Genomic DNA, 115,343 nt, shown 5'->3' with positions numbered 1-115,343 from the left:
AACCTAAAGAAAGTAATCTTTCTCGTCTAATATTATTCAGCTTTTCTGGGCTGATTTTTAATCCGAAGCATTTCTCTGAAGGCACTTTAAACAATTCCTCAGGCGGATCAACCTCAGGGACAAGCGGAACATTAGCCACTTTAATACGTTTATGAGCCAGATACTGTGATAATGGAGTCTTTGAAGTTCTCGAAACACCCACTAAGACGATATCAGCCTTTAATATTCCTCGTGGATCGCGACCATCATCATACTTAACTGCAAATTCAATTGCTTCCACCTTTTTAAAATAGTCCTCATCAAGCTTCCGAACTAAACCAGGTTCAAATAAAGGCTGTTTACCACAGATATCTTGTATTTGGTCAATTAAAGGTCCAATAATATCACATGCATAAATCCCTTCTGCCTTCGCTGTATCTCTCATATACTCGCGCATATCTGGCTTTACAAGTGTATAGGCAACCATCCCACCGTCTAATTTCACAAGTGAAATCACTTCATCAATATTGGATTTATCCTCTACATATGGAAACCTCTTGATTGTGACTTCTTGTCCATCAAATTGGCTTATCGCTGCTTTTGTTACGAGCTCTGCAGTTTCTCCTACAGAATCTGATACCACGTAGACGATTGGCATTTTCCCCAACTTCCTCATCTCCTACATCTTTTGTAATAGTGTAATGCGAATCGAGTAATTCCATTTTCGAAAGTGTTAATTTCCTTCTGCTAATGCTACAAACGCCTTTGTTAGATTTGTTTTGGTGATCCTACCAAGTACTTCGAAACCTCTTTCCGATTCCCTAACAACAGGCAATGCATCAATTTGCTTATCAATTAATTTATGTGCCACATCAATGAGTAGATCGTCTTTTCCGCACATGGTAACATTAGGCATCCTTGTCATGATGATATGCACCGGTAATGTGGTTAGTTCCTGCTTTCCAATACTTGCTCGAAGCAGATCTTTTCTAGACAATACGCCCGTGAGCAATGAAGATTGATCGACAACAAATAATGTTCCAACATCTTCGAGAAACATGGTACAGATCGCATCGTAAACAGAAACGTTTTCGTTCACTACTACCGGAATCGACTGATAATCCTTCACATACAGTTTCTTTAAGTTCTCCGTTAATAATTGAGTGCCTGATTTCCCTGTGTAAAAATAACCTACCCTTGGCCGTGCATCCAAATATCCAGCCATGGTTAGAATGGCTAGATCTGGTCGAAGTGTAGCTCTAGTTAGATTGAGTCGTTCTGCAATATGCTCTCCGGTAATCGGTCCATTTTCCTTCACAATTTGCAAAATATGCTCTTGCCGTTTATTTAGCTCGATTGTACTCACCACCTAATTGCCCTTTAGGCTCATATGTATGTCATACTTATATAAAATTATTATATACTATCTCTCATAAATGAAAAGACATAAGGATAAAAAGAGCCTTCACCATTCAGAAGGCCCTCTTTTATAAAGTCTATTTTGTTACAATTTCCTTCACATTCGCAAAGCTCATAATCAACTCTGCCAACTTTGACATTACTGCTAATCGGTTGTTTTTCAACGCTTGATCCTCAGCCATAACCATTGTATGGTCAAAGAAATCGTTGATTGCCTCTTGTAAAGAGGCAAGTTTGTCGAAAAACTCTTCCTCACTCACTTCATTTGATTCTAATTCCAATTTCACACTACGATATTGATTATATAGTGCTGTCTCATAATCGTTTTCAAACAGGGACTCATTGATTGCCACATTTTCCACTGCTTTATTAGAAATGGTTAGTACACGGCTAAGAGCTTCAACTGTCTCTTTAAATCCGCTCGCATCTTTTTTCGTTTGAAGAACAGATGCCTTTTTAACCAGTGCAGGTAAAGCTGTAATATTTTTTTCTAATACGGCATCAATAATGTCATAACGAATGCTTTGTTCCTGTAAATAATGCTTTAAGCGGAGCTTGAAGAAAGCAAGAAGCTCAACCAGTAACTCCTCTTCAGCTTTTTCTCCGATTCCCTTTTCTTTTATAGAACGAATAGATAGACGGAGAAGATCAGTTAATGAAACATTCCATTCTTTATTGATTAGAATTTGAACAATTCCTGAAGCTTGCCTTCTTAATGCATATGGATCCTGTGAACCACTTGGTATATTACCGATTGCAAAAAACGAGACAATCGTATCTAATTTCTCTGCTAAGGCGAGAAGGGCACCACTATTCGATTTAGGAGTTGAGTCTTCTGCGTTTCTTGGCATATAGTGTTCATTAATTGCAACTGCAACTGCTTCAGATTCTCCTTTTTGTCTAGCATACTTCTCACCCATGAACCCTTGAAGTTCCGGGAATTCATATACCATATGAGTGACTAAATCAAACTTACTGATCTCAGCAGCACGATCCACTGTCTTCTTATCTTCTTCGTTAAAGCTTAATAACTCTGCTAACTGATTTGTTATCGAACGAACCCGAGCAACCTTTTCAGAAAGAGTACCAATTTCCTCATGATAGACAATGGAAGCAAGCTTAGCTAGAGAATCAGAAATACTCGTTTTTTGATCTTCTCTATAGAAAAATGCTGCATCTGATAGTCTTGCTCTGAGTACCTTCTCATTTCCTTTAGCTACTGTCTCAAGATGCATATGATCCCCATTTCTCACTGTTACAAAGTATGGCAGTAGTGTACCGTCCTTTTTCTTAACAGGGAAATAGCGCTGATGCTCTTTCATGGATGTGATAAGTACTTCTTCTGGAAGCTCTAGAAATTCTTCCTCAAATCTACCAAATAAAGCTGTTGGATATTCCACTAGATTCGTTACTTCCTCTAATAGCTCCTCATCGACAGGAATTGTCCAGCCTTGCTCTTCCTCTAACTTAGAAATTTGTGAGAGGATTGCATTTTTTCTTTCTTCAGAATTAACCATTACAAATTCAGCTAAAAGCTTAGTTACATACTCTTCTGGTGTACCGATTTCTACTTCTTTTCCTAAGAAACGATGCCCGATTGTACGATTGCTCGTTGATACATTCGTGATTGCAAAAGGGATAGTCTCACTTCCATATATAGCCAGTAACCATTTGATCGGACGAATATATTTTAGTGTTTCATTTGCCCAACGCATATTCTTAGGGAATGTAAGTCCTGTAATAATATGTTCTATCTCAGGAAGTATTTCTTTTGTCGCTTGCCCTTTCGTAAACTTACGAACATGAGCGTACTCGACCCCATTAATTTCTTTAAAATAGATGTCCTCAACAGACATTCCTTGACCTTTAGTAAATCCTATAGCCGCTTTCGACCAATTGCCTTCGTGGTCAACAGCAATCTTTTTAGCAGGTCCTTTCGCCTCTTCCTCTACATCCTCTTGGCTAGTACTAACACCGTAAGCAATAACTGCTAGACGTCTTGGAGTAGAAAAATGAGTGATGGACTCAAACGAAATCTTTTTCTCTTTTAACCAGTTTTCAATTTTTGATGTTAACTGTTCAATTGACCCTGTCACAAACCGAGCCGGCATCTCCTCAAGCCCGATTTCTAGTAATAAATCTTGCTTATTCATGCGTATCTTCCCCCTTTTGCTGTAGAATCGGGAATCCTAACTTTTCTCTCTCTTCATAGAACGTTTTAGCTACCTTTCTTGCCAGGTTTCTACATCGCCCGATAAAACCAGTACGTTCAGTAACCGAAATAGCGCCTCTAGCATCTAGAAGATTGAATACATGAGAGCATTTTAAGACATAGTCATAAGCAGGATGAACAAGACCTTCGTTCATTTGACGGTGTGCTTCTTTTTCATAAATGTTAAACAGATTAAAAAGCATCTCAGGATCTGATGTTTCAAAAGTATATTTTGAGTGCTCATATTCAGGCTGTAAGAAAATATCACGAACGGTAAATCCGTTCGTCCACTCTAGGTCAAATACATTTTCCTTTTCTTGAATATACGAAGCAAGGCGCTCGATTCCATAAGTGATTTCAACTGAAACAGGCTTACACTCAAGTCCACCTACCTGTTGGAAATACGTAAATTGCGTGATTTCCATACCGTCTAACCATACTTCCCAACCAAGCCCTGCACAACCAAGCGATGGGTTTTCCCAATTATCCTCTACAAAACGAATATCGTGTTGAAGAGGATCGATTCCCAGCGCCTTCAACGAGTCAAGATAAAGTTCTTGAATATTGTCAGGAGAAGGCTTCATAATCACTTGGAATTGGTGATGTTGGTACAAGCGATTAGGATTTTCACCGTATCTTCCGTCGGCTGGTCGTCTGGACGGCTCCACATACGCTACATTCCAAGGTTCAGGTCCTATCGCGCGTAAGAACGTATAAGGGCTCATAGTTCCAGCACCCTTTTCCACATCGTAAGCTTGCATCAAAATACATCCTTGATCAGACCAATGCTTTTGCAAAGTTAAAATCATGTCTTGAATATTCATCGTACACCTCCAAAATTTATCGCATAAGAGATGATTTTTTTGGGCAAACAAAAAAACTCCCGTCTCCTATGCCTTTTTAAGCATAGGGACGAGAGTTACCCGCGGTTCCACCCTATTTGCCGACCATAATATATGTCAGCCACCTTAATCCGAAATTGCTCGGGAACGCCCTTCCTTAACACTCTATTCCTAGCTTTCACCGTCCTAGGATCGCTTCAAAGTAGAGAAAGTTAAGTACTCCTTTCCTTCAACGCAAATATTAAATTTAATTTGAATCTTAGCGGAAACAACGTCTGTTGTCAACTTTTAAAATCAATACTTCCTAGTTGACTAATCTGATTTAGGAATTTTTTCGTTTTTAAATGTAAACCAGAGTATTCATCATAATAAGCAGTAATAATCTTTTTTAACTCAGCCTTCGTTTCTTGCTTCACAGATATATTCCCTAACCTACTCATATCAATGAAATAAAATAAACGAAGTAGTTTTACTGTTGACTGAGAGATTTTATAGTGATGTGGATCCTTTTCCAAACAACGATGACAGATAAATCCGCCCTCTCGGATCGAAAATGAAAAATGACCGTCTGTACTTCCACAAACGGTACATTGATTAAGGATTGGATACAACCCTAATGTATTCAACATTTTCACTTCAAAAATATGAACAATAATTTCTGGGTCATAGCCTTCGTTAATATAATTTAGCGTTTGATATAGCATCTCAAATAAAAAAGGATTTGCCTTTTTTTCGTCAGTACTTTTATCTGTTAGATCAATAACGTAACTTGCATAAGCGGTAAGGAAGATATCCTCCTTAATAGAGCGCATCGAGGAAAGCATTTCTCCTTGCTGCAAACTCCCTAGACCGGTGCTTGTTTGCACTAAGAATTGACCGTATGTAAAAAGCTGAGTGATGGCAGCTAAGCGACTGTTTGGCTTTTTTGCACCGCGTGCCATCACCCCAATTTTCCCCCATTCACGTGTGAATAGAGTGACAATTTTATTTGTTTCACCATAATGATTTGTTCGAATGACGATGCCTTCACATTTTTGAAACATCTAGAACACCATCCTAGTACGAGACAAACCTAGAGATATGGAAATTCAACCTCTGCTAGCTCATCATCCTGATTCCCGGGTATGTCTTGATTCTCCTTCTCTAACTCCTTAAAGAGCAGATAAGTGTCAATGTTACCTGTTTGCGAAAATACTTTCCAGGTAAAATCCATCATCAAAAACCCCACCTTTCAAATAGTTGACTAGCAATAAATCCAAATCGTTACCATTATCATAGCCTTGTCTACCAAAAATAATGAGTCGAAAATATTGTTAATAAAAAAGGTGCATAAACTAGAAAGATGAATAATATTCTAAAAATGGTAAATCAATATTCGTCCTCACGGAACCCAAAATCTCTCAGTTGGGACATTTTGTTGCGCCAATCCTTCTGAACTTTAACCCATAATTCTAAAAACACTTTTGTTCCCAGTAAGTTCTCAATATCCTGCCTTGCTCGTTTACCAATTTCCTTTAACATGCTTCCTTGTTTACCAATCACAATTCCTTTTTGGGAATCACGTTCTACGATAATGGTTGCCATAACGTGTACAACATCTTTGTCTTCAATGCGTTCCATTTTTTCAATAACAACCGCTAATGAATGAGGAATTTCTTCCCTGGTTAAATGCAATGCCTTCTCACGTATTAGCTCTGACACAATAAATCTTTCTGGGTGATCTGTTACTTGGTCTGCTGGATAATACTGTGGTCCTTCAGGAATGTATTTCTTAATCACATCAAGCAAGACCTCTAAGTTATTTCCTTCAAGCGCAGAGATGGGAATGATTTCAGCAAAAGGATATTTTTCTTTATATGACACGATAATTTCCATAAGTTGGTCAGGGTGAACAAGATCAATTTTGTTAATCACGAGGAATACAGGTGTTTTAATTGATTGGAATTTATCTAAAATAAACTCTTCACCACGACCAAAACCTTCTTCCGCATTCACCATAAAAAGAACAATGTCGACTTCTTTTAATGTGTTTTGAGCAACCTTCATCATAAAGTCCCCAAGCTTATGCTTTGGCTTATGAATTCCAGGTGTATCAATAAATACTAATTGTGCATCATTTGTTGTTAGTACACCTTGTACTTTGTTTCTTGTCGTTTGTGGTTTATCACTCATAATAGCGATTTTTTGTCCGATTACACGATTGAGAAATGTTGATTTCCCAACATTTGGACGGCCGATAATAGATATAAAGCCTGATTTGTGTTCTTGGTTTTGATTATTACTCATTTAAATCCTCCGGTGAAAATGCTCCTGGTAGTAGTTCTGCCACGGTTAATTCTTGTGTATCTCCATTTAAATTCGTTAAAATAACCTTCATGTCTTTAGGACATAACTCTGAAATCACTTGACGACATGCTCCACATGGAGAGACAGGACCTTCTGTATCTGCAACCACGGCAAGCATCTCAAACTGACGATCTCCATGGGCATATGCACTGAAAAAAGCTGTTCTCTCCGCACAATTGGTCATGCTGAAAGCAGCATTTTCTACATTACACCCATGATATATTTTTCCATCAGTCGTTAAGAGGGCAGCTCCCACTTGGAACTTTGAATATGGTACATAAGCTTTTTCTCTTGCAATTTTCGCTTCTTTAATTAATGTTTCATTCTTGCTCAAATTAATACTTCCTTTCAAGGAGACTGCATACTCCTATTTTACCTCATTTTGTTCTGCATTTCATCGATTGTAGCAAAATTGTAATAAAGAAGATTGAATTTTCTAAATATTAATGAATTCCATCAATTTGTTTTCCTATTTTACTCTTTCTTGAATGCGATTTCAAATAAAAATGGAACCGAAAATAGGTTCGGTTCCCTATTACCATATTCTTGGTATGAAAATGATCAAACCAATGATAACACTCACAATGGAAAAGATAAAAACTGCTGCCGCTGCCATATCCTTTGCTTTTTTTGCCAGTGGATGATACTCCTCTGTCACTAAATCTACAAGGTTTTCGATACTCGAATTTATCAATTCTAAAGAAATTACTCCTCCGATTAATACGAGAAGAAACACCCATTCAACTCGAGAAACTTGTAGTAAAAGGCCAAGTAAGATAACTACCATTGTAAAGAGAAGATGAATTTTCATATTTCTCTCCTCTTTTACTGCCTTACTAAACCCGGATAGGGCATGCCGGAAAGAATATAGGACATTTCTCGTTTTATAGTTACTTTTATCGTTCGAGCCCATACTCATCCAATATACTCCGTTGAAGATCAAACATCTCCTTTTCCTCTTCTTCTGTCTCATGATCATAACCTAACAGATGTAGAAATCCATGGACAGCCAAAAATCCTAACTCACGCTCCACAGAATGCCCATAGTCTGTAGCCTGTTCACGGGCTTTATCAATCGAAATAATGATATCACCGAGTACTCTTGGCATGTTTGCACCGCTTATTTGGATTTCTCCCTCTCCGAGCTCCTCTAATGCGAAAGAAATGACATCTGTTGGCTTATCCTTCCCCCTGTATTCACGGTTAATATCCTGAATACGGTTATTATCAACAAATGTAACGGATAACTCACATGGTTCAGTAATTTGTAGTTTTTTTTGAGCTAAATTTAATAACCCTTCAATTTGTTCCACCGCTTTTTCCTTCATTGCACTCGTTTCATCTAAAAAATCGATGTCTAGTAAGTTCATGCTTGTTTCACCTTCTGTTTCGTAATCTCTGGATATTCAATTCGAGAATGAAAAATTCCCTTTAACGTTTCACATAGTGTGTTTGAGATAATTTCCATTTCCTTGAGTGTTAAGTCACATTCATTCAGCTGTCCATCCTGTAGTCGGTCGGCAATTATACTTTTAACTAAGCTTTCTATTTGTTCAGGGTTAGGATGCTGCATAGACCGAACCGCAGCCTCCACACTATCGGCAATTCCGATAATTGCAATTTCCTTATTTTGAGCCTTTGGTCCAGGATATCGATAGTCCTCTTCTCGCACCTCATTGCCATTTTGCTTTGCCTTATGGTAAAAGAACTTGAGTAAAGTAGTGCCATGATGTTGCTCTGCAATATCTACAATTTCTTTTGGCATTTTGTACTGTCTTAGTAGTTCAGCACCATCTATGGCATGCGCTACAATAATATTTTTGCTCGTTTGTGGCGGCAAGCGATCATGAGGATTTTCAATATTCATTTGATTCTCAATAAAAAATTGTGGTCTCTTGGTCTTCCCAATATCATGATAATAACACCCTACCCTGGCTAATAAGCCATTTGCACCGATTGCCTCACATGCTGACTCCGCTAGATTTGCAACCATTATGGAATGGTGGTAGGTTCCAGGAGCCTCCGTAAGTATTTTTCTAAGAAGAGGATGATTTGGATTTGATAATTCGATCAATCTCATCGTTGAAAGGATTCCAAAACCGGCCTCGAAAAATGGGAGGAGTCCGATGGTTAGAATCGCAGCAATAATTCCCGATGTAAAGGCACCACCAAAGTAAAACGTATATTCTTTTGCATTATAGTGACCGTTGTTAATAAATAACAACGCAAAAATAATAATGATATTTACCAAAGAAACAAACATACCCGCCTGAAGAATTTTCATCCTCTGATTTTGTTTACTAAGGAACATAATGCTTGCTAAGCCACTACAAATGATGTAGATTCCAATATTAACATTTAATGAGCTTGTAATGTTTTCACTAAACAAAATGGTTCCGCAAAGAGCTAGAATAATGGTTGTTAAAATCGCAAGTCGATCGTCGACCAAAATTTTTATTAACATTGCTGCCATGGCAGCAGGAAATAAATAACCTAAATCTGAAAACTCAAATTGTTGAAGAAGACTAATTCCTTTTAACATCACGATTGAAAGAATAAAGATAATACTAAACAAAAGCAAGTAATTTTGCTTCATATCTCCACTCACTTTGAGTTCATGGAAGTAATAGTATAGAGCAATTACCATGACCATAACAAGAAGTGCTAATCCGATAAAAGGCAGTGTTGATTGCTGATTGTCTGTAAGACCAACGAGCTCGAGCTGACGAAAGACTTCTCTACTAATCAGCTGATTTTCTTCAACAATTATTTGCCCTTGTAATATCTTTGCTGGCTCCACACTTTCCTTTGCCTGTTCTCTCAGCTCCTGAGTAGCCTCTAAATCAAAAAATTCATTTTGAACAACGGCATATCGTCCTAACTCAATTACGGCTGCTTTTAATTGACTGCTCATTGAAGTTAGTTTTAGTTCTTCCTCTACAAGCCTCTTACTATTTTCCACTTCATCTGCTGGGATTCTTCGATTCATAACCGTATTTATTGCGGTTATGGTTACATCCTTAGCAACGGATAACTCTTCCTTTGAAGATGAGACAAGTGCTAGCAAGACAGAATCGGAAATACTTCTTGTGACTTCCTCTGTTAGCTTGCCCTTCATCTTGTCGACTATTTCCTTGTCTGAAGGAGTACTTCCTGCATTCCCACCTTCTTGCCCCTGAGCAGTTCCTGTTGAAGCGTTTACTTGGTCTTGCAGTTCCTTCTTCACTTCCGATGCTGCATCGAAGATTGAGGTAATTAAATCGACACGATTCTCATTTGTTTCCTTTTTCATATAATAGACATCTTGAACACTGTCTTCAGCTTCTTCTCTCTTCTTTTCTGTACTCTCTTTATCAGAGATCGTTACTGGAGATCTTACGGTTTGATTCGCAATGGAAAACAAGCGTAAATCCATTTTTTCTGGCTTAACATTGGTAAACATGGAGGCATAAAGGATTAAGCCAAGGACGAGGAATAACAAGACCCGAAATATTCGTAGATCCAGTAGGCCTCTAATTTTCATCAACTGTTGTTGAATCTTTTCCACTATGACTCTCCTCCAATTCTTATCTTTAAACAAAATAAATGCCACATATGTAAAATGATAACAGTTTTTCAAGGAAGATGCATCTTTTTCAAAAATCACGAAAAAAAACCGTTCGATTTTGACTCGAACGGTTTACTCATTGGATTGCTTTTCGTACGCTTGAATGATTCGCCCTACTAGAGGGTGTCTAACCACATCACTTTGTTCTAAATGAATAATGGAAATTCCCTTTACTGACGTTAGGATGGACTCTGCGGTAATCAATCCCGATTTCACACCTTTCGGTAGGTCAATTTGTGTTTGATCACCGGTAATGACCATTTTAGAGCCGAATCCAAGTCGGGTTAAGAACATTTTCATCTGTGCCTGCGTTGTGTTTTGTGCTTCATCTAAAATCACAAAGGCATCATCTAAGGTTCTTCCCCTCATATAAGCTAGAGGAGCAATTTCTATCGTCCCTCGTTCGATCATACGCTGTGTATGTTCCGTTCCTAAGATATCATGAAGTGCATCATATAGTGGCCTTAAATACGGGTCAACCTTTTCTTTTAAGTCCCCTGGTAAAAATCCAAGACTTTCTCCCGCTTCGACTGCTGGTCTCGTTAAGATAATTCGTTTTACATTTCCATTTTTTAATGCATTCACAGCCATAACCACTGCTAAATACGTTTTTCCCGTACCAGCGGGACCAATGCCAAAAACGAGATCATGCTTCTTCATCGCCGTTAAATACTGCTGTTGACCTAGAGTTTTAACTCTTATTGACTTGCCTTTGGCATTTTTCGTAATTTCTTCTTCATATATGTCTTTAAAGTACTCTAATGTACCTTTTTTAGACATTTGAATGGCATACATGACGTCTCGCCCACTAATATTAATGCCTTTTCTAATAACGTAGACTAGATTGCTGATAATACTCGTCACCAATTCAACATTTTCAGGTGAACCAGATACACTAACTGTTTCCCCTCTAGTTACAATCGATACACCGAGTTCCTGCTCAATCATTTTAATATTTGCATCAGCATTACCTAATAGAGCGATGGCTTCATTTGGATTTTCGAGATTTACACTAATCGATTTTAGTTCTTCTGTCATTCCGAGTCTCCTTGAGTAATTGGTTGAGGTTCTGCGATATTTTCAATTACTTGAAAATGAACAATTAAGTTAACTTTACCATTCTTGACCAATTGGCGCAAAACTTTTTCCCCTTTTATTTTAGCATCTTCAGGAAGGAGACTTTTTATATCTTTTCTAGCCATTTCTCTTGCGACAGTATATGCTTGTTTTTCCGTATATACCCTTGTCTCATTTTCACTTTCACGAATCGTGGATTGTTGGTAAGAAATCGGCAAATTCCATTTTAGGAATTTGATTGGCTTTGTATTTTCCTCTGTAACCGATTGTTTATACTCGACCTTTCCAAACCCCCAAACAGGAATGTTGAATTTACCTATTGATATTGCATGTTTTCTTACTTCATTTCCTGTATACACTTGAAAATTCGTTGACAAAGGAAGTTCCACTTCTGTCCAATACCAAGTTTCACCTAATACCTCTCCCCTCGCAGGAACTAGTTGTTCCTCCCCTTCCCTTCCAATCGTCCCTGACACTAAAACCTTTCCTGGAGATACGACTTCATTGAGAGAAACCAGTGTTTTACCTTCTTCCACAAAATAGTCCACAACCGTTGCTTTCTTTTTAGCAACTAAATTTTGCGGGCCGTATTCCTGCTGTTTTTCAGGTTCATTTTTTTCAACTACTTGTAAGTGGTAGGTTGTCCCCTGTAACTCCACTCCAATCCATGTTAATTCATCCATACTGTCTGTAATCGACTTTTGAATCGCATCTGGGGTACCTAAGGACCACTGAAATTTCCCCTTTTTTACACCTATTTCATCAAGGGTTTTTCGAATCTTATATTCCGTTGCTGGGTCTGCTCCTTTAATTTCAATACCCCATACCATGTTGGAAAGCAAGGTAATGACCATTAAAAAAAGAACTGCACCAATAAAGAAACCAATATTTTTAATGGCTCTTTTCATTAGAAATGGAAGGCCTGTCCGGCGTTGGAACTCAATTTTACAGCCTGAGTTCCTAACAACCTTTCTAATTTTGTGGGCATCCTCCACTTTTATTTCAAAGCTCATGGCATTTACGCCATGACGCTTTACTCTCCAGATTGAAACCTGCTCTCTTGTTAGTGTGTTAATAAATCTTTCAAGGCCTTTTCCTGTCACCTTTACAGATACAATTCCCGAATAGTAGTAAATCCATTGGTTCTTCATATTCTGCCTCCTTACCTTTCAGACGAAATCATTAAAAACTCTTATTCTTCAAGATAAATAACTTGTTCAATTTTCCCTTCAAGTAGAATCTCCTCTGGAAGTATCGTCTTAATGACAAATGCCTTGCCCTTTATTAACAACTGCCCTTGCTTTAAAAGCAGTCTAAGCTCTTTCTCTGAGAAAGTGAGTAAGCCACGGTGGTTCTCAATATAGATGTGGATTTGACCAATCATAGTGATGCGGGGTAAATCCATCATGACATCTTGTGGAAGATCCATTGTTTGGGTCATCCAGTTTCTTACACGTTGCCCCCACCTTTTAGCCATAAAAAAAGAACCCCCTTTCATCTCATATTTATGAAATGAATGGGGGTTCTAGCACTACTTTTTAAGCATTCTGCCGTGTTTTAGTAGTGTGAATTCGTTCTTTTTCGATGATAACCCTGTTTTGCTTTAGGTGGGCCCAAAATTTCTGACCAAATAACAGCATCGCGTAATGTCTGCTTTGACACATGGAGGTCATGATCTGTTTTAACTGCCGCTTCCACTCTCGGCTGCTGATTTAACCTTCCCGTTGTTTGACGGTCCACCTTCTTGTTTGGAGTATACGTTTGTTCTCTATACGTGTTTTTCACTTCTTGCACCCGATTGGTGCTCAAGCTTTGTGTTTTTTCAGGCTCTTTCTTTTCTGTTTGTGGACGTTCAAACTTTTGTTGAAGTTCTCCAAAATCAAAGTCGATGAAAGGTTTTGATTTCTCTGATGTTTGTCCAGGGAGAAAGGGCTTTGGCTGCTTACGCTTTTGATGTTCGTCTTCCCCCGTGCCCTTCATCTGTTTGTAGAAGGAGGAAATAATCCCGATCAACACAACTAAGATAAAGGGATTTTCCAATAGAAATTGCAAAGATGGACACCTCCTTGCATTACGTCAGTAATCGCATTATTTTTTATCCGTATTTCCGTCTGGTTTACCAAAAGAATCTCTCATACTCGTGTCAGCCGCAATGTTTTGGATATTTAAATAATCCATCACACCAATTTTCCCAGAAGTTAACGCCTCTGACATGGCAAGTGGTACCTTTGCTTCCGCTTCTACAACCTTTGCTCTCATTTCCTCAACACGTGCCTTCATTTCCTGCTCCTGAGCGACTGCCATTGCTCTACGTTCTTCAGCTTTTGCTTGAGCGATCTTTTTATCTGCTTCTGCTTGTTCCGTTTGTAATTCAGCACCAATATTCTTTCCAATATCCACATCCGCAATATCAATCGACAGAATTTCAAAAGCAGTACCTGCATCTAATCCTTTTGACAAGACAGTTTGTGAAATCATATCTGGATTTTCTAACACTTTTTTATGATTATCAGAGGAACCAATTGTTGAAACAATCCCTTCCCCAACACGAGCAACAATCGTTTCTTCGCCAGCACCACCGACTAAACGGTCAATATTTGCACGCACGGTTATTCTCGCTTTTGCTTTTACCTCAATTCCATCCATGGCAACCCCAGCAATAAATGGAGTTTCAATTACCTTTGGATTGACACTCATCTGCACAGCCTCTAATACATCACGACCAGCTAAATCAATCGCAGCCGCACGCTCAAATGATAATTCAATATTCGCACGATGTGCAGCAATCAATGCGTTTACCACTCTATCTACGTTACCACCCGCTAAGTAATGGCTTTCAAGCTGATTGGTTGAAACATCCAAGCCTGCTTTATGTGCCTTAATTAATGGATTAATTACTCTACTTGGAATCACTCGACGTAATCTCATTCCAACTAGGGTAAAAATGCTTACTTTAACTCCTGCAGCAAGCGCTGAAATCCAGAGCATAACTGGTACAAACGTGAGCAAAACAGATAATAAAACAATTCCTAATACAACTAATACAAGAACAAATATCGTTCCAGATCCTAAAATCATTCTTCTTCCTCCTTAGACAATGGTTCAGTTATCTCTCTTACAACAATTCTAGCTCCTTCAGTTTTTACAATCTTTACTCTTTTATCTTTTCCAATAAAACTACCCTCACTAACCACATCTATGCGCTCATCATCTAAAACAATGGTGCCTGCTGGACGTAATGCTGTAAGCGTTATTCCCTCTTTCCCAACGATCTCCGGTCGATTCTTATTAGAAACATAACCGGCTTCGCTTTTGGTGGAGTCTGTTAGGATTATTTTTCTAAAAATTTTCATCTTTTTACCAAACACCTTTACCATTAAGATCGATGCTATAACGGAAATACTTAATGCGATGAGAATCGAGATTCCCATATGAACAACATTATCGGTGGCTAGAAACAAACTTGCTAATATGGCCGCTAGACCGAAAATACCTGCAATTCCACCAGGTAAAAACAGCTCCAACAATAAAAGTCCAATTCCGATAACAAATAGAATTAATGTTTCAAAACCAGCTAATCCTGCCACTAAATGTCCGTAGAAGAATAGTAGCAACGACGAAAGTCCCATAAATCCTGGGATTCCAAACCCTGGTGAGTATAACTCGAGGATTAATCCAAGACTGCCAATCGATAGCAAGATAGGAACAACAACAGGATGTGTGATAAACCTTGCGATTTTTTCTGCAAAGCTCTCTTCTACATCTATGAGCTTGGCGCCAGACAAATCAAGTGTTGAAAGTAAATCTTCTAGGCTAGTAACTGTCCCTTCTGAATATCCTACTTCCTCTGCCTGATCTGCTGTCAATGTTAACAACTTACCTGTTGGTGCCCCATACTCTGGTAAGTCTACTTCACGATCAGCCATCGCTAGTGCATAGATCGGATCCCGACCACTTTGTTCTGCGGCAGCTTTCATAGCACTTAACCAGTAAGATTGTGCCTTTTCATCAGCTGCATTTCCTGCTTGGTCAATGACAGCAGCCGAACCAATGGTTCCACTTGGCACCATATATATCTCATCCATATTGAGTGAAATATACGCTCCTGCAGAAAGCGCTTGATTGTCAACAAACGCAATGGTTTTTATATTTGTCGACGACAGTAATTGGCCTATTTTCCCTGCCGCATCTACAGCGCCTCCTGGTGTATTGATGGTAAAAATGATTGCCTTTGCATTTTCTTCTTCAGCCTCTTGTACAGCTCGCGATAAGAAGGCGTAAAGACCTTTTTCAACGGTTTCTTCCACAGGTACAACGTATACAGCTTCGCCTTGTGCTCCTCCTTTAAGCGGAAAGATCGACAATATGCCAACCATAAAAAAAGAAATGACCATGATCCATCGACAAAGCTTCACCCATTTCCCTCCTTCCTCACTTGACGCATAGTATGTATACGGATGATTCTACAAAAAGGTTTCAAAACTTAGTGAGTTTCTTTGTACAATGGTATATATGTAAAAAGACTGCAGAAGTCCTGCAGTCTTTAAAGCATGTTTATTATGAAAGGTGTTGTTGTACAAGTTTATTAACAAGTGATCCATCAGCTTTACCTTTTACTTTAGGCATTAATACTGCCATCACTTTTCCCATCTCAGCCTTTGTAGAAGCACCTGTTTCTAATATTGCCGATTTCACTATATCGGAAAGTTCCTCTTCCGTTAGCTGCTTTGGCATATATTCGACTATATACGATAATTCAGTACGTAGTTTCTCAACTAGGTCATCACGACCTGCTTTTTCAAATTCATGGAGGGAATCCTTGCGTTGCTTTACTTCGCGAGAAAGGACAGTTAACTCTTCGTCTCCGGATAATTCCTGGCCAGTTTTAATAGCTTCATTTTGCAACGAAGCTTTGACCATCCGAATAACGGAAAGTTTATCTTTTTCTTTGTTTTTCATCGCTTGCTTCATATCATTATTTAAACGCTCGAGAAGACTCATTTACACACCCTCTCTTACCACTTACGTTTTCTAGCAGCTTCAGACTTTTTCTTACGCTTAACGCTAGGCTTTTCGTAGAATTCGCGCTTTCTAGCTTCTTGTATAGTACCTGACTTAGATACAGTACGTTTGAAGCGACGAAGAGCATCTTCAAGCGATTCGTTTTTACGAACAACGGTTTTAGACATTCTCTTTCCCTCCCTCCGAACACAACACACTTACAACAAACAACATGGAAATTCCATGTACTTTGCAATTATAATATAACAGTGAAACAAGGTCAACTGTAATTCGACTAGCTATTGTCCATTTATGAATAAAACTTTAAAATATCGTATTTTCTTTCGGATACTTAGCATGTCCCACATCCTTTTGCAATAAAGATGTACAAGGAGGGAAAAGCATGGTAAGTGTTCTTTTATTTTGTATCTTTATTGCATTATTTATTTTTGGTATGACCATTTTACGAACAGGGTTATTTAATTTATCTGCCGATTCACTTAAAAAATGGCTTGTAAAATTAACCGATCGCACATGGAAGGGACTGTTAGCAGCCATTATCATAACAGGAGCTCTCCAAAGCAGCTCAGCTGTCATGGTCATGACGATCGGGTTGATTTCTGCTGGTTTGTTAACGTTTCGCCAATCAATTGGCATCATTCTTGGAACTAATATAGGCACAACCTTTACTACAGAATTTATTACATTTCAAATCGACTCTTTTCTCGTACCGATCGCTATTTTAGGTGCCTTACTTATTTTTATGAAACATAAAAATGCCAATGCCTTTGGTTTAATACTCTTGGGAATGGCAACGGTTTTTTCTGCGATGAGTGGCTTTAAATATTTAGCAAAGCCCTTATCTAGTTTACCGATTATACAACAATTAATTGTTGATATGAATGAAAGCAATTTACTTAGTGTTGGTGTGGGGGCTGTCATTACAGCACTTATTCACTCAAGCTCTGCTACAACAGGCATTATTATGGGGTTCCTATCAAGTCAGTTACTTACGATTGGCGCTGGTATAGCCGTCATGCTTGGGGCTAATATAGGAACGTGTGTAACTGGGTATGTGGCTAGTATAGGTGGGGGAAAAGAGGCTCGTCTATGTGCGTATTCACATATCTGGTTAAATGTAATCGGCGTGATTGCCTTTTTCCCTTTTATCGCCTATCTCGCAAGCATAGCAGATAGCCTAGCTAAAGAGCCCGATGTACAACTAGCTCATATTAGTGTCCTGTTTAACGTCATCTCTTCTCTACTTGTCCTTCCATTCGCCAGCCATTTTGCTACATTTGTTACGAAATTTCATGGTAAAAAATAAAAACATGCCGGGTGGCATGTTTTTATTTTTAATAGTCACTATTGGAAACTAAACCTTTCACAATAGCAATACCTGAGCTAGCTCCAATTCGAGTTGCACCAGCATCTATCATATTTTTTGCATCTTCTGCGCTTCTTACTCCACCTGAAGCTTTTACACCAATTGTAGGACCAACCGTCTTACGCATTAATGCAATATCATCAACCGTTGCTCCACCAGTTGAAAAGCCTGTAGATGTTTTGACAAAATCCGTACCTGCACTTACAGCTAGCTTACATGCACGCGCTTTTTCCTCTTCTGTTAAAAGAGATGTTTCAATAATCACCTTTGTTAATGCTTTACCTTTTGCAGCATTAACAACCGCTTGAATATCTTTTTCTACCAGTGAGTCATCTCCATTTTTTAGGGCACCGATGTTGATAACCATATCTACCTCAGTCGCACCATTTTCAATGGCGTTTGTTGTTTCAAAGGCTTTTGTCTCAGGTGTATTGGCTCCCAATGGAAAGCCGATAACCGTACAAACATCCACACCCGTTCCTTTTAATAACTCACTTGCATAAGCCACCCACGTTGGGTTCACACATACAGATGCAAATTGATATTCCTTTGCTTCAGCACATAATTGTTCAATTTGGTCTTTTGTTGCTTCAGCTTTTAGCAAAGTGTGATCAATCATTTTGGCGATTTCTTTCATCATATTCACTCCAATTAAAAAATTATATCGCTGCTTGTTCTGCTGTTCTAACAAACTCATCGAGCACACGGACAAACTGACCTTCATTGTAAGGGTAACCAGCTTTTGTAATTTTCACCTTTACAATTTGTCCAATCATGTCCTCTGTCCCTTTAAATATAACCTTTAAATAATTATCTGTATATCCTTCATACATTCCTTCACCATTTTTTGAACGTTCTTCAGGAATCACTTCGAGTACTTCCCCTTCAAATTGTGAAGCATACTCTTTCGCTAATTGATCAGATAATGAAATTAATCGGTGCACACGCTCATTCTTAACTTCTTCATCCACTTGATCATCCATTCTTGCAGCTGGTGTTCCCGTACGTTTTGAATAAGGGAATACATGCAGTTCGGAAAATTTATGATCCTTGATGAAATGATAAGTTTCCAGAAATTCTTCTTCTGATTCACCAGGGAATCCAACGATTACATCAGAAGTAACCGCAAGACCTGGTAGAGCTTCCTTCAATCGGTTTAAGCGCTCACCAAAGAATTCCATCGTATACTTACGGCGCATTCTTTTTAACACCGTGTTTGAACCAGATTGCAATGGAATATGAAGATGTCTTACAATTACTTTAGAGTCATTCATTACTTGAATAACTTCATCGGTAATTTGACTTGCTTCAATAGAAGAGATTCTTAGTCTCTCAAGCCCAATCACTTCTTTTTCTATATCTTTTAATAACATAGCAAGATTATAATCCTTCATATCTTCACCGTATCCACCTGTGTGAATACCCGTTAATACAATCTCCTTATACCCAGCATCAACGAGCTGCTGTGCTTGTCTGATCACTTCCTTTGGATCACGTGATCTCATTAGTCCACGAGCCCAAGGAATAATACAAAACGTACAGAAATTATTGCAGCCCTCTTGAATCTTTAAAGACGCACGAGTACGGTCCGTAAAGGCTGGAACATCTAATTCCTCGTAAACGCGATTTTTCATAATATTTCCAACCGCATTTATTGGTTGTCTTTCTTCCTTAAAGCGTTCGATATATTCAAGCATCTTCACACGGTCCTGGGTTCCAACAACAATATCTACACCAGGAATAGCCATAATTTCAGCCGGTGATGTTTGCGCATAACAGCCTGTCACACAAATAACCGCATCCGGATTTTTACGAATCGCACGTCTGATTACTTGGCGACTCTTTTTATCGCCTGTGTTTGTTACTGTACAAGTATTGATGACATAAACATCTGAAGTTGATTCATAGTCTACTCTCTCATATCCCTGTTCTTGAAATAGCTGCCATATGGCTTCTGTTTCGTAATGATTTACCTTACAACCTAATGTATGAAATGCAACTGATGGCATATTGTTCACCTCAATAGTTCAAATTGATAAGAAATAGCTGACAGCACGTATAAGGGTGCTGTCTCTGTACGTAAAATTCTTGGACCAAGCCCACATGGCTGGAACCCTTCTTGGGAAAGCAACTCAACTTCTGATTCTGTTAGTCCACCTTCAGGACCAAACACAATTAAGATACTTTCATCATTCTTCATCTCTTGAAGAGTGCGCGCGAGAGTCGAGCGCTCCCCTTGCTTTGCTTCTTCCTCATAAGCAATTAATTTATAGGCATAGTCTTTTGAAAGACTAATAAGTTTTGCTAAATTAAGAGGAGTTATCACAGTTGGCACGATCCGTCGATGCGACTGCTCTGCCGCCTCCTTTGCGATCCTTTGCCAACGGTCTACTTTTTTATCCGCCTTTTTTTCATCCCATTTCACTACCGATCTAGCGGTTGCTACTGGAACGAAAGAATAGGCACCTAATTCAGTGCCTTTTTGTATAATCCATTCAAGCTTGTCACCTTTAGGAAGACCACTTGCAATCGTCACCCGAACGGGAAGTTCAGAAGACACTACCTCCCATTGTACAACGTCTGCAACGACTTGTTCATCGGTAATTTCTGCAATTTGGCAAATAGCCCCTTCTCCTTTGGAAGTCGTACAAATGATTTGATCGTTAATTTTTAATCTCATCACTTTTACAATGTGCCTGAAATCGTCACCCTCTATGACAAACCGTCCTTCCGTTGTCTGATCAACAAAATATCGTTGCACACGCTACACCTTCTTTATACATGTATAAAAGGGGGATACCCCCCTTCACATTATTGCCTTTTCGCAATCATCGCAATCCAATCTTCCATTTGGATCGTCTCAATTATTTCAAACCCAGAGCCCTCTATAGCTGCCCTAACTTCATCTTTTTTCTGTAGAATGATACCTGAAGAAATAAAATAACCGTCTTTTTTAACAACTCTTGCTACATCATCAGTAAAGCGAACAATCACTTCAGCTAAAATATTTGCAACTACCACATCCGCCGATTGATCCACACCGTCAAGTAAATTATTTTGCATAACGGTTACAACTTCATGTGTTTTATTCAGCTTGCTATTAATCTTTGCTGATTTCACAGCCACTTCGTCTAAATCTAGAGCGAGGACTGAGCTTGCACCTAACATAGCTGATGCAATACTTAATACACCTGTTCCCGTTCCCACGTCGACAACATGGTCACCGTCTCTAACTGTTCTTTCTAATGCCTGTATACACATAACAGTTGTCGGATGCGTCCCTGTACCGAATGCCATTCCCGGATCCAATTCAATAATTAACTCATCACTTGAAACTGGAGTATATTCTTCCCACGTAGGTACAATGGTAAACCGTTCAGAAATTTTCACTGGATGATAATACTTCTTCCATGCAGTTGCCCATTCCTCTTCATTCACTTCACTGACCGTTACGGTATTTCTTCCAATATCAATATTATGAATGCTTAGGTTGTTAATGGATTCTTTAATTGCATCAACCGTTTCTCCCAAGAAGCTTGTAACCGGTAAATATGCTTTAACCATTACACCTTCATCCGGATAATCTTTAGGATTGAGTTGGTAGATTTCACCGAATTGGTCTTCCCTTTCTTTTACAAGCTCTAGTGGATCCTCAATTACCACGCCACTTGCGCCTGCCTCATGCAATATATTTGAAATCGGTTCTATTGCCTCATTTGTTGTATGAATGCAAAGTTCTGACCATTTCATCCTACCAACTCCTATTCCTTTTATTCGCCTTTAAATGCTCTCTTTACTTTTGAAAAAAAACCTTCTTCATGCTCACCTTGAGGTACACTTCCACTAACCTCTGCAAACTCATGCAGCAATTGCTTTTGCTTTTCAGTTAATTTCGTTGGTGTTAAGATTCGAATAATAATATGCTGATCACCCGTACCATAACCTCTTACGTTTGGAACTCCTTTTCCTTTCAAACGGAATTTGGTTCCTGTTTGCGTCCCAGCTGGCACTTTCAGTTTTACTTTTCCGTGTAATGTTGGTACTTCCACTTCATCACCTAGTGCGGCTTGGACAAAATTAATCGGCATTTCACAATAAATATCGTCTCCATCACGTTCAAAGAACTCATGTGAACGGACATGGAATACAACATATAAATCTCCCGCCGGTCCACCATTCACTCCTGGTTCACCTTGTCCAGAAACACGAAGCTGTTGACCATCATCAATACCTGCAGGAATTTTCACATGGATCTTACGACGCTTCTTCACTTTACCTGCTCCACCACATGTTGAACACTTGTCTTTAATCTGTTTTCCAGTTCCGCTACAGTAATGGCAGACTCGACGATTCACAATCCGACCAAATGGTGTGTTTTGCTCAACATTTAACTGACCAGTACCCTGACAGTGACTACATGTATCTGGCTTGGTACCTGGTTTTGCTCCAGATCCGTGACATGTTTCACAATTTTCTTCTCTCGGTATTTCTAAATCTGTTTCCTTGCCGAAAACCGCTTCCTCGAAAGAAAGGGTCATCGTATATTGAAGGTCTGCTCCTTGTCTTGGTGCATTGGGATCTCTTCTTCTTGATCCTCCTCCACCAAAAAACGTGCTGAATATGTCCTCAAAACCGCCAAAACCACCGAAGTCTCCTCCACCAAAACCTTGGTTAGGATCCGTGTGACCAAATTGATCATAGTGTGCTTTCTTTTGATCGTCACTTAAGACCTCATATGCTTCTTTTACTTCTTTGAACTTTTCATCCGCATCTGGTTCCTTATTAATGTCAGGATGGTACTTTTTCGATAGCTTACGGTACGCCTTTTTTATCTCATCCTTTGAAGCACTTTTACTTAGTCCAAGTACCTCATAGTAGTCCCTTTTACTCATGATTGCCCACTCCCCGAATCATTTCACATAAAGGTTATTTTAACATTACCTTTCAACCCAAATCAATGAAAAAGCCAAAGTCTTATGGATTTGACTTTGACTTTTTCTAAGCTAGTTAGCCTAAACTTATTTATCGTCTTTTACTTCTTCAAATTCTGCATCAACGACATTGTCATCCTTGCCACTTTCGCCTGCTTGGCCTCCAGCTCCCTGAGCTTGCTTAGCTGCTTCTTCATATAACTTTACTGTTAAGTTTTGAACGATTTCTTGAAGAGCATCCTTTTTCGCACGAATTTCTTCTAATTCGTTTTTCTCAATCGCAGCCTTCAGTGCATCCTTCGCTTCATTTGCTGAAGCTACTTCAGACGCGTCTACTTTTCCTTCAAGGTCTTTAAGAGTTTTTTCAGTTGTAAATACAAGCTGATCTGCTTCATTGCGAAGTTCTACTTCTTCTTTACGCTTTTTATCAGCATCTGCATTTTCTTCTGCTTCTCTAACCATTTTTTGAATTTCTTCATCAGATAGACCAGTTGAAGACTTAATCGTAATTGTCTGTTCCTTGTTTGTTCCTAAATCCTTCGCACGAACGTTTACGATACCATTCTTATCAATATCAAATGATACTTCAATTTGCGGAATACCACGTGGTGCTGGTGGAATGTCCGTTAATTGGAAACGACCTAGTGTTTTGTTATCAGCAGCCATTGGACGCTCCCCTTGAAGAACATGGATATCAACAGCTGTTTGGCTATCTGCCGCAGTTGAGAATACCTGTGACTTTGAAGTTGGAATCGTCGTATTGCGATCAATTAACTTCGTAAATACGCCACCCATTGTTTCAATACCAAGTGATAATGGTGTTACGTCAAGAAGAACAACATCTTTTACGTCACCAGAGATTACTCCACCTTGAATAGCCGCACCCATTGCAACTACTTCATCTGGATTCACGCCTTTATGTGGCTCTTTTCCTGTTTCACGCTTAATCGCTTCTTGTACCGCAGGAATACGAGTGGATCCACCAACTAGAATAACTTTATCAAGTTCTGAAGGTGTTAAACCAGCATCTCTTAAAGCTTGACGAGTCGGGCCCATTGTTCTTTCTACAAGGTTTGCAGATAACTCTTCAAATTTCGCTCTAGATAATGTCACTTCCAAGTGAAGTGGACCAGCTTCGCCAGCTGTAATAAACGGAAGAGAAATTTGCGTTGTCGTCACACCAGAAAGGTCCTTTTTCGCCTTTTCAGCCGCATCCTTTAAGCGTTGAAGGGCCATTTTATCTTTAGAAAGATCAATGCCATTTTCCTTTTTGAATTGCTCAACAAGATAATCGATAATCACTTGGTCAAAGTCATCTCCACCAAGACGATTATCACCTGCTGTTGACTTAACTTCAAAAACACCATCGCCTAATTCCAAAATAGACACGTCAAATGTTCCGCCCCCAAGGTCGTAAACAAGAATCGTTTGATCGTCGTCCATTTTGTCTAAACCATAAGCAAGTGCCGCCGCAGTTGGCTCGTTGATAATACGCTCTACTTCTAGACCTGCAATTTTCCCAGCATCTTTTGTCGCTTGACGCTCAGCATCATTAAAATAAGCTGGAACGGTAATTACAGCCTTTGTAACAGGCTCTCCAAGATAGTCTTCTGCGTACGCTTTAAGATGTTGAAGAATAATTGCAGACACTTCTTGTGGTGTATAATCCTTTCCTTCAATCGCTTCTTTATGGCTAGTACCCATATGACGCTTGATGGACATGATTGTATTTGGATTTGTAATTGCTTGACGCTTCGCTACTTCCCCAACTTGACGCTCACCATTTTTAAAAGCAACAACAGATGGTGTTGTGCGGTTTCCTTCTGCATTCGGAATGACCTTTGGCTCTCCACCTTCAAGTACAGACACACATGAGTTTGTTGTCCCTAAGTCAATACCAATGATTTTACTCATAAAAATAACCTCCCAAAATTCTATTATGTAGGGATTACTGATTCACCTTAACCATGGATGGTCGGATGACTTTATCCTTTAACTTGTACCCCTTTTGAAATTCCTCTACAACTACATTTGATTCAAAGTTAGAATCCTCTACTTGCATAACCGCTTGATGCATATGCGGGTCAAATGGATGACCTACAGCTTCAATCGCCTCAAGGCCTTCACCTTTTAATGCTTCAGTCAGACTGCGATAAACCATATCCATCCCCTGTAGCAACGATTTGGTTTGTTCATTTTCAGGTTCAACCTGAAGTGCTCTTTCAAAATTATCTAGAGCTGGTAATAAATTCGTAATCAAACTTTGAGCTCTATATTTTTGCGCCGCTTCAAGGTCAATTCTGGCCCGACGACGAGAGTTATCAAAATCAGCTTGCAAGCGTAAGTAACGATTTTCAGCGTCTTGAAGTTTTATTTCCAACTCTTGAATACGAGAGTCCTCAGGATTAGTTTCAACATTTTCCTCAGTTACCGCTTCAGCTTCAGCAAAAACTTCTTCAATGCCTTCTGAGCTTGCTTCTGTTTCAGTAGAAGATTGTAATTCTTCATTTAATGTACTTTTCTCTTTTGTCAAATTACTCACCTCCCTTAATATGGTCCTTCCTTATATATAAGTAGTGGGCGATGTTAAGGTAACAACCCTTAACATCATCACCACCGTTATTTATTTTGATACAGTTTTGTTAATACAGAAGTTAAATCTTGACTAATCATTTGTAATAAGCTGATCACTCGAGAGTATTCCATTCTAGTAGGTCCTAAAATAGCAATTGTCCCAAGCTGTTCCTCACCTACAGAATACGTAGCTGTAATTAAACTACAATTTTCCATTGCTGAATTGTTGTTTTCTTTCCCAATTTTCACGTGAATTCCAGTCGGATTTTTCCGAATCAAATCATACATACTTTTTTCATGTTCAATCATGTTTAAAAGGCTTTTTACCTTTTCGATATCATGAAATTCCGGTTGACTAAGAATGTTGGTTCTTCCTCCAAAAAACACCTTTTCATTGGATGGAATTTTTAATGTATCAGCGAATGCATGAAGCATTGAATCATAATTACGGATATGCTGTCTGAGTAAAGTAGCAACCTCTTTGTAGATCTTCTCATTTAAATCTTCAAGCGGCACACCTGTTAAACGCTCATTAAGGATGTTGACCATTTTCTCAATATCGCTTGCATCTAATCCCACAGGAAGATGAAACATTCGATTGTCTACATGTCCTTTATCAGTCACAATGATTGCAATAGCTGTTTCCTTATTAAGTGGAACAATTTGAATCTTTTTTAGCTTATTCTCTCTGACAGCTGGCCCAAGAACTATAGAAGTATAATTGGTCAGCTCAGATAATATTTTTGCAGATTTTTGTACGATTTTTTCAAGTTCATAAAGCCTTTCAGCAAAAATTGATTTAACCGATTGCATATCATGCTGATCAAGCTTCTTTGGGGCAAGAAGATGATCTACATAAAAACGATAGCCTTTCTCGGACGGAATTCTTCCTGAAGAAGTATGAGTCTTCTCAAGAAAGCCTAACTCCTCTAAATCAGCCATATCATTACGGATCGTTGCAGAACTGAAACTAATATCCTCTTTTTTCGACAAACTTCTAGATCCTATAGGCTGAGCAGAACGAATGAAATCATCAACAATCACCTGAAAAATTAATAACTGACGATCTGTTAACATGTTTCATCACCTCTGTTAGCACTCTCTTCTAACGAGTGCTAAATCTAATAATAAATTATCAAATGTTGGGGCTATATGTCAACATTTAGATCACGCCGATAAATGATTGAAACACTTCATTTCCTAAAAACCGCCCTTTTTTTGTTAAGGCAATTTTGTCATCCTGTAATATAATTAGATCACGACTTTGTAAGGAATCTATCTCCTCCTTAAATAAGGATAGCGGATCTACGCCAAATTTTTGAATGAAATGGTCAACGCTAATTCCCTCAATCTTCCTTAAACCGAGAAACATTTCTTCCTCCCACTTTTCATTGTTCTCCACTTTGTGAATATTATGAGAGGGTAGGGTGCCATTCCAGATGGGATCCATATATTTTTTTAAAGGACCATGGTTTGCAATCCTCTCTCCAGCCACATAACTATGAGAACCAGCACCAAACCCATAGTATTCCTCGTTATTCCAATATGTTAGATTATGTTTGCTTTCATACCCTGGAATTGCGAAGTTGGAAATTTCGTATTGCTGAAATCCCGCCAGCTGCATTTGCTCCATCAGTAACGAATACATTTCTGCTTCAGCATCTTCTCCTGGAACAGGTAGCTTCCCTTTTCTCATTTGGTTATAGAACACCGTTTTGGGTTCAATAATGAGGGAGTAGCCAGAGTAGTGTTGAATATCAAGGGAGAGTGCGGTTTGTAATGTTTCTTTAAAACCATCTAGCGTTTGATTCGGTAAGCTATAGATTAAATCTACACTAATATTTTCGAAACCGACTTTCTTTGCTTTTTCAATTGAGGTTAACACATCCTTGGCTCTATGTGTTCTCCCGATCGCCTTTAGCAACTGATTATCAAAGGTTTGCACACCAAAGCTTAATCGATTGACTCCACCCTCAAAAAGCACACGGAACTTTTCATCGGACAAGTCCCCAGGATTGGCTTCAAATGTAAACTCTGCACCCTGCTCTAATGGAAGATATTTCTTAATAGAAAACAATAATTGTTGTAATTGTTTTTCACTTAATGAAGTTGGAGTCCCACCTCCTACAAATATGGAATGTAGCGGTTCTGCAGGGTGCTTTTCTAGTGTTAATCGAATTTCCTCTTCAAGCGCGTCTAGGTATTCATCGACAGGCTGACCTTTTAAGAAAACCTTATTAAAATCACAATAGTGACAAATATGCTCACAGAACGGAATATGAATATATGCTGCTTTTACCATTTTCACACAACCTTAAAATATAACTTTTTTGCAATCAAAAAAGGTTAGATCACTTGATTTATCAAGCTTATCTAACCTTTCTTTTAAAATCAAATCATCTACTTCTTTGAGTTTGAGTCATCCATTTTCAAGACCGCCATGAATGCTTCTTGAGGTACCTCTACGGAACCTACCTGCTTCATTCGCTTTTTACCTTCTTTTTGCTTTTCAAGTAGCTTTCGCTTACGCGAGATATCTCCACCATAACATTTTGCTAATACGTTTTTACGCATTGCTTTAATGGTAGAACGCGCCACAATTTTTTGCCCAACCGCTGCTTGAATAGGAACCTCGAACTGTTGTCTTGGTATTAATTCCTTGAGCTTTTCAACTATGACCTTTCCACGTTCGTACGCGAAGTCTTTATGAACAATAAAGCTTAATGCATCAACCTTTTCAGCATTAAGAAGAATATCCATCTTAACAAGTTTTGATTCTTTGTAGCCAATTAACTCGTAATCAAATGACGCATAGCCTTTTGTACTTGACTTTAATTGATCAAAGAAATCATATACAATTTCCGATAGCGGAATCTCATATACAATGTTTACACGAGTCTCATCCATATATTGCATATCAATAAAGATTCCTCGTTTTTCCTGACAAAGTTCCATAATCGCACCAACATAGTCATTAGGAGCCATCATTGTAGCTTTTACGTATGGCTCTTCAACGCGTGCAATTTTTTGTGGATCTGGCATGTTTGAAGGATTATCAACTTTAATTTCCGTACCATCCGTCATAATCACATGATAAATAACGCTTGGTGCAGTTGTAATCAAGTCAATTTTGAACTCTCTTTCAATACGCTCTTGAATAATTTCCATATGGAGTAATCCTAGGAATCCACAACGGAAACCAAAACCGAGCGCCTGAGAAGTTTCTGGCTCAAATTGAAGTGCTGAATCATTTAGTTCTAACTTTTCTAATGCTTCTCGTAAATCATTGAACTTTGCACTATCAATTGGATATAAACCACAATATACCATTGGGTTTAAACGGCGGTAACCTGGAAGAGCTTCTGTCGCTCCATTTTTCACACTAGTAATCGTATCCCCCACTCGTGTATCCCCAACGTTTTTAATAGCTGCAGTTAAGAATCCAACATCACCAACAGTTAGTTCTGCACACGGAGTCGACTTTGGTGTAAATACTCCCACTTCTGTTACTTCGAATTCTTTTCCTGTTGCCATCATGCGGATTTTGTCGCCTACTTTTACCGTTCCATCAACAACACGAATATAAGCTACTACTCCACGGTAAGCATCATAGAGAGAGTCAAAAATGAGCGCTTTTAACGGTGCATCTGGATCGCCAGTTGGCGCTGGCACTTTTTCTACTACTTGCTCTAGTATGTCTTCGATTCCAATTCCGGCTTTCGCACTTGCTAAAACCGCCTCAGATGCATCTAGTCCAATTACTTCTTCAATCTCATTACGTACTCGTTCTGGATCTGCACTTGGTAAGTCAATTTTGTTGATTACAGGCACAATTTCAAGGTCATTATCAAGCGCTAAGTAAACATTTGCTAATGTTTGAGCTTCAATTCCCTGTGCCGCATCCACCACAAGAACAGCTCCTTCACAAGCTGCTAAGCTCCGTGATACTTCATAAGTGAAGTCGACGTGCCCAGGTGTATCGATTAAATGGAAAGTGTAAATCTCTCCATCCTTTGCTTGATATTTTAATTGCACAGAGTTTAATTTAATGGTGATTCCACGTTCTCTTTCAAGGTCCATTGAATCTAGTAGCTGGTCCTTCATTTCTCTAGCTGTTAACGCATTCGTTTTTTCAAGGATACGGTCAGCTAATGTGGATTTTCCATGGTCAATATGTGCAATAATAGAAAAATTCCTGATTTTTTCTTGTCTATTTAGTCTGTCTTGTCTGTTCATTCGGTTCACTCCTACTATACTTCGCACGTATACACTATTTTTGATTATAGCAGTAGGTAAAATAAGATTCAATAGAGAAAAGCGGAGGGAGCTAGCCATATAAAGAAAAAACAGCAATCCTGAGATTGCCGCATTTCTAGCTATTTCTAATCAGATCAATCGTAATATCTACTATACCCGTTACAATGTCTGCTAGTGTTTTGCCCAAGTCTGAGAAGAAGTTATAGGCTTCCATTTCTTCTAGCTGTTCTCTTTTTTTATTAATATCGTGACTATCTACATTATTTCCTAAAACCGATACTTGGACATTTTCTTCTTGTTCGTTAATAGTGAATGCACCTTTAAAATTAGGATCATCAAATCCCTTCATGTTTACGATCCCATTGTTTGCAATTTGCATTCCAAATAATACGGATAGAAACATGAGAGACATTAGCAATATGCTTTTAAACATAAACATTTTCATAACTATCACCTAAATTTACATTATTGCTCCTCAGAAGGAACGGTTACTGGGTAATTTACCTTTTCTGCTTCCCAGAAAATCTCGCTAAATACATCTGCAAATGCATCTGCTGAAAGATTAAGCTCGTCAAAGTTGTTATCCACTCCACCAAATTCTATTAATAGAGCATTTCCAGAAAGGTCCTGATTGAAACGGCCATTTGTACTAGCTCCGCTTTTTTGGATAATTCCTCTGCTTATACCAGGATATTTTTCCTCGAGCTTATAATGAATTTCTGTTGCGAGCTTAAGGTTCTTCTCATAATTTGGGTGTTCAGCTCCAACAACAAAAGCTAGCTTTGCATAGGACTTACCATTAATTACTTTTGTCGTATCTTCTTTTCTTTTAGAATCACGGTGAATATCTATTAAATACGAAAGATTTGAGTTACTAGCCATTGCCTCTTGAACCATCTGTCTTGATGCATCGTATGAGCGACCATATGTCCAGCCATTTGCATGCAATCGATCCGTGACATCTGTTTTATCTAAAATCGTCCCAACCCCATAACCTTCTAGTTTTTCTTGAAGTCGATCGCCAATTTTTGTCACATTGATTTCAGAGTGTTGTGCACTATTGGCATTGGTTACCCCTTCTAAATATGGGAGATATGATTCTCTTGTATGAGAGAAATAAATGTACGCCACCTTTTTATCCCCTGTCGTTAAAGAAGGTGGAGCGCTTGGTTTCGATTCATCCTCTTTTATGTCATCCACATTTTGCAAGCTTGCCTCATTTTCTTTCTTTAACGCTTCTTCTGCTGGTGCAGATTCAATTGGCATATTTGTATAGTTGGTTCCTTCCCCAGCAACAAGAATCTTTCCATCAAATAAGGAAAAACCCGGAAGTTCTCTACCTAGTAAGCTCCGCGGATCATCAAGATTCACATTGGTGGAGGCTTTAAACAAGACACTCGACATACTCGGAACTTCATCTCTTTCTACTAATCCACTCATAAAATAATGGTTTTCTCTAGCCATCAACTGAAAGAGTACATTTCCGCTCACATTCATAGTCGCTTTGTTCACACTCGATGACCTAAGCTGATATTGTGGGTTTAAAGAAGTTAATAGTCCGCTCACAGAAAAGAGTAGGAAAATCAACAACAAACACGATAAAATGAGCTTTAAAATGCTTGTCCCTTGAATAGTTACAACATAGGGGGTTTTTTGCAGTTTCATTATTCCACCTCTTAGCCTAGTCTAGTAAATGATATGTACTTACTAGAGAAGGTAGAACAATAAATTTTGCTGAACTCTATCTTGTATAGAAACCTGCATTATCTTGATTTACAGCATCATGCAAAGCAGCATTTAATCCATTTGCAATTAAATTAGACATATCTTCAATAAATACATCTACTTCCTTTGGCGTTACCATTAAGTTATGTCCAAGCGGGGACAAAACTTCATGAATCAATCTTCTTTTTTCATCTTCTTCTAAGGTGCCAATCATTCCAAGAAATGTATTTCGGTGATGTTCTTCAGGCATATCTTCGTCAGTCAATTTTTTCTTCTCACCAAACGTCATTCCTGCTGGCGCTAAAGCTCTAGAAGGGCGATTTCCTTCTTTTAGCTCCCTTCCAAAATGCTTTAAAATAAAATCGATCGTATCACTTGTAATGGAAACCGCGTCAACTACCGTTGGTACGCCCACTGCGATAACTGGTATTCCTAAGGTTTCTTCACTTAACTCCTTACGCTTATTTCCTACACCAGATCCTGGATGAATTCCTGTATTTGATATCTGAACTGTTGAATTGACCCTTTCAATGGATCGCGAAGCTAATGCGTCAATAGCTATAACAAAGTCAGGCTTCGTTTTTTCAACCACTCCCCTAATAATGTCACTTGTTTCTATGCCAGTTAAACCCATTACACCAGGAGCTAACGCACTCACTGGACGATAACCTTCGTCCACGCTCTCAGGACTTAATTGATATAAATGTCGCGTAACTAATAGATTTTCACACACTTGTGGTCCAAGGGCATCAGGAGTAACGTTCCAATTCCCTAAACCAACAACAAGACAGGAAGCATCTTTATTTATTCCTAGTCCACTTATAAAATGGGAGAATTCTCTCGCAAACGTTTCTTCAACCTTTTTTTGTAAATCTGTGTCCTGTTGTCTAATCCCTTGCACTTCGATGGTTAAATATTTTCCAGCTTTTTTATTTAACTCTTTCTCTCCTTCACTCGACACTTCTACTAACGAAAGCTTGATCCCGTTCTCCTCTTTTTCTTTAATAACCACACCGTTTATATTCGAGAGATCTTGTTCATCTGTAACATTTTTCCCCCTGCTTGCAATCACCATCTCCCTTGCCTCCACTGCCAAATCAGTGCGGATGGAATATCTACTTAAATCTATTGATTCTTTCATCATATGCCCCTCTCTTTCGTTAAATTAGATAAGAAACTAGCAACTATTATTTCCTTTTCTATATGAAACCATTCAAATCCATGGATATCGGCGAATATATTTCCATTGAAAAGTATTGCAATAGTATTCACCGAATGATAAAATGTGTTTTGTTCTTAATTTACGTAAATTAATGAATGGTGATAGTCGAGTATATAATCTCGATGCTTTGTAGGAGGTGAAAAGAATGCCAAATATTAAATCTGCAATCAAGCGCGTGAAAACAAGCGAAGAGCGTAATGCACGTAACACGATGGTGAAATCTGCAACACGTACGGCTGTTAAGAAAGTAGAATCAGCTATCGTAAACGGTGACGCTACTACTGCACAAGAGAGCTATGCTCTTGCTGCAAGTAAACTTGACAAAGCTGCAGCGAAGGGTCTTATCCATAAAAATGCTGCTGCTCGCAAAAAGTCTCGTTTAATGAAGAAATTAAACTCATTAAACTCTTAATTTTTGCTAATCATAGATAAAAAGCTAGATCCTTATCGGATCTAGCTTTTTTTGATTTAGGCTCTTTTCTTAAACTTTGTTGCTTTTTGGAACCTAATTTAAAAAATTGTGCTAAATTTCAGCAGAAAATAGCATGAATTTAATAAGAAAAGAGCTTGCAAACTAAATTCTTAAGCGCAAAATAGCTATTTCCACGTTAAAATCGGCTTTTAGATTTTAACAACAATCTTTGCGAAAACAGCCTTGATTTATGAACCAGAATGTAAATGAAATAAAAACATTTCAATTAGAAGCTCCTTGTTCATTCCACCTGTTTTCGCTTGATAATCAGCGTCCGCTAACATTTTCATAATTCTCGTTAGCTCTTCATCACTAAATTGCATGGCTTGGCCTGCAGCTAGTTTCACACGGAATGGATGTACTTTTAAATACCCTCCCATTTGCTGTTGACCGTATCCACGTCTTGCTAATTCCTTTACCTGGTAAATTAACCGGAACTGACCTGCAATAATCGCTAATATTTTTAGCGGTTCTTCATTTTGTCTTAACAAATCATAATAAATACGTAATGCCTCGTCTACTTTTCGGTGCACCACTTTATCAACGAGAGTAAAAATATTTTGTTCCAGTGAGCGTGACACGAGCTTTTCTACTGTTTCAGCATCAATTTGTTTTGTCTCATTGCAATATAAGCTAAGCTTGTCCACCTCTGAGGTTAATAAAAATAGATTAGTCCCCGCTAATGCAAGCATCCGCTCTACTGCCTCGTTGTCTATGATTGTACCATTCGCTTTTGCTCTTTGGACAATCCAATTCTTTAGTTCGTGTTCCCCAAGTTTCTTTGCTTCCGCCACAACAGCTGTTCTTTTTAATTCCTTTGTTAGCTTTTTTCGTTCATCCAGCTTTTCATAGGGCGCTACCATCACAACAATCGAATATGGGGACGGCTCCTTCATGTACTGTTCTAATCTTCCTAGCTGATGTTCCACTTTGTCCTTCGTTTTTTCAGCCGTTAAGAACCCTGGATTATTTAAAAATATCAGCCTTTTATCCCCTAAGAATGGAATGGTTTCGGCATCCTCTAATGCTACTTCAATCGGGATTTCATCTAAATCATAGGTGGATAGATTAAAATCACTTTCATCTTCACCCAATACATTTTGAATAAAAAGCTGCTTTGTTTCATTTACTAAAAACGATTCTGTTCCATACAAAACGTAAATTGGGGAAAATTCTTTCCTCTTAATTTGCTTCCATAAATCAAAAATCACTTTTCCTCGCTCCGTTCAGGAAAATAGGTTACTTAATTATCCTAATGAAGGATCAAGGATTTGACAAGCATTTTAAAGGGAATTGATCAATCTCCTGACCAATTCCCATCTATAGAAACGCTGAAAAAGGAGGCCTAGGATACTCCTTTTACAGCGATAACCCCAATTGTATACATTATTGTTACCGTACATCTAAAAAGTATTTGTGACAATCACTGACAAGCTAGGAAAAGAAACAAGAGGATCGGTAGATTTTTTTTATGAAATCGCTTATACTAAGATTGATTAGGAGGGGTAGTTGTGAACGAATTTGAGAAAAATGTGCAAAGTAAACGTAATGACGCTGTTGATTCTGGTGTAGGGTTCATCGTTTCCTTCGGTTTTTTTGCAACTTTATTTATCATTGCAACTGTCATTAAACTCGTAGGGGCATAAAGGGTTGCTACATATACGAAAAGCGGAAGCGCCTTGGTTAGCCCCGACAAGCATAAGACGAATCGTGTAAGAAGGCCTGCCTTCTGGAAAGATTTGGCTTATGACCTCGAGGGGCTAGGCGCTGGAGCTGGACAATTTTCAACATAAGGAGACTGCTGCTGCAGTCTCTTTTTTATGGGTTTGTTACATCATATGGGATATGTCTAGAAAAGGTTCCTGTCCCATTCTGAAAAGTGTAAGTAATTGCACCATCTGTGTCAGTACGGAAAATTTTTATATTTCTTTCCTTTAACCGATCCAAAACATCTTGATGTGGATGCCCAAATCGATTGTTCTTCCCAACAGATATTACCGCGACCTTCGGCTGATAGGCTTGAAGAAGAGTAGCAGATGTAGAGCTTTTACTACCATGATGTCCGATTTTTAATACATCCACCGGTAAGCTAGGATACTCACTCAATAGTCTTTCTTCTCCTTGTTCTCCTAAATCACCTGTAAACAACCAAAATAAACCTCCTAATTGAACATGAATAACCACTGAATTATCGTTTCGATCCTCTAGTTCAATAATGGGACTCACGATTTTAAAGGTCGATCCCTTTTCTTCCCAACTCATACCGTTCTTCACAAATATGATGCTTGTTTTCCTTTCTTTCGCTAGTTGAATCATTTCATTTTCCAAGCTAGAACGATTCGAAACATAAGGAAGGATTAATTCTTTCACTTTCATTGTTTCGAGAACAGACTTTGCTCCACCAATATGGTCCATATCACCATGCGTTAATATTAGTTTATCGATTGTGCTTATCCCTTTCCCTTTTAAAAATGGGACGAGAATATCATTTCCAACTTCAAAAGGATTTCTCGGTCTTTCCCATTCCTCCTCATTGAAAGAAATAGTCCCTCCAGTATCTATCACATAAGTTTTTTTATGAAAACCGTTTTGTACTACAATACTATCTCCTTGACCAACATCAACAAACGTGATTTGTCCTGAGAATGAATAATGGGATAAGCAGTAGGAGAAAGTGAGGGTAAAAACACAAGGAAGGATTGAAATCAGTTGGCTTTTTCTTGTCTTCCCGGTCTCCCATTTGTAGAGTAAATAGACAATAGAGCCTATTAGGAGAAGTATCATCCATACGGAAGGACGGCCAATAGTGACTGTCTGGTACGGGAAAGAAGCTATACGTACAGTTAATTGGTTCATTAAGGTAATGGCAAAATCCACTGGCTTTACCATAATTGAGATAGGCTCTCCAAAGATGAATAACAGAAAAAACAGAGTGATAAAACTAGGGTTTATGATTATTGTGAAAATGGGAATATAAATGAGGTTTGCCAACAATGACAACAGAGAAAATTCATAAAAATGATAGAGAACGATAGGGAGAGAAGCTAACTGAGAAATAAATGACGCTTTTATTAAGAGGAATTTAGATGGCTTTAATAATCCTTTGGTGGAAAGAAGTAATGTGAAGGTCACACTAAAGGAGAGCTGAAACCCTACATCAAATAGGAGATAAGGTGAAAGAAATGCATAAACCATGAATACGATACTGCAAATATCAAGTGTGGCTAATCTTGACTGTGATACGAGCTTAACGAACAAAAATAGAAACATCATCATCGCTGCTCGAAACACAGGAGGAGAGGCACCTGACAGATAAGTAAAAATGGGTAGGTAGAGGAGAAGAACAATGATCATGCGTTCCCTTGTTACTCCTAAGCGCACCCCGATATAATGAATCATACTTACGTAAAGAGCGACATTCGCCCCAGAAATAGCTAATAAATGTATGATTCCGAGTTTTTGGTACGCTTTCTCTAAGGATGGATCAAGTATCTGTCTTTCTCCAAACAGCAACGCGCTGGCTAAGGAAGCCACGGAATTTGGAAAATACGTTTCCAATAACCGAATTGCCTGTTGCCTTTGCTTTTTGATAAAAAGAATAGGTCCATTAAGCTCTTTACAATTGCCCCATTGATCAACAACTAACTGCCAATGAATGTGTTGATGAGTTAGATAAGATTGGTAATCAAAGGCATTAGGGTTGGTTTGTCCATTCACTGTTTTTAAACTACCTTTTATCTGACAAGAAAATCCAAGGAGCCTTTCCTTATTTAAACTGGACTTTTCCTCTTCAGATTTCATTCGGTATTTAATTAATAGCTTTTCTCCTGTTGAATCCTTTGCAAAACCACTTAGGAGACTGCCATTAAGCGATACTTCATCTTCGAACAAAACAGTAAACTGTGTCTCACTCCCATGAAAACCAGATTCATTTCTGTTGATATCAATCCTTGCCTTCGAATAGAAAACAAGGACAATCATCAAGATGATATAAATTTGTCTTTTTGAGAATTTCTTATAAAACAAAAATAAAATCAAAAATAAAAAGAGTGAGAGCTTGACCATAATTTGGGGCTGAAAAGCAATAATCAAAGCAAGTAAAGAAGCAATGGCAAAATAGATCCCTCTTCCTTGCAAGATATCACCCCCTGAAAAATATTATATTATTCTTGAAAATTCCAACTTAATCGGCCTGAATTATCGTTTTTATTGTTAAGCTCATTTTCAATATCCATTTCTAGCTTTATCGCTTCCACATTGCTTATGCGAAGTAGATGGTAACAATATTCGTGATTTTTATAATCATGCGTGTAATAGATTTTTGTAATACCTGCTTGTAGTATCTTTTTCATGCAATGTATACATGGAAAATGAGTGACATAAATTTGACTTCCTTTTGTGGAAACTCCTTCAAGAGCACACTGAAGAATCGCATTTTCTTCGGCATGCAAACAACGAAGACAGTGATTATCAACGACGTAACAGCCCGCATCTAGGCAGTGATCATCTCCACTAATTCCCCCATTATAGCCAGTTGAAATGATTCGATTATTCTTTACCAAAACCGAACCAACATTCAGTCGATTACAGGTGCTTCTCATACTTATCAGATGCGCATTTAGCATAAAGTATTGATCCCAAGTTAAACGAGGGTTGCTCATATTCCCCACTCCCGATTTCTCATTTTCTACTAGTCTAAGGGAAATTGTCGATTTTAGTCAATGCTGTTATTTTACGATGATGAGATTCTGCAACTTTTCAAATGTCTTATCACCAATTCCGGTAACAAGCTTTAAATCATCAATTGTTTGAAATAATCCACTATCTTCACGATAGGCTATGATTGCTTCCGCTTTAGACGGTCCAATTCCAGGGAGATTTTGCAAATCATCGGATGTGGCAGTATTAATGTTGATTTTGCCTGCTTCTTGACTTGTAGAAATAGAGGTAGACCCAGCACCGGCAGTCACAATCATATTTTCCCCTTCTTCTCCTATTAAAGGTATATATAAAACCATTTCATCTGTCACCCGCTGAGCAAAGTTAATTTTTGTCTCATCCGCTCCTTCCTTTAATCCTCCAGCTTTTTCAATCACATCGATTACCCTTTCATCTAGCATCACTTCATAAACACCTGGATTCTCTACTGCTCCTTTAACATCCACCAAATTCTTTACATCAGGTTCCTGTACAAGCGTCTCTTCGTGAACTTCCGTATCTTGTTCTTCTTCACTTGGAATCGTCCATTCATTTTCCACTTCTGTTTCGTTTACAAGATTGCGAGCAAAAATTAGCATTCCAACGACGATAACAAAAGAGGCAACAATAAACCATTTATACTTCTTTACAGAGTCAATCATCTTGTTACTCCTTTCTAGGCATATTCACTAATTTAATTACATACTTTTATATGAGAATGCTTGCTTTTTGAAGGAGGGAAGTACATTGAAAATCGGAGTGATTGGTACAGGGAATATGGGGAGGATATTAATTGAGGCACTAATTGATGGAAACGCCATTTCCCCTTCTTTTATGAATGTGACAAATCGAACGCTTAGTAAAGCAATGAATATAAAAGAAGTGTATAATGACATCGCCGTACTTTCTGATGCTAGAAGCGTAGCAAGAGTATCAGATGTCTTGTTCTTATGCATAAAACCCAAAGACATTCATAGCGTACTAATGGATATTAAGCCGTTTTTACACTCAGAGAAATGTGTTGTATCCATCACTAGTCCTATCAGTGTTAATCAAATTGAGTCAGTGGTAGACTGTTCGGTGGCGAGAGCTATACCTAGTATTACCAACCGGGCACTAGCAGGTGTATCTTTACTAACGTTTGGCAATAGCTGTACGGGGGAATGGAAAGATAAACTACTTCAGCTGTTTGATGCGATTTCCACACCGGTGTCCATAAATGAGGATATTACAAGGGTAGGATCAGATATCGTAAGTTGTGGACCAGCATTTTTTAGCTACTTAACGCAAAGATTTATTAATGCAGCTGTAGCAGAAACAAAAATTGATGAAGCAACTGCAACGACACTTGCTAGCGAAATGTTAATAGGGCTTGGAGAATTGCTTCGAAAAGGATTTTACACACTTCCAACCCTACAGCAAAAAGTTTGTGTAAAGGGCGGAGTAACTTGGGAAGGAATTAAAGTGTTGGATGCAGAGCTTGGAGACGTATTTGAGCACCTCTTTCAAGCCACTCATACAAAATTCGAAGAGGATGTTTTTGAAACACAAAAACAGTTTCCAATAAATAATTCTCTAAAGAAATAATAATTCCTGCAAATGAATAAAAAAAAATCGGCTGTTTATTTTAATCAGCCGATTTTTCTGTCTGCTTTTTAGCTAAGAAAAAAATTCTTTCTGCCTCAGAAGTTATGTGATCGTCCCTAAAATCAGAGAAAGTCTCTAGTACATAAAAACCACTTGCTTCTAACCAATTTTTATAAACATCTACCGGAAAGGTTCTCTGGCTATGAAATTCATCATAGCGGTCATACTTCCCAGACTCATCATCATGAACAAAAAAGGTAAGTTCATGTTCAATACTAATTGGATACTCTCCTTGGAAGCAATTCCAAATATAACAAATATCCTCATCATCATGGGTAAATGTTTGATTCATAAAAATATTCATGATTTTATGAACGGAATGAACATCAAATAATAGAAGTCCATCTTCATCAAGTAAGTTATAGACCTTTTCAAACGTTTCTAATACTTCTTCTTCCGTCTGTAGGTAATTTAAGGAGTCACAAAATATACCGATAATGTCGAATCTCTCATACAAGTCAAGTTCAACCATATTTTGTTGATAAAAAGGAAGCTTCAGCCCATTGGTCTCAGCTTTCATGTGAGCGACTGTAAGCATGTCCGCTGATAAATCGACACCTGTCACTTCGAAACCAGCTTTTGCAAAGCGTACTGATAACTCACCTGTACCACAGGCTAGGTCTAATAGTTTCTTTCCCTTACACTGGTATTTGCTCCATTTTTCCGTTACGATAGATACCCATTCATCATACGGTACATCCTTCATTAATTCATCATAAAGGTAGGCAAATTTCCCATACGTCATTGAGTAAGAACACTTTCCATGTTTTCTATTGGTGCATCACCCCATAAACGCTCGAGGTTATAATAACTTCTTTCGTCTTTATGGAATATATGGGCAACCACATCCCCTAAATCAAGGAGGATCCATCTTGCCTCATCAAAGCCTTCCATTCTCTTAACCATATTGCCATTTTCCAATGCCTTTTCCTTCATTTCTCTGGCAATCGCTTGAACCTGCTTATCAGAGTTTCCGTGGCATATAATAAAGTAATCAGAGATGAGTGAAATGCCTTGCATATTTAATACAACAATATCCTCTGCACGCTTATCATCAGCAGCCTTTACTGATGTTTCTAATAATTGACGATTGGTCATCCAATCAGTCCTCCTTTAAATGAATGAAATAGTTATACGTTTGGAGCGTCAACGGAAAAACCGCTCGTTTCTTTTTTACTAAGAAAATAATTGAATTCTGAATAGAAAGCAATAACGCTTCATTCAAATCATTATCAGCTACCTCTCTGACCTCATCGACACCTGGAAATTGCCTCCCCGGTTCAATGTAATCAGCCACATAAATAATTTTTTCAAGCAATGACATATGCGGTCTACCAGAAGTGTGGTAACGAATTGCCTGTAGCACATCACGATCATGAATACCAACTTCATTCTCCACTAAATAAGCGCCTACTGGAGCATGCCAAAGTTCACTATTATAGGAAAGCAGTTCCTCAGGCATTTTTTCTTGAAGAATGATTTGTTTCATCTCTTCTTTAGGACGAAACTTTGCATAATCATGAAAGATTGCTGCCAACTCCGCTTGTTTCTCATTTGCTCCATATTTTTTGGCTAGCTTTACAGCTGTTTGTTCTACCCCTAGTGTATGCTGATAACGATGGTCGGTTAATTGCTCTCTAACAATCTCTAACGCTTTCGCTCGATCCATATAACTGATGCTCCTTTATATATTGTATGACGGAGTCAGGGGTAAGATAATGAATAGTATTCCCATTCTTTACTCTTTCTCTTATTAAACTAGAAGAGACGGCAAATTCCGGAATATCTATATAGATAACCGGATAACTTGTCTGCAATACGTGTTCTGGTCTTTGCACTCCGACAAAAGTAACAAGGTTCAATAAATCATCAATCTTGTACCATTTGGGTAAATATTCAACCATGTCTGCCCCGATAATAAAATAAAACTCTGTACCCTCATTTTTCTGATGCAGAAGCTTCATCGTGTCATACGTATAAGACGGACCACTCCGCTCCAACTCTATTTTTTCAACTTTGAAATCGGCATGATTACTTATTGCCTTTTCAAGCATGGTCACTCGATCGATCGTGCTTGTCCCACTTGTTGATTTATGCGGTGGTTTCGAATTAGGCAAAAACCATATTTCATCTAGCCCTAAGGAATCTAATACCTCGTTTGCAATAAGTAGATGTCCATTGTGGGGTGGGTCAAAGGTTCCCCCTAAAATTCCAATTTTCCTCATAAGGACCTCCTCGGATTAAGGAAGCTGTAATTGTTTATTTTCCTCAGACTCTTTATATAAAACAATGGTAGATCCAATTACTTGAACAAGTTCCGCCTTACAGCCTGACGATAACTTAACTGCTACTTCGTCCTTGTCCTCATCACAATTTTGTAACACACTTACCTTCAGAAGTTCCCTAACCTCTAATGCCTCATTGATTTGTTTAATCATGTTATCGTTCACTCCACCTTTTCCTACTTGAAAAATAGGGTTTAGATGATGAGCTTTTGAACGTAAAAATCTTTTCTGCTTACCAGTTAACATTCTTATCCTCCTAATCGGTTTAAAACCAATTTTTCCATTCTCTTTTGGTCCGGGAAAATTCCGGTCCATTTTTTAAATGCTAATGCCCCTTGAAGAACGAACATATCGATTCCATTTTGCGTGCGAGCCCCTTTATCCTTTGCAGAACGTAAAAATAAAGTTTCAAGAGGGTTGTATATAATATCACTTACAAAACTATTTTCTTTTAAGTTATGTAAAGAGAGCGGTTGGCATTCTACATTTGGTGCCATACCAATCGATGTTGTTTGTATAATAATATCATACTCGTCCAAATCATTCTCAGCATCTTCACGCAGTAATACACTGGAGTTGACCGTATATGGACATTGAGCAATTAATTCAGCTGCTTTTTCACTTGTACGATTGGTAACATCAATGTTTTTAATCCCCATGGAAGCTAAAGTAAAATAAATGGCTCTTGCAGCCCCTCCAGCCCCAACAATGAGAATTCGATGGTTGAAAAGATCTGGAATAATATTCATAATTCCTTTCACTGATCCTTCGCCATCAGTGTTGTATCCAACGAGCTCACCATCCTCATTTACGACTGTGTTTACTGCACCGATCGCTTCGGCTAAAGGATCTAAGCGATCAAGCATCGGAAGGATATCGACCTTATGTGGAACAGTCACATTAAACCCACTAATTTGTATCGCTTTTAATCCTATGATCGCTTTCTGTAAGTCTCCTTTTCTTACATGAAGCGCATGATAATGAGCATCTATATCATAAAAGCCAAATAAATCATTGTGCATGGCAGGCGACATAGAATGAGCGATCGGATCCCCAATTACCGCATACAGCTTTTTCAAAAAAATCCTCTCCCTTGTTGTAGCCTTGAGTACTTCATGAGGTTGATCAAGCTGATTTACTCTAAAAAGCTAAATTATATAAGCGATTTTCTAATCATTGCATGAACACCCTTAGGAACATACGCTGCAATTTTCACTCCAGGTTCGTTTACCGTGATCCAACCCAGACCGGAAAACACGATGTCTGTCTTCTCTTCTTTAATCATAAATTCCTGACGAATGAGTGGTGGAAATTCTTCCAATTCATCTGTTCTTGGAGGTGAGAGCATGTCACCCACATGCTTTTCGTATAACTCATCAGCATGATCAAGTTTTGTACGATGAATATTAATTTCATTAGAAAAATGACAAACAAATGATTGTCTTCCTCCACTAATAAAATCAAATCGGGCAAGTCCTCCGAAAAATAAAGTTTGTCCTTCGTTCAATTGGAAGACTTTTGGCTTTATTTCCTTTTTTGGAGTGATAATTTTCAAATCCTGCTTACTCACAAAATGAGCCATTTGATGGTGATTGATGATTCCTGGCGTATCTATAAGATGCTTACCGTCGGAAAGTGGAATCTCAATAATATCCAGAGTCGTACCTGGAAAATGGGAAGTCGTTATCACATCCCCTTCTCCCGAGACTTCCTTTAGGATCCGGTTAATAAATGTGGATTTTCCGACATTTGTACAACCTACTACATACACATCCTTGCCATTTCGATACTCGTCGATTGCTTCAGCTACTTCACGAACAAAATGACCTTTATGTGCACTCACTAAAAACACATCTTCTGGATGCAAACCGAGTTTTTTTGCTTCCCGCTTCATCCATTGAATGACCTTATTTGGCTTTATTGAGTGCGGAAGAAGGTCCACTTTATTACCAACAAGCAGGATTTTGTTCTTCCCTACAAAACGGTGTAGACCAGGTAACCAGCTACCGTTAAAATCAAAAATATCGACAATTTTTACAATAAGCGCATCCGTTTGGGATAAACCATTCAGTATTTTTAAAAAGTCATCATCTGTTAAACTAACATCCTGGATCTCATTATAGTGTTTTAAACGAAAACAGCGTTGGCAAATAATGACTTCCTTTTCAAGTGCGGATGGAGGCGCATAGCCTAAAGCCTCCTTATCCACTGTTTGGATATCTACCCCACAGCCTATACACGAAAACTGTTCACTCAAACTTAATCCTCCCATACAATCATTCCTTTTTTACGGAACCAATTCAGTATTCTTCGCTCAACTAATCGATTAAACTTTGTCACAAATCCATCTGTTGAGGCTACAGGTACAACAAGAATGGTATGTAACCCGCTACGGTTACCACCTAGAACATCAGTAAGTAGCTGGTCTCCGATAACCACCGTTTCATCCTTAGATGTTCCCATTTGCTTCATAGCCTTTTTAAAGGCTCTTGCCAAAGGCTTACGAGCTTGAAAAATAAAAGGTATATTTAGTGGATCAGAAAAAGCTTTCACTCTTCCTTCATTATTATTAGACACGATCGTCACAATAATATTATGTTTTTTCATTTCCTCAAACCATTTGATAAGGTTCGGTGTTGCATTTGGACGATCCCATTCGACAAGAGTATTATCTAAATCGGTAATAATCGCCTTAACTCCTTTTTCCTTTAAACTTTCAGGAGTAATTTCAAAAATACTTTTGACATGCTGATCCGGCAAAAACTTCTTAAGCATTTCTTACACCTCATTAAATTAATGAAAATTTTTCGACAAATTTCACGGTCCTTCAACACTGTGGATAACTTTATACACAAAACTCACACTGTCATAAAAAGGAATTACACTTTTATAAACAAATTAATCACAAGTTATCCACCATAACTTGTGGATAACAGAACGATTGTTCTGTTTTATTAATTTTGATAGAGTAGGAGTACAGCTACATAGCCTACATTATATGATGAATCACCATGCAGTAGAACCATTCACAAGAAAAGAAAGGTGTGATTTCCATTGCGTAAATTATCGGATGACTTACTTGTTGAATCTTATTTTAAAGCGAGAGAACTACAACTAAGCAAAGATTTTATTTATTTAATTGAGACAGAAATTCACCGTCGTTCATTAACTCACAAAATCATTGTGTAAATAGCCCATAGTTGGGCTTTTTTCATTACGCTCACAAAACAATATCATGTCTCTTTTAATAACGCAATTCTTTCTCCCACTTTGATAGGAAATGGAAGCGATTTTTCTAAAGTTGATTGGATAGAGTCTTTTTCAAACAATAGGACGACCGTTGATCCAAATGTAAAATACGCGAGTTCCTGGCCCTTTTCTACATGTTCATTCTCATGTGTAACTTCAATGGAGTTCACAAACATGGCCCCTACCTTCACCACTGCTATATGACCCGTCTGATGCTTAATTTCGGTCACTGTCCGATAATTTTTCGAGAGTGTACTTTTCCCATATTTTAATCCAAGAGAGTTGACTGGATATGATTTCTTTCCGAGTGTCCAACTGGCTGTAACCCTTCCAGTAATGGGACTATGAATACGATGGTAATGACTCGGGCTTAAGTACAAAACCATGAAGGTTCCATTTATATATTTTTGTAAAAGCGCATCATTACCTAACATTTCTTCAATTGAGTATGTTTTCCCCTTCACCTCAATCAATTTCTGTTCTGAAATAGGTCCAACTTCCTCAAGTACGGCATCAACTGGACTAGTAACAGCTTGTACGTCCTGATTAATCGGCCTACTCCCTTTCCTCAGCTTTCGGATAAAGAAATCATGGAGTGTGGAGAATTCCTTGAGATCTCCTTCCATTTCCTCCGTATCGATTTGATAGATTCTTGAAAAGTGAGGAACAACATAACGACTCATATTTGATGTAGCAAATCTCTTCAACAGCGAGGAAGACCATCTGCCATTGGTTAATTCAATCATGAAACGATAAATGGTTTGAAACAATGTATTGACCTCCGTTATGGGAAAATTCTCATGCAATAAACGAATAAAACAAGAACACCAATCATTACTTATAATTAGGATGTTTTTTACCATTTCCATATAGGGGTGAGGCATATTTGTTTTTATTAAACGTACTCGATCAAACACTCAAAAAATTAAGAATTCAAACGGCCAATCTTTTAACATTCATCAATCTCTTTCTTGGTGGGTTTGCAGTGATTGAGAGCCTTAAAGGGAATTTAGATTTGAGCCTTTTATTAATTTTTATTGCTGCATTCGTTGACCGATTTGATGGAATGGTTGCCCGAAAACTTCATATTGAATCAGAACTTGGCAAACAATTAGATTCCATGAGTGATATTATATCATTTGGTGTCGCACCTGCACTATTGATTTATCAAGGAATATTATTTGAGTTTGACTTTCCTGGAACGTTTTTTACGATTTTTTATATCGCGTGTGGGGCGTTTCGTCTTGCTCGCTTTAATATTAGCGAGGATCAAAGCTATTTTACCGGTTTACCGATTACAGCTGCTGGCTGCTTATTGACCTTTAGCTATCTATTGCTTCCGTTTCTACTTCCTGAAATGTTCCTCTTTTTCATTATTATTCTTTCTTTTTTCATGGTTAGTCCGTTCAAATTAAAAAAAATATAGACACAGTCTTAAAAAGCCCGTGTCTATATTTCTCATTTCGTTAACGATAAAAATTCCTCAACATCAGCTACACATAGCTGTACAGCTTTTTCCCAAAAATCCGGCTTTGTTAAATCAACATTCAAATGCTTCCAAGCTAATTCCTCTACAGTCATAGAGGCTGTATCTTTTAACAGCGCAACGTACTTTTCCTCGTAGCCTTCCCCTTCTTCTTGTGCCTTTGCATAAATTCCTAGTGAAAATAAATAACCAAATGTGTAAGGGAAATTATAAAAAGGAACGCCTGTGATAAAGAAATGTAGTTTAGAGGCCCAGAACAATGGATGATACTCATCTAATGCCCCCCCATACGCCTCTTCCTGTGCTTCTTTCATTAATTGATTTAAACGTTCTGTTCCTACGACTCCATTTTTTCTTTCCTCATAGAAGCGTGTTTCAAATAGAAAGCGAGCGTGTATATTCATTAATAATGCTACTGAACGCTGTATTTTATCCTCTAATAACGCTAGCTTTTCCTCAGGGTTCCTCGCTTGCTTGACTGCAGCATCAGCTACGATCATTTCTGCAAAGGTCGAGGCTGTTTCTGCTACATTCATCGCATAATTTCTATTTAAATAATGTTGATCTCTCATTGCATATGTATGGAAGCCGTGACCTAATTCATGTGCAAGAGTTGAAACATTTGATGGTGTTCCCGAGAACGTCATAAATATTCTTGACTGATTACTCTCAGGGAAAAAGGTATGAAAACCACCAGGTGCTTTTCCAGGACGATCTTCCGCTTCAATCCATTTCTGTTCAAAGGCCTTTCTCGCAAAATCAGTCATTTCTTTTCCAAAGCGAGAAAAATGCTCAATAATAAATTCAGCACCTTCTTGATAAGAAACCTTTGATTCTACCTGACCGATGGGTGCATCTAAGTCATACCAACTTAACCGATCCTTCCCTAGTAAGTTCGCTTTTTTCTCTAAAAATGTTACAAAAGGAGCTTTGGCATCGGAAATCACCTGCCACATCGTGTCTAAAGTTTTCTTCTGCATACGATTTATTTGTAATGGCTCCTTTAAAACATCTTCCCATCCACGAAGCTTATACGTGTTTAATCGAAATCCGGCAAGGTGATTGAGCGTTTTTGACAAATACTCTGCTTTTTCAGACCAAGCTTCCTCCCAACCTTCAAAGATTGATTTTCTTACCACTTGAATTGGATGTGAGAACTTATTGGCTGCTTGCCCAACCGATAACTCCTTTGTTTCATTTCCTTCTTTAAATGGAACTTTAATCGTACCCACGATGGTATCATATAATTGCCCCCATCCATGATAGCCATCAATGCTTAATGCATTAATGATTGTTTCTTCTTCCTGAGAAAGTCTCTCTAATGCATTCATACGTCTTTCATGTAACACAAACTGCAAGGGATGAAGAGATTCTCCCTGAAGCAATTCTTCCCAAATTTGATTGTCGTAGGTAGTTAATTTTTGATCAAAAACCGTGAGCGCATTTTGTAAACTCGCACTAAGCTCAGTTACTTGCCCACGAAGTGCGCTAACTTTCTTATCGTTTGTATTTTGTGCATGTAAACAGCTAACAAATGCCCCTGCCTGGCGGATCTGTTTCGCAACTGTTTGAAAGAATTCAACCATTTCTGCAATTTGTTCTTGATCGGTTATTTTATTTGAAGGTTGCCAATCTCCTACCCTGCTTCGAAACCTTTCAACATCTTCCTTTGAGCTATGTATGTGATTAATAAATGCTTGAGAAGAACTTCCCCCTGAAAAAAACACGTCAAGGTCCCATACATCATAATAAGTACTTCTTTTCGTCATCCATACCCCTCCTAATCATTGTCTATTTTATTATAAATTTATTTTTCCGAAAACTCTACGAAAAGTTTCGAATACCGAAAGACCCACCAGAATGATGGGTCCAAAAATTAATATCGATAACCAGCAAAATACCACCAACCACCGAAAATGAGTAACAGGACAAACAAAACGATAAGCAGTGCTAAAGCTACTCCACCACCACCATAATATGGTGCTTGATAAGCATATGGATAAGGATAACCGTATGGCATTTTTCACCCTCCTTTACACTTATATCCTACTAATCAATGTATGATCATTGTCCATATTGGTGTAGGCAAATGCGGACTTTCTCTGCATTCAAATAGGCATAGATTGTTCTATGCCTGCTTCCTTCTAACTTTGAGAATCACGCTTTCTCTTTTCCTTCTCCGCTCGATAAAATTCATGAAACATCTTCATTAATGCTCTCTTTTCAATTCTTGAAACATAGCTTCTTGATATGCCTAACTCTTTGGCAATCTCTCGTTGTGTTTTTTCCTTTTTTAAATCGAGACCAAATCGACCGACGATTACTTCCTTTTCCCTGTCATCGAGCACGTCTATAAATTCTTTTACCTTTTCAAGCTCCATATTAAGTTGAATGGTTTCAATGACATCCTCCGATTCTGACTTCAACACATCGATTAATGATATCTCATTTCCTTCTTTATCCTGACCAATTGGATCGTGAAGGGACACATCTTTTTTGGTCTTCTTTAAAGCCCGTAAATGCATGAGGATTTCGTTTTCTATACAACGAGCCGCATACGTAGCAAGTTTTGTTCCTTTCCCTTCAGAATAGCTTTCAATGGCTTTAATTAATCCAATGGTTCCTATGGAGATTAAATCCTCTGAATCTTCTCCCGTATTCTCAAACTTTTTGACGATATGAGCGACGAGACGGAGATTATGTTCAATAAGCATATTACGAGCATGAGCATCACCATCTGCCATTAATCGTAAATATTTCTTTTCATCTGCCGATGATAATGGTTGTGGAAATGCATTATTTTTAACATAGGAAACTAAAAACACCATTTCCTTAACTAAATAGCTAAGTGCAGTCAATATACCTGACATTTATTCCACCCCACTTTCAGGACTTTCCCCCATGTTAATACCTATGAAGCGAGGTGGTCGTATTTGTCTGTCCCACTTAATTATATTTAAATAGAAAAAGACTATTAAAAAAAACACCGACATGGTGGTCGGTGTTTCAAGCTTCTATTCTACGGAAACTTCGGCAGCAATAATACAACCTACAGATCCGCATATAATTAAACCCATAACGATTGCGAACATGTTACCACCCCTATTCTTCCTTTTGTTACTTCGAATGTACCATATTATTCAGAGCAAAATGGAGAAAGGATGTGAACATTTTGTTACTTATGAAGCCTACATAATGCGCTAAGTCACTTAAATCCAGAGATCTCCGGGGGAAGAACTCTACTTTAGTTTTCTTAAACGATACATTTCTAGAGATAGCAACAATACACGGAGGAACATCTATTTCCCCTCCTCACCATAAATTCGTTAGGTGGTATCCTTCTCCACCCATAAAACTGCCTTACGATCTTGCATGAAATAAATCATCTTCATTCCCACCTTTCTTTATTTTTTTGTTGTTATTCTAGCCTTAAAATAATCGTTGAATGGAAAGCATACGATCGCGAGTAGCTTCATATTGCTTTTTTGCCATTTCTGCTCGTTCGTATTCAGCAGCTGACACATTACGTTTTTTAATTGTAACTGTTAAGAATAATATATTCAGGGTCATATCTATCACCTCCTTATTTTGCACACAAAAAAGCCGCAGAGAGCCCCTGCGACTTTTAGGCATATAAAAAGCCGCAAGAGTACATTCTCCAAGCGGCTTGAAATGGCATAAGTTATGTTCACATTTACTTAAGCAATTCATTCCTATTGGTCGAATGCGTGAAATATTTAGTTGTCTTCTTTTCAATAGCTACAGATAATTTAATCATTTCACTCGACCTCCTTTTTAGAAATTATTGCTTACAGTGGTAATTATATCCACTATTACCATTTATGTAAACCCCTTTTTCAAAGATTTTCTAAAAAAAAATAGCCCTCAGGCAGGCTGAGAGCTATCTTCCTATTCATTTATGTCATCAAGCTTTGTTTTTATTTGCTTCGATAAAGTAAAAAAGTAAATAGAACCCGCTAAAAACAGCATAGATGAGCACATCATCATATATAGATCGATTAGCACTTTTTCACCTGATGGAATGATAACACCTAGGTAAAAGAAGCTGCCTACGGCAAGTAGAACAACCGCAAACCTCTTATAGTCAATCATTTTCTCTTCAAGCATTTTCCCTGCATTGCTATCTTTCACTATACTCACCTGCAACCTTCTCTTGTTCTATGAAACTACTTTATCATAGAACGCTTGGTTAGTGAGGATGTAATTAATAGCAATTTTTCCGGATAGTTTAATCAGCCTTTAGCTTCTCAACGATTTTCATAACCAAAGAGGCTGAATGAAGTGCTGCTTTTTCTAAATATTGTTCGAAGGAAACATCTGATTCTTTCCCAGCGATATCAGACAATGAACGTATAATAACGAATGGAATCCCAAATTGATAGGAAACTTGGGCAATTGCAGCTGCTTCCATTTCGACCGCCTGTAAATCAAGAAATTTATCACGGATAGCATCCACACGCTTCGGATCATTCATAAAAGAATCACCTGTTGCGATTAACCCTTTCACAACTTGCACACTACCAATTTCCTTTGCCGCTGTTTCTGCTATCTCAACAAGCTCGGAATTAGCCTCAAACGCTGCAGGAAGCTGTGGTACTTGACCATATTCATATCCAAATGCTGTAACGTCTACATCATGATGGCGAACTTCAGAAGAGATAACAACATCTCCTACATTTAAATCAGGATGAAAGCCTCCAGCTGATCCTGTGTTAATCACATAATCAGGTTTGAATCTATCTAATAGAATCGTTGTGGACATTGCTGCGTTTACTTTCCCTATTCCTGAGCGCAATAGGATTACCTCAGCCCCATCCATACTACCTGTTGTAAACTCACATCCTGCAATTGTTTGTTGTTCCGGGTTGCTGATTTTTTCTCGTAATAAAGCTACTTCTTCTTCCATTGCACCAATAATTGCGATTTTCACTTATAAAGACCTCTCTCTATTGTTTTATTCGATCGACGCTAGTTCTTCCACTAATGTAGGCTTCCAACCTTCCCCATCCACCCACTCAATGGAAACACGATAAATTTGGGTTCTGTCCTTTGAAAAGACGGTTCCTTTTGATTTATTATGACCATCATTTCCAAGGAACTTGATCGTCATATTATCCTCTGACAACCCAGTGGCATATTCAATGGCAGAAACCATTTCATCCCAATCCACACCACTATACACGCTTGTATGTTCACCTGTTTGGCTCGTTCCGACTGGCTCCCAATTTGGGTTAACAATGGTTCTAACTACATTAGAATCCGCGCCGCCTTCTGTCACAATTGTTTCTTCGTTATCATTAGAGCTAGCTTCCTCGCTCGACTCTTCACTTAAGGACGAAGAGTCTGAAGACGAATCTCCCTCATCCATTTCTGAGTCAGCTCCTTCTGTTACTTCCTCCGAAGACTCTTCTTCTTCATTCACATCATTTGAAGCTTCTATACTTTGTTCCTGCTCTTTTTCTGTCGTAGCTTTATCATCGTTTCCTAAAAAAATCACTCCGGAAACAACAATAATTAAAACCAATACTATTCCAATGAGACCATTTAAAATCAGATTTGTTTTACGACGCTTCGACCTTTGATTAAATCTTGATTGCTGAAAATCATCTTGCATCATACGAACCTCCTAGACCTCTTTTGAATATCCTTTTAAGAGCGAACTCGCTATACATTCTACCACTTTACTAGAAATTCGAAAAGGACAATCACGTTACAAATACATTAACGTTTCGACAGAGGCTCATTATGATCCAAGTTATATACGTTTTTAACCATATCAGCAAATAATCCGTTCACTCCTCCTTCATCCCCATAAACCCCTAAATTTACCGTTACTAGAGCGTATCTAGGGTTATCGTATGGAAAATAACCAGCAAACCATTTATTATGCAATTGTTTCTCCTCTTTAAAGATTCCCGTTTCAGCTGTTCCTGACTTCCCAGCAACCTCATATGGCAGCTCTTGAAACCATCTTCCCGTTCCATTTTCATTTACAACCACTTCACGCAATAATTTTTGAAGCTTCATTGCGGTATAAGGAGAAATCGATTCACCAGGCAGAGCTTGCTTTTCGAATGGTAGTAGGGAGTTCCCGTTTTTGTATTCCACTTCTGAAACCACTCTGACACTCTCTCTTACGCCACCTTTGGCAATCGTCCCCATCATATTGGCAACGGCCAATGGTGTGGCACGAACCTCATGCTGACCGATACCTGTCAAAGCAACAAAATTCTTATCATTTTTAGCATCTTCTGATAAAAATACACGGCCCTTTTGTTCTTCTTGAAGTTGCCTAAAATTAGAGAAATGATAGATATCACCATTCCATCCAACAGAACCGACAAGAGATAATTTATTTGCATACTCCTCAAGTATATTGGGATCAATTTCCTTTAATTCTTTTGCAATCGTACCAAAAGTATTGTTACAGCTCCTTGCAAAGCTATCCGTAAAGTTTAACATTCCATGATCATACACTAAGTCAGGTTGTCCATTAATTTTTTTACTACAATCATACATTTGAGTGGGGTTGTCTAGTTCATAGTCAATGGCGGCTCCAGCCACTACCGTTTTAAAAACAGACCCAACAATTTGCTCAGAAATCATCATGTTCTTCAGACCACTCGAAGCATCTTCAAACGGCTTTTCCTTGTTGATAGTGGGTCTTGATACCATGGCAAGGACAGAATTCGTCTCTAAGTCTAAAAGCACAAGTCCCCCTTTACTTATTTGGTATTGATCAACTAAATTTTCAGCCATTTCCTGAATGTCTTTATCTATCGTTGTTTTAATATTAACCGGATAAAAAGGATTGGCTGGTTCGACATATTTCACATCAATCCCAAACAGTGGCCCACCCTTTGCATCAACATGGTAGATAAGCTTGGAATTCCCATCAGGAAGCAAAAATTCATCAAAGCTTTTTTCTAATCCGGTTAACCCAATCACGGTCTGTTCTAGCAAGTCTTTCTCAGGGTATCGTTTTTGTAATTCAACTGTATTTTGTCCCGTAATACCAATAAGTTGCTCAGCTGGATACTCATTTAGCGAATATTTCCTCTCTACAGCAAACACTCCTGGTATTTTCAGAGCATTAATTTGCTCCATTTGTGCATCTGTTAGTTTCAGCGGATTTGGATCACCATAAGCAAAAGGGTCTTCCGCTTGTTTCACTCTGTATATAATTGATTCCACAGGTACATTTATAATGTCTGCGACCTGTTCACTATCCCACTCCATATTCTTCAAAAAAGGAAAAAGAATGAGGACCGGAATCTTACGGTGAACAAGTGACTCTCCATTGCGATCAAGAAACCCTCCTCGCCCATTATCAATCACCATTTGCTGTGAGCGTTGAACGACACTTGCTTCAAGAAGATTAATGTTATGATTTGTAAAGTTTTCTGTTGATACGAGCTGTACTTGAACAAGTCTTCCTATTAAGAGACTAATTACTGTTATACAAATAATTAACCATACCACTGCCCGTTTTCTCCACATAAAAAAACACCTCGTCAAAAGTGTTGACGAGGTTTTCTTATTTCAAACCAATTTACTTAATATTTGTAATACGCACATTCATTTCTCCACCTGGAGTTTGAACCGTTACTTCGTCTCCAACCTTCTTACCCATCAAGCTTTTCGCAATAGGTGAATCGTTTGAGATTTTACCTTCAAACGGATCTGCTTCTGCACTTCCAACGATCGAATACGTTTCCTCGTCGCCTCCTGGAAGCTCAATAAACGTAACAGAACGGCCTAAAGCGACCGCATCGGTAGCTAGCTCATCCTCTTTAATAATCTTTGCGTTTCTTATCATATTTTCAAGCGTTGTTATACGACCTTCAACAAATGCTTGTTCTTCTTTAGCTGAATCATACTCTGAGTTCTCAGATAAGTCTCCGAAGCTTCGAGCAATTTTAATACGCTCTACGACTTCTTTACGTTTTACTGATTTTAAATGTTCTAATTCTTGCTCTAATTTTTCTTTACCAGCTAAAGTCATCGGGAAAACCTTTTCTGTAGCCAAAACCCTTCACTCCTTCTAGTTTCACAACCCCCAAATAGATTGTGTATTTTTCTTATGTAGATATTTCTAACGGTAAATGCATAGGAGCGCGTCCTTATGAAAAGGGCGCGCATGAAACGTCCACCTGGACTTATTTTGGGAAACATTTGCATTACTGCTTTTTATTGTTTCATAAAAATGATTTTTGTTCAAGAATTGTTTGAATTTTTGTGACCATCAAATCAATTGCCACAAAATTATGGCCACCTTCTGGAATAATAATATCTGCATAGCGTTTCGTTGGTTCAATAAATTGATTATGCATTGGGCGCACCACATTTACATACTGGTCAATGACTGAATCCATTGAGCGCTCACGTTCTTTTATATCTCTTACCAATCGTCTAATAATACGAAGGTCCGCATCTGTATCTACATATAACTTAATATCCATTAAGTTACGAAGTCTTTCATCTTCTAATATGAGGATTCCTTCAAGGATAATTACATCCTTAGGCTCCACATGGATGACATCACTTGATCGGGTATGAACACTGTAGTCATACACAGGCTTCTCAATCGCTTCGTAGCTGAGAAGACTCTCAATATGCTCAATCAGTAAGTCATTGTCAAATGCTAATGGATGATCATAATTTGTCTTTAGACGCTCTTCGAAAGGTAAATGTGACTGGTCTTTATAATAAAAATCTTGCTCGAGCATTAAAATCGAATGCCCTTTAAATGTCTCGTAAATCGATTTTGTTACACTCGTTTTCCCGGAGCCGGACCCACCGGCTACACCAATAACAACGGGTTTGCGTTTCATGCTAGTTTAAATCTCCTTCCGCATCATGTTGTTCGGGTAAACCGGTTTGTCTAATTTGAACTTTACAATTTGCATTGGATGTCTTGCTGTATCCAGCTCATTGCCATCCTCATCCCAAATTTTTTCAACAACAGTTGTAAAGTTCTCAATTTCAGGTCCAAAAAACTCTACTTCTTGACCAGGTTTAAAGTAGTTGCGCTGCTGAAGTGTGACCATTTGATTTTCAGCATCATAGTCTAACACCAATCCAGCAAAGTCAAAAGTTGTCTTTTTGCTATGATTTCCAAACATCTGCTCTTTATACCCAGGAATTCCTTCAAAGAATGCAGGAGCCGTATCACGGTTTGCACATTTATCAAGTTCTTCTAACCATTCTTTTTGGATAACAAAGTTCTCTGGGTCCGCACAATAAGCATCAATTACTTTACGGTACACACTAACTACTGTTGCCACATAGTGAATGGACTTCATACGACCTTCAATTTTCAAACTATCAATGCCAAGCTCAATCATTTGTGGAATTGACTCAATTAGCTTAAGATCCTTAGGGCTCATTGCAAATGGTGCATCACCTTCGCTAAATTGAGCGACTTCATCTTGTTGATCAAGCTGATACAAGTCATAATCCCATCGGCAAGACTGGCAGCATCCACCGCGGTTTGAGTCACGAGCGGTCATATGATTACTTAAAGTACAGCGTCCAGAGTACGCGATACACATTGCACCATGGATGAATGTTTCAATTTCGATATCGACTTTCTCTTTCATTTCTCTTATTTCTTCCGCACTAGTTTCACGTGCAAGTACCACACGCTCTAATCCTTCTTCCTTCCAGAATTGGACTGCTTTCCAATTGGATAAAGATTGTTGTGTACTTAAATGCACCTCAATTTCAGGTGCTAATCGACGACATGTTTCTATGATAAGAGGATCAGCAACAATAATACCTGCAATACCAGCCTCTTTTAACCCAAGAATATAATCTTCTAATCCATCTATATTTTCATTATGAGCAAAAATATTTGTTGTTACATAGATCTTCGCACCATATTTTTTAGCAAACTCTACTCCCTCTTTCATTTCATCAAAAGTAAAGTTCCCTGCGTTTGAGCGAAGTCCGTATTCTTGTCCACCGATAAATACAGCATCTGCCCCGTATTGGACAGCAATTTTTAGTTTCTCAAGATTCCCAGCAGGTGCAAGTAATTCTGGTTTTTTTACTATTACTCGCTTTCCATTCACAATCTGTGAGATTTTATCGTTTACTACGATAGACATCTTTTTCCCTCCTTAACACATGTTTTTATTAATAAACGGTCTCTTTGAAGAAAAATCCAGTATCTAAAGGACGATTCTTTGGTTGAATCTCTTCTACTTCCTGTAATAAGTCATCCTTTACTTCTTCGTACTGATCAGGATTTTCTGCACATAGATCAATTGCTTTTCGATATAGTTCTGTTACTTTTAGAATGTATTCTGATGTTTGCAAAATACCATCAATCTTAAGAGAATCAACTTCTGCTTCAATAAGCTCTGTTAACTCATCAATCATACACATGTCATTTGGACTCATAATATGTGTGCCGTTCGCATCTTCAAAAATTGGATATTTATTTTCTCTTTCCTTATCGTGAAGGAACATGTTGGCATTTTGAGCACGGTTTTCTACCACTAGTGCTTTTCCTTGGTACTCATAATAATTCCCCAAGAGTGAACGCTTAGACTGGAACATGGCGGTCATCCCGTGGACTTGTACCTCAATCTCCACCTCGGCATGCTCTTTCATTTCTACAATCGCATCCATATTGATTTCTCTGGCAAGGACAGAGCGCTTAGCCCCTTTTCTACCCCAATAATTACATGTATACCAGTTCGTGGCAGTTGTTTCTGTATTCCAATGAAGCGGTAAATCAGGTGCAGCTTCTTTTGCTACCATTAAAACCGCTGGATCACCGAAAATGATTGCATCTACGTTTGCTTCTTTTACAAATCTTACATAATCATATAATGCTTCAATGCTTTCATTGTGGAAGATCGCATTCATCGCTACATACACTTTTTTCTGAAAAGAATGGGCAATTTCTACGGCCTTCTTTACATCTTCTCTTGAAAATTCTCCAGCCAAACGAAGACCAAATCGTTCCTCTCCGATTACAAGAGCATCCGCTCCAACTTTACATAATGCTTCTATATCTTTAATCGTCTTAGGTGTAACTAATAGTTCTGGTTTTTTCATGATCTCTTCACCTCTTTTTACTAATTGCTACTCCATCGCCTACAGGAATAATGACCGAATCGTATTCTCCATGTTCCATTAGCCATTTGTTAAAATCTTTAATTTTTGAAACCATACTTCTTACTCGTTTACTCTCAATTGTATCCTCACAGACTAGTCCTTTAAACAGAACGTTGTCAGTTATGATGATCCCTTTGTCACCTAAATACTTTGAATATATTTCAAAGAACTTCTTATATTGCCCTTTAGCTGCATCGATAAAAATGGCATCGAATAAACCAAATTTTTCTATTAGTGATTCTACTTCTAGCGCATCACCTTTGATAATCGAAATTTGGTGTTCTTTGTTTGCACGTTTAATAAAATCCTCAGCGACCGTATAGCGCTCACTGTCCCGTTCAATGGTGACGATGTTCGTTTCTGGAAGAACAGTGGCCATTCGTAAGGCAGAATATCCAATAGCAGTACCAACCTCTAAAATCTGTTTCGGTTGGGCAATCCTTAGTATTTGGAGTATCGTTTCGATTCCTGACAGTTCCATGATAGGAACTTGATGAGTTTTCGCGTATTGCTCCATTTCTTCGAGTAAATCCGATCTATTTTGAATGAGCTCTTCTATATAAGAATGCAGCTTCTCCGTTTCCAAGCTGCGTCACCTCTTTTGTTTAGACATGAAAAAATAGCGTTCACAGCAATTCACAGGGATTCAGCACAGCTAAATATGGTCTTCTGTGGTTGACGCTATTTAAAAACACTTGAACTATTCTATCATAATAGAAGGAGAAATGCGAACATTTCTCCTTGAAACAGATTAATTGATGTGCTCGGCCTTTTTTGCGTTATGCTCGTCAAGAGTTTTTGAGAATAATACATCACCAGATGCCGTTGCTAAAAAGTATAGGAAATCCGTCTCGGCAGGATGTAAAACAGCTTCAATCGATACAGTACCTGCATTAGCTATTGGGCCTGGTGTTAAGCCTTGGTATTTGTAAGTATTATATGGGTCGTCAATCTCCAAATCCTTATACAACACCCTATCCTTATGTTCTCCATGAGCATATAAAACGGTAGGATCTGTTTGTAAAGGCATTCCTGTTTCTATACGATTATAAAAGACACTTGCAATTTGATCACGTTCAAGTTTTTCAGTAGCTTCCTCTTCTACCAAGGAGGCAAACGTTAGTAATTGGTGTGCAGTATACTGTCTCTCATCCATATCTCCCTCATACTCACTAATAACCTTTTCCGTCTGATCTAACATAACCATGATAATTTCTTCCACTTTTGTATCTTCTTTATAAAAAGGATAAGTTGCAGGGAACAAGTAGCCTTCTAATGGATACTTGACATTTTCCGCGAGAATTTCCTCGGTTAATACATCTGGGTATTTATTCATAAGAGCTTGTATAAATTCACGGTCATTTAATTTTGCAAAAACATCTGCTTCTGACTGGTTTGTTTTTTCTGCGATGATTTTTGCGATTTCTTTTAACTGTTTTCCTTCAGGAATGGTAATTTGAAACACCACATCTTGCTCTACCTTACCTGTCTTTAAGCTTTCAATGATACTTGGCAAGGTCATAGAAGGTGAAAGTTCATAGTTACCGGCCATAAACCCTGACTCGTTCTTAAACTTAACAAAGTATTTAAATACACGTGCATCTTTAATAATTCCATGTTCCTCTAATATGTTTGCAATACCAGTAACTGAAGATCCAATTGGTATTTCTACGGTCATTTCTTTTTTATTCTCTGGGTCTACGGGCTTTAGTGCTGATTTAATATAAAAATATCCTCCACCAGCCGTAATTGCTACCAGTAGGAATAATATAATTGAGATGGTTAAGACAATTTTCCTTACAACTCTTGCCTCGCCTTCCCTCTCAATCATCTTTTCTCGGATGATTGCTTTTTTATCAGGCCTGTTACCTGTCATCTCTTTCTTTTGCTTCTCTTCGGTTGACAAAGTTTCCCCTCCAATTCACAGGGCTTATTCTTACTATTCCCTTATAACTATTCTCGAATCATTATACTATATTTTTCGACAATAGAAGTGAATTTTCGCAAAAAATAGCGGATAGCCTATGCTATCCGCGTTTTATCTTCCTATTCTTCGTCTTGCTCTTCTAGGAATGTATTTAACATTTCTTCAATTAGGTCCCACTCTTCGTCTGTTTCGATTGGCATTAACTCACCATCATTATTATCTTCGGTTGGAACGAACGCAGACGCATGAATTTCAATTTCTTCATCATCGTTTTCATCTGCTCCAATTGGATAATAAAGTACATAAGACTTACCAAACTCATCAGAATCAAATGTAAAAAGCACCTCACAAAGCTGCTCGTTACCATCTTCATCAATTACTGTAATATTGTTTTCTCCATGTTGCATTGAAAAATCACCTCAAGTTATTTTTGACTATCTAAAAAGCCTTGTAAGATCATAGCTGCTGCCATTTTATCGATTACTTTTTTACGTTTTTTCCTACTAACATCCGCTTCTAGTAAGACACGTTCCGCAGCAACCGTAGTCAGGCGCTCGTCCCATAGGAATACTGGCAAGGAAAACCTCTTTTCTAGCTCACTAGCGTAAAATTGACTCGCTTCCCCTCTTGGTCCAATGGTTCCATTCATGTTTTTAGGCAGCCCTACTACTATTTTTCCTACTTCATACTTTTCTATTATTTGACCAATCTGGTCAAAACCAAACATTCTTTCATCTTCATTAATTTTAATTGTTTCTAATCCTTGCGCCGTCCAGCCAAATTCATCGCTAAGCGCAACGCCGACCGTTTTACTGCCGACGTCAAGACCGAGAATTCGCATACGTTAAGAGCCCTCTCGTTGTGTTTTTAAATAGCTTTTAACAAGCTCCTCAATAATTTCATCTCGTTCAAGCTTTCGAATGATGTTACGAGCATCACGATGACGAGGAATATAAGCAGGATCTCCAGAAAGCAGGTAACCTACAATTTGATTAATTGGATGATATCCTTTTTCTTGAAGAGCTTCATGTACTTGAAAAAGGACTTCCTTCACGTCATGTTCGATGGGCTCTTCTGGAAAATTAAACCTCATTGTTTTATCAAATGTACTCATTCTCTTGCACCTCGCTTCATCTAGTAATCGCTAACTTACTTCCCTTATATAGAAGTATCTATCATCAAATCTATCCAATGGAAGAAATATTTAGTAGTCTAATCTCCTTCATTTTACACTACTTTTCTTGAATATCAAACGGATTTAACCCATTCTTCTACAAAACTTAGAGCAGAATCCAGCTTCCCAGCATCTTTTCCTCCTGCTTGGGCCATATCTGGACGTCCACCACCGCTACCTCCGCAAATAGTAGCAACTTCTTTAATAATTTTTCCGGCATGATAGCCTTTTTCAATTAAGTCTTTTGTTACACCAGCAATTAAGTTTACCTTATCGTCGTTTACGCTTCCAAGTACGATTACTGCGGAACCTAGCTTTTGCTTCAAATCATCGACCATGTTTCGTAGTCCGTTCATGTCTGCACCTTGAATTCGAACAGCAAGAACTTGAACACCGTTCACTTCTTTTACATTATTAACCAAATTGCCCGCTTCAATATTTCCTAACTTCGCTGCTAAAGACTCATTTTCTTTTTGAAGCTGTTTTTGTTCACTTAACAGTGCATCGATTCTAGATGGTACATCTTTTAGGTTCGTTTTTAACTTCCCTGCCGCATCTTTTAAAATCTGGATTTGGCTATGCATTTGCTTAAATGCACCTTCCCCCGTCACCGCTTCAATACGACGAGTTCCTGCTCCAATTCCACTTTCTGATATGATTTTAAAGAGACCAATGACTGAAGTATTAGGAACATGGCAACCACCACAAAGTTCTAAACTGTAATCTCCGACTTGAACCACACGTACGATATCACCATATTTTTCACCAAATAGTGCCATAGCTCCCATCGCTTTTGCCTCAGCAATTGCTTTAAAGTCTGTTTGAACAGTTAGAGATTGCCAGATTTTTTCGTTTACAATCTTCTCTATTTCTTCTAATTCCTCTGGTTTTACTTGGCCAAAATGAGAGAAGTCAAAACGAAGTCTATCTTGTTCTACTAGAGAACCAGCTTGGTTTACATGTGTTCCAAGAACATCTTTTAATGCTTGATGTAATAAATGGGTTGCCGTATGATTCTTAATAATTTTTCCTCTATTGTTCTCATCAACAACCGCGAATACCTGGTCATTTATCTGCAATTCACCTGATTCAATCAGTACGCGGTGAAGATTTTGTCCATTTGGTGCCTTTTGTACATCTTTTACCGCCGCTTTTACACCTTCGCTTAATAGTGTACCAAGGTCAGCTATTTGCCCACCACTTTCAGCATAGAAAGGCGTGACATCAAGTATTAATTGGATTTCTTCCCCTTCACTGGCCTTGTCGATTTTCACACCATTTTGTACGATAGCAAGAACCTTTGATTCAACCTTTAACTGATCGTAACCAACAAACTTACTTTCTACTTTAATCTCACCAAGTTCTCCACCTTGTACCTGCATAGAGTCTACATCTTGTCTTGCTTTACGTGCACGCTCACGCTGAAGCTCCATTTCGATCTCAAAACCAGCGTGGTCAACCTTCATTCCCTCTTCTTCACCATACTCCTCTGTTAATTCAACTGGGAAACCGTATGTGTCATAAAGACGGAAAACGTCGGCACCCTGAATCGTATCACTTCCAGCTTCCTTTTCTTTTTTGATAACCGCTGCAAGAATTTGAAGCCCCTCATTCAGAGTCTCATGGAATCTTTCTTCTTCATTCTTTATGACCTTTTGGATAAAGTCGGTCTTATTCTTTACTTCTGGATAAAAATCAACCATAATTTCCCCAACAACAGGAACCAGTTCAAACATGAATGGACGGTTGATGTTAATTTGCTTGGCAAAACGTACGGCTCTACGAAGCAATCTTCTTAACACATACCCTCGTCCCTCATTGGAAGGAAGTGCACCGTCACCAATAGCAAATGCCACAGTACGAATATGATCTGCAATGACTTTAAATGCTACATCAGACTCTTTACTTTTCCCATACTTTGCCCCAGAAATCTCTTCTGTTGCACGAATAATTGGCATAAATAAATCGGTATCAAAATTAGTAGGAACATTTTGAACAACCGAAGCCATTCTTTCAAGTCCCATTCCGGTATCAATGTTTTTCTTTGGTAGTGGAGTATATGTACCATCCGGATTATGATTAAATTCTGAGAAAACTAAGTTCCAAACCTCTAAATATCTGTCATTCTCTCCTCCAGGATACAACTCCGGATCACTTTCATCATTTCCATAGTCAGGTCCACGATCATAGAAAATTTCCGTATTTGGTCCACTAGGGCCTTCCCCGATATCCCAGAAGTTCCCCTCTAATCGAATAATTCGCTCTTCCGGTACCCCAATTTCTTTGCTCCAAATGTCAAACGCTTCGTCATCTTCTGGATGAATCGTAACAGAAAGTTTTTCCTTATCAAACCCTACCCATTTTTCATCAGTTAAAAATTCCCATGCCCAATGGATGGCTTCAACTTTAAAGTATTCTCCGATCGAGAAATTCCCTAGCATCTCAAAAAACGTATGATGTCTTGCTGTTTTTCCAACGTTTTCAATATCGTTCGTACGAATAGATTTTTGTGCATTTGTAATTCTAGGATTATCAGGAATGACACGTCCATCAAAATATTTTTTTAATGTCGCTACCCCACTGTTGATCCAAAGCAAAGATGGGTCATCATGAGGAACAAGTGGAGCACTTGGTTCCACTGCATGTCCTTTTTCTTTAAAAAAGTCTAAATACATTTTTCGAATTTCTGAGCCTGTAAGCTTCTTCATTTATTTTCCCTCCAACATTTTTTCAACAAAAAAAGCCCTTCATCCCAAAGCAGGGACGAGGAGCTTGCTCGCGGTACCACCCTGATTATGAATGCCAAAAAGCACTCATCTCTCAAAGACCTTTAACGCGGGTTAACGGCAGGAATTAGCTGCACTCCGGAATAGCTTTCTGTCATCCTTCGTCTAGAATTTCTTTCAGCCAAGGAAATTCCTCTCTACAGACGGTCTATCACATACTTGTTCCTTCAACATGTTTTCGTGAATTTTGAACTTTATAGTACGAATTATACTGATATGCTTTTATATTTGTCAACGTTGTCACATCAATTGATTATCGGATACATCTTTTGAAAAGTGTTGCTTGGCATGAAGAAGGCTCACCTTTAGAATGGCCATAATTGGCACGGCTAAGATCAGGCCTAATATTCCACCTATTTCACCACCTGCCAAAAGCGCGAACATAATCACTAAAGGATGCATATGCAAGCTCTTACCAACAATAAAAGGAGATAATATATTTCCCTCTAAAAATTGGAGCAGAGCGATGATAATCACTACGAAGAGAATCATTTTTACACTAATTGTTGCAGCGATAATAACAGCTGGCACTGCACCGATAACAGGTCCAAAATATGGGATAATATTAGTTATCCCAACAATTAATCCAAGCAGCAGCGGATACCGTAAGTCGATGAACCAGAAGGATAAAGCTGAAATCGTACCAATCATCACGCATACTAAAAGCTGTCCCCTAATATAACTTCCTAGTGATTTGTCCACATCTCTTAAAAACAGTGTTCCCCCATTTCTCCATTTTTTCGGTGTAATATACCATACTGCCTTCTTTATTTTTTCATAATCTTTTAACATGTAAAAAGCGATAAAAGGGATGATAGCAAAAAGAAGGGCTGAATTGATGATTCCCATCCCTAAATTAACGGCTCTAGTTAGAGCATTATCAAGCATTCTTTCAACGCCTACAATGCTAGTATCGATCCTTTCTTGAAAAGCTACTGGCCAAGTAGAGGTTTTATCCTGAATTTCTTGAATCCACTCTCTGTATTGATTGGCAAAGCTTGGTGCATTTTCAGTCAAATCTCGTAGCTGGTGTATAATTGCCGGAATACCATTATACAGTGCTACACTTACACTTCCAAAAAACAATGTATATATAATTAAAACAGCTAACCATCTTGGTAAATAATTTTCATGAAGTGTTTCGACTACCGGGTGCAATAAATAAGAAATAAATGAAGCGATCATAAACGGAAGTACGACGATCATCGTGATTTTAAAAATGGGCAACCAGATGGGTTGTAGTTTCAGAAACACAAATAATACAATGAATAATAAAAGCAGGAAACCCAGCCGGTAATACCATTTTAAACGAATGTCCATTGTATCCACTCCTTGTCTATAGTTTAAAGTGGAATAGCAAGAATTATACAAAAAGAAAAGCCCCTTTTTCAGGGACTTTTCTTTGTATTAAAACATTTTTGAAATTCTTCGCTGCATTTTTCTCATTCCACGCCCTGACATCATTTTGTTTTTGCGAGCGTAATTATATGCAACAACACCTGCTCCAATTGCAATTGCAGAAGTTACCATTCGATTCATTTACCTCACCTCTTAGTAGATTTATGAGCTATATCGGCGTTCATCTTCTCCAAAAAGATCGTCTAATGAGCTTAATGTACCGTCTTCCTCAACTTGGTGAGTATTAATGATTCCTTTTGCTAAAGTTAGTTCAATGAAGCAGTTCCAGCAATAGTATTGGTTAATTCCAATTTTCCCGATATCTTTGCTTTGGCAGTTAGGGCATTTTAACATCGTAGACACCTCACGTATAGGTATATCTTAAGGAATGTGCTCCTAAGATTTTTTTACGTTCACGATGATGGCGTCTTTTCCATACTGGAGGGGTTCATCGGTTTTGATGACACGCTTTCCTTCTTTGATGTCTGAAAAAAAGCCATCCGAACATTGATACCCTACGATTGTGCCCAATTCTTCCATAAAATATACATCCTCAATCAACCCGAGCTGCTCTCCTTCAGTAGATAACAGCATATTCCCGGATAGACTTCGACAAAATGCAATGGAAGAATCACTGCCCCTTTTGATTGGTTTTAGCAAAGTTCGGTCTTCAATCATTACTCCATCCGAGCCAAAAGAAGTGACGTCTTGAATATCAAGCTGTGCGGTCCTTTTAACAAGCATTCCTTGCTTTACTAACAAGAATTGGACCGAGTCACTAGTCGCAGATATGATGAGGTCATTGACTTCACCAACCTTTGATCCGCTTTCTTTCTCGTACACACTAACTCCCTTTAGCAATGTAAATGTCCGCAAGATACCACCTCTTTCGAACATTACTATTGTTCACGATGAAGCAAAAAATCATAACGAGAAACGATTTCCAAATCTCATGGTTGATCAGATTCCCATAAAGCTATATGGAGTTATACCTTCCATGCCAATCATTGGGTCTATAGACAACAAGTGTTCCTCAGCATTTTGTATCGTACCTTTTTCGCTTTTGCTCTCATTATGGATTGCAATGTCTTTTTCCAATTTCATTCGTAAGGTGGTCAATCTTTCTTGCTCATCCGATCTTGAAATACCGACCCTTAAAGCCTCTTCTTCTCCACAAAGGATCAAAAACTGTTTACTTCTCGTAATAGCTGTATACAAAAGATTTCTTCGCAGCATTCGATAATAGCTTCTTACTACGGGGAGGATTACAATCGGAAATTCACTCCCTTGAGACTTATGAACGGAGCAGCAATAGGAATGGGTGATTTGCTGAAGGTCTTGTCTTGTATATGTAGCTTCTGCACCCTCAAAAGATACAACGATCATATCCTCTTTTTCCGTATTTTCTTTTGCATAAAAAATGGATACTACTTCCCCTATATCACCATTGAACACATTATTTTCCGGCTGATTTACAAGCTGTAACACTTTATCCCCGACACGATAGGTCACATCTCCGTACTTTATTTCTTTCCTCGTCCCATCAGGGTTTGGGTTAAAAATGTTTTGCATTAACGTGTTTAAGCGATCGATACCAGCAGGTCCTTTATACATCGGTGCAAGAACCTGTATATCTTTTGCTGTATAACCTTTACTTTTCGCATTTCGGACGACCTTCTCAACTACATCCGCAATTTGGTTTGCGTTACATCTAAAAAAGGAGCGGTCTTTTTGTTGCATACTTATATTGGCAGGTAACCGTCCCGATTTAATTTCATGAGCAAGTTCAATAATAGAGGATCCTTCCGCTTGGCGATAAATATCTGTAAGCCTAACAACGGAGAGAACTCCGCATTCTAGAAGGTCCTTTAAGACCTGACCCGGACCTACAGAGGGTAATTGATCCTCGTCCCCAACCAATATCACTTGAATCGATTCAGGCAGTGCTTTAAATAGCTGATTAGCAAGCCATATGTCAAGCATGCTCGTCTCATCTACAATTAAAATTTTCCCTTCTAACGGGTTGTCTTCATCTTTGCTGAACCCTTCAACCCCATTCCATCCTAAAAGCCTGTGGATGGTAACTGCAGGAAGTCCTGTAGATTCCGTCATTCGTTTTGCTGCACGGCCCGTTGGCGCTGCCAATATAAACGGAAAGGGCTCGTCTCCTTTATAATCATTTGGATCTAAAGAGCAGCCATGTAATTCAGCATACAGCTCCACAATCCCTTTAATAACCGTTGTTTTCCCTGTACCTGGCCCACCTGTTAAGATCAGCATCGGTGACATCAGAGCCGTCTGAATCGCATCTTTTTGTGTTGGAGCATACTGAACACCTAATCGTTCCTCAAGATTTCCTAGGGCGAGTAAAAATTCAGAATCAGGAAACTGATTTTCATACTGTGTTTGAGAGACGATTTTTTTTATGCTTGTCACTAGTCCCTTCTCGGAGAAAAATAGGGAAGGTAAATACACCCTCATTTCTTCAACAATGATTTTCCCTTCTTCTTCGAGCTTAACTACTTCTGCTCCAATCGGTGAAAAGTCAATTTCATCACGTTTATTTTCTTCTAATAATGTCTTTACCTTATCCAGTAATAATCCTGTTTCCATATATACATGACCATTTTGCATACACTCAACCTCAAGTGTATATAAGCAGGCCGCCTTGATACGATCTGGGTGATGACCGGAAATCCCAAGTTGAAACCCTAGGTCATCTGCCCTGGTAAACCCAATACCTTGAATATCTTCAACAAGCTTATAAGGATTGGACTGTATCACTTCTACTGTCTGATCTTTATAAGCCTGGTATATCCGCATAGAAATTTGCGGACCAAATCCATATTGATTTAAAGCAACCATCGCTTGTTCTAATCCTTGATGCTCAATTAGGGTATCATAAATTTCCTTTGCCTTATCCGGAGGAAGCTTAGGAATTTCATCAAGTACGGACGGTTGTTGCATGATTTTAGAGATAGCATTCTCTCCTAAAACTTCAACGATTTTCTCTGCGGTTTTCTTTCCGACTCCTTTAAAAAGCTCGCTTGATAAATAGCTCACTACGCCTTGCTTCGTTTGGGGTATATCCTTTCGAAAATGGGTTGCGTGAAATTGTTGACCGAATTTCGGATGATCCTTTAACTCTCCATAAAATATGTACGTTTCCTGTTCATGAACTTTTGGAAAATATCCGGTGATTACAGCTTCTTTATCTTCATAATTCTCATTCGTTTCTTCCACGCGAATTCTTAGAACGGTGTACAAATTTTGTTCATTATGAAAGATTGTGACAAGATGCTTTCCTTTTATAAATATCCCTTGATCCTTAAACAAATCGAGCGTTTCTTGTCCCTCCAAAGAACTTCCCTCCTTATAAAAAATCCGCTACGAATGAAGATTACTCTTTTTCGATTAATTTCTTTCCGTAACCTGCTAGAAGATGATCAGGTTGTAATTCCAATGCCTTTTCAAACATATCAAGTGCTTTTTTTCCATCTTCCTTAAAACCATATGCAACACCAAGATTATAATAAGCATCAGCGTGTAAAGGATCTAACTCTACACATGCGTTAAATTGCTTAATCGCCTCGTCAAGTAGTTCTTGATTTGCTAAACATAATCCAAATTGAAAACGAGCTTCTGCATCATCTCCATTTAGCTCCACACTTCTTTGCAAATAAGGTAAGGCAAGCTTAGGCTGCTCTAACTGAATAAGCGTAAATCCAAGCATAAAATAATTATCACTAGAATGTAGTCCCTTTCTCATTGCTAGTTCAAACATATCTTTTGCTTCTTCTAGTTGTTCATTTTCAAAATATAGGTTTCCAGCATTATAATAAGCAGTTGCAGCATTTTCATCGATTTCTATCGCTTTCTGAAAAAATTTGAGTGCCTTCTCATTTTCACCAACTGCTGATAATACGTTTCCAAAATTTATATATGATACCGCATCATTCGGGTTATCCTCAATTGCCTTCATAAATAATCCAGCAGCTTCTTCCCACTTTCCCTCCTTCATCAATTGAATCCCTTTTTCATTTTTATCCATAGTACACGCTCCATTATTTATTGTCTTTTATTATTATAACTTCTTTTCATCTAGTTTTGTCCTTTTTATACATACGAAAACCTCGACCATAAGAATCGAGGTTTCCTCCTTACCCTACATAAGTTAATTGCTTTTCGTCACGGAATACTTGATCAATGGTTCCTCCGCCAAGGCATTCATCCCCTTGATAAAAGACAACTGATTGACCAGGTGTAATCGCTCGGATTGGCTCAGCAAATATCACCTTTACTGTCCCATCTTCTAATCTGTGGACAGTGACTTTGTTATCAGGCTGACGGTAGCGGAATTTAGCCGTGCACTCGAAAGTCTGCATCACTTCCTTGTCCGTAACCCAACTAACATCAACGGCAATGATTGAATCAGAGAACAATTTATCATTATGAAATGCTTGTCCTACGAAAAGTACATTGCGCTCAAGGTCTTTACCGATAACAAACCAAGGGTCACCCGCCCCACCGATTCCTAAACCATGTCTTTGACCGATTGTATAGTACATTAACCCATCATGCTTACCGACAACTTCTCCCTCAAGTGTTTCCATATTCCCAGGCTGTGCTGGTAAGTAATTACTGAGAAATTCTTTAAAATTACGCTCGCCAATAAAGCAAATCCCTGTACTGTCCTTTTTTGTCGCAGTTGCTAAATTGGCTTCTTTAGCAATCTCTCTTACCTTTGCTTTTTCAATATCTCCTATTGGAAACATCACTTTTTCAAGTTGGTTTTGAGAAAGCTGATTTAGGAAATACGTTTGATCCTTGTTTTCATCTATTCCACGGAGCATTTTGTATTCCCCATCGCGGTATTCAACTCTTGCGTAATGCCCAGTTGCTAAATAGTCCGCACCTAGCTTCATAGCATGCTCTAAAAAGGCTTTAAACTTAATTTCCTTGTTACACATCACATCGGGATTTGGGGTTCTTCCTGCTTTATATTCTTCTAGGAAGTAAGTAAACACTTTGTCCCAATATTGCTTTTCAAAATTTACTGCATAATATGGTATACCGATTTGATTACAAACTCGAATTACATCCTCATAATCCTCAGTAGCCGTACAAACACCAAATTCATCGGTGTCATCCCAGTTTTTCATGAATATTCCGATCACATCATACCCTTGTTCTTTTAAGAGTAATGCTGCTACAGATGAATCTACTCCCCCAGACATACCTACGACAACACGTATGTCCTTGTTGTCTTTTTTCACTTTCTTCACCTCATTCGCAAGCTTTACCGTGTCAGCCTACTTACTATTCTCGCCGTAACTTCAGCTGAACGTTCAACCTGCTCTTTTGTATTATAAAGGCCAAAGCTAAATCGGATAGAGTTTCTCACTCGTTCTGATTCTTGACCAAACATTGCTACTAAAACATGAGAAGGATCAATCGAACCCGCTGTACAAGCAGAACCACTTGATACAGCCACACCTTCCATATCCATATTCACAAGCATTGATTCGACATCTGTGCCTGGAAAGCTTAAGTTTAGTACATGTGGGAGGGAATTTTCAAGTAATCCGTTTACTGAGAGTGTAATATCTTTCGATTGAAGTGATTCAATCAGGAGTTTTTTAAACTCGGTAAATTGCTCGACCTTTTCCGCTCTATCAATCGAAGCTATTTCAACCGCTTTAGCAAAACCAGCGATAGACGCTACGTTCTCTGTTCCCGCACGTCTTTTTCGTTCCTGTTCTCCCCCGAAGGAAAGTGGCGTTAATGCTGTATTTTGCTTTACATATAAAAATCCAATTCCTTTAGGTCCATTAATTTTATGTGCTGAGACGGATAACAAGTCCACACCAAGCTCCGTTACATCCAAATCCATTAAACCAAAGGCTTGAACAGCATCTGTATGGAATTTCGCTTGATGATCTTCTAATAGCATGGCAATCTCTTTAATCGGTTGTACCACTCCAACTTCGTTATTACCGTACATAATCGTTACGAGAATCGTTTCATCTCGAAGTGCTTTTTTAAAGTCTTCGATCGAAATTTGCCCATATTCATCAACTGGTAAGTAGGTTACTTCAAAACCTTCTTTTACAAGACTTTTACAAGCGTGCAAAACGGCATGATGTTCGATCATGGTAGTAATAATATGGTTACCATTCTTTTGATAAGCTTTCGCCACACCTAAAATGGCAAGATTATCACTCTCTGTGCCTCCACTTGTAAAAATGATTTCTTCCGATTTTGCTCCAATGCTCTTCGCAATTTTTGAACGAGACTCGTCTACGATAGATCTTGCCGACCTTCCAAAAGAATGAATACTAGAAGGATTCCCGAATTGCTCTTTCATCACAACAGCCATCGTTTCAATGACATCCGCATGAACTGGAGCGGTTGCTGCATGATCCAAATATATATGATTCAACATGTTCACCCACTTAAAAATATCCACTTGAAACTAGCTTTACCTTTTTTCCTATATGTAAAACATATAGGAATCTGACTCTCCGTCATCTGTGTGGCTTGCTAAATCTTCTAGTGTTGTATTATCTAAAACACCTTTCACAGCATCACGAATTCTCATCCATAATGCACGCTTTGCAGGCTCTTCATCTTCAATCCCTTCAACGGGACTTATAGGACCTTCTAACACTCGGATAATATCGCCTGCGCTAATTTCTGTTGGTCCCTTTGCTAACACATAACCACCATAGGCCCCACGAATGCTCTTAACAAATCCAGCGTTTCTAAGAGGAGCAATTAATTGCTCTAAATAATGCTCAGATAAATCATTTGCTTGAGCAATCGTTTTAAGGGATGTTGGTCCTTCGCCATGTTTTTTGGCGAGCTCGATCATAATTGTTAATCCATAGCGGCCTTTTGTTGATATTTTCATAAACTAGCACCTCGATTACTAATATCTTCTTTTGTATGATCTGCCATTCTTTTAGCGGATTGTAATTTACTAAGGAAATGATCTGTTAGTTTTTGGCACTGTGGCAAAGCAATGCCAACGATAGGTCCAATTACAAAGCTAAACACGACGGTACCAATAAATACGGGCCCACCGAGTTGCCACCCAACAATCAGTACAAGAATTTCAATACAGGCCCGAACATATGTAACCTTCCAACCTGTTCTACCCGTTAAAGCAATCATTAGGCTGTCTCTTGGTCCAGCACCGAAAGCTGCAGAAATATATAACCCCATTCCGTAGCCATTTAATAGAAGACCCGCGGCAAACATCAGAGATTTTCCAACCCAATCATCAGGTGTTTGAATGATCGGAAGCAGAAAATACATATCAATAAAAATGCCAACTAATAGCATATTTAAAAACGCACCAATTTTAGGAAATTCCTTAGAAATAATTGTTGCTAAAGTCAAGATGGCTACCCCAACTAAAATTGACCATGTACCAATCGTTAGCCCAAATTGGTAATGAAGGCCCACATGAAGAACATCCCATGGAGTAGCACCAATATCAGCCTTGATTAATAATACAATTCCAAGGGACATAATTAACAAACCTAAAAAATAAATGAAAAATCTTGGACCCACTTGCCCTGTCTTTTTAAAACCCATTACCAATCAATTCCTCTAAACAAAATGGTTTCTTGTAAATCTTAACAAAATCCTAACTTATTTGATAGACATTTGACATTATAGCATAATAGTATGCAAAAAACACGAACGTATGTTACCTTTAGGTAAAACGATAAACGGGGCGATGAATATGAACGGGAAGCCACTTGCCTTCCGAATGCGACCAAGGACAATTGATGAAATTATTGGCCAGCAGCACCTCGTCGGTGAAGGAAAGATTATTCAGCGTATGGTAAAAGCAAAACAGCTTTCGTCCATGATTCTTTATGGACCACCTGGTGTTGGAAAAACATCCATTGCTAGCGCGATTGCAGGTAGTACAAAATATGCCTTTCGCACCTTAAACGCCGTAACAAATAACAAAAAAGATCTCGAGGTGGTTGCTGCAGAAGCAAAAATGTCAGGTAAAGTAATCCTTTTACTTGATGAAGTCCACCGTCTCGATAAAGCAAAGCAAGATTTTCTTCTTCCACATTTAGAAAATGGTGCCATTGTCTTAATTGGGGCAACGACTAGCAATCCGTATCATGCCATTAATCCAGCGATTCGTAGTCGATGCCAAATCTTTGAACTAAAGCCATTAACAGCTGAGGAAATAATAAAAGCACTTAATCATGCCTTGAATGATAAAAACCGGGGATTAGGAAATTACAATGTGCACATATCAAATGAAGCAAAAGAACATTTTGCAAGTGCTTCAAACGGCGATGTAAGAAGTTCTCTTAATGCTCTTGAACTTGCCATTATTTCTACGGAACCTGATGAGCATAGTGTTATTACCATTACTCTTGAAATAGCTGAAGAATGCCTACAAAAGAAGAGCTTTTCACACGACCGCGATGGGGATGCTCATTACGATGTTCTTTCTGCTTTTCAAAAATCAATACGAGGTAGTGATGTAAATGCAGCACTTCATTATTTAGGAAGACTCGTAGTCGCAGGTGATTTAGTTAGCATCAGTAGAAGATTGATCGTTATAGCGTATGAAGACATTGGTCTTGCCAATCCTCAGGCTGGCGCGAGAACCTTGGCTGCCATCGAAACAGCAGAACGTCTAGGATTTCCTGAAGCTCGAATTCCTTTGGCTAACGCTGTTATTGAGTTATGCCTTTCTCCTAAGTCTAATTCTGCCTATAAAGCATTGGACCTTGCGATTGCCGATATTGAAGCAGGTCTAAGCGGTGAAGTGCCCTTACATTTGAAGGGTGCCCATTATAAAGGAGCCGCCTCCCTAGGAAGAGGGATTGATTACTTATATCCACATGATTATGAAAACGGCTGGGTTAAACAGCAGTACTTACCTGACAAAATCAAAAAGAAGATTTATTTTAAGCCGAAAAAAACCGGCAAGTTCGAGCAAGCACTTGCTTCTATCTATGAAAAGCTGATGAAAAATTAACGGACAAGGTGTATGCTTGTCCGTTTTTACTTACCTATTCACTATCTTTAACCGTAGAAATTTTTATGTCTTTTAATAGCTCACGGATGACATAGCTTGCCATAATAAGACCAGCAACGGATGGAACGAAGGCATTCGAAGAAGGTGGCATCTTTGCCTTTCTTATCTCTGCATCCTCTTTCCCAACTACTTTTCGAACATCCTCGCGAATGACGATCGGGCTTTCATCTGAAAAAACTACTGGTATCCCTTTTCTGATACCTTCTTTACGTAATCGTGTACGAATAACCTTTGCAATTGGATCCGTATGTGTTTTTGAAATATCCGCAATTTGGAAACGAGTAGGATCCATTTTATTAGCGGCTCCCATACTTGAGATCATTGGTATATTTCGCTTTAAACACTCTTTCATGAGATGAATTTTGTACGAAATGGTATCTGAAGCATCCACTACGAAATCAAGACCGTATTGAAAGATTTCTTCATACGTCTCCTCTGTATAAAACATTTTTAATGAAATGACTTCACACTCAGGATTGATATCCATTATGCGTTCTTTCATCAAATCGGCTTTGGGCCTCCCAACTGTAGAAAGTAAGGCAATAATTTGACGATTCACATTTGTAATATCGACATCATCTTTATCAATTAAAATGAGACGCCCCACGCCTGACCGTGCTAGTGCCTCAGCAGAAAACGAACCTACTCCACCGATTCCTAATACAGCAACCGTACTTCCTTTTAATGTATCTATTCCTTCCTTTCCAATCGCAAGTTCATTGCGGGAAAATTGGTGCAACATCTTTCATCACTCCAGCATCTATATTTATGTAATAGGGTTCTTAACTTATTTTTCTCGATATGACTATACCATACTCACAAACAAAAACAAGTCTAGGTTCAATCTATACGGAACATAAAAAAACCCCTATGCTGATAGTAGCATAAGGGTGAAAGGTTATGTAAATAAAGTAAGAATCCCAATCGTGCCGTCGCTCGATGCCTTCGTTTTGAGCCCGCATAAGCAGGTGGGTGTTCTGTTTCAAGCTTTTGTAAGTCCTAAGCCAAAGGCATTTACGCCACTCGAAAACTCAAACTCCCGTAGTAAAGCTGTTGGTCAAAACTTTAGGTAATACCACGAACACATCAGGATTCTTATGTTTGATTAAACTATAACACACCATTAGGTACGTTTCAAGATGACTCTATTGTACCGTAATATTACGTTTTAATGACAGATGAAGGTCAGAAAGCTGTGCCTCGCTCACTTCACCCGGCGCATCTGTTAATAAACAGCTTGCACTAGCTGTTTTTGGAAACGCAATCGTATCTCTTAAATTGGTTCTGCCTGCTAAAAGCATGATGAGTCTGTCTAGCCCAAGAGCAATTCCACCATGTGGAGGTGTTCCGTATTCGAAGGCTTCAAGCAAGAAACCAAACTGAGCTTTCGCTTCTTCTGGAGTAAATCCTAAAATACTGAACATTTTTTCTTGAACATCTCTTTCAAAAATACGCAGAGATCCTCCCCCAAGCTCATAGCCATTCAATACAAGATCATACGCTTGTGCACGAACAAGAGCTGGATTTTCATCTAATAAGTGAAGATCCTCTCTCACTGGCATCGTAAATGGATGGTGAGCTGCATAATAACGACCATCTGCCTCATCGTACTCAAGTAATGGCCAATCGGTAATCCATAAGAAGTTGAATTTGCTTTGATCAATTAATTCAAGCTCTTTCCCAAGTTTTAATCGAAGGGCACCTAATGCATCAGCCACCACACTCTTTTTATCAGCTACAAAAAGAAGTAGGTCTCCCGTTTCAATTGACAACGCAGACTTTAAAGCCGCCTGTTCTTCTTCTGTAATAAATTTGGAGATTGGTCCTTTTAGTCCGTCCTCTTCCGCTTTTAACCACGCCAAACCTTTTGCTCCATAGACAGCAACAAATTCAGTTAAAGCATCGATATCTTTACGAGAATACTTGGTCGCAGCCTGCTTCACATTAATAGCCTTTACTTGGCCGCCTGATGAAACCGCACCTGCAAAAACCTTAAAGCTAGAATTCTTCACGATCTCTGATAAATCTACTAACTCCATACCAAAACGAGTGTCTGGCTTATCGGAACCAAAACGTGCCATCGCCTCTTGGTATGGCATACGAGCAAACGGTGTTTCCACTTGCAATCCCTTTACCTTTGACATCATTTCACTCATCATGTCTTCCATTAAGGAAATGATATCATCTTGACTCATAAAGCTCGTTTCAATATCTATTTGAGTAAATTCAGGCTGTCTGTCTGCACGAAGATCTTCATCACGGAAGCATCTTGCAATTTGATAATACCTTTCAAAACCACCCACCATAAGAAGTTGTTTAAATATTTGCGGTGATTGCGGCAAGGCATAAAACTCACCTGGATGAACACGACTAGGTACTAAATAATCACGCGCACCCTCCGGTGTACTTTTGGTTAAAATTGGAGTTTCTACATCTAAGAACCCTTCGCGATCAAGGAAGTTACGAACAATTTGAGTAACTTGATGACGCATTTTAAATGTTTCAAACATGGCAGGTCTTCTAAGATCTAAGTATCGATATTTCAAGCGAACATCTTCGGATACATCTGTTTGGTCTGCAATTGTAAATGGAGGTGTTTTTGCCTCGTTAATTATAGTAACGTGCTTTGCGTGTACTTCGATTTTTCCTGTTTGCAGGTTTTCATTTATCGTTCCAGCTTCTCTAGCAATAACTGTTCCAACTATATTTAGAACATACTCATTTCGAATTTTTTCTGCTAGTGCTAGAGCTTCTGGTGAAACCTCTGGATTGAACACCACTTGAATAATTCCAGTACGGTCACGCAAATCAATAAAAATTAATCCACCCAAATCACGGCGTCTTTGCACCCATCCTTTTAATGTAATACTTTCTCCAATATGCTGTTCTGTTACCTCTCCACAAAAATACGTTCTACCGTACATGTTCCCTATCTCCCTTTTTTAAAGATTGCTGAAAATTCTTCCATAAATGTATCTAACGGTACTTCAATTTGATTTCCACTTTCCATGTCCTTCACGCTGATTTTATTCGCTTGAAGTTCATCGTCTCCAAGGACTGCTACATACTTGGCTTGCAAGCGATCGGCTGTTTTCAACTGAGCTTTGATTTTTCGATCAAGATAATCTCGTTCTGCTGAATAACCTGCTTTACGGAGTTCATGCAAAAGCTTTACAGTATAGTCCTTGGCTGCCTCTCCTAATGAAGCGACATAACAATCAATTCCCTGTGTCACCGGAAGTTCAATTCCTTCTGCCTGAAGGGCTGCCAAACAGCGTTCAATACTAAGGGCAAAGCCAATACCCGGGGTTTCAGGACCACCACTTTCTTCTACAAGTCCATTGTAACGTCCCCCGCCACAAAGAGTCGTGATGGCTCCAAATCCTTCAGCATCACTCATAATTTCAAAAGCCGTTTGATTGTAGTAATCTAAGCCCCTTACAAGATTTGGATCGACTTCAAAATCAATTCCTAGGTCTGTTAAAAATTGTTGAACTTTATCAAAGTATTTTTTAGAATCGTCATTTAAGTATTGTAGGATAGATGGTGCTGTAGCCATAAGCTCGTGGTCACGATCTTTTTTACAATCAAGAATCCGAAGCGGATTTTTTTCTAATCTCGATTTACAATCGCCACAAAATTCATCAATTCTTGGTGAAAAATGATTGATTAAAGCATCTCTGTGAGCGTTTCTACTTTCCTTATCACCAAGGCTATTGATAATTAGCTTTAGCTTTTTCAGGCCTAAAGATTGATAAATACTCATAGCGAGAGCGATAACCTCTGCATCAATAGCGGGATCTGCACTCCCTAATGCTTCCACACCAAACTGAACAAACTGACGGTATCTGCCTGCCTGTGGTCTTTCATAACGGAACATCGGCCCCATGTAAAAAAGTTTCACTGGTTGGTTAGCATATCCAAACATTTTATGTTCAACAAAAGATCGTACCGCAGCGGCCGTTCCCTCTGGACGAAGAGTTAAACTTCTTCCTCCACGGTCCTCAAACGTATACATTTCCTTCTGAACAATATCCGTTGTATCGCCTACACCCTTCGTAAACACTTCTGTATGTTCAAAGATCGGTGTACGAATCTCTTTATATTGAAATCTCTCGCATAAATCTCTAGCAACCGTTTCAATAAATTGCCATTTTTCAACTTCTCCTGGGAGAATATCTTGCGTTCCTCTTGGTAGCTTTAACGCCATTTGGAACCCCTCCTAGCTATTTTTATGTAAAATTTAATTGTAAGAATGCAAAAAACTCCCGTCCCTTGTACTATTACATACAAGGGACGAGAGTTAATATCCCGTGGTGCCACCCTAATTGAAGCAGCTCAAAAAAGCCACTTCCACTTTTACAGTTAACGCCTGTCAACGTTCCTCTCCTACTAAATCACACGATCGTTCGAAGCGAAGCCTACGGAGTGTTCTTTCATTAAGCCACAATGCGGAAATGTTTTCAGCCTATCGACATTTCCTCTCTTTTCACGTGGAAGTTTAATTACTTTGCTCCATCAAACGGTTATTCGTCTTTTAATATTAGTTTATATATTACGTTCGAGTATTCAGAATGTCAAGATATATTACAAAACTTACGATCTCTCTAATCTTTTTTTCAGCTTTTTCACATCTCGAATCGATAGACCAAACTCACTTGCTAACTCTACCATATTGGAGTTTTTTTCTTTTTGGATAAAGTCATGAAAATCGACACCAAAAATTTGATTATCTCCATCATGTGTAGAAAAAGCCTTATCACTATATCTCATATGTTATCACCCCGTCTATTGTATCCCCTTTAGTTTGTCCCTTTTTTTAGAAAAAGTTTCAGCTGATTAACATTGTTTATTAATTTATAGGGAAAAAATACTCTCATCGTATTAACATATGTAAATTCTTCCTTTATTATAGAGGTTGGTACTTAACACTTTATACATCAATACCCTTACTTACCATTTATCAGGGAGGGAGATTCACACTTGTACAAAAATAAATACATATTGTTTTTCCTGACGTTTCTTCTTTTATGTAGTCCATTCCCCATCAAACCTGACTCCGCATTTGCTGAAGGGTCAACCGTTGAGATTACAACTGACACGTTAAATGTCAGGGAAGGACCTGGACTTAGTTATCAGGTCATTTCGGTTGTAAAACGAGGAGACCGTTTTTCTGTGATAGAGGAAAAATCGGATTGGATTCAAGTATCCTTAAATTCCTCTGGAAAAAAGGGTTGGGTAGCCACTTGGCTTGTTAAAAAACATTCCGCAATTGAATCTTCGTCGTCAAAAAGTGGAATCGTAACAGCAAATCAACTCCGAGTTCGTTCAGGTCCAAGCACCTCTTATAAGGTTGTAACAACTTTATCTCAAGGGGCTACCGTCACGATTAACAAAACAGAATCAAACTGGCATCAAATTAAAACTTCTAGTGTAACAGGATGGGTAGCAGCGGAATTTATTGAGGAGATAAAGACTGACACCGGAGGCTCAAGCAGTAGTAGTCAGCAGACTGGAAAGATAACTACAAACAATTTAAATGTTCGTTCTACCGCTTCCACATCAGGGACTATTCTCGGAAAGCTTCAAAAAGGTAGCACGGTTTCCATTCAAAGTGTGGAAAGCAATTGGGTAAAGATCCAATATAATGGACAAGCTGCCTGGATTAGTAGAGAGTTTGTCGAAATTAGCTCTACTTCATCTCAACCTTCCGTTCCAAATGATACAAACACGGATTCTTCTAGTGGGGTGATTGGGACAATTACGGCCACTACTCTGAATGTTCGAAGCACTAGTTCCTTAAATGGTAAAATCATAGGAACAGTTTCTAAAGGACAAGCTTTTAACATTTTAGCTGAAGAAAATAATTGGGCAAAAATCAAGTTGAAAAATGGTCAATTAGGTTGGGTGGCGAGTTGGTATCTTTCCAAAGAACAGTCATCAACAACTACTAAAGTGGATGTTGATGAAAATAGTACAGCAACGATCCTTTATAACGGAACAAACATCAGAAAGTCTGCCACAACAAACAGTTCAGTCATTAGTAGAGCAAATGCCGGTGACGCTTTTACCGTTCTTTCTGTAAAAAAAGACTGGTACGAGATTCAGTTAAAAAATGGATCAAAGGGATTTGTAGCGGGATGGCTTGTAACAGTAAGTGGAACCTCTCAACAAATAGAGAGACCTGGTGCCGAACAATACTTAAAAAATAAAGTGATTGTGATTGACCCTGGTCATGGCGGTCGAGATACAGGAGCTACTGGTATTAAAGGCAGCTATGAAAAGAACTTGACGTTGAAAACGGCTCAACTTTTATACGATAAACTAAAGACCGCTGGTGCAAACGTCATTATGACCCGAAATAAAGATTCATATTTATCATTAAGCTCACGTGTTGGTATGTCACATACACATGCGGCTGATGCGTTCATCTCGATTCATTTTGATAGCATCCTTGACTCCTCGGTTCGAGGACTGACCTCTTATTATTCTCATAATTACCAGCAAAGTTTAGCTACTACTGTAGGTAAAGAGGTTGCAAGTTTTACAAAGCTAAAAGATCGTGGTGTTCGCTACGGAGATTATCATGTATTAAGAGAAAATAAACGGGCATCCGTACTTTTAGAATTAGGCTATTTAAGTAATTCTGCTGAAGAAACATTAGTCAATTCAGCGAGCTATCAAGCCAATGCAGCCACCGGAATTTATCAAGGGTTGGCAAAATTTTTTAAATAAGGCTGATTTATTAAAGATTGTTGTTAAAATTGCGCTAAAGAATGTAGTTAGCAGGCTCTTTTCTTAAGAAAAGAGCCTTAAATAAAAAAAAGCGAGTTCAATTGAACTCGCTTTTTACTTGCTCTCAACGATCAGTGTTACAGGTCCGTCGTTAATAAGAGATACGTCCATCATAGCACCAAATTGACCTGTTTCTACCTTTACACCTAGATCCCGTAACCATTGATTAAATTGATCGTATATCACGCTTGCATGGTCTGGATGGGCCGCTTCCATGAAGTTAGGCCTTCTCCCTTTCCGACAATCACCATATAAGGTGAACTGAGAAATTGACAATATTTCACCTTTCACTTGAGACAAGGATAAATTCATTTTCCCTTCCTGATCCTCAAACACACGAAGATTAACGATTTTCTCTGCGACATACTTCGCGTCTTCTACTGTGTCACCATGAGTAATACCAACAAGAAGAACGAATCCTTTTGTAATTTCCCCTATTGTTTTACCATCTACTGTCACGCTAGCTTCTTTGCTTCTTTGCACAACCACTCTCATAAGAGTAAACTCCTTAACTTTCTTTCTAATTCATTACTCTGCGAACAGAATATATATCAGGAATTTGCTTAATACGTTCCACGACCTTTTGCAAATGACTCACGTTGTTAATGGCAATAGACATATTGATTGTTGCCATCTTATTTCGATCTGACTTTCCGGCAACCGCTGATATGTTCGTTTTTGTTTCATTCACTGCCTGTAGGACTTCATTTAATAATCCACTGCGGTCGTAACCACTGATTTCAATGTCTACGTTATATTCTTTTTTATTATTTAAGCCTGTTTCCCATTCAACCGGTATCAATCTAGCTTTTGCATCCTCAGTATCGATGTTTGAACAGTCCGCACGGTGGACTGAGACACCTCGACCTTTCGTTATAAAGCCAACAATCTCGTCTCCTGGAACAGGACTACAGCATCTTGAAAGTCGGATGAGAAGATTATCTATTCCCGTTACCCTCACACCTGATTCCCTCTTTTTTGTCGAAGGGAATGACTTTAATTCTGACACTGCATTTGAAATCGTGCTCACTTGCTCAAGGTCTCTCTTCTTTCTCCATTTCTCAGTCAAGCGATTGGCTACTTGAAGGGCAGTGATCCCGTTATATCCAATGGCTGCATACAAATCATCTTCATGGAAAAAGTTAAACTTCTCACTCACTCTTTTTACATTTTCAGCCGTTAAGATTTCCTTTACATCAAAATCCATGCTTTTGATCACTTTCTCAACCTGCTCGCGACCCTTTTCAACGTTTTCATCTTTACGTTGCTTCTTAAAAAATTGGCGAATTTTATTTTTCGCTTGTGACGTTTGAGCTAACTTTAACCAGTCTTGACTAGGACCATACGAATGTTTTGAAGTTAATATCTCGATGATATCCCCTGTTTTCAACTTGTAGTCAAGGGTCACCATCTTACCGTTCACTTTTGCACCAATGGTTTTATTACCGATTTCAGAGTGGACACGATAAGCAAAGTCGATTGGAACGGAACCCGACGGCAGCTCAAATACATCCCCTTTTGGAGTGAATACAAATACCATATCTGAAAATAGATCGATTTTTAATGACTCCATAAACTCTTCAGCATTTGCTGTATCGTCTTGGAATTCTAATATCTCTCTAAACCATGTGAGTTTTTCTTCAAGAGAAGATCCTTCATTAACAGATTTCCCTTCTTTATATGCCCAGTGTGCAGCAATCCCAAATTCAGCAATCTCATGCATATCGAATGTTCGAATCTGAACCTCTAATGGATCACCTTTAGGTCCAATAACGGTCGTATGAAGAGATTGATACATATTAGGTTTCGGCATGGCAATATAATCTTTAAATCGTCCAGGCATTGGCTTCCAGCAAGTATGAATGATTCCTAAAACCGCATAACAATCTTTTATCGAATTAACTACAATTCGTATCGCAAGCAAATCATAAATTTCATTGAACTGCTTGTTTTGTATGGCCATTTTTCTATAGATGCTATATATATGTTTGGGACGACCTGAAATTTCTGCCTTAATTAAAACTTCATCCAGACTAACTCGCATTTCCTTAATAACATCGTCTAAGTATTGCTCACGTTCTGCACGCTTTTTTTTCATTAAATTTACAATACGGTAATACTGCTGAGGATTTAAGTAACGCAGTGCGGTATCTTCTAATTCCCACTTAATTTTAGAAATCCCTAAACGATGTGCTAATGGAGCAAAAATTTCTAATGTTTCATTTGAAATACGTCTTTGCTTTTCAACTGGCAAATGCTTTAACGTACGCATATTATGGAGACGGTCAGCTAATTTAATTAAAATGACTCGAATGTCTTGAGCCATTGCAACGAACATTTTCCGATGATTTTCTGCCTGCTGTTCTTCATGGGACTTATACTTAATCTTTCCAAGCTTTGTTACACCGTCGACAAGCATGGCAACTTCTTCGCCAAATTCCTTTGCTAAATCTTCAATCGTTACATCTGTATCTTCAACGACGTCATGAAGAAAACCCGAAGCAACCGTAGCAGGGTCCATTTCCAAATCAGCCAATATACCTGCCACTTGGATGGGATGAATAATGTACGGTTCACCGGATTTACGATATTGTTCACGATGGGCATGCTTTGCGAATTCATATGCCTTTTTCACATATGCAGCATTTTCATCATTTAAATATTTCTTCGTTCGATCGATGACTTGTTCGGCGGTCAACACTTGATCATTCGCCATATAATCACCTTTAACTTTCTATGTTACCCCATGAATGTGAGGATTATTTTTTTATTAAAAATAAAACTAATATTGTTACTATTATCGAAAAAAAAACTCGATATGTAAAGGGAAAGCCTGTTATTTTTCTGGGAGAATTAAAAATAATGTCGAATCATGCCAATTTCGATCCACATATATGAAAAAAAGCGCAACGATTGCTGCGCTTTTTTGTCAATTTTAGTATTCCATTAACGTTAAAATATCATATCCATCTAATTTGTTTCTTCCATCTAAATAAGTTAACTCAATTAAGAAGGCGATTCCTGCAACAACTCCACCTAATTGCTCAACAAGTTTAATCGTCGCATCAATCGTTCCGCCTGTTGCCAACAAATCATCCGTGATTAATACACGTTGCCCTGGCTTAATCGCATCTTTATGGATGGTTAAAACGTCACTACCATACTCAAGACCGTAGTTTACTTTCACTGTTTCTCTTGGTAGTTTTCCTTCTTTTCTAACTGGAGCAAATCCTACCCCTAGAGAGTAAGCTACTGGGCACCCAATAATAAAACCACGAGCTTCTGGGCCTACTACGATATCAATATTTCTTTGTTTTGCATAATCTACGATACGATCGGTTGCGTAACGGTACGCTTCCCCGTTATCCATTAATGTTGTGATATCCTTAAATTTAATTCCTGGCTTTGGCCAATCTTCTACAATCGTTACAAACTTCTTTAAATCCATTACTTTACTTCCTCCTCAATTTCCACCGAGCCGCGAATACATTCATCCAACCAGGAGTGAAGTACCTGATAGGAGGAATATAATAATTCTTGTTCAAGCGCTAAATCTTCTTGTTTTTTCTGATATGTTTTAGAGCTCGTTAGATCTCGTTTATGACTGCTAGTGTTAAGTGTAATAAATCCATTGTTTATTTTAACAAAATCTAATTCAAAAAACACCTGTGACATAAAATCAATTGTTTCTCTTGACCAGCCACGGTATTTAGCTAACTCATCACCGTATTTTTTCAAATCAAAAGGGGCCTTTTTTGATAAAAACGCATAATACCATTTGAAATGATCTCGTGTTGGTATCGTACTAAAAAAGTCGCTTGCCTCTTTGTAAAAATGGGCATAAATTCTAGCAGGCTTCTTCCCTTTCAGTAATGAAGTCAACAATTCCTTCGATGATGGGAGATCATATAAAACTACATACTGATCATCAATGTCTATATTTCTAGCTTGCTCAACCGTTTCAATAAGATGTAAATGTTCCGAAAGTGACTGTTTTATTTTCTCTGAAATATCATTATTAAAACTAATCCACTTGCTAGATGGAATTATTTCTTTCAGCTTGCCAACCTGCTTTATTCCACGATAATCAAATAATTGCCATTCATTTATGGCCAAATCATGTAAAAAGATTTGGGGCTTCCTTATATTATTCCATTCGTTTATAGACAATTCCCCTACGACTGAAAGCTTCGAATGAGGTGATATATGATCTACTTTTTCACCTAGATGAAAACCGATTCCATCAAGAATCACACCTTCATGTTCTAGACTTAGTTTTAAATGGTTTTGATTGGCGCCGATTTTCTTAATTTGTGAAATATTAGCATCTTTTAACAAAATCTTTGGTTTTTTATTGCTTGTCCCAAATGGTGCAAGAAGTTGTAGTTCTTCTAATCCAGTTAATTGAACATCTTTTATCGACATTTCTAAATCAACTGCTGTGATTGGGATAAAATCTTCCTCAGACAATTGATTTACTGCCAGCTCATTTAATCTGAATCTTAATTCATCCACATGCTCAAGTTTTAGTGTCATTCCTGCTGCCATAGGATGTCCACCAAAATGAGGTAGAATTTCTCTACATGTGGAAAGATTTTTAAATAAATCAAATCCTTCAATGCTTCTAGCCGAGCCTTTTGCTATCCCTTTCTCACGATCAAAGCTTAAAACAATCGTCGGACGGTAAAAGGCTTCTACTAATCTAGATGCAACAATTCCAACTACTCCAGCATTCCAGCCCTCTTGACCAACAACAATGACAGAATTTTCCTCTATAGGATAGAGATCATTCACTTGTTGGATCGCTTCCTCTGCAATGCTCGATACAATACGTTGTCGTTCCTTATTGTACGAATCGATTTCTTCTGCGAGCATTTGCGCTTCATCCAGGTCTTCGGATAAAAGTAAATGTAATGCTGGATCCGCTGAGTCTAACCGACCTACTGCATTGATTCGAGGTCCTATTGTAAAACCAATCGTTTCCTCATCTATGGTTTGCTGTTCAATACCAGCTTGTTTACACAGGGCCTTAATCCCTGCTCTACTACTGCTTCTTATCTTTTTTAACCCTCTTTTTACTAGATAGCGATTCTCATCAATCAGAGGGACAAGATCAGCAATCGTTCCAATCGCTACGAACTCAAGTAAATGCTCTGGAAGTTGTCCTAGTAAGGCGTGGGATAGCTTAAGCGCTACTCCTACTCCTGCCAACTCCTTGAAAGGATATGAACTTCCCGGTAGCTTTGGATGAATAATTGCTAATGCTTCTGGGAGAATAGGACCTGGTTCATGATGATCCGTAATAATCAAATCAACACCAAGATCCTTTAAAACACTTGCCTCATGTACAGCGGAGATACCAGTATCTACTGTAATTATTAGTTTCACTCCACTTTCGTGAGCATGACGAAAAGCCGGTTCGTTTGGACCGTACCCTTCTGTAAAACGATTCGGAATATAAAAATCGACAACTGCGCCTAATTCCTTTAATGTAAGCATCATGACAGATGTACTCGTTACACCATCAGCATCATAATCACCAAAAATTAAGATCGGCTCTTGGGTTTCAATTGCTTGATGAATTCTATTAACCGCAATGTCCATCCCTGTTAAAAGGTAAGGGTCATAGCATTGCTCTACATGTTCATACAAAAAATTTTTAGCTAGAGATGCTGTATTTAATCCTCTTCGTACGAGCAAAGAAGCAACAAGAGGAGAGATCTTCAATTCGCTACAAAGCTCTTTCACTTCGTCTTCACTGTTATGCTGTTGAACACTCCAGCGTGATTTTGGCTTTAACATTCCTTCACCCCTTAGCTTTTCTATTATACTTTAGGCAGTCTACTGTTTCAATGGAATGGTTTCCCCAGTTAGCAAATAAAAGAAGCCTGCTTTCAAGCAGACTTCTCTTTAATCAGATGTAATTTCACTATTATCCGGATTATAGGGATTGATATGTACAAACACATTTTCAACATGTCTTTCTTCCATTAGCTTTTGTTTTACCTTTTTCCCAACTCGATGCCCTTCTTCGACTGTTATATAAGGATCGACAGATATTTTTATATCAATAATCACATAGTGCCCGTGTTCCCTTGCGTGTAGTTCATCAATTTTTTTGACCTCTGGTATGCTTTCAACAATCTTTCGAAGCTCGATTGTATCTTCTTCATGTAAAACATGATCAAGAGCATTATGAATCGATTCACTCCCCAGTTTCCAAGCTAATTTTAAAATAAGAATGGATACAAATAACCCAGCTACAGGATCTGCATACACGAGCCAGCCAATGGCAAGCTTGTCTCCTAAAATGGCGCAGCCAATCCCTACCAATGCCGCTAAAGACGAATACACATCTGACCGGTGATCATATGCGGTTACAATTAATGCATCACTGTTTAATTTCTTCCCCGTCTTGTAGGTATAACGGAACATTGCCTCTTTAATGGCAATAGATACAATAACAGCCACAAGAGCAATAAGTTTAGGGGCTTCAATCGGTTGGAAAAACGCTTGGAAAGAAGATTTTCCAATCTCGAACCCAACTAAAACCAATAATACAGCAACAATAATGGCCGCGATCGACTCCGCCTTGCCATGTCCGTAAGGATGATCTTCATCCGGTGGTTGTTTAGCAGCACGCAGTCCAATAAATACGGCTAAGGAACCCGCTACATCTGAAGCCGAATTAACCGCGTCAGCAACTAAAGCCCGACTGTTTGCATACACACCAATTACCCATTTCAAGATAGCTAAAACTAAATTTCCGATAATCCCTATGATTGCTACAAATTCAGCCTTCTTAAATCGCTCTTGATTTTCCAATACTTAACTCTCCTTCAACCCATTCACTACCAATAGTGTAACCAAAAAATCCGTTTCAAAAAGAGAAACCACAGAGAAATATTCCCTGTGGTTCTAAAATTAAACCTGTGGCTCGTCTGTTCTTTCTCTTTTTACTTTTTCAGTAATTAGAACTCCCTTTTGCTTAAGTTCTTTTGCTTTCATCACTAGCCAAAGTTGAGCAGCGATAAAAATAGAAGAATATACACCAACAACTAATCCTATTAGCAATGCTAATGAGAAATTAAGAATGGAGGAACTTCCGAATAGTAATAAAGCAACAACAGCAATAACTACGGTTAACACCGTATTTACTGATCTTCCTAATGTTTGACGTAAACTACTATTAACAACATCAGCAAGTTCTCCATAAGCTTTAATTCTCTTTTTCTTAGCTAAGTTTTCTCTCATTCGGTCAAATGTTACGATTGTATCATTGATTGAGTAACCAACAATGGTTAAGACGGCTGCAATAAACGTCAAGTCTACCTCTAGTCTTGTAAAGCTAAACAAAACAATAATGAAGAAAACATCATGTAAGAGGGCGACAATTGCAGCAAGAGCCATTCTCCACTCAAAACGAATTGATACATAAAGGATAATTCCAATGGATGCTATGGCTACAGCAATCATTGCATTTTTAGCTAACTCTTTTCCAACCACTGGGGAAACCGTGCTGATATTCGGTTCTGAACCGTACAATTCTTTAAAATGCGCTTTTAGCTCAGCAATTTCTTCTTTTGCTAGAACGCCTAAAAAGCGAACCACAGCAACGTCATTATTGTCTCCAGACATGACAATATTTTCAGCTTCAAGATCAAATTTTGCAAATTCTTCTTTTAATTGTTCGGTTTCAATTGGCTTATCGGACGGTACTTCCACTCTCGTTCCACTTGCAAAGTCGATTCCTAGATTTAGCTTAAACAAGATAAGAACGACCAGTCCGACTGAGAATAACACACCTGAAATAGTAAAGATGATTTTATGATTTTTCACAAAATCCCATCGATCGAATCTGGTTGGTAAATCGATGGCATCGTATCCCTCTGAAATATCTTTCATATCTTTCTTTCTAACACCAAGCCAAGTAGGGCGTTGATCTAAGAAACCGCTTTTCACCCACAAACCAAGCAATAGACGTGAGGCAAAAACAGCTGTGAGGAAGCTTCCTAGAATCGAGATAATTAACATGGTTGCAAACCCTTTAACAGAGCTTGTCCCATAGGCGAACAATACACCAGCCGCAATAATGGTCGTGATGTTCGAGTCAAAAATGGTCCAAAATGCACCTTTACTTCCAACTTCAAATGCTGACTTAACCGTTCTTCCAACCTTTAATTCTTCTTTAATTCTTTCATACGTAATAATATTGGCGTCTACAGCCATACCTACCCCGAGGATCAGAGCTGCTATTCCTGGTAAAGTTAACACTCCATTCATCCAATCGAAGATCACAAGAATCAGGTAAATATAAAGAGATAGGGTAATAACAGCAATAAATCCTGGGAAACGATAATAGAAAAGCATGAATAAGAAGATAACACTTATTCCTACGATTCCAGCAAACACCGTTTCATTTAAGGCTTCTTCCCCGAATTGAGCACCAACTGAGGTTGAATACACTTCGGTAAGCTTAACTGGCAGAGCTCCCGCATTTAACAAGGAAGCTAACGTCTTTGCCTCTTCTAATGCAAAATTCCCTACAATGGAAACTGTATCTTGATTAAACACTTGATTTACATTAGGATTGGACAGGAATTTTGGCTCTCCCTTAGCAAGCTCTGCTTGATAAGAATCCTTCCCCTCTTCAAAATCCAGCCAGATAATTAACTGATTCTGAGGAGCCATTCCAACAATTTCTTGTGTTACTTCTCGGAATTTATCCGCACTCTTTAACTGCAAAGAGATGCTCGGTTTATTGTTTTCATCAAAGGTTTGCTTGGCACCACCCTCTACTAAATCGGTACCATCCATCATGATTTCGTCATTAGCATTTCGGAATGTTAAATTCGCTTCTGTTGAGAGAATTTCACGTGCTTTTGTCTGGTCAGAAACACCGGCAAGCTGAACACGAATCCGATTATCACCTTCAATTTGAATGACCGGCTCGCTTACCCCAAGCACGTTTATTCGATTATCTAACGCCTCAACCGTACTATTTAATACTTCTTGGTCAATCTCTTGGCCTTTTTTAGCAGGTTTCACTTCGTAGAGAACCTCAAATCCTCCTTGAAGGTCCAAACCTAGTTTTATATTTTTTAAAATACTATTTGTAGTTGTCCCAATTGTACTTGCAAAGAGAAGCAGCAATAACAAAAAGGCCACAATTCTACTGCGTTTGACCATTATGTATAAATCCTCCTTAAAATGTAACCGAGCAAGTATCACCATACTACCTGCTGTATTTTCTATACTAATATTATGAAACAGATAGGAATTAGTGTCAATTTATGGACAAGTATGTACTTATTTCAATAATTCCCTTCTTTCTTCATCATTCGCAAGTGAAAACTCATCGGACTTAAATGCCTCCACAGTCGCATAGTTCATATATTCTCCTACATTTACAGAAAGAATATCTGAGACCACCTCATAGAGCTTCACGTCCTCCTTTGGTTTTCTCCATTTCTTCTTTCTTAAGAACTCCCAAAGACTTTCTTGACTGATCGTCCCATACCCGAGAAGGGAAAACTCTTCTATCTTACTAATTAATGCTGGGTGTACTTCTTTACGAAAACGATCGTAATTATGGCCGATTTCCATATCGAGCCGCCTCCTAATACTAGAGTATAAAATATAGAGAAATTTATAAGTCCTTGTCATGCTTTGTCCACATAGGTGCATATAGTTAATTGTATATGATTATACCTATTTTGAGAAGGCAGGTAGCGAGATGTCAAAGTTTTTAAAAGGAACCATAATTTTGTTAGTTGCCGGATTTGTAACAAGAGTTCTTGGTTTTATTAATAGGATTGTGATTGCAAGGTTTATAGGCGAAGAAGGTGTTGGATTATATATGATGGCCTTTCCGACACTTATTCTTGTTGTCACTCTCACACAACTAGGCCTACCGGTGGCTATTTCAAAAAATATTGCAGAAGCAGAGGCGAAAGGTGATACAAAGAAAATAAAACAAATACTTATTGTTTCTTTGGCAACAACCTTTACTTTATCCCTTATCTTTACTCCTGCTCTATTTATTCTTGCACCGTACTTATCAGAAACTCTTTTTACAGATCCACGCACACATTTACCATTGCTCGCGATTGCTCCAATCATTCCAATCGTTGCACTTTCTTCTGTGCTAAGAGGATATTTCCAAGGCAGACAAAATATGAGACCTTCTGCTATTTCACAAGTGATTGAACAAGCGGCTAGAATCACATTGATAGCTGTATTAACAAATATGTTTATGCCATATGGAGTAGAATACGCAGCAGCAGGAGCGATGGTTGCATCTGTAATTGGAGAGCTTATCTCATTGATTTATCTGGTTACTTCATTTAAGCTCAAGAAACAATTTCGAGTTAGAAAGAAATTTTTCAAGCATGTGCAAGAAGGAAAATCAACGTTTCATGAACTGATGGGCGTTGCTTTACCAACGTTAGGAAGTCGGATGATTGGTTCGATTGCGTGGTTTTTTGAACCGATTGTCGTCTCACATAGCTTAGCTATTGCTGGTGTTGCGGCCATTACTGCAACTAAGCAATATGGGGCATTAACAGGGTTTGCTATGCCGCTTTTACTATTGCCCTCGTTTATTACTTTATCGCTGTCCACGTCGCTCGTTCCGGCAATCAGTGAAGCAAATTCACAGAACAATAAAAAGCTGATTGAATATCGACTACAACAAGCACTACGCTTTGCTTTTTTAACGGGTGGATTATCCGTCGTAATCCTCTATGTTCTAGCAGAACCACTTATGGAAGTAATGTATGGATCTTCAAATGGAGCGTACTTTATTCAAATCATGGCACCTTTCTTCCTTTTCTACTACTATCAAGGGCCATTACAAGCTACCCTGCAAGCACTTGATTTAGCAAGGGCTGCTATGATTAACTCTCTCTTTGGTTCCGTTGTAAAAACAGCTGTTATATTTTTATTAGCAAGTCAGCCAAGCTTCGGCATTAAAGGGGCTGCGTTAGGAATCGTTTTCGGCTTTTTAGTGGTTACACTCCTCCATTTCGCAACGGTTTTGAAGAAGATTTCTTTCACCTTTTATATTTGGGATTATTTACTAACATTTGCTAGTATGGGTGTTTCCGGATGGGCTGGTTTATCGGTCTATAACTATTTCAAAGGGGACTTGCCTTTATCACTCAACGTAATTGTAAGTTGCGTGATTATTACTGTAAGCTATACACTACTTGTTATCATTGCTGGACAAATTAAAAAAGAAGAAATGATCCGAGTACCAGTTATTGGAAACGGATTATCAAAACTTATTATGCGTTAAAAAAGAGGTGACTGATTCTCACCTCTTTTTTGTGTCTATCCTATCTACAAAGAATTTCCCGTCTTGAAAGCTGCAAAAAGAAATTTCTTTTACTTGAGTATATCCGAGTTTCTTTAGTTCCTGAAGAAGCCAAAATTTATTTTTCTCTAACCGTTGTAAATTACTTTCTTGAACCTCTCCATCTAATATTAACGGGATCGTAATTCCCCCTTGATTCGGACTCTTTTCATAAACAGATAGCTTTCCTGATGTTTCTAGTATTGCAAACTCAACATCCCGAATATTACGAATATCCTTATCTCTTAGCTGCAAAAGGAGATCATCGAAATTGTAACGTTGTTTTCTCATTTCATGCTCATCAATTTTTCCATTGTTGATAATGATGGAAGGCTTCCCATCTAGCATATCTCTCACCTTTTTACTTTTTAGTGAAAAAAAGGCCAAGGTGATTTGAATAATCATGAGCACAGCCATTGGTAAAATATTATTTACTATTGTTTCTTCTGGCTTCTCAATGCCTACAACCGCTATTTCTGCAATCATTATATAAACAACCAAATCTAAAACGTTTAACTCTCCAAGCTCCCTCTTCCCCATTAGTCGAAAAATTATAGAAATGACACCGTATAAAATAATTGTACGAATAACAATTAGAAAGTATTGATCCAAAAGAAACGCTCCCTTTATGTTCATTCATTTTATTGTTTACAAATCTGCTGAAAACATGAACAAAATGTGATTCTATTTAGAAATGCTCATGAATATGCTTGTACTAAGCAATTACTGAGAAAAGATAGAAGGGAGAGGGGTCCAATCGAAGAGTCGAAAAATTTTAGCAACGCCGTACTATACGGAGTCATTACTGTCTTTTTATTTGCAATTGTAAGTTCGGTGATTTTTTCCTTAATCCTCCGATTTACACCGACTAGCGAAGCTTCATTACAATTTGTTATTACTGGTGTTTCTTTTATCACATTATTTTTAGGTGGGTTCGTATCAGGAGGAAAAGGGAAACAAAAAGGCTGGTTAGTCGGAGGACTCACTGGTATTGTTTATACCACAATCATTTTTTTATTCCAATTTTTAGGAATGGATAGTTTATTTTCGTTTGAAGAAATCGTTTATCATGTTTGCTATATTTTAACTGCCATGATGGGCGGAATTTTAGGTGTAAATATAAGTACCACTTCTAAAAGAGCTGCGTAAAAAATAAGCATATAAAAAGAGGCCACCCTTAGGGTTAGCCTCTTTTTATGCTTTTAAGCATTTGCTACAGAGCTTGATTCAAGTACTTCTCTGATAGCAGCGCGGTCGTATGTAAGACGACTTCCATCACCACATTTAATCACTACTTTGCCTTCGTCTAATGCATCGACTGTTCCGTGTAGGCCACCAATCGTCACGATTTTGTCCCCTTTTGCCAGATCGCTTTGCATTTTTGAAACCGCCTTTTGACGTTTTTGCTGTGGACGAATTAACAAGAAGTAAAATAATGCAAACATTAGGATTAATGGACCTAATGTCCCTAATAGTCCTTCCATTGTCTAACCTCCTTTCAATATCTTTATGAATTTAGAAGTTTTTTGCATTTGGCTGGTTAAAGCCATATTGTTCAAAAAATTCTTCTCTGAAGTCCCCTAAGCGATCTTCTCTGATTGCTTGTCTGACATTCTCCATTAATTTTAACAGAAAATATAAGTTATGGTAAGTTGTAAGTCTTATTCCGAACGTCTCATCACAACGAATTAAGTGTCGAATATACGCACGAGAATAGTTTTTACAAGTATAACAATCACAATTTGGATCAAGTGGTCCAAAATCTTTTGCATACTTCGCGTTTTTCACAACCAATCTACCTTCACTCGTCATTAATGTTCCGTTTCTAGCTATTCTAGTTGGTAGTACACAATCAAACATATCAATTCCTCGAATAGCCCCATCGATCAGAGAATCTGGAGAACCTACTCCCATTAAGTATCTTGGCTTATTCGATGGTAATAGAGGAGTTGTGAATTCTAGAACTCGATTCATAATATCCTTCGGTTCACCAACAGATAATCCTCCGACTGCATACCCCGGGAAATCGAGAGAAACTAGATCACGTGCACTTTGTTTCCGAAGTTCCTCATATTCCCCACCTTGTACAATTCCGAATAATCCCTGATCCTCTGGACGTTGATGAGCACTTAAGCATCTTTCTGCCCAACGTGATGTACGTTCGACTGATTTCTGCATATACTCATACGTAGCAGGGAATGGCGGACATTCATCGAAGGCCATCATGATATCCGAGCCTAATGCATTTTGAATGTCCATCGCTTTTTCCGGTGATAAGAAGAGCTTGTCCCCGTTTAAATGATTTCTAAAATGAACTCCCTCTTCCTCAATCTGGCGGAACTTGCTAAGAGAAAATACTTGGAATCCACCAGAGTCTGTTAAAATGGCCCGATCCCAGTTCATAAACTTGTGAAGCCCACCAACCTCTTTAATAATCTCGTGTCCAGGTCGAAGCCAAAGATGATAGGTATTACTTAAGATAATTCCTGCTCCCATCTGAACAAGTTCTTCTGGTGCCATCGTTTTGACCGTTGCAAGCGTTCCTACCGGCATAAAGACAGGTGTGTCAAATGAACCGTGCGGTGTATGTACTCGGCCTAGCCTTGCTCCTGTCTGTTTACATGTCTTTATTAATTCGTAACGAATAGCCGTCAAAAATAGTCAACTCCTAGTAAGTAATTAAACAATAAGCATCGCATCGCCAAAACTAAAGAAACGATACTTCTCAGTTACTGCTGTTTCATATGCATGAATGACATTTTCTCTCCCTGCAAGTGCACTTACAAGCATAATTAATGTTGATTTAGGTAGATGGAAATTGGTAATCATTCCATTAATTCCTTGAAATGTATATCCGGGATAAATAAAAATATCGGTCCATCCACTTTCTGCTACAAACTCCCCATTATGTTTCGAAGCAATCGTCTCTAGTGTCCTCGTTGAAGTTGTTCCAACAGAAATGATTCGTCCACCTTGCTTTTTAACAGTGTTTAGCAATCGAGCGGTTCCTTCTGACATCTGATAAAACTCGGCATGCATATCATGTTCCAAAATGTCATCAACACTGACAGGTCTAAATGTCCCTAGTCCCACATGAAGTGTAATAAAGGCAATATGAACCCCTCGTGAGCGAATTTCTTCTAAAAGCTCTTCTGTGAAATGCAGCCCCGCAGTAGGAGCTGCAGCGGAACCACGTTCCTTAGCAAACACTGTTTGATACCGTTCTCGATCTTCTAGTTGTTCTTTTATATAAGGGGGCAGTGGCATTTCTCCTAACTGCTCTAATACCTCATAAAATATACCTTCATAGCTAAATTCAAGTGTTCTTCCTCCGTGCTCGGATTCTCCAACACATTCGGCCGTCAAGAGTCCATTTCCAAAAGAGATAATTGTTCCTTCCTTAACCCTCTTCGCTGGCTTTACTAATGTTTCCCAACGATCTCCATCCAATTGCTTCAAAAGTAATACTTCAATCTTAGCACCGGTTTCTTTCTTTTCACCGAATAATCTCGCAGGCAAGACTCTCGTGTCATTTAACACAAGGCAATCACCTGGCCTAATATACTCTACAATATTTTTAAATATTGTATGCTCTAACTTTCCATTTTCCTTGTCTAATACCATGAGTCTACTGCTTGTTCGCTCCTCTAATGGAGTTTGCGCAATGAGTTCCTCTGGTAAATGAAAATCAAATAAGTCTACTTTCATGCTGTTTCACCCTTCTTAAACACTACAAATATTAACGGAATTTCCCTAAAAAATAAAAAATGGCAGATAAAATAATACTAACAAGTATGGAGGTAACAATGGGGAAATACACAGTCGTGTTTCCCTTTTTCACAATAATATCGCCTGGAAGCCTACCGATATGTATAAACTGCATGAGAAATCCAACGACAAAAATGATTGCCCCTAATGTCATAAGAATTTTTGGAACACCAGTCATTCTGTTGGTACCTCCATTTGAAAATGCTGATAAACCAGATTAGTGACGATTCTGCCTCTTGGAGTTCTTTGTATGAATCCTATTTGTAGCAAATAAGGCTCATATACATCCTCAATCGTATGGGACTCTTCTCCAATCGTTGCTGCAATTGTATCTAATCCAACAGGTCCTCCTCTAAACTTCTCAATGATACCCTTTAATAGTTTGTGATCAATATGATCCAAACCTAATGGATCTACCTGAAGAAGTTGTAAGGAGTGATCGGCTAAAGAAAGGTCAATCATTCCATTGCCTTTTACTTGAGCAAAATCTCGAACTCGTCTAAGCAGGCGATTCGCGATACGTGGTGTCCCTCTTGAACGCTTGGCAATTTCTAAAGCGGCATCTTTTGTAATTTCTACCTGGAACACTTCGGCTGTTCGTAATACGATATCCATAAGCTGATCTTCTTTATAATATTCTAATCTGCTTAAAACTCCAAATCGATCCCGAAGCGGCGCTGAAAGAGAGCCTGCTCTAGTTGTTGCACCAACAAGTGTAAATGGTGGTAAATCAAGTCTTACAGACCTAGCAGTTGCCCCTTTTCCAATCACGATGTCAAGGCAAAAGTCCTCCATGGCTGGATATAAAACCTCTTCAATAGCTCTTGGTAACCGGTGAATTTCATCGATAAATAATATGTCACCAGGTTCAAGGGCTGTTAAAATGGCTGCTAAATCTCCTGGTCTCTCAATGGCTGGGCCAGCTGTCGTACGGATATTAACTCCCATTTCATTCGCAATAATGGTTGCCAATGTCGTTTTCCCCAATCCAGGAGGCCCATATAAGAGAACATGATCAAGCGTTTCTTGCCGTATTTTGGCAGCCTCAATAAATATTTCTAAATTCTCTTTTACTTTTGTTTGCCCGATATATTGTTTTAATGTTAACGGGCGTAAGCTTTGTTCGAATGATAAATCTTGAACATCTGCCTCACCAGAAATAATCCGATCGTCCAATCCTCACTCACCCTTTTTCCAACTCTATTTTAAAAGAAACTGTAGAGCTTTTTTAATATATTGCTCTGTTTCTAGTGTTTCCACTTCAAGCTTCGGTGTAATTTTCTTTATTTCCTTTTCAGAATATCCTAGAGATAGCAAAGCTAACATCGCTTCTTCTAGTGCAAGATTTGAATTCTTCGGCTGTTCCACATGTACTTCCTCATTGAATAAGTTAGGAAAATAATCGGGAAGTGCTTGTTGAAGTTTCCCCTTCAAGTCTAAGATCATTTGTCTAGCTGTCTTCTTTCCTACCCCTGGGAATTTCACTAAAAATGCTTCATCCTCTTCTTCAATCGCTTGAACCACTTGTTCGGGTACGCCAGATGCTAATATTGCTAATGCGCCTTTTGGTCCTATACCAGATACATTCAGGAGCTTTGTAAAAAGAATTTTTTCTTCCCTTGAGGAAAAACCGTATAATGCCATTAAATCTTCTCTTACATAGTGATATGTAAAAATTTGCATCGCTTGGTGAATATGTTTTGAAAAGCTAAAAGGGTTGGGTGTAGATACCTGATATCCAATCCCTCCCGCTTCTACTACAATATATTCGGGTCCAATAAATTCGACCGTTCCTTTAATATAATCATACATGTATCTAAAACTCCTCTAATTTTGCTGTACCTCATTGTATCACAAATATGATAGTATATACCGCTAAATGTAAGATGAAAAATGCAAAAAGGAACCGATTCCGGCTCCTCTAGTTCGCTTGTTTTTCCTGAACAGTGTAATTTTTGAACGTTTCAAGTACTTCTACATACCGATCTTTATTTCTAATCGGGATTCCTTCCTTTAATTCTTCATGTCTCGTACTTTCTAATTTACCAATATCCAATTGAAAGAAGGATTGAATAATATTATATTTTTGTGGTTTTCCATAATAGATCGTTAGCACACCATCATCTGTAATTCCAAAGTAACCATTAGCTTTTAACAGAGGAGAAATATCGTCTACATGCTTACGAAATACAACAGAAGTATCCTCGATATCCACGACCTGCCATTGATCATATTTTGACCAAAACTGTTCCATGGACCAAATCTTCTCGTCCATTTGCTCCTCACTCACTTCTCCGTCTAGATATACCCGTTCAAGAATCACCTTGACATCAATAGGTTCTAATCTTGGAGTCGTTTTTAATTCTTCAGCTAAGACATAGTTTGTATGAAAAACGAATACGAGAAGCAATAGCCCTAAACAACCGACACATTTGGTTCTCATAATGATCACCTCATTTAAAAGTTACAATATAAAGCTAAATTCATGATTTCATTTATATAATGACCATTTTTTTCAAATTTATGCCCATTAACGCACGAAAGAGTTGATCATATTGATCAACCCTTTCGAATCCTAATCTTTCCCTTGTAATCGGGACTTTAATGTTCGAAACATCCCTTTTATATCTGCATCAATGGTCTCACGTGGACCACCATCACGTAAGTCATTATCAATATTTCTGATTCTGCTAAAGGTTCCTTCATCCGTCACTACCTGCACCGATCTTCCTCGAAGATAGGGTTGAACCGCTCTAGCGATATCTGCCTTTGTTTCTACATCGCGATCGTAGTTGGTTAAATCTACTGCAATTAATACATTGCTTCCATATACTACGGAACGAACATCTTCCACATTGGGAACCTTCGCTGTAACATCACCTATTTTTTCGGCTAAATCCCCTTCATACGCTGTATAATAGGAGCTTCTTGCTTTCCGGGTTTGGTCATCTAAATGACCATGATAATTGGCATCAGCATGACTATAACGGTTATCTTTCTCAAAAAAGTTTTTATCCTGTTTAGCACGAGGGACTGTTGGATTAGCAGGGTTTCCTGATTCGTCTTTTTGCATTAAATGCTGGCTTCGATTATCTCTGCTTTTCTGTCCTTCCTCACCTAGAGAATGATCCATTATTTCTACCAATGGACCATCATTTTCGTTGTAAATCCTTGCATTTCCACCACCGCCATGATTTTCATTCGAGTAGTATCCAAACGGTTGGCTTATTTCTTTACTATTATTGGTTGCTTCATCCTGGTTACAACCAGCTAAACTAAAGGTTAAGGCAGCAGTTATCGGAAGTAATACAAGCTTTTTACTCAAGCGAATAACCCCCTCCGCTTATTTGAGAGCATGATCATGCTCATTTATAGGGTGTGAGGGTTATGGCTTTTTAATCCTGACATTAACAACCAATTAATTTTCAAGCAAAAGCTTTACTTGCTCTACAAAGCTTTGTCGATTAAAAAATTGCCGTACAGTTAAATCAAGAACCTGCCTTACTTGAAATGTGCTTGAATATTGACGATCTTTAATAAGTCGATTCCATTCTCGAAAGATATCTGTTGGAAATAATAAAGCATATAAAAATCCGCGATTATTTAAAAACGGGCGTATTTGCTCATATTCTGTAAGATCTTGTAAAGACCAATCGAGACTCGGCAGAATTCGATTGCAATATTGTAAATAATCACAGGCTGGACTACCGATTGAAACTAAGTCGAAATCAATTATATATAGTTCTGAGTCAATACCACGAATAAAGTTATGGTGGGCTAAATCGCCATGAAGAATCACTTGATCATGATTATTTAAAAATGAATACTCTAACTCGAGCCCCTTTAAGGAAAAATCGGCCCACTCCATTACTTCATTTAGTATTTCTTGCTGCACAAAAAATTTAATAATGGATAAATTATTAATAAAACGAGCTGCACGTTCTCTCCATTTCAACATAAGATTGTATTCTTTTAGTACTGTTTGATACCTTCTTGAAAGCTTACCTGTAGTCTGGTGAAATTCTTCAAGGAGACGAAGCCCATCTTTTCTTTCTTTTTCGGACTCATAAGAAAAAGGACTGCTGGAGGATAATGGTATGTGTTCAAGACATCCGTAATATGTACCGTCTAAGTATAGTGGTGATTCTTTTTCGAGGTTTTGAAATATATATGAATTCTTAAACCCTTCTTGCCTTAAAGAAGAAGTAAAAGCCTTTTGGATCTGCAGTTTTCTTAAATGACTAAACCCCTTTAATACAACAAATTGATTACCCTTTTGCAACAAATAAACGTTCTTTCTTATTGGGTGTATCGATTCAATCGGAGTGACGAGCTCTTCCTGTAAATAGGAGAAGAGACGATTTAAAGTTAAATCGTCTCCACTAGCATTATTCATCATTTTCATCAGTCGTATTTTGACCTCTAGGCATTCCTTGTGCTGATGGACCGTACCCATAAGGATTCATATAAGGTGACTGCGCCATCGGTTGTCCGTAGGGTGGAGCATAGACTGGTGGCATTCCGGGTGCAAAGCCTGTTCCCATTCCGTACGGCGTCATTGCAGGACCGCCACATCCACAATCATCCTGTACTCCTTGTACGGCTGGAGCAGAATAATTAGGTGTTAAAGGCATTTGGTAATTATCCATACTAGGTGATTCCATTTGGTCCATTACCCCTTGCACTTGTGGCATTGGACTATATGGCATTTGTTGTGGCATACCCATAGATGGATAGGCTGGTGGGAAGTATCCTGGTCCAGGCATCATTGGTCCACAAGGAAACAATGGTGCAGGATATGGTGGATAAGGATACATAGGAGCTTGATGCATAGGAGCTTGATACATTGGCATATCTTGAACTCCAGCTACTTCTGTTGGCATTAATGGCATTTGTGCATCCTGTGCACCCATCACTTGATTTGGCATCATTGGCATTTGTGCATCCTGTGCACCCATCACTTGACCTGGCATCATTGGCATTTGCGCATCTTGTGCACCCATCACTTGACCTGGCATCATTGGCATTTGTGCATCCTGTGCACCCATCACTTGACCTGGCATCATTGGCATTTGCGCATCTTGTGCACCCATCACTTGACCTGGCATCATTGGCATTTGCCCATTTTGTATACCCATCACTTGACCTGGCATCATTGGCATTTGTCCATTTTGTACACCCATCACTTGACCTGGCATCATTGGCATTTCCGGCATAAATGATGAAGATTCATCATCGAACGGTTGCATACCCATTCCTGGAACTCCAGGCATCATCCCATATGGCATCGTTGGCATCGTTGGCGCACCTGTCATTGCACCTTGAACCTGTGGATATGGTGCTTGAGGAGCAAAACCTGTTGGCTGACCAAATCCTGGATTAGCTTGTGGATATGGATAGAAATTTTGTGGATACATTGGATTCATGGGTCCGTAACCCCCTCCTTGAGTAAAGTTTGGAACGTCAGTATTGGCCTCTGGCAGTGGTTTTACACCTTTAATTGGCTTCACTTCCGGTAAAGGTTTTACCTCTGGTAAGGTCATTTCCGCAGGAAGCTGTTTGGGTTGCATTGGAAATTGTGGTGCTGGTTGAGCTTTTACTTCAGCAGGTGATAATTGTTTTGGCTTTATTTCTTCTTTAACTGGTTTCGGCGGCTTTGGTACAGGCTTTGCTTGTTGTTGCGGTTGTACAGATAAATTCGCCATATTCATCATATAATAGTTGTTAATATCAATTTCAGGAATCACTGGCATTTTTGGCTTGAACGGCTTCTTTGGAGCCTCTGCAATTGGTTCGATTTTCTCCTCCATCTTTGGCGGTTGTTCAATCGGCATTTCTTTTTTAGGCGCTTCTTTTGGTGCTAGAGCAATTGGCTGTTCTTTAGGCATCTCTTTTTTTGTACCCATATTTATTTTCGCTTCCGGCTTTCCAGTGATAGGGGCTTCTTTCTTTATCATTCCACCACCGGATGGTACTTTGATTTTCATACCGGGCATGATCATATCAGGGTTACTGAGCTGCGTATTCATTTTTTTCAGCTCTTCAAAATTCACGCCGTACTTCTTGGCGATTTTCCAAAGAGTATCCCCTTTCTGTACGATATGGATTTTCACTCTGATTTCCCTCCTATGCGTAAGTCCATATATTGTATGTCGGAGTGGGCAAATTGCTAACAATCTACATAAAAACTTATGAATTTTTCAAAAAGAATATGAATTGTCCCCTTTTTTCTCACAAAAAAAACCTCCAAATGATTGGAGGGCTGCAGCCTTTTAGGATTGGTCAAGCATTCTTGTAAGAGCAAGCTTTGCATACTCTGCAATTTCAGCCTCGACCTTTATAACATTATGAAGTTCCCCTTGTTCTATACTTTCCAACGCCCATAATAAATGGGGCAGATCAATACGGTTCATGGTTAGACACGGACACATATGCGGGTTTAAAGATACAATTTGTTTATCTGGGTGATCCTGAATAATTCGATTCACTAAATTCATTTCCGTTCCAATGGCCCAAGCAGAACCAGCAGGTGATGCCTCAATTTGCTGTATAATGTAATTTGTCGAACCTGCTAAATCAGATAGCTCCACTACCTCACGCTTACACTCTGGGTGAACAATAATTTTCATATCAGGGTTACTGGTCCGGATATCCGCAATGTTATGAATGGTAAAGTTCTCATGAACAGAGCAATGTCCCTTCCATAAAATTACCTTTACGTCTTCTAAATTCCCCTCATATTGTAAAGTATTAGAGATCGGATCCCAAACCGCCATTTTTTCTAACGGCACCCCTAGATTGAAAGCGGTATTTCTCCCTAAATGCTGGTCAGGAAGAAATAATATCCGCTCCTTTTGAGTAAATGCCCATGTGACCATATGTTCAGCATTGGACGACGTGACTGTTGCACCACCACGTCTCCCAACAAAAGATTTTATGGCTGCAGTGGAATTCACATAGGTTAAAGGAAGAATGGTATCACCAAATACATTTTGTAGCTCTGACCACGCTCTTTCCGTTTGGTATATATCGGCCATATCTGCCATTGAGCAACCTGCTCGCATATCTGGCAGTATCACTTTTTGTGTATCCTTTGTTAATATATCCGCCGTTTCAGCCATAAAATGGACGCCGCAAAACACAATATATGCTGCTTCGTGATTCTCTGCAGAAAGCTGCGCAAGTTTTAATGAATCTCCTGTATCATCAGCAAATTGTATAACTTCATCTTTTTGATAATGATGCCCAGGAATATATAGTTTGTTTCCTAATCTTTCTTTAATGGCTTGAACTCTGGTTTCCATTTCTTCCTTGGTTAGTTCTTTGTATTGGTCAGGCAAAAGCTTATTTTTTTCAATCACTTCAAATAGATTCATCTCATTCATCCTCTCTTACTTACTTCACATGAACTTTCGCACTAATATCAATTGACTGAATCGTATGTGTTAAAAATCCTAATGAAATAACATCCACTCCTGTATGCTTGTACGTGTCCAGGTTCTCTAACGTAATACCACCAGAAGCCTCTGTTACGATTCCTTTTGGAACCAAAGTGATCCACTCTTTGATTTCATCAGGTGTACGATTATCAAACATAATCACATCTGCCTCAGCCTCAATCGCTTCTAACAACTGCTGCTTCGATTCAATTTCCACTTCGATTTTTACCATATGCCCTAAATGGGACTTTACTTTTTGCACAGCTTTAGAAATGGAACCTGCAAAAGAGATATGATTGTCTTTAATCATTACTCCATCGTATAAACCAAATCGGTGATTAAAGCCTCCACCACATCGAACCGCATATTTTTCAAGCATCCGAAGTCCTGGTGTCGTTTTACGTGTATCTACAATTTTAGTAGAAGTAGAATCTAATATATTTACAGCCTCTCTTGTTCGAGTAGCGATTCCACTCATTCGCTGAACAAGGTTAAGTACCACTCTTTCCCCCTTCAGTAACGTGGTTACATGTCCTAAAATGGATACTAACTTCTGGCCTTGTTCAAACCGTTCTCCATCCCTAACTTCAAGATCAATAACCACATCAGTATCTAGAAGTGTGAACCCTGTCCGAATGATCTCTTCTCCACAGAAAATGCCATTCTCTTTTGCAATAAATACAAGTTCCCCTCGTTCTTCTTCGCCAAAAATTAGTTCACTTGTTACATCTCGCTCCCCAATATCCTCCAGGAAAAATTGTTCAAGTTGCAAACGCAGCTTTAATTTGTTCATAGAAATCTCCCTGCTCCTGTTCATGTTTTAAAATGATTTTTTTCTCTAGCCATCCCTTATCTTCAGATGGAAAATCCCCTCGAAAATGCCCACCACGACTCTCTTCTCGAAGAAGAGCTGATTTCGTAACTAACCAAGCGGTAATTAACATAAATATCACTTGGATATCTTCCTTTGATTTTTCATCGATGGAACAACTAATAAGTTCTTTTATTTGGAAACTCTCTAGCCATTTTAAATGCTCTTGTAGATGTTTCTTGTTTCTTACAATTCCTGCATGCTTCATCATTTTTTCCTGCAGGACTGCCTTATCTGGGAGTGACACTGTTCCCATATCCCTTGAACTTGTTTCGATAATGGAATATGAAGCCTGCTTGACTGTCTGATTCAAAATCTCGGCCAGTCTCTTTCCGAAAAAAAGACCTTCTAATAAGGAATTACTAGCTAATCGGTTGGCACCGTGAATTCCTGTGTAAGCTACCTCACCAATTGCATATAGGTTTTTAACACTTGTACGACCATAATGATCTGTTTTCACTCCCCCCATGACAAAATGGCAGCCAGGCACAATCGGAATAAGACCTTTTGAAAGATTAACTCGATTCTCCTCGCACATTTTGGTTATGGTTGGGAACTTCTTAGTAAACTCTTTTATATGACGAACATCTAAAAATACTTGCTCACCTGCTTGCAAATAATCAAATATGGTTTGTGACACAATATGTCTGGGTGCTAGGTCTCCCATTGGATGAACATTTTTCATTATTCTAGTTCCATCCTGTAAAGTTAGGAATGCCCCTTCACCTCGAACTGCTTCTGAAACTAATCCTTGACACTTCCCATCGACAAACAAAAGAGTGGGGTGGAATTGAATAAATTCTAAATCTGCTACCTCTGCACCCGCACGGTATGCAAGTGCAATTCCGTCTCCTACTACCGTCTCCGCGTTAGAAGTGAAACTATATAGTTGACCTAGACCTCCTGTTGCTAGGACCACATGATTTGCAAGGAAAATATTGGTCTCACCATGCTTATCTTTACCTTTTACCCCGATACATCTTCCGTCTTTAACCAATAACTCGTAAACAACCATTTCTTCTATTATTCGTGCATGCATGGTTTCCTTTAATAAAAATTTCATTACCTTTTTCCCTGTTGCATCCCCACCGCTATGAACGATTCGGTTATGACTATGTGCTCCTTCCAATCCAAGTAGTAAGCTTCCATCTTTCGCTCGGTCAAACGTACATCCATCACAAACCATTTCTTTAATTAGGGACGGAGCCATTTCTGTCATTTCTTTCACTAGCTCACGATCATTCGTGTACCTTCCTGCCTCTAACGTATCAAGATAATGTTTATCTGGACGGTCTTCGATATCTATTGCCGCCGCTATGCCACCCTGTGCGAGATTTGAATTTCCATCTGTCGCTTTCAACTTTGTGAGAATAATCACATTTATATCACAGCTAAGCTTCCTTGCTAATTGCAAAGCTGCCACTCCACTTCCAATAATTAACACATCGGAATGTATCATTTTATCACCATCCGTATTTTACAGGTGTCTTGACACTTATATTTACATACAATTACAATTATGACAAGTGTTTTGTGAAGGAAATCTTATCGTTTGGAGGAGAACAATGAAATATTTTGATTATGCTGCTACTTGTCCACTGGACCCTGAAGCTGCCTCAGCATTTGTTAAAGCATCAACTGAGTATTATGGAAATTCTCAAAGCCTACATGATATAGGGAGTCGTGCATCCACCTTACTTGAAGGCTGCAGGGAGGAGATTGCAAGATTACTAGGTGTAAAGAGTGAAGGAGTTTATTTTACCAGCGGAGGTTCTGAAGGGAATTTTCTTGCGGTTCAATCTCTTTTATCTCAATCATCAAAAAAGGGAAAGCATATTATCACGAATATTGCTGAACACTCCTCTATCCATTCATCCTTAAAAATGTTAAAAGGCTATGAGGTTACTGAATTGCCCTTAATGGAAAATGGAATGATTGATGTACAGCAGTTTCAGTCCGCTATTCGTGATGATACCGTCCTTGCTTGTATACAACATGTAAATTCTGAAATTGGGACGATACAGCCACTAAATGAAATTGGAACGCTTTGTAAGGAAAATGGAATTCTTCTACACAGTGACTGTGTACAATCCTTCGGGAAGTTGGATGTAGAAGCGATTTCTCCATTCGTAGATAGCCTTGCGATCTCAGGTCATAAAATATATGGACCCAAAGGAATAGGTGCTTTATATATTTCACCATCCATTCCATTTGATTCATTTTATCCAAACACATCACATGAGCGTGGAATGAGACCAGGAACAGTGAATATTCCTGCAATTGTTAGCATGGTTACAGCTGCTAATAAACAAGTAAGAAACATGAATCACAATGATGAACACATAAAATCTTTACGCGAACAATTTCTCACCCAACTAATGGACGTAAGAGATGAGATCATTGTTCATGGCCATGCAAATGCTCAGTTAGCATCCATACTAGGTCTCAGAATAAAAAGACTTGAAGGCCAATGGGTGATGCTAGAGGCTAACCGCAAAGGATACGCAATCTCTACTGGAAGTGCCTGCCAAGTGGGACGAACTTCCCCTTCTAAAACCATGCTAGCTCTAGGTATTAATGATAAGTCGGCAAAAGAGTTCATTCGTATATCATTTGGGGTTCATACAACGGAAGCAGATGTCAAAGGGTTGGCACGAACAATGATTTCAATCATCCAGGAAGCGCCACAGCGTGATAATCAAATAACAAGTATGGTAAAATAATTGTAGTGTTAACAATAAGGGAGACGTTTAAAATGAATGAGAAAAAGATATTAGGAGAAAACCGTCGTGAGCTCATTCTTGAATGGCTAAAATCAAGTGCTGCACCGATAACAGGAGGAGAACTCTCAACAAGAACGAATGTTAGCAGACAAGTAATTGTTGGAGACATAACGCTTTTAAAGGCCAAAGGAGAGCCAATTATGGCAACAAGCCAGGGCTATTTATATCTCTCCAATCAAGCGAATGATGCACCGATTTATCGAACCATTGCCTGTTCACACCCACCTGAGCAGACAGAAGAAGAATTAAATTTGCTTGTTGATCATGGAGTTACTGTCAGAGACGTAAGAATTGAACATCATATATACGGAGATTTGACAGCATCGATCATGGTGTCAAATCGTAGAGAAGTAAAGCAATTTTTAGAGAAGATGCAATCAACCAAATCTTCCTACCTCTCAGAGTTAACAGGAGGCATTCATATTCACACCATCTCCGCACCATCTGAGCATATCCTTGATCAAGTCGAAGAAGCACTGGACAAAGCAGGTTTTCTTATTGATCGAAAATAAAAACCCCTAGTTGCCCGTTAGCAACTAGGGGTTACGGTTCTGCATTTCTTATCTTATTTCATGAAAATACGGATAGCTACCAAGCACCGATACACTACAACCGAGCGCTTCTAGTTCGGCAATCGCACCTGGAATGAGAACCTCGTCCATTTTTTCCTCAATATCAATGATAAAAAAGTAATTTCCCAGTCCCGTCTTCATTGGACGTGACTCAATTTTTGATAAATTTAATTTTCTCCATGCAAAAGCAGATAGCACTTGATGTAGGGCACCTGATCGGTCCGTAGGCAATGTAACCATTACAGTCGTTTTATAACCTTTGACTTCAATGGTGCTTGGTTGAAGTGGGATGTTTTTCTTTGATAGTACGATAAATCTTGTATGATTAAAGTCATAGTCGTGTATATTATCTTTTGCAATCGCTAGTCCATATTCTTTAGCAGCTAGCTGATTAGCAATAGCCGCTACGGTTTCATCCGGATGTTCGATAATATACTTCGCTGCAGCAGCTGTGCTCGTTGCATTCTCGCAAGGTACACCTTTTAATGATCCATGAAGGAACTTATGACATTGAGCAATCGCATGAGGATGGCTTAATACTTTAGTGACCTCCTGCCATCTCTCTTTCACAGATGGATGTACAAGTAAATGCTGCTTTACAGGAGTTGTCACCTCAGCAATTATCGGTAAATTTATTTCATGAATTAAATAATCCAATGTAATATTTACTGATCCTTCTAGTGTATTTTCAAGCGGAACAACCGTAACGTCAACCTCTTCTTCCATTACTGCATCTAAGCAATCCGGAATTGTGGCATAAGGAATTCGCTCCTCATGAGGAAACATTTCTCTTGTCACTAAATCAGTAAACGTGGCTCTTGGTCCTAAAAATGCTACTTTCAATATTCTCTCTCCTTTATTACCACAATCCATATCTCTCTTTTAATCACTTTATCACTTTAAACAAAATATGTATACAAAATGAAAAACAGGGCGGAAGCAATTATGCTCCTGACCCTAGTACTTCAACCTTCTCTACAAATTCCATCCTGCGTAATCGTGCAAGCAGTTCTTCAATTTCAATAGCCATATCCGTCGTATTTAAAGATAGTGTTACGTTGGCTCTACCTTGAAGTGGGATTGTCTGGTGGATAGTCAATACATTACAACCCGATGATGCTACCACACCAAGCAGCTGTGAAAGAGTACCCGAACGATCTTCAAGATGAAAAAACAAGGTAATTAACCGTTCTTTTACAACCGTATGGAAAGGAAAGACTGTATCTCTATATTTGTAAAAGGCACTGCGGCTCAAGTCAACTTTTTGAACAGCATCCCACACAGACTCAACTTTCCCTCGTTCAATCATTTCCTTTGCATCGAGTGTTTTTTTCATCGCTTCCGGCAGCACATCTTCACGTACTAAGTAAAACTTCTTGTCTAATATATCTTCTTCTCTCATTTTCCCCACCCCCAGGTAAAGCGCTGCGATATACTAATCTAAAAATTCGAATTCATAATCCATAAGTCTTACTGTATCACCATTTTTTGCTCCTCTTTCTCTTAACGCTTCATCGACTCCCATGCCACGAAGCTGGCGAGCAAAACGTTTAATCGACTCGTCTCTAGAGAAGTCCGTCATCTTAAACAATCTTTCCACTGCATGTCCTGAAACCACAAAGCTTCCATCTGGATCTCTCGTAATAACAAACTCTGTCTGCTCCGCTTCATGTTTGTAAAGCACGCGGTGTATTCCTGTACTCTCAAGCTCTTCCTCATGAAGTGGAAATTCAGGAGTTTGTTCAATTTTATCAGCAACCGCAAAAAGTAAATCTCTAAGTCCCTGTCGCGTAATCGCTGATATAGGGAAGATCGGATATTCATCTGTTAATTTTTCTTTAAAGGATTTTAAGTTCTCCTCAGCATCTGGCATATCCATTTTATTGGCAACGATGATTTGTGGTCTTTCAGTTAATCGTAAATTATATTCCTGTAGCTCCTTATTGATCGTTACGTAATCCTCATAAGGATCTCTTCCTTCTGTTGCAGCCATATCAATTACATGAACGATGACCCTTGTTCTTTCAATATGTCGCAAAAACTGATGACCAAGTCCTACACCGGAGTGAGCGCCTTCAATTAGTCCTGGCAAATCAGCCATTACAAAGCTTCTTCCATCCTCTGTCTCGACCATTCCAAGATTTGGAACAATTGTTGTAAAATGATACTCAGCAATTTTCGGTTTGGCAGAAGAAACGACAGACAATAACGTAGACTTTCCAACACTAGGGAAGCCAACCAATCCAACATCAGCAAGAAGCTTGAGTTCAAGAATTACATCCCTTTCCTGTCCTGGCTCACCATGCTCGGATAACTCAGGTGCTGGATTAGCTGGTGTAGCGAATCGGGAATTTCCTCGGCCGCCTCGACCACCTCTAGCAATAATTGCACGTTGTCCATGTTCAACTAAATCTGCAATAATTTCATTTGTTTCTGCGTCTGTTACGACAGTCCCTGGTGGAACTTTAACAATCATATCTTTTGAGTTTTTTCCATGTTGATTTTTGGACATCCCATGCTCACCGCGGGGAGCTTTAAAATGTCTTTGGTATCTAAAATCCATTAACGTTCGTAAGCCTTCTTCTACCACAAATACTACATCTGCACCTTTCCCACCGTCACCTCCAGCAGGTCCACCCTTTGGTACATACTTCTCACGGCGGAATGCTACCATTCCGTTTCCACCGTCTCCACCTTTTACGTAAATCTTTACCTGATCTACAAACATCTTATATCCTCCCGTCTGTCCTATGTTGTTGCTCTAAAGTAATGAGCCTGATAGAAGTTGTCATCACATGACGAGAATCGAATAATCCAATTATTCCTCATATGGTAAGAATACCTGTAACGAAAATTCCTGTTCCGAACATTCATGAACGATTACTTCTATTAATGTTTCTTTTCTTTCGAAAAATTCTACAAGACCTGTCCTATTTTTTATTATTCCACTAAAATCCAAAAAGAAACAGGCTGCCTTTTGCTGCCTTTCAATTGTAATTGAGAGATGATTCTCAGCAAACTCCTGAACTGTCTGCTGTAAACACTCAAAAAAAGAGGTTATCCAGTTCAGTGCCAAACTATCATTAATTATGTTTTGGTTGTCGGTAGATGCCTCGAGCACTTCATAATCTACCTGAAAAGAGAAGTTGTTCCAGTTGCAGGTAAGAAGGAGGGCAGCAAGCTGTGGTGTATGTAATTGAGAGAGACGAGCCTCATTTTGTGCCTCAATAACAATTTCCTGAATGATTTCGTTTACCCTGTCGTATTTATGTAAAGATAAGTTACCTTTTATGAGCTGTACTTTATTTAACCAATCGTGACGAGAGTGACTCAGCAACTCAACCGTCGTCCAATCTCTATTCATCTCATGCACTCCTGTACCAATTTCGTTATCAGTCAGAAAACTGCTTGTTTTTAGTATAGCAAAAAAGAAAACCTTGGTAATAGCTTTATGATTAAAAAAACTCTAACCTAATGGTTAGAGTTTTTTCTAAAAGAATTAAGCTTCTTGAGCTACAGGGTATACGCTCACTTGCTTACGGTCACGTCCTAGGCGTTCGAATTTAACAACTCCGTCCACTTTCGCGAATAGAGTATCATCTCCACCCTTACCAACGTTAACACCTGGGTAAATCTTAGTGCCACGTTGACGGTAAAGGATTGAACCACCAGATACGAATTGACCATCTGCACGCTTAGCACCAAGGCGCTTTGCATGTGAATCACGACCGTTCTTTGTAGAACCTACTCCCTTTTTAGAAGCGAAAAACTGAAGATCTAATCTTAACATTATTGTCCACCTCCTACTTTTTGAAGGTAATTTTTACATATTTCCCGTAATCTCTCTCAATCGTTTGTAGTGAAACGACCATGCCTTCTAGCAGTAGCTGAACCTTCTCCTGTATGTCCTTAGAGAGATTGGTAGGAAACACACAGCGGAGAAATCCACCATCTCCTTGCTCAATTTCGGGTTCAACACCTGTTAACGCAATAACTGAGTTAATAGCACCGAATGAAACGGCAGAGACACCGGCACAGACGATATCGTCCCCTCGGTTAGCAAAGAGAGCATGACCGCTCAATGTAAACGACTTTATGTGTCCAGATTCAGTACGATAAATCGTCGTTTGAATCATCTTAGACCGCCTTACGCGTTGATTTTTTCAATGACAACTTTTGTGTATGGTTGACGATGACCTTGCTTTTTGCGTTGGTTCTTCTTCGCCTTGTACTTGAAAACAATGATCTTCTTAGCGCGACCTTGCTTTTCAACTTTAGCTGTAACAGTAGCACCCTCAACAACTGGGCTTCCTACCTTTACGCTTTCTCCACCAACGAATAAAACCTTGTCAAATGTAACAGTTTCGCCTGCTTCAGCGCTTAGCTTTTCAATGTAGATAGTTTGTCCTTCTTCTACCTTTACTTGCTTTCCGCCTGTTTCAATAATTGCGTACATGAACTGCACCTCCTTATAAACTAAGACTCGCCATCACAGGCGCTTTTCTAGAGAAAGACTTATAACCTGATCTGCGCGGTTGTAGCACGGGTGCTACAAACATAACATAAACGATATTATCATATTTTTTCTCTTATTGTCAATATAAAAAAGCTCACGGTTAGATGAGCTTCGTTATTTTATAGAAAGGTTTATTGTTCGCTATGTTAATAAAACGAATGTTTGCCTGAATTAATTCTTCCATTCTTTTTAGATGTTTTCCTTCCAAGCCAGAAAACACATCTTTTACAGCTTCCGTCGTTTCAATGGTAACAGACTCATAATCGGTACCTCTTAGCTCCCAAAGCTCTCGTTCCAGCTTGAAGGCGACCGTTTCTGCACTTAGTACACTCCCAGTCCCATCGCATACTTTACATTTTTCTGTTAAACCTTCAGAAAGTGCTACTTTTGTTTTTTTTCTAGTAAGCTGCATGATACCTAGCTGTGTAAATCCAACCATTTTTGTTCGTTTATGATCCTTATTCAAAGCTCTTTCCAGCTTCTTCCGCACTATTTCTTGGTCATTTACATCCTTCATATCAATAAAATCAATTAGAATAATTCCACCAATGTCTCTTATTCTTAATTGACGTGCAATCTCTTCAGCAGCTAGCTCATTCGTCTTAACAACCGTATCTTGAAGATGATTTTTCCCTGAATACTTTCCCGTATTCACATCAATAATGGTAAGAGCTTCCGTTTCATCAATGACTATATACGCACCATTTGACAGCCAGACGACTCGTCTTAATGCTTTTTCAACGGATTCTTCAATCCCATAAGCGGAGAATATATTTTGTTTGTCATGATGATAAATAATATCACATACTTGATTATTTAAATCTGCTAATAATTTTTCCTTTAGGCTGGCATCATCAATTACAATAGCTGCAGACTCCAACTTTTTTAGTTCTTCTCTTAGCTCCTTAATAAAATGCTCACTTTCGTGAACAATCAAAGGTTTCTTTACCATTTTTATAGATTTTGTGAGTTCACCATATTGAATTCGCAACTGGTGAAGCTCTGTTTCAATTTCCTCCCTATTTGCCTCCGTACATGATGTACGAAAAATGAGCCCTTCATGCTCTTCTTTCAGCTCATGCCCTATTTGACGCCAGCTTTCTCTTTGCTGTGGATCTTCTATTTTTCTTGATACAGCGACGTAAAAGCCATTCGGCAAATACACAATGTTCTTTCCGTTAAGCTCGACAATACCTGTTAAACGTGGTCCTTTATCGCCGCTTGCATCTTTTTCCACCTGAACAAGGAGTCTCTCCCCTTGGTGGACAAATGAGCTAATCCCTTTGCTCTCTTTTATCGTCTTATCCTCTTTTGATGATAAAAATGAAACGAGCTTGTCTCTATGTAAGAACCCTTGTTTTTCTTCTCCAATATCAACAAAAGCAGCATGTAACCCTGGCATGACTTTCGTTACTGTACCAACATATATATTCCCAACGAGCGACTGCTGCTTTGGTTGTTCAATATACAGCTTCTCAACTTTTTGATCCTTGAGTATCGCATAGCGTTTTTCTCTACCTAAATAATTCACAATGATCTTATCCAACATCTATTCCTCACTTTATCAAAACATCACCTTTATTATCATAGTTCAATATTGATAAAGCAAATCCTTCATTCTTGCCATCAAAAGTTTATCAGCAAAGTAAGCATGTAACACTTCGTTTTCATCTAACAATCTTTTCTCCTGTGCATCATTCTTAATGATAATCGGATGCTTACAGCCTCTTTGAAATCTTTCAAGTACATGAATAACCAACTCGTCCTCTTCCACGTTTAATGGAATGAGTGTTCCAAACGTGTCCTTTTTCCCGTAATAGCGTTCCAGTAGAAATCGAACAAACACATACCTTCTTTGCTTCCATTCATAATACAATGAAAACAAAAGAAACGAGATGATAATCCAAACATTAAGATTTAAAGGCTCTGTCACTAAAATGACCGCACTAAATAATCCTAAAGCAATGAAAGAAAGAAGAAGTGTTTGTTTAAATGCCTTTGGAAATGGCTTCTTGATAGAAAGCCATAAAAAAACGAACTTCCCACCGTCTAATGGCCATATAGGTAGTAAATTAAATAAAAATATCATCAGATTATACTGTAGAAACATGGAGAACAAATGGTCATTTACAAATCCCACTTGATGAAGTAAATAAGCAACAGCAACAAGCCATATATGTTGTACAGGTCCAGACAATACAACGATCGCTTCTTCTCTAAGCGGTCTGTTTCCGTGTTCATCCATCTCTGCAACCCCACCGAATGGAAGCAACGTGATTTTTTTAATTCTCCATGAAAAATAGGAAGCAGCTACCCCATGGCCTAACTCATGTGTAAAGATAATGATTAAGAGGAGAAGAAGTTCATAAAAATGACCTGTCACTACAGACAAAGCCACAACTACCCACAAAAGTGGATGAATATAAATTTTTGAAAAAAGCTCCATTATTTTATTCAACCTGAATCACCTGGAAAGGGTCTATAAATTCATTACCTTCTTTTAAGGCAAAGTAAAACGAACCTTTTTCCCCATCCCCACTATCCCTGGCTGTTCCAATTTCTTTCCCTTTCTCGATATATTCATAAAGATTAACCGAAATGTCATCAAGATTCCCATACCAAGTCTCACTCTTATCACCGTGCTGAACAATAACCGTCTTACCGAATCCCTCTTTTACACCGGCAAATTCAACCATTCCACCACTCATCGCGGAAACGGCTGCACCTTTAGGTGTTTCAATGGTTACCTTTTGTCCGTCTTCGTCAAATTCCTCTAGAATCTTCCCTGATGCCGATAGAGCATATGGCTGTGATTCCTCTTGCACTTCTTCCGTTTCTTTATTTGTAAACGGTAAGAGTGCAAGAGGCTTTCCAAACTGCTCTTCGTACCAGTTTGCTACTGTCGTAAATTGAAAATCCTTCTCCATGTTTATCGATACAAATTCTCTAACACTCTCAAATCTAGCGTCATTGTTTCTAAAAATAATCGCGATTAAGAACACCAAAATAGTTGACGCTAATATTTTAAAGATAAATACTTCCTTTTTAAAAAGTGGATGAAGCTCTTCTTCTTTCCCACTTTCATATGTGGGAATCCGATCATATCCGTGTGTTTCTTCCGTTTCTGGCAGCAACAGTCTTGAATGAGCCACGGTCTGTGTAAGCCTGTCCCTTTCCCTTTTTCGCTTTGCAATACGTTTACGAATCTCATCCGGTCTAGCCCTCATGGTTTCCCCACCAATCCTTTTTATGTTTTGTACAAGTTTATGTGCAAAAGGACAAACCTATGACAAGACAATTCAATTACAA

Annotated in this window: 120 protein-coding genes, 1 other RNA gene and 4 other annotated features (1 of these 125 cut by a window edge); of the genes, 12 read left to right on the top strand and 109 right to left on the bottom strand. The window is 38.6% G+C overall.

The window, feature by feature from the left end; all coding sequences use genetic code 11:
* From ACFFHF_RS03730 to rpsU, 19 genes are all read right to left on the bottom strand, one after another.
* Positions 1-646, bottom strand: the 5' portion of a protein-coding gene (locus tag ACFFHF_RS03730) for a pyruvate, water dikinase regulatory protein (RefSeq protein ID WP_119709164.1). 164 nt of this gene lie to the left of the window's left edge; the window shows 646 of its 810 coding nt (coding positions 1-646); its start codon is at positions 644-646; its stop codon lies beyond the left edge, outside the window.
* A gap of 66 nt (positions 647-712) precedes the next feature.
* Positions 713-1,345 (bottom strand): transcriptional regulator CcpN, encoded by a 633-nt coding sequence (gene ccpN / locus ACFFHF_RS03725; protein ID WP_162927788.1) that lies wholly within the window; start codon positions 1,343-1,345, stop codon positions 713-715.
* Between the two features lie 130 nt (positions 1,346-1,475).
* Entirely contained in the window at positions 1,476-3,551 is a 2,076-nt protein-coding gene (gene glyS, locus ACFFHF_RS03720) for a glycine--tRNA ligase subunit beta (protein ID WP_340904660.1), read from the bottom strand.
* Positions 3,544-4,434, bottom strand: a complete 891-nt coding sequence (gene glyQ / locus ACFFHF_RS03715; protein WP_119709167.1) for a glycine--tRNA ligase subunit alpha — start codon at positions 4,432-4,434, stop codon at positions 3,544-3,546. The genes glyS and glyQ overlap by 8 nt, the downstream gene beginning before the upstream one ends.
* Positions 4,435-4,515: 81 nt before the next feature.
* Positions 4,516-4,694, bottom strand: a binding site (T-box leader).
* Positions 4,695-4,733: 39 nt separating this feature from the next.
* A complete protein-coding gene (gene recO, locus ACFFHF_RS03710) occupies positions 4,734-5,495 on the bottom strand; it encodes a DNA repair protein RecO (RefSeq protein ID WP_377057615.1) in 762 nt (253 codons plus the stop codon).
* Between the two features lie 29 nt (positions 5,496-5,524).
* Entirely contained in the window at positions 5,525-5,668 is a 144-nt protein-coding gene (locus ACFFHF_RS03705) for a YqzL family protein (protein ID WP_119709169.1), read from the bottom strand.
* Between the two features lie 152 nt (positions 5,669-5,820).
* Complete coding sequence (gene era / locus ACFFHF_RS03700; RefSeq protein ID WP_160547436.1) at positions 5,821-6,738, bottom strand: GTPase Era; 918 nt, start codon at positions 6,736-6,738, stop codon at positions 5,821-5,823.
* Positions 6,731-7,132, bottom strand: coding sequence for a cytidine deaminase (locus tag ACFFHF_RS03695; protein ID WP_160547437.1), 402 nt, complete (start codon positions 7,130-7,132; stop codon positions 6,731-6,733). The genes era and ACFFHF_RS03695 overlap by 8 nt, the downstream gene beginning before the upstream one ends.
* Positions 7,133-7,333: 201 nt before the next feature.
* On the bottom strand, positions 7,334-7,711 hold the full coding sequence (locus ACFFHF_RS03690; protein ID WP_377057658.1) for a diacylglycerol kinase family protein: 378 nt from the start codon (positions 7,709-7,711) through the stop codon (positions 7,334-7,336).
* Positions 7,695-8,168 (bottom strand): rRNA maturation RNase YbeY, encoded by a 474-nt coding sequence (ybeY, locus tag ACFFHF_RS03685; RefSeq protein ID WP_377057614.1) that lies wholly within the window; start codon positions 8,166-8,168, stop codon positions 7,695-7,697. The genes ACFFHF_RS03690 and ybeY overlap by 17 nt, the downstream gene beginning before the upstream one ends.
* On the bottom strand, positions 8,165-10,345 hold the full coding sequence (locus ACFFHF_RS03680) for an HD family phosphohydrolase (RefSeq protein WP_377057613.1): 2,181 nt from the start codon (positions 10,343-10,345) through the stop codon (positions 8,165-8,167). The genes ybeY and ACFFHF_RS03680 overlap by 4 nt, the downstream gene beginning before the upstream one ends.
* Positions 10,346-10,477: 132 nt before the next feature.
* Positions 10,478-11,443 (bottom strand): PhoH family protein, encoded by a 966-nt coding sequence (locus ACFFHF_RS03675; protein ID WP_160547440.1) that lies wholly within the window; start codon positions 11,441-11,443, stop codon positions 10,478-10,480.
* A complete protein-coding gene (yqfD, locus tag ACFFHF_RS03670) occupies positions 11,440-12,633 on the bottom strand; it encodes a sporulation protein YqfD (protein WP_160547441.1) in 1,194 nt (397 codons plus the stop codon). The genes ACFFHF_RS03675 and yqfD overlap by 4 nt, the downstream gene beginning before the upstream one ends.
* A gap of 41 nt (positions 12,634-12,674) precedes the next feature.
* On the bottom strand, positions 12,675-12,959 hold the full coding sequence (gene yqfC, locus ACFFHF_RS03665; RefSeq protein ID WP_160547442.1) for a sporulation protein YqfC: 285 nt from the start codon (positions 12,957-12,959) through the stop codon (positions 12,675-12,677).
* Between the two features lie 80 nt (positions 12,960-13,039).
* Positions 13,040-13,534 carry a YqfB family membrane protein gene (locus tag ACFFHF_RS03660; protein WP_160547443.1) on the bottom strand — a complete coding sequence of 165 codons (495 nt, stop codon included), beginning with the start codon at positions 13,532-13,534 and terminating at the stop codon, positions 13,040-13,042.
* Between the two features lie 36 nt (positions 13,535-13,570).
* Entirely contained in the window at positions 13,571-14,560 is a 990-nt protein-coding gene (gene floA, locus ACFFHF_RS03655; RefSeq protein WP_160547444.1) for a flotillin-like protein FloA, read from the bottom strand.
* The gene (locus ACFFHF_RS03650) at positions 14,557-15,858 is read right to left on the bottom strand and encodes an NfeD family protein (RefSeq protein ID WP_340906297.1); all 1,302 of its coding nucleotides are present in this window, start codon (positions 15,856-15,858) and stop codon (positions 14,557-14,559) included. Before ACFFHF_RS03650 ends, floA begins: the two co-directional genes overlap by 4 nt.
* Positions 15,859-16,039: 181 nt before the next feature.
* Positions 16,040-16,483 (bottom strand): GatB/YqeY domain-containing protein, encoded by a 444-nt coding sequence (locus tag ACFFHF_RS03645; protein WP_160547445.1) that lies wholly within the window; start codon positions 16,481-16,483, stop codon positions 16,040-16,042.
* 14 nt (positions 16,484-16,497) lie between these two features.
* The gene (gene rpsU, locus ACFFHF_RS03640; RefSeq protein WP_019154564.1) at positions 16,498-16,671 is read right to left on the bottom strand and encodes a 30S ribosomal protein S21; all 174 of its coding nucleotides are present in this window, start codon (positions 16,669-16,671) and stop codon (positions 16,498-16,500) included.
* 215 nt (positions 16,672-16,886) lie between these two features.
* On the opposite strand from rpsU, the gene ACFFHF_RS03635 reads away from it, so the two are divergent.
* On the top strand, positions 16,887-17,810 hold the full coding sequence (locus tag ACFFHF_RS03635; protein ID WP_377057612.1) for a Na/Pi symporter: 924 nt from the start codon (positions 16,887-16,889) through the stop codon (positions 17,808-17,810).
* Positions 17,811-17,838: 28 nt separating this feature from the next.
* Here ACFFHF_RS03635 and deoC read toward each other — a convergent pair whose 3' ends face one another.
* The 13 genes from deoC to gpr all read right to left on the bottom strand — a co-directional run bounded on the left by deoC (position 17,839) and on the right by gpr (position 32,498).
* Positions 17,839-18,510 carry a deoxyribose-phosphate aldolase gene (deoC, locus tag ACFFHF_RS03630; protein ID WP_377057611.1) on the bottom strand — a complete coding sequence of 224 codons (672 nt, stop codon included), beginning with the start codon at positions 18,508-18,510 and terminating at the stop codon, positions 17,839-17,841.
* Between the two features lie 19 nt (positions 18,511-18,529).
* A complete protein-coding gene (mtaB, locus tag ACFFHF_RS03625; RefSeq protein ID WP_160547448.1) occupies positions 18,530-19,879 on the bottom strand; it encodes a tRNA (N(6)-L-threonylcarbamoyladenosine(37)-C(2))-methylthiotransferase MtaB in 1,350 nt (449 codons plus the stop codon).
* A 5-nt stretch (positions 19,880-19,884) separates the two neighbouring features.
* The gene (locus ACFFHF_RS03620) at positions 19,885-20,631 is read right to left on the bottom strand and encodes a 16S rRNA (uracil(1498)-N(3))-methyltransferase (RefSeq protein ID WP_377057610.1); all 747 of its coding nucleotides are present in this window, start codon (positions 20,629-20,631) and stop codon (positions 19,885-19,887) included.
* Between the two features lie 50 nt (positions 20,632-20,681).
* Entirely contained in the window at positions 20,682-21,620 is a 939-nt protein-coding gene (gene prmA / locus ACFFHF_RS03615) for a 50S ribosomal protein L11 methyltransferase (protein WP_377057609.1), read from the bottom strand.
* Between the two features lie 20 nt (positions 21,621-21,640).
* Positions 21,641-22,762, bottom strand: coding sequence for a molecular chaperone DnaJ (dnaJ, locus tag ACFFHF_RS03610; protein ID WP_160547450.1), 1,122 nt, complete (start codon positions 22,760-22,762; stop codon positions 21,641-21,643).
* Positions 22,763-22,888: 126 nt separating this feature from the next.
* Positions 22,889-24,715: a molecular chaperone DnaK gene (dnaK, locus tag ACFFHF_RS03605; RefSeq protein ID WP_377057606.1), complete on the bottom strand. Its 1,827-nt coding sequence runs from the start codon at positions 24,713-24,715 to the stop codon at positions 22,889-22,891.
* Positions 24,716-24,749: 34 nt separating this feature from the next.
* A complete protein-coding gene (gene grpE / locus ACFFHF_RS03600; RefSeq protein WP_340904683.1) occupies positions 24,750-25,334 on the bottom strand; it encodes a nucleotide exchange factor GrpE in 585 nt (194 codons plus the stop codon).
* An 86-nt stretch (positions 25,335-25,420) separates the two neighbouring features.
* Positions 25,421-26,452, bottom strand: coding sequence for a heat-inducible transcriptional repressor HrcA (gene hrcA, locus ACFFHF_RS03595; RefSeq protein ID WP_160547453.1), 1,032 nt, complete (start codon positions 26,450-26,452; stop codon positions 25,421-25,423).
* A gap of 85 nt (positions 26,453-26,537) precedes the next feature.
* Positions 26,538-27,677: a radical SAM family heme chaperone HemW gene (hemW, locus tag ACFFHF_RS03590; protein ID WP_377057605.1), complete on the bottom strand. Its 1,140-nt coding sequence runs from the start codon at positions 27,675-27,677 to the stop codon at positions 26,538-26,540.
* Positions 27,678-27,775: 98 nt separating this feature from the next.
* Positions 27,776-29,611 carry a translation elongation factor 4 gene (gene lepA, locus ACFFHF_RS03585; protein WP_160547455.1) on the bottom strand — a complete coding sequence of 612 codons (1,836 nt, stop codon included), beginning with the start codon at positions 29,609-29,611 and terminating at the stop codon, positions 27,776-27,778.
* A 136-nt stretch (positions 29,612-29,747) separates the two neighbouring features.
* Positions 29,748-30,077: a DUF3679 domain-containing protein gene (locus ACFFHF_RS03580; RefSeq protein ID WP_160547456.1), complete on the bottom strand. Its 330-nt coding sequence runs from the start codon at positions 30,075-30,077 to the stop codon at positions 29,748-29,750.
* A 20-nt stretch (positions 30,078-30,097) separates the two neighbouring features.
* Positions 30,098-31,297, bottom strand: coding sequence for a stage II sporulation protein P (spoIIP, locus tag ACFFHF_RS03575; RefSeq protein WP_160547457.1), 1,200 nt, complete (start codon positions 31,295-31,297; stop codon positions 30,098-30,100).
* Between the two features lie 76 nt (positions 31,298-31,373).
* Positions 31,374-32,498, bottom strand: coding sequence for a GPR endopeptidase (gene gpr / locus ACFFHF_RS03570; protein ID WP_377057657.1), 1,125 nt, complete (start codon positions 32,496-32,498; stop codon positions 31,374-31,376).
* A 226-nt stretch (positions 32,499-32,724) separates the two neighbouring features.
* Between gpr and rpsT the strand changes: the two genes are divergently transcribed.
* The gene (gene rpsT, locus ACFFHF_RS03565; protein WP_119709192.1) at positions 32,725-32,991 is read left to right on the top strand and encodes a 30S ribosomal protein S20; all 267 of its coding nucleotides are present in this window, start codon (positions 32,725-32,727) and stop codon (positions 32,989-32,991) included.
* A 248-nt stretch (positions 32,992-33,239) separates the two neighbouring features.
* Here rpsT and holA read toward each other — a convergent pair whose 3' ends face one another.
* Positions 33,240-34,262, bottom strand: coding sequence for a DNA polymerase III subunit delta (holA, locus tag ACFFHF_RS03560; RefSeq protein ID WP_377057603.1), 1,023 nt, complete (start codon positions 34,260-34,262; stop codon positions 33,240-33,242).
* 300 nt (positions 34,263-34,562) lie between these two features.
* Between holA and ACFFHF_RS03555 the strand changes: the two genes are divergently transcribed.
* Positions 34,563-34,697 (top strand): YqzM family protein, encoded by a 135-nt coding sequence (locus tag ACFFHF_RS03555; RefSeq protein ID WP_084361972.1) that lies wholly within the window; start codon positions 34,563-34,565, stop codon positions 34,695-34,697.
* Positions 34,698-34,869: 172 nt separating this feature from the next.
* On the opposite strand, the gene ACFFHF_RS03550 is transcribed toward ACFFHF_RS03555, so the two are convergent.
* The 3 genes from ACFFHF_RS03550 to ACFFHF_RS03540 form a co-directional block, all read right to left on the bottom strand.
* Positions 34,870-37,188 (bottom strand): DNA internalization-related competence protein ComEC/Rec2, encoded by a 2,319-nt coding sequence (locus tag ACFFHF_RS03550; RefSeq protein ID WP_377057602.1) that lies wholly within the window; start codon positions 37,186-37,188, stop codon positions 34,870-34,872.
* A 26-nt stretch (positions 37,189-37,214) separates the two neighbouring features.
* Positions 37,215-37,712 carry a ComE operon protein 2 gene (locus tag ACFFHF_RS03545; RefSeq protein ID WP_160547459.1) on the bottom strand — a complete coding sequence of 166 codons (498 nt, stop codon included), beginning with the start codon at positions 37,710-37,712 and terminating at the stop codon, positions 37,215-37,217.
* Between the two features lie 66 nt (positions 37,713-37,778).
* Positions 37,779-38,411 carry a helix-hairpin-helix domain-containing protein gene (locus tag ACFFHF_RS03540; protein WP_340904693.1) on the bottom strand — a complete coding sequence of 211 codons (633 nt, stop codon included), beginning with the start codon at positions 38,409-38,411 and terminating at the stop codon, positions 37,779-37,781.
* A gap of 85 nt (positions 38,412-38,496) precedes the next feature.
* Between ACFFHF_RS03540 and comER the strand changes: the two genes are divergently transcribed.
* Positions 38,497-39,336 (top strand): late competence protein ComER, encoded by an 840-nt coding sequence (gene comER / locus ACFFHF_RS03535; RefSeq protein WP_340904694.1) that lies wholly within the window; start codon positions 38,497-38,499, stop codon positions 39,334-39,336.
* Between the two features lie 40 nt (positions 39,337-39,376).
* Here the strand turns inward: comER and ACFFHF_RS03530 are convergent, their stop codons facing one another.
* The 8 genes from ACFFHF_RS03530 to ACFFHF_RS03495 all read right to left on the bottom strand — a co-directional run bounded on the left by ACFFHF_RS03530 (position 39,377) and on the right by ACFFHF_RS03495 (position 44,456).
* The gene (locus ACFFHF_RS03530; RefSeq protein ID WP_340904695.1) at positions 39,377-40,141 is read right to left on the bottom strand and encodes a class I SAM-dependent DNA methyltransferase; all 765 of its coding nucleotides are present in this window, start codon (positions 40,139-40,141) and stop codon (positions 39,377-39,379) included.
* Positions 40,138-40,494, bottom strand: coding sequence for a ribosome silencing factor (gene rsfS / locus ACFFHF_RS03525; protein WP_160547463.1), 357 nt, complete (start codon positions 40,492-40,494; stop codon positions 40,138-40,140). The genes ACFFHF_RS03530 and rsfS overlap by 4 nt, the downstream gene beginning before the upstream one ends.
* Positions 40,495-40,498: 4 nt before the next feature.
* Positions 40,499-41,065 carry a bis(5'-nucleosyl)-tetraphosphatase (symmetrical) YqeK gene (gene yqeK / locus ACFFHF_RS03520; protein WP_160547464.1) on the bottom strand — a complete coding sequence of 189 codons (567 nt, stop codon included), beginning with the start codon at positions 41,063-41,065 and terminating at the stop codon, positions 40,499-40,501.
* Positions 41,034-41,621, bottom strand: a complete 588-nt coding sequence (locus tag ACFFHF_RS03515) for a nicotinate-nucleotide adenylyltransferase (protein WP_160547465.1) — start codon at positions 41,619-41,621, stop codon at positions 41,034-41,036. The genes yqeK and ACFFHF_RS03515 overlap by 32 nt, the downstream gene beginning before the upstream one ends.
* 15 nt (positions 41,622-41,636) lie before the next feature.
* Positions 41,637-41,927 carry a ribosome assembly RNA-binding protein YhbY gene (gene yhbY / locus ACFFHF_RS03510; RefSeq protein WP_160547466.1) on the bottom strand — a complete coding sequence of 97 codons (291 nt, stop codon included), beginning with the start codon at positions 41,925-41,927 and terminating at the stop codon, positions 41,637-41,639.
* Between the two features lie 2 nt (positions 41,928-41,929).
* On the bottom strand, positions 41,930-42,760 hold the full coding sequence (gene aroE / locus ACFFHF_RS03505; protein ID WP_160547467.1) for a shikimate dehydrogenase: 831 nt from the start codon (positions 42,758-42,760) through the stop codon (positions 41,930-41,932).
* Between the two features lie 74 nt (positions 42,761-42,834).
* On the bottom strand, positions 42,835-43,953 hold the full coding sequence (yqeH, locus tag ACFFHF_RS03500) for a ribosome biogenesis GTPase YqeH (protein ID WP_377057601.1): 1,119 nt from the start codon (positions 43,951-43,953) through the stop codon (positions 42,835-42,837).
* Positions 43,941-44,456 carry a YqeG family HAD IIIA-type phosphatase gene (locus tag ACFFHF_RS03495; RefSeq protein WP_340904699.1) on the bottom strand — a complete coding sequence of 172 codons (516 nt, stop codon included), beginning with the start codon at positions 44,454-44,456 and terminating at the stop codon, positions 43,941-43,943. Before ACFFHF_RS03495 ends, yqeH begins: the two co-directional genes overlap by 13 nt.
* Positions 44,457-44,735: 279 nt before the next feature.
* Between ACFFHF_RS03495 and ACFFHF_RS03490 the strand changes: the two genes are divergently transcribed.
* Positions 44,736-44,870 (top strand): sporulation histidine kinase inhibitor Sda, encoded by a 135-nt coding sequence (locus tag ACFFHF_RS03490; RefSeq protein WP_119709206.1) that lies wholly within the window; start codon positions 44,736-44,738, stop codon positions 44,868-44,870.
* A gap of 44 nt (positions 44,871-44,914) precedes the next feature.
* On the opposite strand, the gene ACFFHF_RS03485 is transcribed toward ACFFHF_RS03490, so the two are convergent.
* Complete coding sequence (locus tag ACFFHF_RS03485) at positions 44,915-45,700, bottom strand: phosphatidylserine decarboxylase (RefSeq protein ID WP_377057600.1); 786 nt, start codon at positions 45,698-45,700, stop codon at positions 44,915-44,917.
* Positions 45,701-45,816: 116 nt separating this feature from the next.
* On the opposite strand from ACFFHF_RS03485, the gene pssA reads away from it, so the two are divergent.
* Positions 45,817-46,356, top strand: a complete 540-nt coding sequence (gene pssA / locus ACFFHF_RS03480; RefSeq protein ID WP_160547471.1) for a CDP-diacylglycerol--serine O-phosphatidyltransferase — start codon at positions 45,817-45,819, stop codon at positions 46,354-46,356.
* A 32-nt stretch (positions 46,357-46,388) separates the two neighbouring features.
* On the opposite strand, the gene ACFFHF_RS03475 is transcribed toward pssA, so the two are convergent.
* From ACFFHF_RS03475 to ACFFHF_RS03340, 28 genes are all read right to left on the bottom strand, one after another.
* On the bottom strand, positions 46,389-48,185 hold the full coding sequence (locus tag ACFFHF_RS03475) for a M3 family oligoendopeptidase (protein WP_340904703.1): 1,797 nt from the start codon (positions 48,183-48,185) through the stop codon (positions 46,389-46,391).
* A 107-nt stretch (positions 48,186-48,292) separates the two neighbouring features.
* Positions 48,293-48,436, bottom strand: a complete 144-nt coding sequence (locus ACFFHF_RS03470) for a hypothetical protein (RefSeq protein ID WP_340904705.1) — start codon at positions 48,434-48,436, stop codon at positions 48,293-48,295.
* Positions 48,437-48,560: 124 nt separating this feature from the next.
* Positions 48,561-49,286 carry an RNA polymerase sporulation sigma factor SigK gene (gene sigK / locus ACFFHF_RS03465; RefSeq protein ID WP_340904706.1) on the bottom strand — a complete coding sequence of 242 codons (726 nt, stop codon included), beginning with the start codon at positions 49,284-49,286 and terminating at the stop codon, positions 48,561-48,563.
* A 559-nt stretch (positions 49,287-49,845) separates the two neighbouring features.
* Positions 49,846-49,986, bottom strand: a complete 141-nt coding sequence (locus tag ACFFHF_RS03460) for a YrzI family small protein (protein WP_340904708.1) — start codon at positions 49,984-49,986, stop codon at positions 49,846-49,848.
* Positions 49,987-50,325: 339 nt separating this feature from the next.
* Entirely contained in the window at positions 50,326-50,577 is a 252-nt protein-coding gene (locus ACFFHF_RS03455) for a YrhC family protein (protein WP_340904709.1), read from the bottom strand.
* An 88-nt stretch (positions 50,578-50,665) separates the two neighbouring features.
* A complete protein-coding gene (gene mtnN / locus ACFFHF_RS03450) occupies positions 50,666-51,367 on the bottom strand; it encodes a 5'-methylthioadenosine/S-adenosylhomocysteine nucleosidase (protein WP_340904710.1) in 702 nt (233 codons plus the stop codon).
* Positions 51,368-51,391: 24 nt separating this feature from the next.
* A complete protein-coding gene (locus ACFFHF_RS03445) occupies positions 51,392-52,054 on the bottom strand; it encodes a YrrS family protein (protein WP_340904712.1) in 663 nt (220 codons plus the stop codon).
* Between the two features lie 104 nt (positions 52,055-52,158).
* Positions 52,159-53,937, bottom strand: coding sequence for a peptidoglycan D,D-transpeptidase FtsI family protein (locus tag ACFFHF_RS03440; RefSeq protein WP_160547681.1), 1,779 nt, complete (start codon positions 53,935-53,937; stop codon positions 52,159-52,161).
* A 52-nt stretch (positions 53,938-53,989) separates the two neighbouring features.
* Positions 53,990-54,466, bottom strand: a complete 477-nt coding sequence (gene greA / locus ACFFHF_RS03435; RefSeq protein ID WP_160547680.1) for a transcription elongation factor GreA — start codon at positions 54,464-54,466, stop codon at positions 53,990-53,992.
* 169 nt (positions 54,467-54,635) lie between these two features.
* Positions 54,636-55,271, bottom strand: a complete 636-nt coding sequence (udk, locus tag ACFFHF_RS03430) for a uridine kinase (RefSeq protein WP_160547679.1) — start codon at positions 55,269-55,271, stop codon at positions 54,636-54,638.
* Positions 55,272-55,277: 6 nt separating this feature from the next.
* A complete protein-coding gene (locus ACFFHF_RS03425) occupies positions 55,278-56,549 on the bottom strand; it encodes a peptidase U32 family protein (RefSeq protein WP_160547678.1) in 1,272 nt (423 codons plus the stop codon).
* Between the two features lie 28 nt (positions 56,550-56,577).
* On the bottom strand, positions 56,578-57,507 hold the full coding sequence (locus ACFFHF_RS03420) for a peptidase U32 family protein (RefSeq protein WP_160547677.1): 930 nt from the start codon (positions 57,505-57,507) through the stop codon (positions 56,578-56,580).
* A 7-nt stretch (positions 57,508-57,514) separates the two neighbouring features.
* The gene (locus ACFFHF_RS03415) at positions 57,515-58,153 is read right to left on the bottom strand and encodes an O-methyltransferase (RefSeq protein ID WP_160547676.1); all 639 of its coding nucleotides are present in this window, start codon (positions 58,151-58,153) and stop codon (positions 57,515-57,517) included.
* A gap of 165 nt (positions 58,154-58,318) precedes the next feature.
* Positions 58,319-59,443, bottom strand: a complete 1,125-nt coding sequence (mltG, locus tag ACFFHF_RS03410; protein WP_377057656.1) for an endolytic transglycosylase MltG — start codon at positions 59,441-59,443, stop codon at positions 58,319-58,321.
* Positions 59,444-59,613: 170 nt separating this feature from the next.
* A complete protein-coding gene (locus ACFFHF_RS03405; RefSeq protein WP_119709219.1) occupies positions 59,614-59,901 on the bottom strand; it encodes a DUF1292 domain-containing protein in 288 nt (95 codons plus the stop codon).
* 17 nt (positions 59,902-59,918) lie between these two features.
* A complete protein-coding gene (ruvX, locus tag ACFFHF_RS03400) occupies positions 59,919-60,335 on the bottom strand; it encodes a Holliday junction resolvase RuvX (protein ID WP_119709220.1) in 417 nt (138 codons plus the stop codon).
* 3 nt (positions 60,336-60,338) lie between these two features.
* On the bottom strand, positions 60,339-60,608 hold the full coding sequence (locus tag ACFFHF_RS03395) for an IreB family regulatory phosphoprotein (protein ID WP_119709221.1): 270 nt from the start codon (positions 60,606-60,608) through the stop codon (positions 60,339-60,341).
* A 134-nt stretch (positions 60,609-60,742) separates the two neighbouring features.
* On the bottom strand, positions 60,743-63,376 hold the full coding sequence (gene alaS, locus ACFFHF_RS03390; protein WP_160547675.1) for an alanine--tRNA ligase: 2,634 nt from the start codon (positions 63,374-63,376) through the stop codon (positions 60,743-60,745).
* 48 nt (positions 63,377-63,424) lie between these two features.
* Positions 63,425-63,634 (bottom strand) — a binding site (T-box leader).
* A 60-nt stretch (positions 63,635-63,694) separates the two neighbouring features.
* Complete coding sequence (locus ACFFHF_RS03385; protein WP_160547674.1) at positions 63,695-64,774, bottom strand: AI-2E family transporter; 1,080 nt, start codon at positions 64,772-64,774, stop codon at positions 63,695-63,697.
* Between the two features lie 87 nt (positions 64,775-64,861).
* Positions 64,862-64,993: a YrzQ family protein gene (locus ACFFHF_RS03380; protein ID WP_119709224.1), complete on the bottom strand. Its 132-nt coding sequence runs from the start codon at positions 64,991-64,993 to the stop codon at positions 64,862-64,864.
* Between the two features lie 21 nt (positions 64,994-65,014).
* Positions 65,015-65,206, bottom strand: a complete 192-nt coding sequence (locus tag ACFFHF_RS03375) for a YrzR-like zinc ribbon domain (protein ID WP_066049968.1) — start codon at positions 65,204-65,206, stop codon at positions 65,015-65,017.
* Positions 65,207-65,248: 42 nt separating this feature from the next.
* The gene (locus ACFFHF_RS03370; protein ID WP_160547673.1) at positions 65,249-65,728 is read right to left on the bottom strand and encodes a PRC-barrel domain-containing protein; all 480 of its coding nucleotides are present in this window, start codon (positions 65,726-65,728) and stop codon (positions 65,249-65,251) included.
* An 84-nt stretch (positions 65,729-65,812) separates the two neighbouring features.
* Positions 65,813-68,212: an SF1B family DNA helicase RecD2 gene (gene recD2, locus ACFFHF_RS03365; RefSeq protein WP_160547672.1), complete on the bottom strand. Its 2,400-nt coding sequence runs from the start codon at positions 68,210-68,212 to the stop codon at positions 65,813-65,815.
* Positions 68,213-68,252: 40 nt separating this feature from the next.
* On the bottom strand, positions 68,253-68,903 hold the full coding sequence (locus ACFFHF_RS03360) for a tetratricopeptide repeat protein (RefSeq protein ID WP_377057596.1): 651 nt from the start codon (positions 68,901-68,903) through the stop codon (positions 68,253-68,255).
* Positions 68,904-69,012: 109 nt separating this feature from the next.
* Positions 69,013-70,128: a tRNA 2-thiouridine(34) synthase MnmA gene (gene mnmA / locus ACFFHF_RS03355; protein WP_340904728.1), complete on the bottom strand. Its 1,116-nt coding sequence runs from the start codon at positions 70,126-70,128 to the stop codon at positions 69,013-69,015.
* Between the two features lie 23 nt (positions 70,129-70,151).
* Positions 70,152-71,294: a cysteine desulfurase family protein gene (locus tag ACFFHF_RS03350; protein ID WP_377057655.1), complete on the bottom strand. Its 1,143-nt coding sequence runs from the start codon at positions 71,292-71,294 to the stop codon at positions 70,152-70,154.
* A 51-nt stretch (positions 71,295-71,345) separates the two neighbouring features.
* Positions 71,346-71,765 (bottom strand): cysteine metabolism transcriptional regulator CymR, encoded by a 420-nt coding sequence (cymR, locus tag ACFFHF_RS03345; RefSeq protein WP_160547670.1) that lies wholly within the window; start codon positions 71,763-71,765, stop codon positions 71,346-71,348.
* Positions 71,762-72,454 (bottom strand): YczE/YyaS/YitT family protein, encoded by a 693-nt coding sequence (locus ACFFHF_RS03340; protein WP_377057594.1) that lies wholly within the window; start codon positions 72,452-72,454, stop codon positions 71,762-71,764. The genes cymR and ACFFHF_RS03340 overlap by 4 nt, the downstream gene beginning before the upstream one ends.
* Before the next feature lie 151 nt (positions 72,455-72,605).
* Here ACFFHF_RS03340 and ACFFHF_RS03335 point away from each other — a divergent pair, with 151 nt between their 5' ends.
* Complete coding sequence (locus ACFFHF_RS03335) at positions 72,606-73,874, top strand: replication-associated recombination protein A (RefSeq protein ID WP_377057593.1); 1,269 nt, start codon at positions 72,606-72,608, stop codon at positions 73,872-73,874.
* Positions 73,875-73,908: 34 nt separating this feature from the next.
* Here the strand turns inward: ACFFHF_RS03335 and ACFFHF_RS03330 are convergent, their stop codons facing one another.
* The 5 genes from ACFFHF_RS03330 to ACFFHF_RS03310 all read right to left on the bottom strand — a co-directional run bounded on the left by ACFFHF_RS03330 (position 73,909) and on the right by ACFFHF_RS03310 (position 78,707).
* Positions 73,909-74,676 (bottom strand): tRNA threonylcarbamoyladenosine dehydratase, encoded by a 768-nt coding sequence (locus tag ACFFHF_RS03330; RefSeq protein ID WP_119709233.1) that lies wholly within the window; start codon positions 74,674-74,676, stop codon positions 73,909-73,911.
* Positions 74,677-74,847: 171 nt separating this feature from the next.
* Positions 74,848-75,030: non-coding RNA, 6S RNA (gene ssrS, locus ACFFHF_RS03325), on the bottom strand.
* A gap of 49 nt (positions 75,031-75,079) precedes the next feature.
* The gene (gene aspS, locus ACFFHF_RS03320; RefSeq protein WP_377057592.1) at positions 75,080-76,858 is read right to left on the bottom strand and encodes an aspartate--tRNA ligase; all 1,779 of its coding nucleotides are present in this window, start codon (positions 76,856-76,858) and stop codon (positions 75,080-75,082) included.
* Positions 76,859-76,863: 5 nt separating this feature from the next.
* Positions 76,864-78,144 carry a histidine--tRNA ligase gene (hisS, locus tag ACFFHF_RS03315; protein WP_160547666.1) on the bottom strand — a complete coding sequence of 427 codons (1,281 nt, stop codon included), beginning with the start codon at positions 78,142-78,144 and terminating at the stop codon, positions 76,864-76,866.
* Positions 78,145-78,223: 79 nt separating this feature from the next.
* Positions 78,224-78,466, bottom strand: a binding site (T-box leader).
* Positions 78,467-78,530: 64 nt separating this feature from the next.
* Positions 78,531-78,707 carry a hypothetical protein gene (locus tag ACFFHF_RS03310; RefSeq protein WP_162927792.1) on the bottom strand — a complete coding sequence of 59 codons (177 nt, stop codon included), beginning with the start codon at positions 78,705-78,707 and terminating at the stop codon, positions 78,531-78,533.
* 210 nt (positions 78,708-78,917) lie between these two features.
* Between ACFFHF_RS03310 and ACFFHF_RS03305 the strand changes: the two genes are divergently transcribed.
* Entirely contained in the window at positions 78,918-80,669 is a 1,752-nt protein-coding gene (locus tag ACFFHF_RS03305) for an N-acetylmuramoyl-L-alanine amidase family protein (protein WP_160547665.1), read from the top strand.
* Positions 80,670-80,783: 114 nt separating this feature from the next.
* On the opposite strand, the gene dtd is transcribed toward ACFFHF_RS03305, so the two are convergent.
* From dtd to ACFFHF_RS03270, 7 genes are all read right to left on the bottom strand, one after another.
* Positions 80,784-81,224, bottom strand: coding sequence for a D-aminoacyl-tRNA deacylase (gene dtd, locus ACFFHF_RS03300; RefSeq protein ID WP_160547664.1), 441 nt, complete (start codon positions 81,222-81,224; stop codon positions 80,784-80,786).
* Positions 81,225-81,249: 25 nt separating this feature from the next.
* Complete coding sequence (locus ACFFHF_RS03295; RefSeq protein ID WP_377057591.1) at positions 81,250-83,445, bottom strand: RelA/SpoT family protein; 2,196 nt, start codon at positions 83,443-83,445, stop codon at positions 81,250-81,252.
* A gap of 219 nt (positions 83,446-83,664) precedes the next feature.
* Positions 83,665-84,177, bottom strand: coding sequence for an adenine phosphoribosyltransferase (locus tag ACFFHF_RS03290; RefSeq protein WP_160547662.1), 513 nt, complete (start codon positions 84,175-84,177; stop codon positions 83,665-83,667).
* Positions 84,177-86,531: a single-stranded-DNA-specific exonuclease RecJ gene (recJ, locus tag ACFFHF_RS03285; protein WP_160547661.1), complete on the bottom strand. Its 2,355-nt coding sequence runs from the start codon at positions 86,529-86,531 to the stop codon at positions 84,177-84,179. Before recJ ends, ACFFHF_RS03290 begins: the two co-directional genes overlap by 1 nt.
* 108 nt (positions 86,532-86,639) lie before the next feature.
* The gene (locus ACFFHF_RS03280) at positions 86,640-87,554 is read right to left on the bottom strand and encodes a cation diffusion facilitator family transporter (protein ID WP_160547660.1); all 915 of its coding nucleotides are present in this window, start codon (positions 87,552-87,554) and stop codon (positions 86,640-86,642) included.
* A 99-nt stretch (positions 87,555-87,653) separates the two neighbouring features.
* Positions 87,654-89,918 carry a protein translocase subunit SecDF gene (gene secDF, locus ACFFHF_RS03275; RefSeq protein ID WP_160547659.1) on the bottom strand — a complete coding sequence of 755 codons (2,265 nt, stop codon included), beginning with the start codon at positions 89,916-89,918 and terminating at the stop codon, positions 87,654-87,656.
* Positions 89,919-90,038: 120 nt separating this feature from the next.
* Complete coding sequence (locus ACFFHF_RS03270; RefSeq protein WP_160547658.1) at positions 90,039-90,335, bottom strand: post-transcriptional regulator; 297 nt, start codon at positions 90,333-90,335, stop codon at positions 90,039-90,041.
* 130 nt (positions 90,336-90,465) lie between these two features.
* Here ACFFHF_RS03270 and spoVB point away from each other — a divergent pair, with 130 nt between their 5' ends.
* Entirely contained in the window at positions 90,466-92,028 is a 1,563-nt protein-coding gene (spoVB, locus tag ACFFHF_RS03265; protein ID WP_160547657.1) for a stage V sporulation protein B, read from the top strand.
* An 18-nt stretch (positions 92,029-92,046) separates the two neighbouring features.
* Here the strand turns inward: spoVB and ACFFHF_RS03260 are convergent, their stop codons facing one another.
* Positions 92,047-92,697: a DUF421 domain-containing protein gene (locus tag ACFFHF_RS03260; RefSeq protein ID WP_377057590.1), complete on the bottom strand. Its 651-nt coding sequence runs from the start codon at positions 92,695-92,697 to the stop codon at positions 92,047-92,049.
* 66 nt (positions 92,698-92,763) lie between these two features.
* Between ACFFHF_RS03260 and ACFFHF_RS03255 the strand changes: the two genes are divergently transcribed.
* Positions 92,764-93,234 carry a TIGR04086 family membrane protein gene (locus ACFFHF_RS03255; RefSeq protein WP_340904744.1) on the top strand — a complete coding sequence of 157 codons (471 nt, stop codon included), beginning with the start codon at positions 92,764-92,766 and terminating at the stop codon, positions 93,232-93,234.
* 53 nt (positions 93,235-93,287) lie between these two features.
* Here ACFFHF_RS03255 and yajC read toward each other — a convergent pair whose 3' ends face one another.
* From yajC to nadB, 13 genes are all read right to left on the bottom strand, one after another.
* Complete coding sequence (gene yajC, locus ACFFHF_RS03250) at positions 93,288-93,569, bottom strand: preprotein translocase subunit YajC (protein WP_160547655.1); 282 nt, start codon at positions 93,567-93,569, stop codon at positions 93,288-93,290.
* A 31-nt stretch (positions 93,570-93,600) separates the two neighbouring features.
* Positions 93,601-94,740, bottom strand: a complete 1,140-nt coding sequence (gene tgt / locus ACFFHF_RS03245) for a tRNA guanosine(34) transglycosylase Tgt (protein ID WP_160547654.1) — start codon at positions 94,738-94,740, stop codon at positions 93,601-93,603.
* A gap of 24 nt (positions 94,741-94,764) precedes the next feature.
* The gene (queA, locus tag ACFFHF_RS03240) at positions 94,765-95,793 is read right to left on the bottom strand and encodes a tRNA preQ1(34) S-adenosylmethionine ribosyltransferase-isomerase QueA (protein WP_160547653.1); all 1,029 of its coding nucleotides are present in this window, start codon (positions 95,791-95,793) and stop codon (positions 94,765-94,767) included.
* Positions 95,794-95,824: 31 nt separating this feature from the next.
* Positions 95,825-96,031: a DUF2905 domain-containing protein gene (locus ACFFHF_RS03235; RefSeq protein ID WP_160547652.1), complete on the bottom strand. Its 207-nt coding sequence runs from the start codon at positions 96,029-96,031 to the stop codon at positions 95,825-95,827.
* The gene (gene ruvB, locus ACFFHF_RS03230) at positions 96,028-97,029 is read right to left on the bottom strand and encodes a Holliday junction branch migration DNA helicase RuvB (RefSeq protein ID WP_160547651.1); all 1,002 of its coding nucleotides are present in this window, start codon (positions 97,027-97,029) and stop codon (positions 96,028-96,030) included. The genes ACFFHF_RS03235 and ruvB overlap by 4 nt, the downstream gene beginning before the upstream one ends.
* 24 nt (positions 97,030-97,053) lie before the next feature.
* The gene (gene ruvA, locus ACFFHF_RS03225) at positions 97,054-97,665 is read right to left on the bottom strand and encodes a Holliday junction branch migration protein RuvA (RefSeq protein WP_160547650.1); all 612 of its coding nucleotides are present in this window, start codon (positions 97,663-97,665) and stop codon (positions 97,054-97,056) included.
* Positions 97,666-97,774: 109 nt separating this feature from the next.
* The gene (locus ACFFHF_RS03220) at positions 97,775-98,296 is read right to left on the bottom strand and encodes a BofC C-terminal domain-containing protein (RefSeq protein WP_160547649.1); all 522 of its coding nucleotides are present in this window, start codon (positions 98,294-98,296) and stop codon (positions 97,775-97,777) included.
* Positions 98,297-98,428: 132 nt separating this feature from the next.
* Positions 98,429-99,178 carry a YhcN/YlaJ family sporulation lipoprotein gene (locus ACFFHF_RS03215; RefSeq protein WP_160547648.1) on the bottom strand — a complete coding sequence of 250 codons (750 nt, stop codon included), beginning with the start codon at positions 99,176-99,178 and terminating at the stop codon, positions 98,429-98,431.
* Positions 99,179-99,271: 93 nt separating this feature from the next.
* Entirely contained in the window at positions 99,272-100,258 is a 987-nt protein-coding gene (locus tag ACFFHF_RS03210) for a phosphotransferase (protein WP_160547647.1), read from the bottom strand.
* Positions 100,242-101,966 (bottom strand): SafA/ExsA family spore coat assembly protein, encoded by a 1,725-nt coding sequence (safA, locus tag ACFFHF_RS03205; RefSeq protein WP_377057588.1) that lies wholly within the window; start codon positions 101,964-101,966, stop codon positions 100,242-100,244. Before safA ends, ACFFHF_RS03210 begins: the two co-directional genes overlap by 17 nt.
* 159 nt (positions 101,967-102,125) lie before the next feature.
* On the bottom strand, positions 102,126-103,229 hold the full coding sequence (gene nadA, locus ACFFHF_RS03200) for a quinolinate synthase NadA (RefSeq protein ID WP_160547645.1): 1,104 nt from the start codon (positions 103,227-103,229) through the stop codon (positions 102,126-102,128).
* Between the two features lie 19 nt (positions 103,230-103,248).
* Positions 103,249-104,085 carry a carboxylating nicotinate-nucleotide diphosphorylase gene (gene nadC / locus ACFFHF_RS03195; protein WP_160547644.1) on the bottom strand — a complete coding sequence of 279 codons (837 nt, stop codon included), beginning with the start codon at positions 104,083-104,085 and terminating at the stop codon, positions 103,249-103,251.
* Complete coding sequence (gene nadB, locus ACFFHF_RS03190) at positions 104,054-105,622, bottom strand: L-aspartate oxidase (protein ID WP_160547643.1); 1,569 nt, start codon at positions 105,620-105,622, stop codon at positions 104,054-104,056. Before nadB ends, nadC begins: the two co-directional genes overlap by 32 nt.
* A gap of 106 nt (positions 105,623-105,728) precedes the next feature.
* On the opposite strand from nadB, the gene ACFFHF_RS03185 reads away from it, so the two are divergent.
* Positions 105,729-106,886 carry an IscS subfamily cysteine desulfurase gene (locus ACFFHF_RS03185; RefSeq protein ID WP_160547642.1) on the top strand — a complete coding sequence of 386 codons (1,158 nt, stop codon included), beginning with the start codon at positions 105,729-105,731 and terminating at the stop codon, positions 106,884-106,886.
* Positions 106,887-106,918: 32 nt separating this feature from the next.
* Positions 106,919-107,458: a transcription repressor NadR gene (locus ACFFHF_RS03180; protein ID WP_160547641.1), complete on the top strand. Its 540-nt coding sequence runs from the start codon at positions 106,919-106,921 to the stop codon at positions 107,456-107,458.
* Positions 107,459-107,506: 48 nt separating this feature from the next.
* On the opposite strand, the gene pheA is transcribed toward ACFFHF_RS03180, so the two are convergent.
* The 10 genes from pheA to ACFFHF_RS03130 form a co-directional block, all read right to left on the bottom strand.
* Positions 107,507-108,361 carry a prephenate dehydratase gene (gene pheA / locus ACFFHF_RS03175; protein ID WP_160547640.1) on the bottom strand — a complete coding sequence of 285 codons (855 nt, stop codon included), beginning with the start codon at positions 108,359-108,361 and terminating at the stop codon, positions 107,507-107,509.
* A 100-nt stretch (positions 108,362-108,461) separates the two neighbouring features.
* Positions 108,462-108,920 (bottom strand): transcriptional regulator ThrR, encoded by a 459-nt coding sequence (gene thrR / locus ACFFHF_RS03170; RefSeq protein ID WP_160547639.1) that lies wholly within the window; start codon positions 108,918-108,920, stop codon positions 108,462-108,464.
* A gap of 33 nt (positions 108,921-108,953) precedes the next feature.
* Entirely contained in the window at positions 108,954-110,246 is a 1,293-nt protein-coding gene (gene obgE, locus ACFFHF_RS03165) for a GTPase ObgE (protein WP_160547638.1), read from the bottom strand.
* Positions 110,247-110,336: 90 nt separating this feature from the next.
* Positions 110,337-110,882 carry a Spo0B C-terminal domain-containing protein gene (locus ACFFHF_RS03160; RefSeq protein ID WP_160547637.1) on the bottom strand — a complete coding sequence of 182 codons (546 nt, stop codon included), beginning with the start codon at positions 110,880-110,882 and terminating at the stop codon, positions 110,337-110,339.
* Between the two features lie 135 nt (positions 110,883-111,017).
* Entirely contained in the window at positions 111,018-111,308 is a 291-nt protein-coding gene (rpmA, locus tag ACFFHF_RS03155) for a 50S ribosomal protein L27 (RefSeq protein WP_160547636.1), read from the bottom strand.
* Positions 111,309-111,321: 13 nt separating this feature from the next.
* On the bottom strand, positions 111,322-111,654 hold the full coding sequence (locus ACFFHF_RS03150; RefSeq protein ID WP_160547635.1) for a ribosomal-processing cysteine protease Prp: 333 nt from the start codon (positions 111,652-111,654) through the stop codon (positions 111,322-111,324).
* 11 nt (positions 111,655-111,665) lie between these two features.
* Entirely contained in the window at positions 111,666-111,974 is a 309-nt protein-coding gene (gene rplU, locus ACFFHF_RS03145; protein ID WP_160547634.1) for a 50S ribosomal protein L21, read from the bottom strand.
* Positions 111,975-111,987: 13 nt separating this feature from the next.
* Positions 111,988-112,065: a sequence feature (ribosomal protein L21 leader region), on the bottom strand.
* Between the two features lie 69 nt (positions 112,066-112,134).
* Complete coding sequence (locus tag ACFFHF_RS03140; protein ID WP_160547633.1) at positions 112,135-113,583, bottom strand: Rne/Rng family ribonuclease; 1,449 nt, start codon at positions 113,581-113,583, stop codon at positions 112,135-112,137.
* Between the two features lie 42 nt (positions 113,584-113,625).
* Positions 113,626-114,492 (bottom strand): M50 family metallopeptidase, encoded by an 867-nt coding sequence (locus ACFFHF_RS03135; RefSeq protein ID WP_160547632.1) that lies wholly within the window; start codon positions 114,490-114,492, stop codon positions 113,626-113,628.
* The gene (locus tag ACFFHF_RS03130) at positions 114,485-115,261 is read right to left on the bottom strand and encodes a peptidoglycan DD-metalloendopeptidase family protein (protein WP_160547631.1); all 777 of its coding nucleotides are present in this window, start codon (positions 115,259-115,261) and stop codon (positions 114,485-114,487) included. The genes ACFFHF_RS03135 and ACFFHF_RS03130 overlap by 8 nt, the downstream gene beginning before the upstream one ends.
* Between the last annotated feature and the right edge of the window lie 82 nt (positions 115,262-115,343).

This window comes from Robertmurraya beringensis (assembly GCF_042433785.1).
In the GTDB taxonomy this organism is placed as follows: Bacteria; Bacillota; Bacilli; order Bacillales; family Cytobacillaceae; genus Robertmurraya_A; species Robertmurraya_A beringensis.
Note: the sequence above shows the minus strand (reverse complement) of the source record. Positions and strands in the feature narration are given on the sequence as shown.

Excerpts from the sequence above, each read along its gene's own strand:
- glyS (WP_340904660.1), bottom strand. The coding sequence starts at position 3,551 with ATGAATAAGCAAGATTTATTACTAGAAATCGGGCTTGAGGAGATGCCG.
- glyQ (WP_119709167.1), bottom strand. The coding sequence starts at position 4,434 with ATGAATATTCAAGACATGATTTTAACTTTGCAAAAGCATTGGTCTGAT.
- recO (WP_377057615.1), bottom strand. The coding sequence starts at position 5,495 with ATGTTTCAAAAATGTGAAGGCATCGTCATTCGAACAAATCATTATGGT.
- ACFFHF_RS03705 (WP_119709169.1), bottom strand. The coding sequence starts at position 5,668 with ATGATGGATTTTACCTGGAAAGTATTTTCGCAAACAGGTAACATTGAC.
- era (WP_160547436.1), bottom strand. The coding sequence starts at position 6,738 with ATGAGTAATAATCAAAACCAAGAACACAAATCAGGCTTTATATCTATT.
- ACFFHF_RS03690 (WP_377057658.1), bottom strand. The coding sequence starts at position 7,711 with ATGGGCTCGAACGATAAAAGTAACTATAAAACGAGAAATGTCCTATAT.
- ybeY (WP_377057614.1), bottom strand. The coding sequence starts at position 8,168 with ATGAACTTACTAGACATCGATTTTTTAGATGAAACGAGTGCAATGAAG.
- ACFFHF_RS03675 (WP_160547440.1), bottom strand. The coding sequence starts at position 11,443 with ATGACAGAAGAACTAAAATCGATTAGTGTAAATCTCGAAAATCCAAAT.
- yqfD (WP_160547441.1), bottom strand. The coding sequence starts at position 12,633 with ATGAAGAACCAATGGATTTACTACTATTCGGGAATTGTATCTGTAAAG.
- yqfC (WP_160547442.1), bottom strand. The coding sequence starts at position 12,959 with ATGGCTAAAAGGTGGGGGCAACGTGTAAGAAACTGGATGACCCAAACA.
- floA (WP_160547444.1), bottom strand. The coding sequence starts at position 14,560 with ATGATTTTAGGATCTGGAACGATATTTGTTCTTGTATTAGTTGTATTA.
- ACFFHF_RS03650 (WP_340906297.1), bottom strand. The coding sequence starts at position 15,858 with ATGGTTGGCATATTGTCGATCTTTCCGCTTAAAGGAGGAGCACAAGGC.
- ACFFHF_RS03645 (WP_160547445.1), bottom strand. The coding sequence starts at position 16,483 with ATGAGTCTTCTCGAGCGTTTAAATAATGATATGAAGCAAGCGATGAAA.
- rpsU (WP_019154564.1), bottom strand. The coding sequence starts at position 16,671 with ATGTCTAAAACCGTTGTTCGTAAAAACGAATCGCTTGAAGATGCTCTT.
- ACFFHF_RS03635 (WP_377057612.1), top strand. The coding sequence starts at position 16,887 with ATGGTAAGTGTTCTTTTATTTTGTATCTTTATTGCATTATTTATTTTT.
- deoC (WP_377057611.1), bottom strand. The coding sequence starts at position 18,510 with ATGATGAAAGAAATCGCCAAAATGATTGATCACACTTTGCTAAAAGCT.
- mtaB (WP_160547448.1), bottom strand. The coding sequence starts at position 19,879 with ATGCCATCAGTTGCATTTCATACATTAGGTTGTAAGGTAAATCATTAC.
- prmA (WP_377057609.1), bottom strand. The coding sequence starts at position 21,620 with ATGAAATGGTCAGAACTTTGCATTCATACAACAAATGAGGCAATAGAA.
- dnaJ (WP_160547450.1), bottom strand. The coding sequence starts at position 22,762 with ATGAGTAAAAGGGACTACTATGAGGTACTTGGACTAAGTAAAAGTGCT.
- dnaK (WP_377057606.1), bottom strand. The coding sequence starts at position 24,715 with ATGAGTAAAATCATTGGTATTGACTTAGGGACAACAAACTCATGTGTG.
- hrcA (WP_160547453.1), bottom strand. The coding sequence starts at position 26,452 with ATGTTAACAGATCGTCAGTTATTAATTTTTCAGGTGATTGTTGATGAT.
- hemW (WP_377057605.1), bottom strand. The coding sequence starts at position 27,677 with ATGGTAAAAGCAGCATATATTCATATTCCGTTCTGTGAGCATATTTGT.
- lepA (WP_160547455.1), bottom strand. The coding sequence starts at position 29,611 with ATGAACAGACAAGACAGACTAAATAGACAAGAAAAAATCAGGAATTTT.
- ACFFHF_RS03580 (WP_160547456.1), bottom strand. The coding sequence starts at position 30,077 with ATGAAAATGTTTATGTTTAAAAGCATATTGCTAATGTCTCTCATGTTT.
- spoIIP (WP_160547457.1), bottom strand. The coding sequence starts at position 31,297 with ATGAAACTGCAAAAAACCCCCTATGTTGTAACTATTCAAGGGACAAGC.
- gpr (WP_377057657.1), bottom strand. The coding sequence starts at position 32,498 with ATGAAAGAATCAATAGATTTAAGTAGATATTCCATCCGCACTGATTTG.
- rpsT (WP_119709192.1), top strand. The coding sequence starts at position 32,725 with ATGCCAAATATTAAATCTGCAATCAAGCGCGTGAAAACAAGCGAAGAG.
- ACFFHF_RS03545 (WP_160547459.1), bottom strand. The coding sequence starts at position 37,712 with ATGAGCAACCCTCGTTTAACTTGGGATCAATACTTTATGCTAAATGCG.
- ACFFHF_RS03540 (WP_340904693.1), bottom strand. The coding sequence starts at position 38,411 with ATGATTGACTCTGTAAAGAAGTATAAATGGTTTATTGTTGCCTCTTTT.
- ACFFHF_RS03530 (WP_340904695.1), bottom strand. The coding sequence starts at position 40,141 with ATGACGTATGGGAAATTTGCCTACCTTTATGATGAATTAATGAAGGAT.
- rsfS (WP_160547463.1), bottom strand. The coding sequence starts at position 40,494 with ATGACCAATCGTCAATTATTAGAAACATCAGTAAAGGCTGCTGATGAT.
- yqeK (WP_160547464.1), bottom strand. The coding sequence starts at position 41,065 with ATGGATCGAGCGAAAGCGTTAGAGATTGTTAGAGAGCAATTAACCGAC.
- ACFFHF_RS03515 (WP_160547465.1), bottom strand. The coding sequence starts at position 41,621 with ATGAGGAAAATTGGAATTTTAGGGGGAACCTTTGACCCACCCCACAAT.
- yhbY (WP_160547466.1), bottom strand. The coding sequence starts at position 41,927 with ATGTTAACTGGTAAGCAGAAAAGATTTTTACGTTCAAAAGCTCATCAT.
- yqeH (WP_377057601.1), bottom strand. The coding sequence starts at position 43,953 with ATGGGAGGATTAAGTTTGAGTGAACAGTTTTCGTGTATAGGCTGTGGG.
- ACFFHF_RS03495 (WP_340904699.1), bottom strand. The coding sequence starts at position 44,456 with ATGCTTAAGAAGTTTTTGCCGGATCAGCATGTCAAAAGTATTTTTGAA.
- ACFFHF_RS03475 (WP_340904703.1), bottom strand. The coding sequence starts at position 48,185 with ATGACGAAAAGAAGTACTTATTATGATGTATGGGACCTTGACGTGTTT.
- ACFFHF_RS03470 (WP_340904705.1), bottom strand. The coding sequence starts at position 48,436 with ATGCCATACGGTTATCCTTATCCATATGCTTATCAAGCACCATATTAT.
- sigK (WP_340904706.1), bottom strand. The coding sequence starts at position 49,286 with ATGTCAGGTATATTGACTGCACTTAGCTATTTAGTTAAGGAAATGGTG.
- ACFFHF_RS03460 (WP_340904708.1), bottom strand. The coding sequence starts at position 49,986 with ATGACCCTGAATATATTATTCTTAACAGTTACAATTAAAAAACGTAAT.
- ACFFHF_RS03445 (WP_340904712.1), bottom strand. The coding sequence starts at position 52,054 with ATGATGCAAGATGATTTTCAGCAATCAAGATTTAATCAAAGGTCGAAG.
- ACFFHF_RS03440 (WP_160547681.1), bottom strand. The coding sequence starts at position 53,937 with ATGTGGAGAAAACGGGCAGTGGTATGGTTAATTATTTGTATAACAGTA.
- udk (WP_160547679.1), bottom strand. The coding sequence starts at position 55,271 with ATGAAACGCAAACCCGTTGTTATTGGTGTAGCCGGTGGGTCCGGCTCC.
- ACFFHF_RS03425 (WP_160547678.1), bottom strand. The coding sequence starts at position 56,549 with ATGTCTATCGTAGTAAACGATAAAATCTCACAGATTGTGAATGGAAAG.
- ACFFHF_RS03420 (WP_160547677.1), bottom strand. The coding sequence starts at position 57,507 with ATGAAAAAACCAGAACTATTAGTTACACCTAAGACGATTAAAGATATA.
- mltG (WP_377057656.1), bottom strand. The coding sequence starts at position 59,443 with ATGACAGGTAACAGGCCTGATAAAAAAGCAATCATCCGAGAAAAGATG.
- ACFFHF_RS03405 (WP_119709219.1), bottom strand. The coding sequence starts at position 59,901 with ATGCAACATGGAGAAAACAATATTACAGTAATTGATGAAGATGGTAAC.
- ruvX (WP_119709220.1), bottom strand. The coding sequence starts at position 60,335 with ATGCGAATTCTCGGTCTTGACGTCGGCAGTAAAACGGTCGGCGTTGCG.
- ACFFHF_RS03395 (WP_119709221.1), bottom strand. The coding sequence starts at position 60,608 with ATGAGTACATTTGATAAAACAATGAGGTTTAATTTTCCAGAAGAGCCC.
- alaS (WP_160547675.1), bottom strand. The coding sequence starts at position 63,376 with ATGAAGAAGCTTACAGGCTCAGAAATTCGAAAAATGTATTTAGACTTT.
- ACFFHF_RS03385 (WP_160547674.1), bottom strand. The coding sequence starts at position 64,774 with ATGGACATTCGTTTAAAATGGTATTACCGGCTGGGTTTCCTGCTTTTA.
- ACFFHF_RS03380 (WP_119709224.1), bottom strand. The coding sequence starts at position 64,993 with ATGAATCGAATGGTAACTTCTGCAATTGCAATTGGAGCAGGTGTTGTT.
- ACFFHF_RS03375 (WP_066049968.1), bottom strand. The coding sequence starts at position 65,206 with ATGTTAAAATGCCCTAACTGCCAAAGCAAAGATATCGGGAAAATTGGA.
- ACFFHF_RS03360 (WP_377057596.1), bottom strand. The coding sequence starts at position 68,903 with ATGGATAAAAATGAAAAAGGGATTCAATTGATGAAGGAGGGAAAGTGG.
- cymR (WP_160547670.1), bottom strand. The coding sequence starts at position 71,765 with ATGAAAATATCAACAAAAGGCCGCTATGGATTAACAATTATGATCGAG.
- ACFFHF_RS03340 (WP_377057594.1), bottom strand. The coding sequence starts at position 72,454 with ATGGGTTTTAAAAAGACAGGGCAAGTGGGTCCAAGATTTTTCATTTAT.
- ACFFHF_RS03335 (WP_377057593.1), top strand. The coding sequence starts at position 72,606 with ATGAACGGGAAGCCACTTGCCTTCCGAATGCGACCAAGGACAATTGAT.
- ACFFHF_RS03330 (WP_119709233.1), bottom strand. The coding sequence starts at position 74,676 with ATGTTGCACCAATTTTCCCGCAATGAACTTGCGATTGGAAAGGAAGGA.
- aspS (WP_377057592.1), bottom strand. The coding sequence starts at position 76,858 with ATGTACGGTAGAACGTATTTTTGTGGAGAGGTAACAGAACAGCATATT.
- hisS (WP_160547666.1), bottom strand. The coding sequence starts at position 78,144 with ATGGCGTTAAAGCTACCAAGAGGAACGCAAGATATTCTCCCAGGAGAA.
- ACFFHF_RS03310 (WP_162927792.1), bottom strand. The coding sequence starts at position 78,707 with ATGAGATATAGTGATAAGGCTTTTTCTACACATGATGGAGATAATCAA.
- dtd (WP_160547664.1), bottom strand. The coding sequence starts at position 81,224 with ATGAGAGTGGTTGTGCAAAGAAGCAAAGAAGCTAGCGTGACAGTAGAT.
- ACFFHF_RS03295 (WP_377057591.1), bottom strand. The coding sequence starts at position 83,445 with ATGGCGAATGATCAAGTGTTGACCGCCGAACAAGTCATCGATCGAACG.
- ACFFHF_RS03290 (WP_160547662.1), bottom strand. The coding sequence starts at position 84,177 with ATGGATTTAAAGAAGTTTGTAACGATTGTAGAAGATTGGCCAAAGCCA.
- recJ (WP_160547661.1), bottom strand. The coding sequence starts at position 86,531 with ATGTTAAAGCCAAAATCACGCTGGAGTGTTCAACAGCATAACAGTGAA.
- secDF (WP_160547659.1), bottom strand. The coding sequence starts at position 89,918 with ATGGTCAAACGCAGTAGAATTGTGGCCTTTTTGTTATTGCTGCTTCTC.
- ACFFHF_RS03270 (WP_160547658.1), bottom strand. The coding sequence starts at position 90,335 with ATGGAAATCGGCCATAATTACGATCGTTTTCGTAAAGAAGTACACCCA.
- spoVB (WP_160547657.1), top strand. The coding sequence starts at position 90,466 with ATGTCAAAGTTTTTAAAAGGAACCATAATTTTGTTAGTTGCCGGATTT.
- yajC (WP_160547655.1), bottom strand. The coding sequence starts at position 93,569 with ATGGAAGGACTATTAGGGACATTAGGTCCATTAATCCTAATGTTTGCA.
- queA (WP_160547653.1), bottom strand. The coding sequence starts at position 95,793 with ATGAAAGTAGACTTATTTGATTTTCATTTACCAGAGGAACTCATTGCG.
- ACFFHF_RS03235 (WP_160547652.1), bottom strand. The coding sequence starts at position 96,031 with ATGACTGGTGTTCCAAAAATTCTTATGACATTAGGGGCAATCATTTTT.
- ruvA (WP_160547650.1), bottom strand. The coding sequence starts at position 97,665 with ATGTATGATTATATTAAAGGAACGGTCGAATTTATTGGACCCGAATAT.
- ACFFHF_RS03220 (WP_160547649.1), bottom strand. The coding sequence starts at position 98,296 with ATGAGAACCAAATGTGTCGGTTGTTTAGGGCTATTGCTTCTCGTATTC.
- ACFFHF_RS03210 (WP_160547647.1), bottom strand. The coding sequence starts at position 100,258 with ATGAAAATGATGAATAATGCTAGTGGAGACGATTTAACTTTAAATCGT.
- nadA (WP_160547645.1), bottom strand. The coding sequence starts at position 103,229 with ATGAATCTATTTGAAGTGATTGAAAAAAATAAGCTTTTGCCTGACCAA.
- nadC (WP_160547644.1), bottom strand. The coding sequence starts at position 104,085 with ATGAACAAATTAAAGCTGCGTTTGCAACTTGAACAATTTTTCCTGGAG.
- nadB (WP_160547643.1), bottom strand. The coding sequence starts at position 105,622 with ATGATACATTCCGATGTGTTAATTATTGGAAGTGGAGTGGCAGCTTTG.
- ACFFHF_RS03185 (WP_160547642.1), top strand. The coding sequence starts at position 105,729 with ATGAAATATTTTGATTATGCTGCTACTTGTCCACTGGACCCTGAAGCT.
- ACFFHF_RS03180 (WP_160547641.1), top strand. The coding sequence starts at position 106,919 with ATGAATGAGAAAAAGATATTAGGAGAAAACCGTCGTGAGCTCATTCTT.
- thrR (WP_160547639.1), bottom strand. The coding sequence starts at position 108,920 with ATGAGAGAAGAAGATATATTAGACAAGAAGTTTTACTTAGTACGTGAA.
- obgE (WP_160547638.1), bottom strand. The coding sequence starts at position 110,246 with ATGTTTGTAGATCAGGTAAAGATTTACGTAAAAGGTGGAGACGGTGGA.
- ACFFHF_RS03160 (WP_160547637.1), bottom strand. The coding sequence starts at position 110,882 with ATGAATAGAGATTGGACGACGGTTGAGTTGCTGAGTCACTCTCGTCAC.
- rpmA (WP_160547636.1), bottom strand. The coding sequence starts at position 111,308 with ATGTTAAGATTAGATCTTCAGTTTTTCGCTTCTAAAAAGGGAGTAGGT.
- ACFFHF_RS03150 (WP_160547635.1), bottom strand. The coding sequence starts at position 111,654 with ATGATTCAAACGACGATTTATCGTACTGAATCTGGACACATAAAGTCG.
- rplU (WP_160547634.1), bottom strand. The coding sequence starts at position 111,974 with ATGTACGCAATTATTGAAACAGGCGGAAAGCAAGTAAAGGTAGAAGAA.
- ACFFHF_RS03140 (WP_160547633.1), bottom strand. The coding sequence starts at position 113,583 with ATGTTGGATAAGATCATTGTGAATTATTTAGGTAGAGAAAAACGCTAT.
- ACFFHF_RS03130 (WP_160547631.1), bottom strand. The coding sequence starts at position 115,261 with ATGAGGGCTAGACCGGATGAGATTCGTAAACGTATTGCAAAGCGAAAA.